102 protein-coding genes, 3 tRNA genes and 1 riboswitch (2 of these 106 cut by a window edge) are annotated in these 115,343 nt (G+C 46.9%); of the genes, 42 read left to right on the top strand and 63 right to left on the bottom strand.

What is annotated here, in order from left to right; translation table 11 throughout:
* The 3 genes from metE to GO493_RS25345 form a co-directional block, all read left to right on the top strand.
* Positions 1 to 673 carry the 3' end of a 5-methyltetrahydropteroyltriglutamate--homocysteine S-methyltransferase gene (gene metE, locus GO493_RS25355; RefSeq protein WP_157309033.1) on the top strand. It extends 1,634 nt beyond the left edge of the window, so the window shows 673 of its 2,307 coding nt (coding positions 1,635-2,307); its start codon lies beyond the left edge, outside the window; it ends in the stop codon at positions 671 to 673.
* Between the two features lie 351 nt (positions 674 to 1,024).
* A complete protein-coding gene (locus GO493_RS25350) occupies positions 1,025 to 1,267 on the top strand; it encodes a cysteine-rich CWC family protein (protein ID WP_157309032.1) in 243 nt (80 codons plus the stop codon).
* A gap of 15 nt (positions 1,268 to 1,282) precedes the next feature.
* A complete protein-coding gene (locus tag GO493_RS25345; RefSeq protein WP_157309031.1) occupies positions 1,283 to 1,678 on the top strand; it encodes an acyl-CoA thioesterase in 396 nt (131 codons plus the stop codon).
* Positions 1,679 to 1,752: 74 nt separating this feature from the next.
* On the opposite strand, the gene GO493_RS25340 is transcribed toward GO493_RS25345, so the two are convergent.
* Positions 1,753 to 2,181 carry an FKBP-type peptidyl-prolyl cis-trans isomerase gene (locus GO493_RS25340; RefSeq protein ID WP_157309030.1) on the bottom strand — a complete coding sequence of 143 codons (429 nt, stop codon included), beginning with the start codon at positions 2,179 to 2,181 and terminating at the stop codon, positions 1,753 to 1,755.
* Between the two features lie 190 nt (positions 2,182 to 2,371).
* On the opposite strand from GO493_RS25340, the gene GO493_RS25335 reads away from it, so the two are divergent.
* A complete protein-coding gene (locus GO493_RS25335; protein WP_157309029.1) occupies positions 2,372 to 3,532 on the top strand; it encodes an exo-beta-N-acetylmuramidase NamZ family protein in 1,161 nt (386 codons plus the stop codon).
* Positions 3,522 to 4,469 carry a methionyl-tRNA formyltransferase gene (gene fmt, locus GO493_RS25330; RefSeq protein ID WP_157309028.1) on the top strand — a complete coding sequence of 316 codons (948 nt, stop codon included), beginning with the start codon at positions 3,522 to 3,524 and terminating at the stop codon, positions 4,467 to 4,469. Before GO493_RS25335 ends, fmt begins: the two co-directional genes overlap by 11 nt.
* A 135-nt stretch (positions 4,470 to 4,604) precedes the next feature.
* On the opposite strand, the gene GO493_RS25325 is transcribed toward fmt, so the two are convergent.
* Genes GO493_RS25325 through GO493_RS25305 form a run of 5 tightly spaced genes read right to left on the bottom strand, consistent with a single transcriptional unit; the run spans position 4,605 to position 9,988 of the window.
* Complete coding sequence (locus GO493_RS25325; protein WP_157309027.1) at positions 4,605 to 5,639, bottom strand: LysM peptidoglycan-binding domain-containing protein; 1,035 nt, start codon at positions 5,637 to 5,639, stop codon at positions 4,605 to 4,607.
* Between the two features lie 43 nt (positions 5,640 to 5,682).
* A complete protein-coding gene (locus GO493_RS25320; protein WP_157309026.1) occupies positions 5,683 to 7,074 on the bottom strand; it encodes a methyltransferase RsmF C-terminal domain-like protein in 1,392 nt (463 codons plus the stop codon).
* Between the two features lie 48 nt (positions 7,075 to 7,122).
* Complete coding sequence (locus GO493_RS25315; RefSeq protein ID WP_157309025.1) at positions 7,123 to 8,517, bottom strand: NAD(P)(+) transhydrogenase (Re/Si-specific) subunit beta; 1,395 nt, start codon at positions 8,515 to 8,517, stop codon at positions 7,123 to 7,125.
* 6 nt (positions 8,518 to 8,523) lie between these two features.
* Entirely contained in the window at positions 8,524 to 8,838 is a 315-nt protein-coding gene (locus tag GO493_RS25310) for an NAD(P) transhydrogenase subunit alpha (protein ID WP_157309024.1), read from the bottom strand.
* 19 nt (positions 8,839 to 8,857) lie between these two features.
* Positions 8,858 to 9,988, bottom strand: a complete 1,131-nt coding sequence (locus GO493_RS25305; protein ID WP_157309023.1) for a Re/Si-specific NAD(P)(+) transhydrogenase subunit alpha — start codon at positions 9,986 to 9,988, stop codon at positions 8,858 to 8,860.
* Between the two features lie 130 nt (positions 9,989 to 10,118).
* On the opposite strand from GO493_RS25305, the gene GO493_RS25300 reads away from it, so the two are divergent.
* Entirely contained in the window at positions 10,119 to 11,576 is a 1,458-nt protein-coding gene (locus GO493_RS25300; protein ID WP_157309022.1) for a baeRF7 domain-containing protein, read from the top strand.
* A 42-nt stretch (positions 11,577 to 11,618) separates the two neighbouring features.
* On the opposite strand, the gene GO493_RS25295 is transcribed toward GO493_RS25300, so the two are convergent.
* Genes GO493_RS25295 through hemH form a run of 5 tightly spaced genes read right to left on the bottom strand, consistent with a single transcriptional unit; the run spans position 11,619 to position 16,243 of the window.
* Complete coding sequence (locus tag GO493_RS25295; protein ID WP_157309021.1) at positions 11,619 to 12,395, bottom strand: Fpg/Nei family DNA glycosylase; 777 nt, start codon at positions 12,393 to 12,395, stop codon at positions 11,619 to 11,621.
* An 8-nt stretch (positions 12,396 to 12,403) separates the two neighbouring features.
* Positions 12,404 to 13,090 carry a hypothetical protein gene (locus GO493_RS25290; RefSeq protein WP_157309020.1) on the bottom strand — a complete coding sequence of 229 codons (687 nt, stop codon included), beginning with the start codon at positions 13,088 to 13,090 and terminating at the stop codon, positions 12,404 to 12,406.
* A 4-nt stretch (positions 13,091 to 13,094) separates the two neighbouring features.
* On the bottom strand, positions 13,095 to 13,832 hold the full coding sequence (locus tag GO493_RS25285) for a DUF72 domain-containing protein (RefSeq protein WP_157309019.1): 738 nt from the start codon (positions 13,830 to 13,832) through the stop codon (positions 13,095 to 13,097).
* A gap of 35 nt (positions 13,833 to 13,867) precedes the next feature.
* Positions 13,868 to 15,196, bottom strand: coding sequence for a protoporphyrinogen oxidase (gene hemG / locus GO493_RS25280; RefSeq protein ID WP_157309018.1), 1,329 nt, complete (start codon positions 15,194 to 15,196; stop codon positions 13,868 to 13,870).
* 15 nt (positions 15,197 to 15,211) lie between these two features.
* Entirely contained in the window at positions 15,212 to 16,243 is a 1,032-nt protein-coding gene (hemH, locus tag GO493_RS25275; RefSeq protein ID WP_157309017.1) for a ferrochelatase, read from the bottom strand.
* Positions 16,244 to 16,487: 244 nt separating this feature from the next.
* Here hemH and hemA point away from each other — a divergent pair, with 244 nt between their 5' ends.
* The 7 genes from hemA to hemL are packed head-to-tail and all read left to right on the top strand — an operon-like array spanning position 16,488 to position 23,727.
* Complete coding sequence (hemA, locus tag GO493_RS25270) at positions 16,488 to 17,741, top strand: glutamyl-tRNA reductase (protein WP_157309016.1); 1,254 nt, start codon at positions 16,488 to 16,490, stop codon at positions 17,739 to 17,741.
* Positions 17,742 to 17,744: 3 nt separating this feature from the next.
* Complete coding sequence (gene hemC, locus GO493_RS25265; protein ID WP_157309015.1) at positions 17,745 to 18,668, top strand: hydroxymethylbilane synthase; 924 nt, start codon at positions 17,745 to 17,747, stop codon at positions 18,666 to 18,668.
* Positions 18,655 to 19,467, top strand: a complete 813-nt coding sequence (locus GO493_RS25260) for a uroporphyrinogen-III synthase (protein ID WP_157309014.1) — start codon at positions 18,655 to 18,657, stop codon at positions 19,465 to 19,467. The genes hemC and GO493_RS25260 overlap by 14 nt, the downstream gene beginning before the upstream one ends.
* Complete coding sequence (gene hemE / locus GO493_RS25255) at positions 19,464 to 20,489, top strand: uroporphyrinogen decarboxylase (RefSeq protein WP_157309013.1); 1,026 nt, start codon at positions 19,464 to 19,466, stop codon at positions 20,487 to 20,489. Before GO493_RS25260 ends, hemE begins: the two co-directional genes overlap by 4 nt.
* Before the next feature lies 1 nt (position 20,490).
* Positions 20,491 to 21,402: an oxygen-dependent coproporphyrinogen oxidase gene (gene hemF / locus GO493_RS25250; protein WP_157309012.1), complete on the top strand. Its 912-nt coding sequence runs from the start codon at positions 20,491 to 20,493 to the stop codon at positions 21,400 to 21,402.
* 25 nt (positions 21,403 to 21,427) lie between these two features.
* Positions 21,428 to 22,393, top strand: a complete 966-nt coding sequence (gene hemB / locus GO493_RS25245) for a porphobilinogen synthase (protein ID WP_157309011.1) — start codon at positions 21,428 to 21,430, stop codon at positions 22,391 to 22,393.
* Positions 22,394 to 22,434: 41 nt separating this feature from the next.
* Complete coding sequence (gene hemL / locus GO493_RS25240; protein WP_157309010.1) at positions 22,435 to 23,727, top strand: glutamate-1-semialdehyde 2,1-aminomutase; 1,293 nt, start codon at positions 22,435 to 22,437, stop codon at positions 23,725 to 23,727.
* Positions 23,728 to 23,788: 61 nt separating this feature from the next.
* Here the strand turns inward: hemL and GO493_RS25235 are convergent, their stop codons facing one another.
* The 3 genes from GO493_RS25235 to GO493_RS25225 form a co-directional block, all read right to left on the bottom strand.
* On the bottom strand, positions 23,789 to 24,586 hold the full coding sequence (locus tag GO493_RS25235) for a carboxylesterase family protein (protein ID WP_157309009.1): 798 nt from the start codon (positions 24,584 to 24,586) through the stop codon (positions 23,789 to 23,791).
* A gap of 91 nt (positions 24,587 to 24,677) precedes the next feature.
* Positions 24,678 to 25,469, bottom strand: coding sequence for an O-methyltransferase (locus GO493_RS25230; RefSeq protein ID WP_157309008.1), 792 nt, complete (start codon positions 25,467 to 25,469; stop codon positions 24,678 to 24,680).
* Positions 25,470 to 25,484: 15 nt separating this feature from the next.
* Complete coding sequence (locus GO493_RS25225; protein WP_157309007.1) at positions 25,485 to 26,225, bottom strand: glycosyltransferase family 2 protein; 741 nt, start codon at positions 26,223 to 26,225, stop codon at positions 25,485 to 25,487.
* 264 nt (positions 26,226 to 26,489) lie between these two features.
* Between GO493_RS25225 and GO493_RS25220 the strand changes: the two genes are divergently transcribed.
* Positions 26,490 to 27,743, top strand: a complete 1,254-nt coding sequence (locus GO493_RS25220; RefSeq protein WP_232539055.1) for a hypothetical protein — start codon at positions 26,490 to 26,492, stop codon at positions 27,741 to 27,743.
* A gap of 102 nt (positions 27,744 to 27,845) precedes the next feature.
* Entirely contained in the window at positions 27,846 to 28,793 is a 948-nt protein-coding gene (locus GO493_RS25215) for a hydrogen peroxide-inducible genes activator (protein WP_157309005.1), read from the top strand.
* A gap of 70 nt (positions 28,794 to 28,863) precedes the next feature.
* On the opposite strand, the gene GO493_RS25210 is transcribed toward GO493_RS25215, so the two are convergent.
* The 3 genes from GO493_RS25210 to prmA form a co-directional block, all read right to left on the bottom strand.
* The gene (locus GO493_RS25210) at positions 28,864 to 29,667 is read right to left on the bottom strand and encodes a M48 family metallopeptidase (protein WP_157309004.1); all 804 of its coding nucleotides are present in this window, start codon (positions 29,665 to 29,667) and stop codon (positions 28,864 to 28,866) included.
* Positions 29,668 to 29,861: 194 nt separating this feature from the next.
* A complete protein-coding gene (gene plsY / locus GO493_RS25205; RefSeq protein WP_157309003.1) occupies positions 29,862 to 30,503 on the bottom strand; it encodes a glycerol-3-phosphate 1-O-acyltransferase PlsY in 642 nt (213 codons plus the stop codon).
* A gap of 126 nt (positions 30,504 to 30,629) precedes the next feature.
* The gene (prmA, locus tag GO493_RS25200) at positions 30,630 to 31,451 is read right to left on the bottom strand and encodes a 50S ribosomal protein L11 methyltransferase (protein WP_157309002.1); all 822 of its coding nucleotides are present in this window, start codon (positions 31,449 to 31,451) and stop codon (positions 30,630 to 30,632) included.
* Between the two features lie 165 nt (positions 31,452 to 31,616).
* On the opposite strand from prmA, the gene GO493_RS25195 reads away from it, so the two are divergent.
* Positions 31,617 to 32,192, top strand: a complete 576-nt coding sequence (locus tag GO493_RS25195; protein ID WP_157309001.1) for a hypothetical protein — start codon at positions 31,617 to 31,619, stop codon at positions 32,190 to 32,192.
* A gap of 318 nt (positions 32,193 to 32,510) precedes the next feature.
* Here GO493_RS25195 and GO493_RS25190 read toward each other — a convergent pair whose 3' ends face one another.
* From GO493_RS25190 to GO493_RS25175, 4 genes are all read right to left on the bottom strand, one after another.
* Positions 32,511 to 34,856, bottom strand: coding sequence for a polyribonucleotide nucleotidyltransferase (locus tag GO493_RS25190; RefSeq protein ID WP_157309000.1), 2,346 nt, complete (start codon positions 34,854 to 34,856; stop codon positions 32,511 to 32,513).
* 86 nt (positions 34,857 to 34,942) lie between these two features.
* Entirely contained in the window at positions 34,943 to 35,215 is a 273-nt protein-coding gene (gene rpsO / locus GO493_RS25185; RefSeq protein WP_012794085.1) for a 30S ribosomal protein S15, read from the bottom strand.
* A gap of 130 nt (positions 35,216 to 35,345) precedes the next feature.
* Positions 35,346 to 36,038 (bottom strand): cell division ATP-binding protein FtsE, encoded by a 693-nt coding sequence (locus GO493_RS25180; RefSeq protein ID WP_157308999.1) that lies wholly within the window; start codon positions 36,036 to 36,038, stop codon positions 35,346 to 35,348.
* A 74-nt stretch (positions 36,039 to 36,112) separates the two neighbouring features.
* Positions 36,113 to 37,291: an AIR synthase related protein gene (locus tag GO493_RS25175; RefSeq protein ID WP_317165468.1), complete on the bottom strand. Its 1,179-nt coding sequence runs from the start codon at positions 37,289 to 37,291 to the stop codon at positions 36,113 to 36,115.
* A gap of 85 nt (positions 37,292 to 37,376) precedes the next feature.
* Here GO493_RS25175 and GO493_RS25170 point away from each other — a divergent pair, with 85 nt between their 5' ends.
* Entirely contained in the window at positions 37,377 to 38,312 is a 936-nt protein-coding gene (locus GO493_RS25170) for a bifunctional riboflavin kinase/FAD synthetase (RefSeq protein ID WP_157308998.1), read from the top strand.
* Here the strand turns inward: GO493_RS25170 and holA are convergent.
* Both holA and GO493_RS25160 read right to left on the bottom strand, forming a co-directional pair.
* Positions 38,309 to 39,304 (bottom strand): DNA polymerase III subunit delta, encoded by a 996-nt coding sequence (holA, locus tag GO493_RS25165; protein ID WP_157308997.1) that lies wholly within the window; start codon positions 39,302 to 39,304, stop codon positions 38,309 to 38,311. The genes GO493_RS25170 and holA overlap by 4 nt on opposite strands.
* 3 nt (positions 39,305 to 39,307) lie before the next feature.
* On the bottom strand, positions 39,308 to 40,036 hold the full coding sequence (locus GO493_RS25160; protein WP_317165467.1) for a ribonuclease H-like domain-containing protein: 729 nt from the start codon (positions 40,034 to 40,036) through the stop codon (positions 39,308 to 39,310).
* Between the two features lie 108 nt (positions 40,037 to 40,144).
* Here GO493_RS25160 and GO493_RS25155 point away from each other — a divergent pair, with 108 nt between their 5' ends.
* A complete protein-coding gene (locus GO493_RS25155; RefSeq protein ID WP_157308996.1) occupies positions 40,145 to 41,107 on the top strand; it encodes a coiled-coil domain-containing protein in 963 nt (320 codons plus the stop codon).
* Positions 41,108 to 41,411: 304 nt separating this feature from the next.
* Complete coding sequence (locus tag GO493_RS25150; protein WP_157308995.1) at positions 41,412 to 41,813, top strand: response regulator; 402 nt, start codon at positions 41,412 to 41,414, stop codon at positions 41,811 to 41,813.
* 123 nt (positions 41,814 to 41,936) lie between these two features.
* On the opposite strand, the gene GO493_RS25145 is transcribed toward GO493_RS25150, so the two are convergent.
* Positions 41,937 to 43,583: an ABC-F family ATP-binding cassette domain-containing protein gene (locus GO493_RS25145; protein WP_157308994.1), complete on the bottom strand. Its 1,647-nt coding sequence runs from the start codon at positions 43,581 to 43,583 to the stop codon at positions 41,937 to 41,939.
* 87 nt (positions 43,584 to 43,670) lie between these two features.
* Between GO493_RS25145 and GO493_RS25140 the strand changes: the two genes are divergently transcribed.
* Genes GO493_RS25140 through murI form a run of 3 tightly spaced genes read left to right on the top strand, consistent with a single transcriptional unit; the run spans position 43,671 to position 45,927 of the window.
* Positions 43,671 to 44,390, top strand: a complete 720-nt coding sequence (locus GO493_RS25140) for an EcsC family protein (protein WP_157308993.1) — start codon at positions 43,671 to 43,673, stop codon at positions 44,388 to 44,390.
* Between the two features lie 53 nt (positions 44,391 to 44,443).
* Positions 44,444 to 45,106, top strand: a complete 663-nt coding sequence (locus tag GO493_RS25135; protein ID WP_157308992.1) for a carbonic anhydrase — start codon at positions 44,444 to 44,446, stop codon at positions 45,104 to 45,106.
* Entirely contained in the window at positions 45,103 to 45,927 is an 825-nt protein-coding gene (murI, locus tag GO493_RS25130) for a glutamate racemase (protein ID WP_157308991.1), read from the top strand. Before GO493_RS25135 ends, murI begins: the two co-directional genes overlap by 4 nt.
* Positions 45,928 to 46,068: 141 nt before the next feature.
* Here murI and GO493_RS25125 read toward each other — a convergent pair whose 3' ends face one another.
* The 8 genes from GO493_RS25125 to GO493_RS25090 all read right to left on the bottom strand — a co-directional run bounded on the left by GO493_RS25125 (position 46,069) and on the right by GO493_RS25090 (position 55,737).
* Positions 46,069 to 48,204 carry a S9 family peptidase gene (locus GO493_RS25125; RefSeq protein ID WP_157308990.1) on the bottom strand — a complete coding sequence of 712 codons (2,136 nt, stop codon included), beginning with the start codon at positions 48,202 to 48,204 and terminating at the stop codon, positions 46,069 to 46,071.
* Positions 48,205 to 48,242: 38 nt separating this feature from the next.
* Positions 48,243 to 49,628, bottom strand: coding sequence for a Gfo/Idh/MocA family protein (locus GO493_RS25120; RefSeq protein WP_157308989.1), 1,386 nt, complete (start codon positions 49,626 to 49,628; stop codon positions 48,243 to 48,245).
* A gap of 129 nt (positions 49,629 to 49,757) precedes the next feature.
* On the bottom strand, positions 49,758 to 50,522 hold the full coding sequence (locus tag GO493_RS25115) for a succinate dehydrogenase/fumarate reductase iron-sulfur subunit (protein WP_157308988.1): 765 nt from the start codon (positions 50,520 to 50,522) through the stop codon (positions 49,758 to 49,760).
* Between the two features lie 29 nt (positions 50,523 to 50,551).
* Positions 50,552 to 52,525 (bottom strand): fumarate reductase/succinate dehydrogenase flavoprotein subunit, encoded by a 1,974-nt coding sequence (locus tag GO493_RS25110; protein WP_157308987.1) that lies wholly within the window; start codon positions 52,523 to 52,525, stop codon positions 50,552 to 50,554.
* A gap of 18 nt (positions 52,526 to 52,543) precedes the next feature.
* Positions 52,544 to 53,221 (bottom strand): succinate dehydrogenase cytochrome b subunit, encoded by a 678-nt coding sequence (locus GO493_RS25105; RefSeq protein ID WP_157308986.1) that lies wholly within the window; start codon positions 53,219 to 53,221, stop codon positions 52,544 to 52,546.
* Positions 53,222 to 53,405: 184 nt separating this feature from the next.
* Entirely contained in the window at positions 53,406 to 53,969 is a 564-nt protein-coding gene (locus tag GO493_RS25100) for a hypothetical protein (protein ID WP_157308985.1), read from the bottom strand.
* A gap of 96 nt (positions 53,970 to 54,065) precedes the next feature.
* Positions 54,066 to 54,878, bottom strand: a complete 813-nt coding sequence (gene murQ / locus GO493_RS25095) for an N-acetylmuramic acid 6-phosphate etherase (RefSeq protein ID WP_157308984.1) — start codon at positions 54,876 to 54,878, stop codon at positions 54,066 to 54,068.
* 16 nt (positions 54,879 to 54,894) lie between these two features.
* Positions 54,895 to 55,737, bottom strand: a complete 843-nt coding sequence (locus GO493_RS25090) for an N-acetylglucosamine kinase (protein ID WP_157308983.1) — start codon at positions 55,735 to 55,737, stop codon at positions 54,895 to 54,897.
* Between the two features lie 104 nt (positions 55,738 to 55,841).
* Here GO493_RS25090 and GO493_RS25085 point away from each other — a divergent pair, with 104 nt between their 5' ends.
* Positions 55,842 to 57,455 carry a S41 family peptidase gene (locus GO493_RS25085; protein WP_232539053.1) on the top strand — a complete coding sequence of 538 codons (1,614 nt, stop codon included), beginning with the start codon at positions 55,842 to 55,844 and terminating at the stop codon, positions 57,453 to 57,455.
* Between the two features lie 100 nt (positions 57,456 to 57,555).
* Here GO493_RS25085 and GO493_RS25080 read toward each other — a convergent pair whose 3' ends face one another.
* The 7 genes from GO493_RS25080 to GO493_RS25050 all read right to left on the bottom strand — a co-directional run bounded on the left by GO493_RS25080 (position 57,556) and on the right by GO493_RS25050 (position 62,811).
* On the bottom strand, positions 57,556 to 58,044 hold the full coding sequence (locus tag GO493_RS25080; RefSeq protein WP_157308981.1) for a hypothetical protein: 489 nt from the start codon (positions 58,042 to 58,044) through the stop codon (positions 57,556 to 57,558).
* Between the two features lie 6 nt (positions 58,045 to 58,050).
* Positions 58,051 to 59,361, bottom strand: coding sequence for a hypothetical protein (locus GO493_RS25075; RefSeq protein WP_157308980.1), 1,311 nt, complete (start codon positions 59,359 to 59,361; stop codon positions 58,051 to 58,053).
* A gap of 249 nt (positions 59,362 to 59,610) precedes the next feature.
* A complete protein-coding gene (locus tag GO493_RS25070; RefSeq protein ID WP_157308979.1) occupies positions 59,611 to 59,832 on the bottom strand; it encodes a hypothetical protein in 222 nt (73 codons plus the stop codon).
* 78 nt (positions 59,833 to 59,910) lie between these two features.
* Positions 59,911 to 61,236 carry a ribosome biogenesis GTPase Der gene (gene der, locus GO493_RS25065; RefSeq protein WP_157308978.1) on the bottom strand — a complete coding sequence of 442 codons (1,326 nt, stop codon included), beginning with the start codon at positions 61,234 to 61,236 and terminating at the stop codon, positions 59,911 to 59,913.
* Positions 61,237 to 61,273: 37 nt separating this feature from the next.
* A complete protein-coding gene (gene era / locus GO493_RS25060) occupies positions 61,274 to 62,143 on the bottom strand; it encodes a GTPase Era (protein WP_157308977.1) in 870 nt (289 codons plus the stop codon).
* A gap of 72 nt (positions 62,144 to 62,215) precedes the next feature.
* Positions 62,216 to 62,287 (bottom strand) — tRNA-Met (locus tag GO493_RS25055).
* A gap of 149 nt (positions 62,288 to 62,436) precedes the next feature.
* A complete protein-coding gene (locus GO493_RS25050; protein ID WP_157308976.1) occupies positions 62,437 to 62,811 on the bottom strand; it encodes a single-stranded DNA-binding protein in 375 nt (124 codons plus the stop codon).
* A 168-nt stretch (positions 62,812 to 62,979) separates the two neighbouring features.
* Positions 62,980 to 63,072, top strand: a riboswitch (TPP riboswitch).
* A 61-nt stretch (positions 63,073 to 63,133) separates the two neighbouring features.
* On the opposite strand from GO493_RS25050, the gene GO493_RS25045 reads away from it, so the two are divergent.
* The gene (locus GO493_RS25045; RefSeq protein ID WP_157308975.1) at positions 63,134 to 65,509 is read left to right on the top strand and encodes a TonB-dependent receptor; all 2,376 of its coding nucleotides are present in this window, start codon (positions 63,134 to 63,136) and stop codon (positions 65,507 to 65,509) included.
* 88 nt (positions 65,510 to 65,597) lie between these two features.
* Here GO493_RS25045 and argH read toward each other — a convergent pair whose 3' ends face one another.
* From argH to GO493_RS25000, 9 genes are all read right to left on the bottom strand, one after another.
* Entirely contained in the window at positions 65,598 to 66,929 is a 1,332-nt protein-coding gene (argH, locus tag GO493_RS25040; RefSeq protein ID WP_157308974.1) for an argininosuccinate lyase, read from the bottom strand.
* 3 nt (positions 66,930 to 66,932) lie between these two features.
* Positions 66,933 to 67,997, bottom strand: coding sequence for a M20 family metallo-hydrolase (locus tag GO493_RS25035; RefSeq protein ID WP_157308973.1), 1,065 nt, complete (start codon positions 67,995 to 67,997; stop codon positions 66,933 to 66,935).
* Between the two features lie 3 nt (positions 67,998 to 68,000).
* Complete coding sequence (argB, locus tag GO493_RS25030; RefSeq protein ID WP_157308972.1) at positions 68,001 to 68,789, bottom strand: acetylglutamate kinase; 789 nt, start codon at positions 68,787 to 68,789, stop codon at positions 68,001 to 68,003.
* Positions 68,790 to 68,793: 4 nt separating this feature from the next.
* Positions 68,794 to 69,744, bottom strand: coding sequence for an N-acetylornithine carbamoyltransferase (locus tag GO493_RS25025; protein WP_157308971.1), 951 nt, complete (start codon positions 69,742 to 69,744; stop codon positions 68,794 to 68,796).
* 33 nt (positions 69,745 to 69,777) lie between these two features.
* Positions 69,778 to 70,908 (bottom strand): aspartate aminotransferase family protein, encoded by a 1,131-nt coding sequence (locus GO493_RS25020; RefSeq protein WP_157308970.1) that lies wholly within the window; start codon positions 70,906 to 70,908, stop codon positions 69,778 to 69,780.
* A 65-nt stretch (positions 70,909 to 70,973) separates the two neighbouring features.
* Positions 70,974 to 71,957, bottom strand: coding sequence for an N-acetyl-gamma-glutamyl-phosphate reductase (gene argC, locus GO493_RS25015; RefSeq protein ID WP_157308969.1), 984 nt, complete (start codon positions 71,955 to 71,957; stop codon positions 70,974 to 70,976).
* A gap of 23 nt (positions 71,958 to 71,980) precedes the next feature.
* Positions 71,981 to 73,177 carry an argininosuccinate synthase gene (locus GO493_RS25010; protein ID WP_157308968.1) on the bottom strand — a complete coding sequence of 399 codons (1,197 nt, stop codon included), beginning with the start codon at positions 73,175 to 73,177 and terminating at the stop codon, positions 71,981 to 71,983.
* Positions 73,178 to 73,205: 28 nt separating this feature from the next.
* Positions 73,206 to 74,009 (bottom strand): GNAT family N-acetyltransferase, encoded by an 804-nt coding sequence (locus tag GO493_RS25005; RefSeq protein WP_232539041.1) that lies wholly within the window; start codon positions 74,007 to 74,009, stop codon positions 73,206 to 73,208.
* Positions 74,010 to 74,464: 455 nt separating this feature from the next.
* Positions 74,465 to 76,546, bottom strand: a complete 2,082-nt coding sequence (locus GO493_RS25000; RefSeq protein ID WP_232539039.1) for an alpha-L-fucosidase — start codon at positions 76,544 to 76,546, stop codon at positions 74,465 to 74,467.
* A 380-nt stretch (positions 76,547 to 76,926) separates the two neighbouring features.
* Here GO493_RS25000 and GO493_RS24995 point away from each other — a divergent pair, with 380 nt between their 5' ends.
* Complete coding sequence (locus tag GO493_RS24995; protein ID WP_157308967.1) at positions 76,927 to 78,291, top strand: Fic family protein; 1,365 nt, start codon at positions 76,927 to 76,929, stop codon at positions 78,289 to 78,291.
* Positions 78,292 to 78,583: 292 nt separating this feature from the next.
* A complete protein-coding gene (locus GO493_RS24990; protein ID WP_157308966.1) occupies positions 78,584 to 79,978 on the top strand; it encodes a Gfo/Idh/MocA family protein in 1,395 nt (464 codons plus the stop codon).
* Between the two features lie 56 nt (positions 79,979 to 80,034).
* On the opposite strand, the gene GO493_RS24985 is transcribed toward GO493_RS24990, so the two are convergent.
* Complete coding sequence (locus tag GO493_RS24985) at positions 80,035 to 81,366, bottom strand: sugar MFS transporter (RefSeq protein ID WP_157308965.1); 1,332 nt, start codon at positions 81,364 to 81,366, stop codon at positions 80,035 to 80,037.
* Between the two features lie 329 nt (positions 81,367 to 81,695).
* Between GO493_RS24985 and GO493_RS24980 the strand changes: the two genes are divergently transcribed.
* The 4 genes from GO493_RS24980 to GO493_RS24965 are packed head-to-tail and all read left to right on the top strand — an operon-like array spanning position 81,696 to position 86,130.
* Positions 81,696 to 83,330 (top strand): MFS transporter, encoded by a 1,635-nt coding sequence (locus GO493_RS24980; protein WP_157308964.1) that lies wholly within the window; start codon positions 81,696 to 81,698, stop codon positions 83,328 to 83,330.
* Complete coding sequence (locus tag GO493_RS24975) at positions 83,302 to 84,267, top strand: ROK family protein (RefSeq protein WP_157308963.1); 966 nt, start codon at positions 83,302 to 83,304, stop codon at positions 84,265 to 84,267. Before GO493_RS24980 ends, GO493_RS24975 begins: the two co-directional genes overlap by 29 nt.
* 40 nt (positions 84,268 to 84,307) lie before the next feature.
* On the top strand, positions 84,308 to 85,360 hold the full coding sequence (locus GO493_RS24970; RefSeq protein WP_157308962.1) for a N(4)-(beta-N-acetylglucosaminyl)-L-asparaginase: 1,053 nt from the start codon (positions 84,308 to 84,310) through the stop codon (positions 85,358 to 85,360).
* An 8-nt stretch (positions 85,361 to 85,368) separates the two neighbouring features.
* Entirely contained in the window at positions 85,369 to 86,130 is a 762-nt protein-coding gene (locus GO493_RS24965) for a copper homeostasis protein CutC (RefSeq protein ID WP_157308961.1), read from the top strand.
* Between the two features lie 115 nt (positions 86,131 to 86,245).
* On the opposite strand, the gene GO493_RS24960 is transcribed toward GO493_RS24965, so the two are convergent.
* The 4 genes from GO493_RS24960 to GO493_RS24945 form a co-directional block, all read right to left on the bottom strand.
* Complete coding sequence (locus GO493_RS24960) at positions 86,246 to 87,712, bottom strand: RagB/SusD family nutrient uptake outer membrane protein (RefSeq protein WP_157308960.1); 1,467 nt, start codon at positions 87,710 to 87,712, stop codon at positions 86,246 to 86,248.
* A gap of 14 nt (positions 87,713 to 87,726) precedes the next feature.
* A complete protein-coding gene (locus tag GO493_RS24955; protein ID WP_232539037.1) occupies positions 87,727 to 91,107 on the bottom strand; it encodes a TonB-dependent receptor in 3,381 nt (1,126 codons plus the stop codon).
* A gap of 222 nt (positions 91,108 to 91,329) precedes the next feature.
* A complete protein-coding gene (locus GO493_RS24950) occupies positions 91,330 to 92,406 on the bottom strand; it encodes a FecR family protein (protein ID WP_157308958.1) in 1,077 nt (358 codons plus the stop codon).
* Between the two features lie 219 nt (positions 92,407 to 92,625).
* On the bottom strand, positions 92,626 to 93,183 hold the full coding sequence (locus GO493_RS24945; protein WP_157308957.1) for an RNA polymerase sigma-70 factor: 558 nt from the start codon (positions 93,181 to 93,183) through the stop codon (positions 92,626 to 92,628).
* Between the two features lie 412 nt (positions 93,184 to 93,595).
* Here GO493_RS24945 and nagB point away from each other — a divergent pair, with 412 nt between their 5' ends.
* The 3 genes from nagB (at position 93,596) to GO493_RS24930 (ending at position 97,605) form a co-directional block, all read left to right on the top strand.
* Positions 93,596 to 95,518, top strand: a complete 1,923-nt coding sequence (gene nagB, locus GO493_RS24940; protein WP_157308956.1) for a glucosamine-6-phosphate deaminase — start codon at positions 93,596 to 93,598, stop codon at positions 95,516 to 95,518.
* 197 nt (positions 95,519 to 95,715) lie between these two features.
* Positions 95,716 to 96,606 carry a class I SAM-dependent methyltransferase gene (locus GO493_RS24935; protein ID WP_157308955.1) on the top strand — a complete coding sequence of 297 codons (891 nt, stop codon included), beginning with the start codon at positions 95,716 to 95,718 and terminating at the stop codon, positions 96,604 to 96,606.
* 36 nt (positions 96,607 to 96,642) lie between these two features.
* Positions 96,643 to 97,605: a YpdA family putative bacillithiol disulfide reductase gene (locus GO493_RS24930; RefSeq protein ID WP_157308954.1), complete on the top strand. Its 963-nt coding sequence runs from the start codon at positions 96,643 to 96,645 to the stop codon at positions 97,603 to 97,605.
* Positions 97,606 to 97,705: 100 nt separating this feature from the next.
* Here the strand turns inward: GO493_RS24930 and murB are convergent, their stop codons facing one another.
* Entirely contained in the window at positions 97,706 to 98,725 is a 1,020-nt protein-coding gene (gene murB, locus GO493_RS24925; protein WP_157308953.1) for a UDP-N-acetylmuramate dehydrogenase, read from the bottom strand.
* 61 nt (positions 98,726 to 98,786) lie between these two features.
* Between murB and GO493_RS24920 the strand changes: the two genes are divergently transcribed.
* Positions 98,787 to 99,467: an oxidoreductase gene (locus GO493_RS24920; protein WP_157308952.1), complete on the top strand. Its 681-nt coding sequence runs from the start codon at positions 98,787 to 98,789 to the stop codon at positions 99,465 to 99,467.
* Here GO493_RS24920 and priA read toward each other — a convergent pair.
* The 3 genes from priA to GO493_RS24905 form a co-directional block, all read right to left on the bottom strand.
* Positions 99,439 to 101,886: a replication restart helicase PriA gene (gene priA, locus GO493_RS24915; RefSeq protein WP_157308951.1), complete on the bottom strand. Its 2,448-nt coding sequence runs from the start codon at positions 101,884 to 101,886 to the stop codon at positions 99,439 to 99,441. The genes GO493_RS24920 and priA overlap by 29 nt on opposite strands.
* Before the next feature lie 9 nt (positions 101,887 to 101,895).
* Positions 101,896 to 102,636, bottom strand: a complete 741-nt coding sequence (locus tag GO493_RS24910) for a lysophospholipid acyltransferase family protein (protein ID WP_157308950.1) — start codon at positions 102,634 to 102,636, stop codon at positions 101,896 to 101,898.
* 62 nt (positions 102,637 to 102,698) lie between these two features.
* Positions 102,699 to 103,145 (bottom strand): DUF4258 domain-containing protein, encoded by a 447-nt coding sequence (locus GO493_RS24905; RefSeq protein WP_157308949.1) that lies wholly within the window; start codon positions 103,143 to 103,145, stop codon positions 102,699 to 102,701.
* A gap of 314 nt (positions 103,146 to 103,459) precedes the next feature.
* On the opposite strand from GO493_RS24905, the gene GO493_RS24900 reads away from it, so the two are divergent.
* The 4 genes from GO493_RS24900 to GO493_RS24885 all read left to right on the top strand — a co-directional run bounded on the left by GO493_RS24900 (position 103,460) and on the right by GO493_RS24885 (position 105,370).
* The gene (locus tag GO493_RS24900) at positions 103,460 to 103,660 is read left to right on the top strand and encodes a hypothetical protein (RefSeq protein WP_157308948.1); all 201 of its coding nucleotides are present in this window, start codon (positions 103,460 to 103,462) and stop codon (positions 103,658 to 103,660) included.
* 36 nt (positions 103,661 to 103,696) lie between these two features.
* A complete protein-coding gene (gene mtaB, locus GO493_RS24895) occupies positions 103,697 to 104,974 on the top strand; it encodes a tRNA (N(6)-L-threonylcarbamoyladenosine(37)-C(2))-methylthiotransferase MtaB (protein WP_157308947.1) in 1,278 nt (425 codons plus the stop codon).
* Between the two features lie 212 nt (positions 104,975 to 105,186).
* Positions 105,187 to 105,261: transfer RNA gene (locus GO493_RS24890), tRNA-Val, on the top strand.
* Positions 105,262 to 105,295: 34 nt separating this feature from the next.
* Positions 105,296 to 105,370, top strand: a tRNA-Val gene (locus tag GO493_RS24885).
* Between the two features lie 128 nt (positions 105,371 to 105,498).
* Here GO493_RS24885 and GO493_RS24880 read toward each other — a convergent pair.
* Positions 105,499 to 107,658 (bottom strand): cation:proton antiporter, encoded by a 2,160-nt coding sequence (locus GO493_RS24880; protein ID WP_157308946.1) that lies wholly within the window; start codon positions 107,656 to 107,658, stop codon positions 105,499 to 105,501.
* Between the two features lie 145 nt (positions 107,659 to 107,803).
* On the opposite strand from GO493_RS24880, the gene GO493_RS24875 reads away from it, so the two are divergent.
* Both GO493_RS24875 and aat read left to right on the top strand, forming a co-directional pair.
* Positions 107,804 to 108,112, top strand: a complete 309-nt coding sequence (locus tag GO493_RS24875) for an ATP-dependent Clp protease adaptor ClpS (protein ID WP_157308945.1) — start codon at positions 107,804 to 107,806, stop codon at positions 108,110 to 108,112.
* A gap of 5 nt (positions 108,113 to 108,117) precedes the next feature.
* A complete protein-coding gene (gene aat / locus GO493_RS24870; protein ID WP_157308944.1) occupies positions 108,118 to 108,762 on the top strand; it encodes a leucyl/phenylalanyl-tRNA--protein transferase in 645 nt (214 codons plus the stop codon).
* Between the two features lie 53 nt (positions 108,763 to 108,815).
* Here aat and GO493_RS24865 read toward each other — a convergent pair whose 3' ends face one another.
* Complete coding sequence (locus tag GO493_RS24865; protein ID WP_157308943.1) at positions 108,816 to 109,736, bottom strand: hypothetical protein; 921 nt, start codon at positions 109,734 to 109,736, stop codon at positions 108,816 to 108,818.
* Positions 109,737 to 110,032: 296 nt separating this feature from the next.
* Between GO493_RS24865 and GO493_RS24860 the strand changes: the two genes are divergently transcribed.
* Both GO493_RS24860 and GO493_RS24855 read left to right on the top strand, forming a co-directional pair.
* Positions 110,033 to 110,695, top strand: a complete 663-nt coding sequence (locus GO493_RS24860) for a metal-dependent transcriptional regulator (RefSeq protein ID WP_157308942.1) — start codon at positions 110,033 to 110,035, stop codon at positions 110,693 to 110,695.
* Positions 110,696 to 110,739: 44 nt separating this feature from the next.
* The gene (locus tag GO493_RS24855; protein WP_157308941.1) at positions 110,740 to 112,617 is read left to right on the top strand and encodes an Nramp family divalent metal transporter; all 1,878 of its coding nucleotides are present in this window, start codon (positions 110,740 to 110,742) and stop codon (positions 112,615 to 112,617) included.
* A gap of 26 nt (positions 112,618 to 112,643) precedes the next feature.
* On the opposite strand, the gene GO493_RS24850 is transcribed toward GO493_RS24855, so the two are convergent.
* The 4 genes from GO493_RS24850 to GO493_RS24835 form a co-directional block, all read right to left on the bottom strand.
* Positions 112,644 to 113,387, bottom strand: a complete 744-nt coding sequence (locus GO493_RS24850; RefSeq protein ID WP_157308940.1) for a LytR/AlgR family response regulator transcription factor — start codon at positions 113,385 to 113,387, stop codon at positions 112,644 to 112,646.
* Entirely contained in the window at positions 113,365 to 114,426 is a 1,062-nt protein-coding gene (locus tag GO493_RS24845) for a sensor histidine kinase (protein ID WP_198315824.1), read from the bottom strand. The genes GO493_RS24850 and GO493_RS24845 overlap by 23 nt, the downstream gene beginning before the upstream one ends.
* Before the next feature lie 29 nt (positions 114,427 to 114,455).
* Positions 114,456 to 114,809, bottom strand: a complete 354-nt coding sequence (locus tag GO493_RS24840) for a DUF4288 domain-containing protein (RefSeq protein WP_157308939.1) — start codon at positions 114,807 to 114,809, stop codon at positions 114,456 to 114,458.
* Between the two features lie 114 nt (positions 114,810 to 114,923).
* Positions 114,924 to 115,343, bottom strand: partial view of a LiaF transmembrane domain-containing protein gene (locus GO493_RS24835; protein WP_157308938.1) — the 3' portion only. Its footprint extends 315 nt past the window's final position; only the last 420 of its 735 coding nucleotides appear in the window; its start codon lies beyond the right edge, outside the window; the stop codon is at positions 114,924 to 114,926.

The raw sequence follows: 115,343 nt of genomic DNA, 5'->3' as shown, positions 1-115,343 counted from the left end.
ATGGAGCAGCTATGCACAATCTCTTACCAGCAAACCGATGAAAGGTATGCTTACAGGTCCTGTTACTATCCTGCAATGGTCTTTTGTGCGTGATGACCAGCCACGTGCTGATACTACCCTGCAGATAGCACTGGCCATACGTGATGAAGTAGTTGACCTGGAGCAGGCAGGCATCAGGGTGATACAGGTAGATGAACCTGCTATCAGGGAAGGATTGCCGCTGCGTCAGGCCGACTGGCAGGCGTATCTTGACTGGGCTGTGAAAGCGTTCCGTGTATCTGTTTCCGGTGTTGAGGATGCTACGCAGATACATACCCATATGTGTTATTCTGAGTTCAATGATATTATCAGCAATATTGCCGCTATGGATGCGGATGTGATCACGATAGAAACCTCCCGTTCCCAGATGGAATTACTGGAAGTGTTCTCTGTGTTCAAATATCCATATGAGATAGGGCCGGGAGTGTATGATATTCACTCTCCACGCGTACCTACTGTAGCTGAAATGACGGAGTTGCTGGAAAAAGCGATACAATTATTACCTGCGCGCAATATCTGGGTTAACCCGGATTGCGGTTTGAAAACGCGTAAATGGCCTGAGACGGAGCAATCTCTCCGCAATATGGTGGCGGCGGCTCAGAATATGCGCGTAGCTGTGAAAGAGAGTGTATGATCAATAACCACTAGCCATTATCCGGCACAAAACCAGAGAAGTGTAACAGGGAGTTTTCCTGTTGCACTTTTTGATGGGATGAGTTTTTATGCGATATCTGGAGCGGAGGATTGCTCAAAAAAAAGGTTTCGCCTTCGGCGAGGGCACTGAAAAAGTAGTTTTCTTTAAAGAAATATTCGGGTAGGGGGTGGAGAATATTTTCGAATAGACGATTCTCAGAGCCTACGTAAGGACTTTTTCAGTGCCCTCGCCTTCGGCGAAACCTTTTTTTTGAGGGTGGCGGGCTGGCCTGCGGACAGCCGGGAATTGTTTTGAAATAAGGGTTGCGTGTTAATTCGTAAATTCGTGATTATGGCGTGTCATGAAACAGTTACCTGTCCCCGTTGCAAAGCATCGTTTGAATGCCGTGTTGGCTCTATCCTTCGCTGTCAGTGCCAGCAGGTGGAGCTGACAGAAGACGAACGCGCCTACATAGGTGAACATTACAGCAGCTGCCTCTGCGCCAACTGCCTGCAGGACCTGAAAACAGCTTACAGGCAGGTCCGTTTCAAACAAAGATTGCAGAGGATATTCTCTCTCTCAAAAAAAAGATAAATCAGCTACAACAATATGGCATACGAAAAGCAGATAGCCGAATCCGTTACACGGATATTCAAGGCAGTATTTCCCAACACAGTGAACCATTATGATACCTTATTTGGCGGCACCGCCATGCAACTTATGGATGAAGCAGCGTTCATTACTGCCACCAGGTTCAGTCGCATGCGGATGGTGACCGTATCCAGCGACCGTATTGATTTTAAAATGGCTATTCCTCATGGCACTATTATAGAGCTGGTAGGGAAAGTTGTGCATGTGGGCAGGACCAGTCTGAAAGTAGAGGTGGATATTTACGTGGAACAGATGTACAATACACACCGTGAAAAGGCTATTTCAGGCAGTTTCACTTTTGTGGCAATTGATGATCAGAAAAGGCCGACACAGATTGTGCTGCCACACGAATAGCATATGTCACAAATGCAGAACGCTGATTGCCTGCGGGCGATCAGCGTTCTGCATTTATACGTTTAAGCATTAGCCTACTTGATCTCTACCAGTTCAATGTCAAAGACCAGCGCTTCACCAGCCAGGGGATGGTTAGCGTCCAAGGTAATAGAGTCAGGGCCGATAGCGGCTACTTTTACCTGGAAAATCTGACCTTCAGGATTGCTCATCTGCAGATCCATGCCCAGTTGCGGGTTCAGATCTGTAGGAATACGGTCTTTGGGGAACTCCATCAACAATTTGGCGTCTTTTGGACCGTATGCTTCTTCTACCGGAATATTAACGGTCTTTTTATCGCCTACTTTCATATCCATCACACCATTGTCAAAGCCTTTAATAACCATACCGGCGCCAACCTTAAACTCCAGCGGCTCACGTCCTTCAGAGGAATCGAAAGTTGTTCCGTTTGTCAGACGTCCATGATAATGCACACGCACCGTATCTCCGTTTTTAACTGCTTGCATAAGAAATAAATTATAAGTGTTTACAGGATTTATTAGTGCAAGGTAAGAAAATAGTTGGATTGCGCTTCAACAGGGGATTTTTTGTGTGGATACATAGAGAATGAAGTAATTTTTTGAGGTGAAGGATGGTCTGTTGACAGCTAAAAAGAAAGAATGCTGGTTTAAGACATTATTAAATTATTTTTACGCCATGTATAAATTCATACTATTATTATTACTGCTCTACGCCAGCACAGCCAATGCGCAGGTTATTACCGGGGCAGAAAGAACAACGGAATACCTGCCTCTGCTGAAAGGTAAGAGAGTAGCATTGCTGGTAAACCAGACTGCCACTATAGGCCGTACCCACCTGGTAGACTCACTATTAAAACTGCATGTCAAAATACTGAAGATCTTCAGCCCGGAACATGGGTTCAGAGGTAATGCAGATGCCGGCGCAAAAATAGGTAACAGCAAAGATCCCGGTACAGGCCTTCCTATCGTATCCCTTTATGGTAAACATCGCAAGGCTGATGCAGCAGATCTGAAAGATGTGGATGTACTCATTTTTGATATACAGGATGTGGGTACACGTTTCTATACTTACATTTCCTCGTTACAGGAACTGATGGAATCTGCAGCAGAAAACCACAAACCACTCATAGTACTGGACAGGCCTAATCCTAACGGACATTATGTGGATGGTCCTGTACTGCTGGATACTACCCTGCGTTCCTTCATAGGTATGCAATCTATTCCTATTGTACATGGCATGACGGTTGGTGAATATGCAAAGATGCTGAATGGTGAGAAGTGGCTGAAGAATGGCGTGCAATGCAAACTTACCGTGATCACCTGCAAAAAGTATGATCATCATACTTTTTATCAGCTACCTATTGCCCCCTCCCCTAACCTGCCCAATATGGCGGCCATTTACCTGTACCCTTCCACCTGTCTTTTTGAAGGTACGGTACTGAGCCTGGGGCGTGGTACTAACCTGCCATTCCAGGTATTTGGCCATCCGTCGTATCCTAAAGATCTTTTTTCGTTCACTCCACGAGCCAGTACCGGTAATAAAAACCCTGTGCTGAAAGATACTACCTGTTACGGCTATAACCTGACCGGCACACCTGAACAGGCAAGGGCTGAAATGAATGGAAGAATACAGCTGAAATGGCTGATACAGGCTTACAATCTTTTCAACGACAAGGAGAAATTCTTTACACCTTTCATTAATAAACTTGCGGGCAACCGTATCCTGCAGCAACAGATCAGGCAAGGCCTGAGCGAAGAGGAAATACGCAAGAGCTGGGAGCCTGCTTTATCAAAATTCAAAATCACCAGGAGGAAATATCTTTTATATGCAGAGTGAGTTAACGGATCAAAAGAAGATCAGGATAGTATTTATGGGTACCCCCGATTTTGCGGTAGCATCGCTGGATGTACTTGTACAGAACGGATATAATATTGCTGGTGTGATCACAGCGCCAGACAAGCCTGCCGGCAGAGGCCTGCAGATGCATGAAAGCGCTGTGAAGCAATATGCGGTATCGAAAGGGCTGAAGGTATTACAACCTGAAAAGCTGAAGAACCCGGCCTTCCTGGAAGAACTAAAGGCTTTACAGGCAGATCTGCAGGTAGTAGTAGCTTTTCGTATGCTGCCGGAAGTAGTATGGAATATGCCGCCGCTGGGCACTATCAACGTACATGCTTCTTTACTGCCTAATTACAGAGGTGCAGCGCCTATTAACTGGGCTATTATCAACGGAGAAAAGCAATCAGGTGTTACTACTTTCAAACTGAAACATGAAATAGATACGGGCGATATACTTTTCAGCCAGTCGGTCGATATCCGTGAGGATGAAACTGCCGGAGAGCTGCATGATGACCTGATGGCTACCGGGGCTGCATTGCTGCTTAAAACTGTAGAGGCGCTTGCTTCAGGCCAGGCAGCGGAAACGCCGCAGGCGCATATAGACGCGGGTTCTCTCAAGCATGCGCCTAAGATATTCAAGGAAGATTGTCTTATAAAATGGGAGGAGCCTGTTGATAAGATCTACAACCTGGTGCGGGGGCTGAGCCCCTATCCTACTGCATGGACTACCTTACAGGGTAAAAGTATGAAGATATTCAAGGCAGTGAAGGAGAATAAGCAGCCTGCGGAAGCGCCGGGAGAGGTGTTGACGGATAATAAGAGTTATTTGAAGATAGCGGCGGCGGATGGTTATCTTTCTTTGAAGGAGATACAATTGGAGGGGAAGAAGAAAATGGATATTGAGGCTTTTTTGAGGGGGTTCAGGTTGCAGTAAATTATTGGGAGTGGCCCAAAAAAAACGCTTTTGCCTTCGGCAAAAGCGTTTTTTTTGGGGGAATATTTTTTTGGCCTGCGGCCGGCTTTAAATGGAGATTAAAGCGAAGGTTTAACCTGCGACCAGCTTAAGTAATTAATCTTCGTAGCTGAGATTACAGTAGAATTTCGCTTCATTGGTTCCCAGAGCTTCCAGTGCGGAATCGCTGAGTTTAATGATAAGTCCTTCGTTCTGTTTTATCTGCGGAATAGCTTCCAGTACTTTTGCGTAAATAGACCTGCCGTTCAGCGGGTTGGTCACTTTAATGATAGTACCTCTTGGCGCTGTGTTATGCAGTGCATAATATTTTCCTGCTCCGGCGTTACTTTTAAACCATCCGCCGGGGCCTTTTTCAGATGTTACATTTTTGCCGCTGTTAGTCTGCTGATTGTAGATGGCTTCGAAAGAAGCACCTGCTGCGGGAGCAGGCTTACTTGTTTCAGCAGGTTTGGACGTCTCTGCCGGCGTATTGGTGGCAGGAGGCGGTGTGGACGGCTGTGTAGCCGGAGGCGTAGTTGTTGCCGGCGGTGTTGTTACTACAGGAGGCGCGGATTGTGTTGGCGCCGGTGTAGTTGATGCCGGAGGATTAGACGGATGTGTGGCAGGAGGCTGTGTAGAAGGCTGTGTGGGCGCCGGATTGGTTGCCACCGGTGCAGATGGAACAGATGGAGCAGGTGTTCCACCACCGCCTTTCAGCCAGCCTACGATCACATAGCTGTCTTTCTGCAGCCCATCGCCGGTCATTTTGTTCCAGTGACGGATATTGTCCAGCGACACTTTATTATGGTTCACGCTGAGGCGGTACAGGGTTTCTTTCTCTCCTACCTTATGGTATAGCGGGGTATATCCTGCGCCTACATCGCTTTTCTGTGAGAAGTTGTTATTGCTTAAGGGGATCTTCACCTGTTGTCCCAGCTGGAGGCCCTGTTCAAATGATATCTTGTTTTCACCCGCTATATCCTTGGGAGACACACTGTAGGACCTTCCGAGGCTGTAGAATGTTTCACCTTTTTTTACGGTGTGCAATACATACAGGTCCGGAGAGGTACCCTGCACCTCCAGCCTGTCCTGTGCCTGTACACCGGCTACACATAATACAAGTCCTGCAATTGTCATGAACGTTTTTACCATTACTACGCTGTTTATACCTTTTTCGGGTAACGAAATTAAAAATTTATACTTCTTTCAGAATACGGAGTTCTTTAGGATAGTAATTGTTGATACGGTTCGGTAAGATCTTCGCCCATCCGAGCGGCATACCTTCATAAATCATAAGCGCCCACCCTTTTATACTGGCCTGTACGACAGGATCTTCTTTTTTCAGGTAACGAAGCGCCTGTTCTCTGGTCAATGCTACCCGTGGTACGGCATGGGCGGTCAATGTGCTCATGGCCAGCTGGTGATCGGGCACCATTTCTTTAGCTGTTAACTGTCCTGCTTTTACACCAGCTTTCCGCAAATATAAGTGCTGTTGTAATAACGGCACAGCTGTTGCCATATTTTCCGGGAATAATAATACGTCCCTCTGGTGCTCCATCATAAACAGGCCATTGTCTGAAGTCAGCCATGGCAGTACTTTTTCCCTGTCTTTTTTAGATAACGGCGTTATGGTGTCCTTTTGTTTTTTAGCCGTCCAGATCTCTCCTGCTGTTTTGCGGTAACAGGTGATGAAGAAGCCTTCTCCCTTTACCTTGTCCGGATAGAACCGGTATCCTTCGGATTGTCTGCCGGCGGAAGTTTTCACGATATGCCAGTTGTCATTCAATGGTATGGGCACATTTTCGGCAGGGAAATTATCTTCTATCCATTCCATGATCGTTTCATCTTCTTCTCTTGAATAAGAGCACGTTGCATAGATCAGGATCCCGTTTTCCTTCAATGCCGGCCATACATCGGCCAGTATGCGCTGTTGCCGTTGGCTGCAGAGGGCTACGTTTTCCGGTGACCATTCCTGTACTGCTTCCGGCTCTCTGCGGAACAGTCCAGAGCCTGAGCAGGGCGCATCTACCACCATCACGTCAAAATACCCGGCAAGCCGGGCAAAATCGCGGGGGTCGTTGTTTGTCACCACTACGTTTGCGGCGCCCCATTTGCTGATATTATCCGCCAGGATAGCAGCCCTGGTTTTGATCACTTCATTGGATACCAGCATACTATCTGCGCTGATCAGAGATTGCAGCAAAGTGGACTTACCGCCTGGCGCCGCACAGAGGTCCAGTACTTTCAGCGGAGCAGACAGATCACATGCATGCCGCATCACCTGTTCCAGGAACATGGAAGACGCTTCCTGCACATAATATGCGCCGCCATGAAAGTTTGGGTCCAATGTGAAGGAAGGGCGTGTTGCCAGGTAATAACCGTACTCAGACCAGGGCACATGACCTGACTCTTCTTCCGTCAGTGAACACAGTACCTTTTGTACTGCATCTTCATCCTGTATTTTGGCAGGATTGATCCTGAGAGAGGTGATCTTTTCACCTGTGGCATGTACACGCAAAAAGGCTGCCAAATCCATGCCTGGCAGTCCTGATAAAGTATCTGTAAATGTTTTTGGTAAGTGATCCAACCCGCTTTTTGCGGCAAAATACTGAAATTTAGCCGATAGACCATGCGCTCAGATCTGCGCTATTTCTGCTACCAGCTGCTGTAACACATGTTTGGCGTCTCCGAAAAGCATGGAGGTTTTGGGTTGAAAAAAAAGATCGTTCTCTATCCCTGCGTAACCAGGTTTCATGCTGCGTTTATTTACAACTACCATCCTGGCATTCTCTACTTCCAGGATTGGCATACCGTAGATAGGGCTGGCGGGGTCTTTTTTTGCGGCGGGGTTAACAACATCATTGGCCCCCAGCACCAGCACAACATCGGTGGTGTTGAACTGACCGTTGGCCTGTTCCATTTCCAGCAGCTTTTCATAGGGCACGTCTGCTTCTGCCAGTAATACGTTCATATGTCCGGGCATACGTCCTGCTACGGGATGGATGGCATACCTTACTTCCACACCTCTTGCTTCCAGCAGGTTTTCCAGCTCGTGACAGGCATGCTGGGCCTGGGCCACGGCCAGCCCGTAACCGGGCACTATCATCACTTTATGGGCATAGGCCAGTACTACAGCCATATCGGCATTACTGATCTCCTTATAGGCTCCCTGCTCTTTTGCAGTGCCTCCTCCATGTGTTCCGCCAAAGGAGCCTATCAGCACATTTTTGAGGGAACGGTTCATGGCTTTGCACATCAGGATGGTAAGGATGCTGCCTGCTGATCCTACCAGGATACCGCCGGTCAGCATTACGGGATTATTATACAGGAAGCCGCCGCAGGCTGCTGCCACACCGGTGAATGAGTTAAGCAGGGAAATCACTACGGGCATATCGGCGCCGCCTATAGGTAATACAAAGAAGACCCCGTACACGAGGGATAACAGCAGGATCAGGGCAAACAGTATTCCTGTAAACGGAGGCTGTGCAGCTATGACATACACTGACAGTATCAGCATCACTGCCAGTAATGAGATGTTGAAGATATGCTGACCGCCAAAGGTGATATCTTTGATATTCCCGTTCAACTTTCCCCATGCGATGACAGATCCGGCAAAAGATACTGCGCCGATGATCAGTCCTGCGAAAACGATCAGCAGCTGCAGATGGTCGATCTCAACGCCTCCGGAAAATGCCCGTATCATGTGGTTGAACTCTACTACGGAGATCAGCGCTGCACAGGCGCCGCCCATGCCATTGAAGAGGCTTACCATTTCGGGCATAGCGGTCATCTTTACACGTTTGGCGGAAAGAAAACCTATTACGCCACCGATCAGCAAACCTGCTGTGATCCAACCGTAATTACGCAAATGCCGGCCATTGTGCTCATACAGGAAAATGGTCCCTAATATTGCCAGGGTCATACCGGCTGCTGCCACTGCATTTCCCCGGCGTGCAGTAGCCGGGTTGCTCAGCATCTTTAATCCTACAATGAATGTAACAGAGCCTGTCAGATAAATCAGTGATAGCATATCAGATTATTTGGTCTTCTTTGACTTGAACATTTCAAGCATACGGTCTGTCACTACGAATCCGCCTACTACATTCAGCGTTCCCAGTATTACTGCCAGGAAACCGAGGATGAGCGCGAGGTAATTATCTGCCTCTGCCTGTCCCATTACAATAATGGCCCCGATGATCACTACGCCGTGTATGGCATTGGCGCCGCTCATCAATGGGGTATGCAGTACGGAGGGTACGCGGGAAATCACTTCTACGCCAAGGAAGATGCTCAGGATAACAACGTAGGTCAGTTCCAGGTGGGCCTGGATAAAGGAAAGAATAACATTCATAACAGGAAGATTTTATTGATCAGATCTTCATCTTATCAGCTTGTTGTAACCGCTCGTATGTGATGGCGCCACTATGTGTGATACAGGCCCCTTTCACAATATCGTCAGAAAAATTCAGCACCGGTTCACCGTCTTTTATTAACAACTGTAAAAAGTTGAAGATGTTCTTTGCATAAAGTTTGCTGGCATCTGCCGGCATGGAAGAGGGCAGGTTAGAATCGCCGATGATGGTCACTCCCTGCTGTTGCACGGTTTCATTATTCTTCGTCCATGCGGTGTTCCCTCCGCTGGAGGCTGCAAGATCTACTATCACGGAACCGGGGCGCATGGTTTCCAGCATTTCCTTTGTAACCAGCAGGGGCGCTTTTTTGCCTGGTATCTGGGCCGTGGTGATCACAATATCCGCTTTGGCAATGCTGGCCGCGATTTTCTCCTGTTGCCTGCGCTGGTATTCCGTTGTCTGCTCTACAGCATACCCACCTGCCGCAGACACATCGGCGGCGCCTTCCACATCGATAAAACGTGCCCCGAGGCTCATCACTTCTTCTTTTACTGCCGGTCTTGTATCAAATACCTCAACTACCGCGCCTAAACGGCGTGCGGTAGCTATTGCCTGCAATCCGGCCACGCCTGCGCCCAATATCAGCACTTTTGCGGGAGCAATACTGCCGGCTGCGGTCATGAACATGGGAAAATACCGGCTGTAGCTGGTTGCTGCCAGCAGCACTGCTTTATAACCGGCAATATTGGCCTGAGAGCTGAGTACGTCCATACTCTGTGCCCGTGTAGTTCGTGGAACGGTATCCAGGCTGAATGTAGTGAGCTGCCTGGACGCCCACTGCTCCATCAGTCCGGTGTTGTACAATGGCTGATATATGCCTGCCAGTATCTTTCCCGGCGGCACCATTTCCCACAGCGTTCTCTGGGGAGCCTGAATGCTTAGAATGATATCCGCTTCCTGTATAATAGCGGTTGCGGGTTTGATAACAGCTCCTGCCTGTATATAGGTACTATCAGGATAAAATGCACGGGCGCCCGCATCTTCCTCTATCCAGACTGTCACTCCCTGTTTACCTAATTGCTTCACTATATCCGGCACTAAAGAAACCCTGTTTTCTCCTGGTTGTTCTTTTAGGACCCCTGCAATCATCAGATGGAATTTATATACTGAATTTACGGTAGTTTTCTGATATATGGAGCGTTATAGTAGTGTCTGTTTTGGCCGGATTGGCAGGATATTGGTGTACAGCTTTATTTTAAGCCATTTAAAAAACTCAGATATGGGAAAAGACAGGAACGGACGGTTCATCCCGATAAAAGGGAAGCCCTCCGGCAGCGGAAAAGAAGGTTTAGGCTTAAGGCCCTCCATTAGCCCGGAAGCATTAAAGCAGGACGAAGCGATGACCGAAAAATATACAACAGGTCCTGACCAGCTTGCCCCCGGCATCCATGTAAGACATCCTAACAGGGATACCGCCAAAAAGGCTTCACAGCAACAGGAAAATAAGCGGGAAGCCCCGGCAGATAAGACTGTTGAAGAGACATTTGCGGGAGAACGGCCGGCTATCCGGACAGAAGAAATATCACAGCGCCTGAATAAAGCGCTTTTTGCAGAACTGGCATCTGTCAGCACAGACCTATGCCTGAGCATTTACCTTCCAACGCATGCTTCCGGTAAGGAAGTTAACGAAAAACAGGACGCTATCCTGTTTAAAAGTATGTTACAGAAAGCACAGAAAATGCTGGAAGGAAAGCAAACAGACACATCCACTATTCAGCGGCTGTTGCAACCGGGTTATGAGCTGTTGAGGGATGACGCTTTCTGGCGGCAGCAGCAACAGGGACTGGTATGTTTTATTACAAAGGATGCTTTTCGTTTTCTGCGTGTGCCTGTGACCGTGAATGAGCATGTTTACTGCAATAATCATTTTATGCTGACGCCGTTATTGCCTGTACTAACAAAGGAAGAACAGTTTTATCTGCTGGTGTTCAGCAAGCACCATGCTCAGCTCTACCTGGCAGATGCTTTTGGTATGCAGCCTGTAGAAGTGGAAGGAATGCCGGATGGAATTGCGGATGTTGTACATTTTGAGGAAAAAGGTAACCAGATGTTGTTCAGAACAGGTAGCTCCGGAGCCGGGGAAGGGGCCAATTATCATGGTATGAACTCCAACCCGGACCATAAAACTGATATTGCCCTTTACCTGGAAGAGGTAGATAAAACTGTCTGGAAGGAAGTGTTGTACGATAAACATATTCCTTTAATGCTGGCGTCGGTAGATTACCTGCAGCCTATTTACAGGAAAGTATCCCGCTATCAATATATTTCAGATGAAGCGCTGACAGGAAATTATGAGCATGAGAACATGCAGGAGATATACAGACAGGCAAAAGAGAAGATGCAGCCATATTTTGATCAGCGCCTGTTGCAGGCTATTGAAAAATACAATAATGGTTCGGCCTCTGCACTTACTGCTTCTATACCGGATGATGTTATCCGTGCAGCATCTTACGGACAGGTAGATAACCTGTTTGTTCAGAAAGACGGTACTTTATGGGGTACGTTCGATGTAACAACCGATCAGCTGGACATTCATGATGAGGAGCAACCGGGAGATGAGTGCCTGTTGAACAATGTGATTGTGCAAACCATCTTACATAATGGGAATGTCTTTCTTGTTGACAAAGAGAGGATGCCTGCAGAAAGCCAGATGGCAGCGTCTCTCCGCTATGCATAAAATAGCAGGAAAGGCAGGTGACATGCCTGCCTTTCCTTATTATTATTCATACAGTTCCTGTTCGTCCGTGTAATATGTTTTCCTTCCGCCTATTTCTTTCTGTTCAATTGCGGCACCGGAAGGGCTATGTGTTTGTTTGGAATTGTGGATCTTCATGAAGTCCCTCACCTCTCCTGCTATAATATCAGGATGTTCCTTCCTGATCTGCTTCTCAGCGTTCTTCAGTACTTTTTTGATTGAGTGTGCCAGGGCTTTAATCTTTTCTGCCGGTATCTTATTACAAACGGAGAAAGGAGAAATGCCAGCATCCCATAATATTTCATCTGCATAAGCATTGCCTATGCCACGTATTATATGCTGATCGAGCAGTACTTTTTTGATCAGGGTACGTTTGTTTTTGCACTGGTCTTTCAGGTATGTTTCTGTCAGTTCATCTGATAAAGCATCCGGGGCATTTTTCTCTTCCGGGTTCAGGGAGGGATTGGCTGCGCCCTGAAAATCTGTGAGCGCAAGGCCGGTGCCGTCTTCAAAAAGAAGCTCTGTGACGGTATGTTTATTTGTATTTTTCTCTTCAAAAAAATAGAGCTTTCCATGCAGCATGAGATGCATTCCCATGATCTCTTTATTATCAAATTTAAAGCGCAGCTCTTTGCCTTCCCGGTATACTTTATCCAATGTTGCGCCTTTCAGGGCTTTTTTAAAACTGGCAGCGCTGTCTTTTGCTTTCTTTGAATGAACGGTAACATCGGTCAGTACTTTGCCTGACAATTTTTTGTCAAGGTTGTGACTGAATACCTGCAGGTCTGGTAGCTCGGGCATATTGTTAATTATTTATAGGATGAAATGATGGCTTCTCCTATAGCTTTGACAAATTTTTTATCTTCCACACCGTCTATTTTCCATCCGTTCTTCATTCGCCGTATGATACCCATACTGGCATCGTTCAGGATAATATCCAGTTCTTCACAGATACCGTCATGACAAGTTTGTCCGATAGGAATAGCCTCGCCAATATACTCTTTTTCGTTGTAGGTAAAATCAAGTGGAATGGGGTCTTTTTCCAGCTGACCGATGATCTCTTTCAGAAAATCAATGAGGTGTTTACGCTGGGTTTTGGATGAAATGCTCCATTTCTGTTTATCTGCCCGTTTGTGGGCCAGTTTGAGTTTCAGGCCGGACATAGAAGTTGTATAGTCGTTCGCATTCAGTTTGCGTACATTCTGATGGGACATAATATACCAGTGATATTCTGTTCCTACAGGCACTCCCGAGCCTTCCGGCGCATGTCCTGCCCTGCGTTTGGTAACAGCGTAAGATATTTCCCAGAGGTCAGGCGTTATCTTTGTTTCTTTCCATACGCCTGCATCGTAGTTCCACTTATGGCTACGGCCTATTTTCATGCCGGTATACTGCCGTCCTTTAAATTCTTTAAACTCGTTGTATGTTTCAGACAGGTCTTTCTTTATTGTTTTCTTACGCGCAGGCGCGGTCTTTTTCCTGGTAACTGTTTTCATAAATTTATGTTTTTGTCAGTTCTGCCAGTGTCCCGGCATTTTCAATAGCATATGCGTTTCCATCGTTGTTGAAGAATACCCAGATAGTGTGTCCTTCTTCACTCCATTGCAGCATTTTACCTGCATATTTTTTAAGTGCCCTGTTATCATAAGACTTTGCATAGGAGCCATCAGGACCATGAAAACGTATGTAAATGTGCCTGGCTGTAACAAACTCTCCATAGGGCCAGCGATTGCCGGATTCCGCTATTACAAAGGCGATCTTATATTTTTCCAGCAAGGCGATGGCATTCTCTTCCAGCCAGGTATCATGGCGGGGTTCCAGCGCAAAAGTATACCCTTTGTACTGGCGGAGCACTTCAAAGAAATGTGCTACTTTCTCTTCATGAAAAGCCAGTGTGGGAGGTAGTTGCAATAATACAGGGCCTAAGCTTTTGTGAATGGGGTCAAAGATCTCAAAGAAGCGGGGTAATGTTTCTTCAGGGTCGTTCAGTTTTTTAATGTGGGTAATATACCTGCTTATTTTTGGGCAGAAACGGAAACGTGTGTTCACTGTTTCTGCCCATTTTTTTATTGTGGAAGGTTTTGGTAAATGGTAGAAGCTGGTATTGATCTCTGCAGTTTGAAAATGATCTGCATAATATGCGAGATATTCTACTGGTTTCAGATCTGCCGGATAGAAGCGTTCTTTCCAGTGTTTATAACTCCAGCCTGATGTACCGATGTGGATCTTTCCTGCCATGATAAAAATGGCAAAAAAAGCGTGCCAACTAAATATCAGGAGTATTGCCTGGCGGCCTGTATAATAGCCGGTACGGCCACGCCTGTTACATAGTTACCGGCTATTCTTATACCGGGATATCTTTCTTCAAATATCCTGATCTGTTCCCTGATCTGCGCAAATCCTACGTTCAACTGGGGAATAGCTTTCTTCCATTCACTGAAGAGCTGGAATACGGGCGGCTGCTGCAATTGCAATATTTCCATGAATTCCTTTATGATCTGCTGTTGCAGGCGTTCACCATCCATTTGTTTAAAGAGGTGTTCCTGCATGGCGCCGCCAACGAAGATGGTGAACAGCACTTTACCCTGCGGGGCACGTGAAGGGAAAATGGCAGAGTTGCAGATAGCGCCCAGGAAATGTTTACCTGCGGCATGAGGTATCAGGAAGCCGAAGCCTGCCGGCATTTTTTCCAGGGCTTCTTCACCAAAGGCAAGGTGTAATACGCCCATATGAGGATAGTGAATGCCGTTCAGCATACCGGCCAGTACAGGGTCCATATTCTGAATAAATGCAGCAGTGGTATAAGCCGGTGTGGTGAAGATCACCCTGCCGGCATTCAGTACGCCCGGGTTGCCGTTCTCATTATATTGGACGATGTAACCGGAAGTGTCTCTGACAATTCCTGTGATGGCGCAGTTAAGCCGTATACAGCCAGTCAGTAAAGCTGCCAGTTTATTGGGTAAGGTCTGGTTGCCGCCTTTGAAAGCGATGATCTTCCGGCCGCCCATGGACTGTTTGTTCTTCATCAATCCTTTGGTAACGCTGCCATATTCTTTTTCCCATTTGGGCAGCATGGGCAGGACTTCCTGTATGGATAAGAGGTCGGGGTTGCCTGCATAGATGCCTGACAATACCGGTTCAAACAGGTATTCTGCTATTTCTGCACCGAAGCGGCGGGTTACGAAGGAGGTAACAGACTCTTCTGTGACGGCAGGTATGCTTTTGCGGAACTGTTCGGTGAATAGTCGCCATTTGGCGCTGCCGCTCACATATTTCGATCTGATTATTTTCAGGGGATGGGGGGATATGGCATGTAGCTGGTTATTCCTTACCAGGAAGCGGTTCTTACTTACTGCCGACGCTTCCATCATTTCATTTTCCAGTCCTATTTCCCTGATAAATGCCAGTACATCCTGGGATGCGGCGAGGGAGTTAGGGCCTGCATCCAGCTCATAACCGTCTTTGTGGAGGGAGGTGATCAGGCCGCCTGTGCGGGGTCCTGCTTCCAGGATCTCGTAGGGGATTCCTTTTTTCTGTAGCTCATACGCAATGCTAAGCCCGGCAATGCCGGCGCCAGCAATGATAACAGGTCTTGTATCCATGGTTTCTTAAATAGGTCAGGATTGAGACGTGCCCAACCACTTCACCACAGCCTGTACCCATAAGGGGTGTACATTCAGGCAGGGTATCATGGTAAAGCTGTCGCCACCGCTCTTGATAAAACTGTGCTTGCCTTCAACTGCTATTTCCTCTAATGTTTCCAGGCAGTCAGACACGAAGGCCGGGCAGGATACCAGCAGGCGTTTTACGCCTTGCTTTGGCAATTCTTCCAGTTTTGCGGCCGTGTAAGGTTTCAGCCATTCTTCCCTTCCCAGGCGGGACTGGAATGATACGCTCCACTTCTCACGCGGTATTTTCAGTTTTTCCGCCACCAGTTCTGAAGTGATATGGACCTGGTGACGATAGCAGAATTCGTGTGCAGGAGAGGCTACATGGCAGCAATCATCTACCTGCAGGCAATGTTTTCCTGTAATATCTCCCTTTCGTATGTGCCTTTCCGGTACACCGTGGTAGCTGAATAACAGGTGATCGAAATCCTGCTCCACATATGGGCGCATGCTTTCTGCCAATGCGTTGATATAATCCGGCTGATCATAATAAGGAGGTATGATGGTCAGTTTAAAATTATATCCCTTTTTCTTATGTACTGCCTTTGCATGTTCTACTGCTGTCTCGTAGGAGGACATGGCATAGTGCGGGTATAATGGCAGCAGTACCACTTCTTTCAGCCCGGGGTTCTGTGCCAGTAACCGTTCATATGCGTATTCCTGGGAGGGATTGCCATAGCGCATGGCTATCTCTACCGGCATTTGCAGATCATGCTGTACGGCGTTTTGTAATTGTTTTGTCAGTACTATTAACGGAGAGCCATCTTCCCACCAGATAGACTGGTAGGCCTCTGCTGATTTAGGCGCACGCCTGGGCACGATGATGCCCCTGATCAGTAATAAACGGAACAGATAGGGGTAATCAATTACCCGTTTGTCCATCAAAAACTCATTGAGATAACGCTTTACATCGGGTACAGCCGTAGAATCCGGCGAGCCGAGGTTCATCAGGATGATCCCTACATCAGATTTAGCTTCCATTCCTATACTTAAAATTGTTGCAAATGTAACAGGTTATCTGTGCTGCAAATGTCATACAATTGTTGAATTAAAGTAATAATCATCTATTCATCCATAGATAATTTCTATCAGCCTCCAAACTGATAAAAATCATTTTTCCGCATCACTTATTACCAGCAGCAGAAATGACACACTAATGACAGCCTGATGCCTGTAGTTGCGGTCTATGCAAGTATTTTTGCACCCGGAAGCTTATAAGTAAAACATGCAGGGTAGTCATTCAAAAGATATAGCCCATTTTCATATCGTTGGCATCAACTATAAGAAAACAGACGCTGCTATAAGAGGGTCATTTGCAATAAATCAGGCGCAATACCAGCATTTACTGGACAATGCCAAATCCTTATACCTGGACGATATATTCGTACTCTCCACTTGTAACAGGACTGAGATCTATGGCTTTGCCGATGATCCGCAACAGCTGATAGAACTGGTGTGTAAAGAAACTGAAGGAGATTGTAACCTGTTCAGCCAGCTGTCCTATGTTAAATCGGGGGAAGAGGCGATCAAACATCTGTACCAGGTAGGTACCGGGCTGGATTCACAGATCCTGGGCGATTATGAAATAATAGGCCAGATACGTACCGCAACGAAATTTGCCAAAACAAACGGTTGCCTGGGCGGGTTCCAGGAACGACTGGTGAACAGTGTATTGCAGGTATCCAAACTGATCAAGAACGAAACGTCTCTCAGTGCAGGCACGGTATCTGTTGCTTTTGCGGCTGTAAGGCTGCTGGAACATAAAGTGCCGGACATACTTCAGAAGAAAATACTGCTGACCGGTGTAGGCAAGATAGGCCGCAACACTATCAAGAACATGATAGATTACCTGGGCGTTCAGCAGATTACACTGGTAAACCGCACAGCTAAAGTAGCAGAAGATTTTGCAGGTCAGCACGGACTTCGTTTTGCGCCATATGAACAACTGGAGCAGGAGCTGAAAGCGGCAGATATCATACTGGTAGCATCAAACGCGCCGGAACCGACTGTGCTGCCGTCTCACTTTGAAGGCTCTACGCCCAAGCTGATCATCGACCTGTCTATTCCGTTCAATGTAGATCCTGCTGTGAGAGAGCTGTCTCATATAGAGCTGGTGAACGTGGATGAACTTTCTAAAATACAGGACGAAACGCTGCAGATGCGCCAGCAGGAAGTGCCTAAGGCGCTTGTTATCATAGAAGAGCATATGAACGAGTTCCTCTACTGGTACAAAATGCGTAAGCATGCAGTGGTACTGAAAGCAGTGAAGGATAAGCTGACGGAGATGCATACCAAGGAAATACAACAACAAAAGAACGGCGCACAATATAAGCTTGAAGACATTGAAGCTGTCTCGTCCCGCATCATCCAGAAAATGATCAACCTGATGGCCGGGAAAGTGCGCCGGGAAGCAGATAAAAGTGATCAGTATATCGCTATGATCAACGATATATTTGAAACAGGCGTTAATCAGGAATAATTCATGAACAAAGAAATCAGGATAGGTACAAGAGAAAGCCAGCTGGCACTCTGGCAGGCTAACAAGGTAAAAGACCTGCTGGAAGCGCAGGGATATACAACAACGCTGGTGCCTATCAAAAGCGAGGGAGATATAGACCTCGTCACTCCTCTTTATGAGATAGGCGTACAGGGTATCTTCACTAAAAGCCTGGACCTGGCGCTGCTCAACAACCGCATAGACATTGCCGTTCACTCACTGAAAGACGTTCCCACACAACTGCCCAAGGGCATTATACAGGCTGCAGTACTGGAAAGGGGCCCTGTAAAGGACCTGCTGGTATATAAGCAGGATACTTCTTTTCTTGAACAGGAAGGCTATATTGCCAATATTGCTACCAGCAGTGTAAGGCGTAAAGCACAATGGCTGCGGAGATTTCCCCAGCACCAGATACATAACCTGCGTGGTAATGTGAATACCCGTCTGCAGAAGCTGGCGGCAGAGAACTGGGACGGCGCCATCTTTGCCGCTGCCGGACTTGAAAGGATCAATGTACGTCCTCCGCAATCAACAGAGCTGGACTGGATGTTACCAGCACCTGCGCAGGGCGCTGTGGTAGCCGTATGCCGTGAGGACGACGACTTCTGCAAACAGGCCTGCGCCCCGCTGAATCACCTGCCTACTGCACTGGCCACCCGCATTGAAAGAGATTTCTTACGTACGTTGATGGGCGGCTGCACCACCCCTATCAGTGCGTATGCTCATATAGAAAATGAAACCGTTCACTTTTCAGGAGAACTATGCAGCCTTGACGGGCAACAGATGTTTTCTGTGATGGAACAGGCGCCCCTGGAACAGGCGGGCCTTATAGGTAAAGCTGCTGCAGAAAAGGTCCTGTCAGAAGGCGGTGATAAAATAGTTGCACAGATCAGGAATGCCATTAAATAAGCGATATCGTATACTAAGCACCAAAGATGTTGATTCCCGTCTTATAGAACTGGCCGGGGCTCAGGGCTTCGATATCATTCCGCAATCATTCATTAACATAAGGCCTCTCATTACGGATGACCTGAAAGACAGATTGCACCAGCTACTGCAGCAAAAGATATATGCAGTATTTACCAGTGCCAATGCGGTGAATACCATTGCACAGCATTACCTGCAGCCGGATGGAAAATTCTACTATGGCGACTGGGCATCATTTCCACCCAATGTGACAGAGAAATATGTGAATGAATGGAAAAAAGGCGGCTTTTATTCACCCGGCTGGGATACTTTCTGCCTGGAAGGCGCTACACAGGGAGCCGTAAAAGACGCCGGGATAAACTGCCGTATCAAAGCCACGGGCACAAAGGCAGCAGACCTGGCACAAAAAATAATAAACCAGGGAGATATTACTTCTGTAGTATTTTTCTGTGGTAATAAACGACGGGGAGAATTACCGGACATGCTCAGGCAGCATGGCATCAGCGTGGAAGAAGTAGTGGTGTATGAAACAACAGAAACACCGGCTATTTCAACAGAAGATTATGACGGTATCTTTTTCCTCAGTCCCAGTGCAGTGAACAGCTTTTTTTCAGTGAACCGGATATCCCGGCATACTGTCTGTTTTTCCATTGGCCCGACCACTGCCACTGCCCTACAGGATTATACTGATAATAAAATTATTACAAGCACCGGCCCCAGCATGTCTGAACTGGTGCAGACAGCAATATTTTATTTTAACAACATCAACTGCTACGAATGAGTGCTTTAAAGAATGACCTTTTACTGAGAGCTTTACGCGGAGAAACAACAGAACGTACTCCTGTATGGATGATGCGCCAGGCCGGCCGTTATCTGCCTGACTACATCAAACTGAGGGAAAAATACTCCTTCTTTGAACGTTGCATGAATCCTGAGCTGGCTACAGAGATCACTGTTATGCCGGTACACCAGGTAGGCGTTGATGCTGCTATCATCTTTTCAGATATCCTTGTTGTGCCACAGGCTATGGGCATGGAAGTACAGCTGATAGAAAAGATAGGTCCCGTACTGCCGGACCCTGTTAAAAGTGCTGAAGACCTGAAGAAACTCTGTGTACCTGATGTAAAGGATAAACTGAACTATGTATTTGAGGCGCTGAGCCTTACCAAAAAAACGCTGGCAGGCGCCGTTCCTCTTATAGGATTTGCAGGCGCTCCGTGGACCCTGCTCTGCTACATGGTACAGGGCAAAGGTTCCAAGACCTTTGACGCTGCCAAAGCATTCTGCTACCAGCAACCTGAAGTAGCGCACCAGCTGCTCCAGATGCTTACCGATACTACTATTGCCTACCTGAAGGAGCAAACTAAGGCCGGCGCTGACCTGGTACAGATATTTGATTCCTGGGGAGGCCTGCTCAGCCCGGAAGATTTTGAGAACTTCTCCCTACGTTACATGCGCCAGATAGTGGCAGCGCTGAAAGACACCTGCCCTGTCATCATGTTTGCAAAAGGCGCCTGGTTTGCGCTGGAAGAGATGGCGGCTACCGGCGCCCATGGACTGGGTATTGACTGGGGCATACAGCCTGCCCGTGCAAGGCAGTTTGCAGGCAATAATGTTACCCTGCAGGGTAACTTTGACCCGGCCAAGTTGCTGGCGCCAATACCGGAGATCAAAAAAGCGGTGAAGGAAATGCTGAACGGATTTGGAGGCTACCGTCATATTGCCAACCTCGGTCATGGTATTCTGCCCAATGTACCGGTAGATCATGCCAGGGCTTTTGTTGACACCGTTAAAGAACACTAAGATGAGCATCAAAGACGATTTTATTTCCCTCATTCACCGCCTGCAGGATGATATCTGCACGGCGCTGGAAAATATAGATGGCAAAGCGCGTTTCCGTGAAGACCGCTGGGAACGCCCTGGCGGCGGTGGCGGTAAATCGCGCGTAATTGCTGACGGTAATGTTTTTGAAAAAGGCGGGGTTAACACCTCCATCGTGCATGGGGAACTGCCTGCAGTAATGGCCCAGCAGTTTGGCGTTACAGATGCCCAATTTATGGCCTGCGGCATATCCCTGGTCATACACCCGCTTAACCCTTTTGTGCCTACGGTACACGCTAATTTCCGGTATTTTGAGCTGTATGATGAGAAAGGCAGTCTCAAAGACAGCTGGTTTGGCGGCGGGGCCGATCTCACCCCTTACTACCTGGATGAACGGGATGGCGTCCACTTTCACCAGACATTTAAAAATGCCTGTGATCCTTTTGGAAAGGAGCTTTATCCGCAGTATAAAAAACAATGTGACGAATACTTTGTAAATAAGCACAGGAATAATGAAGCCAGAGGCATTGGCGGTATCTTTTATGACTACCTGCGTCCCAACGCTGAAAGAAGTGCACAACAGCTCTACAACTTTGCCAAAGCAAACGGTGAAGCTTTATTACAGGCCTATCTGCCTATTGTGGAGAGAACGAAAGACCGGCCCTATACAACGGCTGAAAAGGACTGGCAGGAATACAGGCGCGGACGCTATGTGGAGTTCAACCTGATACATGACAGAGGTACTCTTTTTGGTCTGAAAACCAATGGACGCATAGAATCTATTCTCATGAGCCTGCCGCCGAGAGCACGCTGGGAATATGATTACCATCCTGCACCGGGCAGCCGTGAAGCAGAATTGCTGGAATATCTTAAACCCAGGGAATGGGCCGTTTGATTTTAAAAGCTTAAACAGAAATACCATGATACGTAGAAACAGGATATTGAAAACTTCCTCCGCTATACGCGCTATAGTGGCAGAAACGATACTGACGCCCAGCGATTTTATTGCGCCGCTGTTCATCGTGGAAGGAGAAAATGTGAAAGAAGAGATCAGCTCCATGCCAGGTTATTTCCGTCATTCGCTTGACCTTACCGTGAAAGAAGTGAAAGAGCTATGGAGCATGGGTATTAAGTGTGTATTACTGTTCATTAAATGCCCTGACCATCTGAAAGATAATACCGGTAAGTCTGCAACAGATCCGAATGGTTTGATGCAGCGTGCTATAAAGGCCGTCAAGGATGCAGTTCCTGAGATAGTGGTGATGACAGATGTAGCGCTGGACCCTTATTCTTCTTACGGCCATGACGGCATTGTTGAGAACGGGGAGATAGTGAACGATGCTACGACAGAAGTACTGGCGCAGATGAGCCTTACCCATGCCCAGGCAGGAGCAGACTTTGTAGCCCCGAGCGATAAGATGGACGGCCGTACTGCGGCTATCCGCAGCATACTGGAACAGCACAGTTTTCCTAAAGTAGGTATCATGGCGTACAGCGCCAAATATGCTTCCTGCTTTTACGGGCCTTTCCGCGATGCGCTGGATTCAGCACCTGGTTTTGGGGATAAAAAGACCTACCAGCTGGATTTTGCCAATGCAAAGCAGGCGTTGAAGGAAACACTGATGGATGTTGACGAAGGGGCGGATATTGTAATGGTGAAACCTGCACTGGCTTATCTGGATGTGATCAGGACCATTAAAGACAGTGTTAACATACCTGTCAGCGCTTATCACGTAAGCGGTGAATACGCTATGATCAAAGCCGCCGCCAAAATGGGCTGGCTGGATGAAAATAAGGCTATCATCGAATCTCTTACCAGTATCAAAAGGGCTGGAGCAGATCTGATTGCCACTTACTTTGCAAAAGATGCGGTGCGATTATTGTAATTTTCCCCCTCATGCTTTCAGTTTAAATCATTATCTCAACCATGTACACGCAAAGCACATCATTATTTGAAAGGGCAAAAAAGCTCATCCCCGGTGGAGTAAACTCGCCCGTACGCGCATTCAAAGGAGTGGGCGGAACGCCTGTTTTCATGAAAAGCGCAAAGGGCGCTTACATGTACGATGTGGATGGCAACCGTTATATAGATTATATCAACTCCTGGGGCCCTATGATCATGGGTCATGCCTATGAGCCTGTCGTGAAGGCCATACAGGAATATGCCACATACTCTACTTCCTTTGGCGCTCCTACAGAACTGGAGATCAAAATAGCAGAGCTGATCATCAGCATGGTGCCTAATATTGAGCAGGTGCGTATGGTCAATTCCGGAACGGAAGCCTGTATGTCTGCCTTAAGGCTGGCAAGGGGTTATACCGGCCGTAATAAGTTCATCAAGTTTGAAGGTAATTACCACGGTCATGCTGATTCTTTCCTGGTCAGCGCGGGCAGTGGTGTAGCCACACTGGAAATACAATCCGTACCCGGCGTTACGCAAACCGTAGCTGCGGATACGCTGACCGCTCCTTATAATAATTTACCGGCTGTGGAAAAACTGGTGGAAGAACATCCGGACCAGATTGCTGCCATCATTGTAGAACCGGTAGCGGGGAACATGGGCTGTATCCTTCCACAGCAGGACTTTTTGCAAGGTCTGCGCAGTCTGTGTGATCAACATAATATCCTGCTCATTTTTGATGAAGTGATGACGGGTTTCCGCTTAGCACGCGGAGGAGCACAGGAGCTGTTCAATATTAAAGCAGATTTGGTTACCTTTGGCAAGATTATTGGCGCAGGTATGCCGGTGGGCGCCTTTGCCGGAAGTACGGAAATCATGGAACATGTAGCACCTGCGGGTAAAGTTTACCAGGCGGGGACATTAAGTGGCAATCCTATTGCCATGATAGCGGGTTATACATTATTGCAGACATTAAACGAAAATCCTGACATATACCGGCAACTTGCAGAAAAAGGTGCCTATCTGGCGGGAGGATTACAATCAGTGTTCAGTGCAGCTGGAATTGTGCACCAGGTGAACAGTCTGGGTTCTATGCTGAGTGTTCATTTTGCAGAATATCCGATCATTAATTTTGAATCAGCTTCCGGGGCCAACAATGAATTATTCAAACACTTTTTTCACGCTATGCTTGAACGTGGTATTTACCTGCCACCTTCTGCATTTGAAAGCTGGTTCCTGAGCAATGCGCTGACAACAGAAGATCTTGACGCTACTATCGCTGCAGCTAAAGCATCGATAGCGGTCATCACAAATAGTTAACAATTCAAATCCTGTGCAGAGTGGAAAAACGCCCCGGTCATGTGCCGGGGCGTTTTATATTTTATTTCTTTTTGTGAGAGAAGAGCCATGGCAACAATTCCGGTTCAGCAAAAGCATTATCCCAGCTGTTATGTCCTACACCGGGATATTCTGAATATTTTAGATCCGGGTTCTTTCCTTTTAAGGCATCATAGTAGTTCTTTGAGCCTGATACAGGTACAACATTATCTGCCGCGCCATGGAAGATCCATAGAGGCACTTTCTGAAAACGGGCGGCATTCTTTACATTACCCATACCGCAGATGGGGAAAGCTGCGGCCCAGGTAGAAGGATAACGGGCCAGCAGATCGAAAGTGCCCATTCCTCCTAATGACAATCCTCCCAGGTACACTCGTTTGCTGTCTATTTTACCTGTTTTCAGCAGGCTGTCCAGCAGCGACTTCACTAACCGGCCCGGAGTGGTCCCCCTGTCGGCAGCGTCAGAAAAGAGAATGTCTGTCACCTGTCCTGATGTATCTCTCTTTAACCTGAAAGGCGCCCAGGTAGAATCTTTAGGGCACTGCGGGAAGATCACGAAAGCAGGGAATTGCCTTCTGACAGAGTCTTTCAGAAACAGGCTGCCACCATGTAATAGCTGTGCTGCATTATCACTACCCCTCTCTCCTGCTCCATGCAGGAAGATGACCAGCGGATAGGCTTTTTGCACGTCATATCCTGCGGGTGTTAACATCCTGTAGCGAAGGGTATCATGACCGGTGATGTAGGTTTCGTAACTGTAGGTGCTGTAATCGGGAGTAGATTGGGCTTTTATACTGAGCTGCAGCAGGAGACATACAGCCAGGGCAAGAAAAGTTTTCATAATGGAATGTTTGCCTGTAAGATAAGCAAACGCCATAAAAAAACGCTTCTGCAGTGATGCGGAAGCGTTTTTCAGAGACAAGCGGTAAATATCAGTATTTCAATATGAAATGCTGTTTTATTTTCATTTCCGGCCTGAAAAATACCAGCCCTATAAAAAAGAGATCGATAGTAAAAGTCACCCTGGGATGTTCCTGTATGGTATGCCATGCAGCTTCCATATCCGGAGTCCAGTGAATGTCGTCAAAGATAAACAGGGAATTGCTGTGCGCTTTTTCCAGGCACTGCTTAAAATAAGCCAGTGTGGGTGCTGAGCGATGATTACCGTCAATGTATACATAATCCAGCTGTGGTATCTCTTTCAGCACTTCTCCCAGTACCGTATCAAAATTCCCTACATGCTGCCGGATATTGCTGAGCTGTTGCGCTTCAAAATTGCGGCCGGCGCGGGCTGCAATGTTCGGACAACCTTCTATGGTATGCACGGTTGCCTGTGGCGCTGCTTTGGCCATGTAGGAAGTGGACATGCCCATAGAGGTGCCCAGTTCCAGCAGGTAGGCCGGCTGGAAATACTGTATCAGCCTGTAAAATAACTGTCCGTACTTAGGCGGTTTTGCCGCATGACGGGTAATGTCGCTCACTTTACGTTCATGGCCTGCGCCCATCAGCGACCCTGCTCCGAGGTCAGTTACCTGCAGGGTTTCTGAACTCCGCAATAATGTTTTACGCACCTGTTCAATTTCACGGAATGCTGCCGGTTGACTTTTATCACGTAAAACTTTCTCTACCAGGTCGTAAACAAAAGGTGAATGCACATCGTGCCTGTTGCCGGCCGTAAAATAATAACGCAGGTATTTCTTCGCTAATTCCCACTGTAAGCCCAAAATAGACAGTTTAGATCAGTTATATATTTTTCCTTTAAAAAGCCCCCATTTATGCAGGCGGTGCTGCAATGACACCCTCAGCACACCCAGTCCGTAGATACAGCTGCGCTTGAAGTTGATGCTGGACGCTTCTTCAAAATATTTGGTAGGACAGGTCACCTCTCCTATTTCGTAATCTTTCATGAAGATCTGTGACAACATTTCATTGTCAAAGATAAAATCATCATTGTTGGCCATGTAGTCAATGCTTCTCAGCACTTCACCGGAAAAGGCCCTGTAACCGGTATGATATTCACTCAGTTTCTGACCTATGAGCAGGTTCTGCACCAGGGTGAGGAAACGGTTGGCGATGTACTTGTAATAGGGCATTCCTCCTTTCAGCGCACCTTTTCCAAGGATACGTGAACCGAGCACCACAGGATAGACTTCATTGGCAATGATGGTGCTCATCGCTATGATCAGCCTCGGAGTGTACTGATAATCAGGATGCAGCATGATAACGATATCTGCATTCAGCTCCAGGGCTTTGTTGTAACAGGATTTCTGATTCCCTCCATACCCTTTGTTGTTGTCATGACGGATAATGTGCCTGATTCCCAGCTCCTTACCCACCTTTACGGTTTCGTCTTTACTGGCGTCGTCTACCAGTACAACTTCGTCTACAATGTCAAAAGGTATTTCCCGGTAAGTTTTTTCCAACGTTAAAGCTGCGTTGTAGGCAGGCAATACCACCACTATCTTCTTATTATTTAACATGAAAGTGGATAATTTGGCAGCAAAGGTAATAAAGTAGTTGAAAGACTGGCAATTTCAACTTATTATAAATTGTTATCTTTGCGGCCGGATGTTTTTTGGCACCATATTTTCATTGGCATGTTAAAAAAACGCTAAGTATAGCATGCAGGAACAATTACAGGTCGCAACTGGAGGCGGACATCTGAGGTCGGCCTGGGTGAGAGAGCGTGTCCTATTATAATTGTCATTGCTAACTAATCAGTCAAGATCATGCATTTAATTTCTATGAGATATCTGACACTATTACTTATTTTTCTTTCCAGCTTCCATTATGCCAGCGCACAGGAACCTGAAAAACCTAAGCAGCCAACAACTGATCCTGCTTCAGAACTCAGGAATGTGGTAATGCCACAGGTGAGAACACAGGATACTACTATCCGCAGGATAATGGAAGAGCTGCAACGCATCAATGACAGTGACAAGCAGAACTCCAACGCTATCCAGGGACTGCTCCAGGGACGTGAAATTGACAATATTACCAAGTATGAACTGATACGTAACAATATCGTATTTGCGAGCGAAACGTATTACCTGCTCAATAAAAAGATCATTGACCTGAAATCGCGTACTACTACCAACAACCTGGACGTGTTCATTACATCACTGAACAACCCGGAAAGTAAAGAGCTGGGCTTTTCACTGAGTGACCGTATTGTGGAACTGGTGGAAAAAGTAGTATTGAAAGGTAAAGCTGACAAGAATGAGAAAAATGGCAAGATCGTGGAATCTACCAAATCTATCATTGCCAGCCCGATCTTCCAGAGCTTTACGTCACTGACGCCGCCGCTGGCCATTGCCAATTCAGTGATGAACTTCCTGCACAGCATCAGCGTGAACAATAAAGAGATCAATCAGCAAACACTGAAAGAATTTGAGAAAGAACTGAACAAGTATGTTGTTTACTATACTGCGTTGAATGATGCGAACCAGAAATTTGAGTATGGCCTGAACTTCAATAAAGATCAGCTGAACCTGCTGCAGGATAACCTGTATGATCATATCATGTTCACTGCCAGCGCATTGAAATACCAGCTTCCTCAGCGTGGTAATAAATCTATCGGAGAAACGCTGAACGACTTCTTCTTCGACTTCAAAAAAGAGAAAGTAGTGATGTTCTTTAATGACCTGGAGGTAAAATATACCAAGGGTAAAAAGATAGATTATGAAGCATTGCTGCGTGAAAATCCGAACCTGAAAGAAGTGAACAACCAGCTGGAAGATCTGATCCTGCAAACCAAACGTTTCGAGAACCTGTACAATGAATATTTCACACTGCTGGATTCTTATTACGGTAAGGTGAACAGCTCTCTGAAAATAGCGCAGGATAATGGCCTTGCAGATAAGAACACTATTGATACCAAGCAGGCTGAATTCAGGAACCTGAAAGATGAAGCGGTAAAAGAGATACAGGCTTCCATCAATATCAGGGAACTATATAGTAATACTGATAAGATCAAATACCGCTATCGGATATTCTAATTCGTTTAAAGGCCCTGCAAAATGCAGGGCCTTTTTTTATCTATTGATAACAGTCATAGAAATAGATTTTATCAATAACTCTCAAGAGGTTAATTTTGCGGTATGACTACAGTTCAACTAGAATATATCGTTGCAGTAGATACCTACAGAAGCTTTGTTGTTGCTGCAGATAAATGTTTCGTTACACAGCCTACGCTGAGTATGCAGATACAGAAGCTGGAAGACGAACTTGGCATCAAGATATTTGACAGGAGCAAGCTGCCTGTAGTGCCTACAGAGATAGGAGTAGCGGTGGTAGAACAGGCAAGGATCATACTGAAAGAGAATGGACGTATTAAAGAGATCATTGCTGGTCATAAAAAGGAAGTACAGGGTAATCTGCGCGTAGGCATTATACCTACCCTGGCGCCTTATCTCCTGCCACGTATACTGACGGGGTTCATGAAGAAATACCCTAAGGTGAAGCTGGAGATATGGGAGTACCCGACGGAGCAGATAGTACAGCAGTTAAAACAGGAGCAGCTGGACTGTGGACTGCTGGCCACTCCCCTTCAGAATCCCAGCCTGGAAGAGCATCCGCTGTTCTACGAATCTTTTGTGGTATATGCGGCGAAGACCAATAACCTTTTTGAGAAGAAATATATCAAACCGGAAGATATAGATGTACGTGAAGTGTGGTTACTGAATGAAGGGCATTGCATGCGCAACCAGGTGCTGAACATTTGCCGGGATAAATTTACTATGGGAGAATATAAGAACCTGGAATATAATACCGGCAGTGTGGAAACATTGAAAAGAATGGTAGATCTCAATGCGGGTTATACTATCCTGCCGGAGTTGTCATTACAGGAGCTCTCTGCCCGTCAGATGAACATGGTGCGCTATTTTAAATCTCCTGAACCGGTGAGGGAGATCAGCCTGGTAACGCATCGTTTCTTCATTAAACAGGCGCTGATAGCTGCTTTTAAGAAGGAGATACTGGCGCATGTGCCTGAAAAGATGAAAGTGCAGAAGAACAGGAAGGTAGTGGATATTACCCTGGAACGATAATAAGCATTGCCATAAAAAAGAAAAGGCTGCATCTCATGATACAGCCTTTTCTATTGGTAGTAGTTTGTACCTATTTTATTGGTGTATAGTATTTCATTGCTTCCGGCATAAGCTTTTGCAGTTCAGCTACACGACGCGCATCGCTGGGGTGTGTGCTGGTAATTTCAGGTGGTTTGTTACTGCCGCCTGCTGCAGCCATACGTTGCCAGAAAGGAATGGCCTCCTGCGGGTTATAACCTGCCATCGCCATAAAGATCACACCCAGGTGATCTGCTTCCAGCTCATTTTTACGGGAATAAGCCAGCATACCGAGGTTGCCGCCTACACCGAAAGACTGGAGGAAAATGTTTTGTGCCTGCGGGTTGCGGTTCAGCGCTACGGAGCCTGCTACCTGTATACCCTGTGCTACTACCTGCTGACTCATACGTTCGTTACCGTGACGAGCGATAGCATGCGCTATTTCATGCCCCATTACGCAGGCCAGCGCGGTTTCGTTCTGTGTTACCGGCAATAAACCTGTATATACCACTACTTTACCACCGGGCATACACCAGGCATTTACGTCTTTACTATCAACAAGGTTAAATTCCCACTGGTAATTTTTCACTTCATTGCCCATGTTGTTCTGGGTCATGTACCTGGTAACGGCATCGGCAATACGCCTTCCTACCCTTTTTACCATAGCAGCATCTTTGCTGCCTGCTTCTGCTACCGTTTTATTTTCAGAAAGAAATGATTTGTATTCCTGCAAGGCCATAGATTGCATAGTGCTTTCAGGAATAAGGTTCAGCTGGCTGCGACCTGTGATAGGCACTTTGGCGCAGGCCGCCAGTAAAACCAGACCGGTACCGAGAAGAAGAAATTGCTTTTGCATCTGAAAAGATTTGAGTTTGACGGATGTCTTATTCCGCCAGGAATTGGTACAGAATTAAAACAGCTTTTGATTATTACGTTATACGCTTCAAGCTTATAAGGTAACAATCAAAAACTGCGTTAAGTTAAAGAATTTTATATGGATTTAATGCAAGAGGTATGCCAGAAGTAGACATACATTGAAAGGTCGGTCAATTACTTTCTTTCCCTTCTGTTTCTGAACAATGGTACTTTGCTTTCGTTACCGTTCAGCAGGCGGAAGATATTCTTCTGGTGGGTCAGTACCACCATTAAAGCCACAGCTATTGCAAAAATGCGGTAGAATACCTCTGGTTCATTAAAGATATACAGGATCAGAATAGGGAAAGCAATACTTGCGGTAATGGAACTGAGTGATACATACCTTGTAAGCGTCAGGCTGAGCATGAATACGCCTACGCAGCATATAGCCACCAGGGGCTGAATAGCCAGCACTAATCCGAATAAGGTAGCAATACCCTTGCCTCCGCGGAAATTGGCCCATATCGGGAAGATATGGCCTACTACAGCGGCCAGTCCCAGACCTATCTGGAAGTTTACCAGCTGGGTAAGATGATCAGGATTGTGATAGTAGGACAGCAGGTAAGACAGGCGAACAGCCATTACCCCTTTGAGCATATCTACCAGCATCACAAAAGAACCAGCTTTCGGGCCAAGAACACGGAAGGTATTTGTAGCACCGGCATTGCCGCTGCCATACTCCCGGATATCCATGCCGAATACACCTTTACTTACCCACACAGCTGTGGGTACGGAACCGATCAGATAAGCACAAAAAAGCAACAATAATTCTGTCATACAACAAGTTAGGTTTTGCTAAGATAGTCAATTTAATGTTAAAGTTAACAAAACATTAAAATTTTCATTAACACGAAAATGGTATACTTTTCATGCTTTTATTGCCTATTTTTTTCTACTGGGCCTCTATCTGGCTAATAATTTCATTGCCAGCCAGTTATCCTTTTCTATCTGGGATTCCAGTACCAGGGCATTTTTTCTGGCGGTTTCCAGGATAGCAGATTCATCCTCTTTCAGGATGCCACTCAGCAATAAAATACCGTCTCTTACCAATAAACGGCGCATATCTGCCATGAATTCAAGTAAAATATTGCGATTGATGTTGGCAAGCACAACATTATAATTATCTCTAATACCCTTCAGGGAATCCGCCTGCCACACTTTTACCGGCAAGGCGTTGTTATTGGTAACATTCTCCTTCGTATTTTCTACAGACCAGGTATCAATATCTATTGCATCTATCACTGAAGCGCCCATCTTGGCAGCCAGGATAGCTAATATGCCCGTACCTGTACCGAAGTCAAATACCTTTTTACTCCTGAAATCTATTCCCTTCATCAGTTTGATCATGGAATAGGTGGTGGCATGGTGACCTGTACCGAAAGACATTTTGGGCGTGATCATTATCTCATGCTGAGGGGCAGGAACAAATGCCGGATGGAAAGAAGCCCTGATACCACAGAAATCATCTACCAGTACCGGCTCAAAGTTACTTTCCCACACTGCGTTCCAGTTAGTCTGACCAATACGCTCCTGCGTAAATGTAACATTATATCCTGCGGTTAAAGCACGTATATCCGTTTCATTAAAATCCTGTTCGGGTATATAGGCAACAAGTGTGTTGCCAGCCTGCTCCTCAAAACCTTCAAACCCCTTTTCTGACAACTCAGCTACAAGTATATCTTTCAATTCGGCAGTACAGGTCAGGGTAATTGCAATATGTGACATAAAAGCAAATATAATCTTTTAAACTAAGTGCATGATATATAGTGTATACGTTCAAACCCTGAACTGCTGTTGTTATCAGAATGTTAAAGCCATTTCCCCCGCGACCTGAATACATTCGAAAACTTTTTTATATTTGCAAAATAGTTAATACAAAACCATATTTTGATGAAAACCTTACTTCTAGTAATGACAGGGCTGGTACTGTCCATGACCAGCCTGGCCCAGGATGTTGTAGAGTATCGCCATGACGATACCATGAAAGACTCTATCGTTTACAAGAACTCTACCAGTGTACTTGTATTTAACCGTGTAGACCTGATGAATTATATGATAGGACTGGACTCTGTCCTTCATCAGACCTGCTACGAGAACAAGATCTTCAAGAATGCGCAATTCAGCCGCCTGACGCCACAGGAAGTGGAAGAACACTTCACCCAGGCATTTGACTACCTGAAAGACTCTACGCACACAGATCTGCAGTACACAACAGACAAGATCACATTGTTCTGGACACAGGGTGAGTATATCCTGCTTCCTTACATTGAAGACCTGTTATCGACGTTATTGTCTGACGGCAGGATCAGGGTAGAAGATAAGGCCCTGCACAAGACTACGCCGCAATATTCTATCTTCTATGAAGATATAGCAGGACGTCCTTACAGGATCTATAAACTGCCTTCCGGCAAGATCATTTTCAAGGAAAGTAATTTCTTCCTGGAGCAGTTTGCCCAGTCAAGATAAAAGAGATAAACACAGAAATTTAAAAGGGTGCGTCACATGCGGATGCACCCTTTCTTTTTGAATGTCTGGATGATATTAAAAGTGGGGTACAAGGGCATAAGGCCGGTTTCCGTTTAACTAAAAAGCAGATCATTTCACCGGGGAGGTGATTTCAGTCTATTGAAAAATAGCTTGAAATATCCAGCCTGGGATGTGAAATGTTAGGAACGGTCAGTCCGGATGACGACTTTGACCAGTGTCTTTGTGATGAATGGCGGGCTGAAAAATAGAAAAGCCGTCCCATAAATGAGACGGCTTTTCTTATCATGAATAATATGCTTATTCGCTGTCGAACATTGGTTCTTCAGGGCGTTGTTCTTCCTGTCTTGGAGGACGAGGACCACGATCGCCACGGTCGCCACCATCGCGTGGACCACGACGGTCACCACGGTCTCCGCGATCGCCACCACCACGACGGTCACCTCTGTCGCCGCCACGGCCACCACGATCTCCGCGGTCACCTCTGTCACCACGGTCGCTGCGTTCACCTTCCGGTCTTTCAACATAACCTTCCGGTTTTGGCATCAGTACACGGCGGCTCAGTTTGAACTTACCGGTCTTAGGATCGGTACCTACCAGCTTCACTTTCACTTTTTCGCCTTCAGACAGGACACCGTCCATGTTTTCCAGGCGTTTCCATGAAACTTCAGAGATGTGCAGCAGTCCCTGTTTACCAGGCAGGAATTCTACGAAAGCACCGTAAGGCATTACTGACTTCACGGTAGATTCGTATACTTCGCCGATCTCGGGAACGGCTACGATACCTTTTATCCATTCGAGCGCCTTCATGAGGCCTTCTTTCTGTGCAGAGAAGATGCTTACTTCGCCGGTTTCACCAACTTCTTCGATGTTGATGTTTGTACCGGTTTCGCGCTGGATCTCCTGTATTACTTTACCACCGGGTCCTATCACTGCGCCGATAAATTCACGGTCAATGATCAGTTTCTCCATGCGTGGAGCGTGTGGTTTAGGCTCAGGGCGTGCAGCTTCCATGCAGCTGTACATGGCATCGATGATGTGCAGGCGTCCCAGGCGGGCCTGTTCCAGTGCTTTACGCATAACGTCCATGCTGAGGCCGTCTACTTTGATATCCATCTGGATACCGCAGATACCATCGCGTGTACCGGTTACTTTGAAGTCCATATCACCAAGGTGGTCTTCGTCTCCGAGGATGTCTGTGAGCACTGCCCACTTACCATCAGAAGCGCGGGAGATCAGACCCATTGCCACACCGGAAACGTGTTTAGGCAAAGGTACGCCTGCGTCCATGAGGGCCAGTGAACCGGCGCAAACGGTAGCCATGGAGGAGGAACCATTGGATTCCAGGATATCAGATACTACACGTACGGTATAAGCGTATTCGCTGCCCGGCATCATTTGTTTCAGGGAGCGCATAGCCAGGTTACCGTGTCCCACCTCGCGACGGCCGGGGCCGCGCATTGGTTTTACCTCTCCTGTAGAGAAAGGCGGGAAGTTATAGTGCAGGATAAATTTAGAGTATTTGGAAACAGCTGCGCTTTCTATCAGCAGCTCATCGTCCGGGGTACCCAGGGTCACAGAAGTGAGGGATTGGGTTTCACCGCGGGTGAAGAGAGCGGAACCGTGAGGGGAAGGCAGTATGTCTACTTCCATGTTCAGGGGGCGTACCTGGTCCAGGCCACGGCCATCCAGGCGGATGGATTCGTCCAGGATCATGTTGCGGATCACCTCTTTTTCCAGGCTATGGAAGTATTTGCCTACCAGTGGAGCGTCTTCTTCAGACAGTTCTCCCAGTGATTCCACCAGTTCTTCGCTGATCTTTTCGAACGCGTCTCCACGATCATGTTTTGCAGAAGCAGATTTTGCTACGGCAAGGATGCGGTCTTTTGCAAAAGCAGCTATTTTAGCTTTCAGCTCTTCGTTGGCATAAGGCAGGTCAAATGCACGTTTGCCGGTAACACCAGCTTTATCGCGCAGTTCTTCCTGTGCTTTTACCTGTACTTTGATAGCGTTGTGTGCAAATTCGATAGCTTTGATAATATCTTCTTCGCTGCACTCTTTACTTTCGCCTTCCACCATCATGATGTTCTTGTCAGTAGCACCGATGATGAAGTCCATATCCGCTTTTTCCAGCGGGGTACGGTTTGGATTTATAGTTAATTGTCCGTCTATGCGGGCAACTCTTACTTCAGAGATAATTTCCTGGATGGGCACGTCAGAAACGGCCAGTGCAGCAGAAGCAGCAAGACATGCCAGGGCATCCGGCATCACTTCAGGATCTGAAGAGATGAGGGTAACCAGCACCTGTACTTCGCAGAAATAATCATCAGGGAAAAGGGGGCGCAGAGCGCGGTCTATCAAACGTGAAATCAGGACTTCATAGTCAGATAATTTACCTTCTCTTTTGAAGAAGGATCCTGGTATACGGCCGGCAGAGGCAAATTTTTCCTGGTAATCAACAGTCAGGGGAAAGAAAGATTGTCCGGGTTTTGGAGTTTTAGCAGCCACAACGGTAGCCAGCAGGATACAATTACCCAGACGAACCGTTACGGCTCCATCTGCCTGGCGGGCTAACTTACCAGTTTCGATGGTTACGATCCGGCCATCTCCTATATCGAAATTAACTGAGATAGGTGTCAGATTCATAAAAAAGTGAAGATTAAAATGGTATACCTAAAAAAAAACTATTCCCAACCTAATAAGTTGGGAATAGCGCTATAAAAAAGTTCTTATTATTTTCTGAGACCTAATTTCTCAAGCAGGGCGCGGTAGCCTGTGAGGTTAGTTTTAGAAAGGTAGGAAAGCAGACGCTTTCTCTGGCCTACCATTTTCATCAAACCACGGTGCGTAGAAAAGTCCTTTTTGTTTTCTTTCAGGTGACTGGAAATGCTGTTGATACGCTCAGTCAGGAGTGCAATTTGCGCTTCTACAGAGCCGGTATTTTTCTCGCTTCCACCAAATTCTTTAAAAATATTGGCTTTCTTTTCAACAGTTAAGTAAGACATCTTTAATAATAATAAAATGATAAAGGTTTATTTAGTCGCTATTTTTCCGGGGCAAAGGTAAATCAAATATTTGGTAATTGACAATTTCAAATAAATTTTAAGTAACCTATTGATTTACACTTTCTTCCCTCTATACAAATGTCACGCTGGCGTGATCAGTTACCTTACCGTTCTCAGTGCGCAGTACTCTTGACGGGAACTTCTGCAGCAGGATATAGTCGTGCGTAGCCATTACCACGGCAGCGCCTTCTTCCCTGCTGATCCTGAACAACAGTTGCATGATGCCGTCTGAGGTTTCCGGGTCCAGGTTACCGGTGGGCTCGTCTGCCAGGATGAGCTTGGGGGAATTGAGCATGGCTCTGGCAATGTCTACACGCTGCTGCTCGCCGCCGCTCAGTTCGTATGGCATCTTGAACCCTTTGGTGTTCAATCCCACTTTATCCAGGACATCATTGATCTTTTCCTCCATTTTCTTATTGTCTGTCCAGCCGGTGGCTTTCAGGGCAAATTTCAGGTTGTCGTGAACGGTCCTGTCTGTCAGCAGCTGGAAGTCCTGGAATACTACACCCAGGTTACGGCGCAGGAAAGGTACTTTCTTCCAGTCCATTTTCTTCAGGTCAAATCCTACTACAGTACCGTTGCCTTCTTTCAGCGACAGGTCTCCGTACAGGGTTTTCAGCAGGCTGGATTTGCCTGTGCCGGTACGGCCTATCAGGTATACGAACTCTCCCTTGTTAACGGTAACGTTCACATCGGCGAGGATCAGGGAAGTGCCCTGGTATATATTTACATTGGATAACTGTATAATTGGTTGCTCAGCCATTAGTATTGTTGGATGGGTTTAGTCTTAACAAAAATAGCCAAATAAGACCAGACTAAAACGCTGTGTAACTAATTTTAGTTATATACAAACTCTCCATTTTCACTGCGCACTGTTACCTGTTTTGCCGCGGCCGGCTCTACCCTGCCCACTATCTGCGCGTCTATATTAAAGCTCTTACTGATCTTAATGATATCTGCTGCTATAGCTTCAGGAACATAAAGCTCCATACGGTGCCCCATATTGAACACCTGGTACATTTCCTTCCAGCCGGTGCCGGATTGTTCCTGTATCAGGCTGAATAATGGGGGAACGGGAAACAGGTTGTCCTTGATAACGTGCAGGTTATCGATGAAGTGCAGGACTTTGGTCTGGGCGCCTCCGCTGCAATGTACCAGTCCGTGGATCTGTGAACGGTATGCTTCCAGCACCTGCCTGATAACGGGGGCGTAGGTACGTGTAGGTGATAATACCAGCCTGCCTGCATCAACAGGGCCAAAACCGGGAATTTCCACTTTATCGGTAAGAGATTTCTTACCACTGAATACCAGGTTGTAAGGAATGCCCGGGTCAAAGCTTTCGGGATATTTCTCTGCTACCTGTTTATTGAATACATCATGGCGGGCTGAGGTCAGACCGTTGCTGCCCATACCGCCGTTATAGGATTTCTCGTAAGTTGCCTGTCCGTAGGAAGCCAGACCTACTATCACATCTCCGGCCTGTATGGTATGATTGGAGATCACTTCTGCCCTTTTCATGCGGCAGGTAACGGTAGAATCTACGATGATGGTGCGTACCAGGTCTCCCACATCAGCGGTTTCCCCGCCGGTGGAGTAGATGCTGATACCATGGCCTCTCAGCTCTTCCAGTATCTCTTCTGTACCGTTGATGATGGCGGCTATCACTTCTCCCGGCACCAGTTGTTTGTTACGGCCTATAGTGGAAGACAGGAGGATATTTTCTGTAGCTCCTACGCAGAGCAGGTCATCGATGTTCATGATGATGGCATCCTGTGCAATGCCTCTCCATACATCCAGGTCACCTGTTTCTTTCCAGTAAGTATAAGCCAGTGAAGATTTGGTGCCGGCACCGTCTGCGTGCATGATATTGCAGTAATCTTCCTGGCCGCCCAGGATATCTGGTATTATTTTACAGAACGCTTTCGGAAACAAGCCTTTGTCAATATGCTTTATAGCATTATGTACATCCTCTTTGCCGGCTGAAACGCCGCGCTGCGCGTAGATATTCTGATCCACCAGGTAATTTTAATAATGAACAATCTGCTGCAAAAGTATCGAAATGTTGTAATTTGCATAGGATTTTGATCGATTACAGCATTTTATGCAGATACACAGGGACCTCACCCATTTGCCAGCTTTGAGGCGGGCGGTTATAACTATCGGTACTTTTGACGGCGTTCACAGCGGGCACCGTCATATCATCGGGCAATTGCAGCAAACGGCGGCAGCGTGTGACGGAGAGACTGTGATCATTACCTTCGATCCTCATCCCAGGGAGGTATTACAACCAGGCGGCCCTCCCATAAAGCTGCTGACCACCCTTGATGAAAAGATAGCCCTGCTCGCCGCACAAGGCATAGATCACCTGGTGATAGTGCCATTCACCCGTGAGTTCTCTGAACTTTCTGCCAGGGCTTACCTGGAAGACTTCCTTATCAGGACCTTTAATCCGCATACTATTATCATTGGCTATGACCACCGTTTCGGACACAACCGCGAAGGCGGACTGGAACTGCTGGAAGCAGAACAGAACCGTTATGGTTTTCAGCTGGTGGAAATACCTCAGCAGGTGGTGCATGACCTGGCAGTCAGTTCTACCAAGATCAGGAAAAGCCTGCTGGAAGGTAATACAGACCTGGCCAATGAGCTGCTGGGATACCGTTATTTTATAGAGGGGAAGGTGATACACGGTGATAAGATGGGCCGTAAACTGGGGTATCCTACTGCCAATATTGAACTGACCGACTCCCGGAAACTGATCCCGGCAGAAGGCATTTATGCCATCCGGGTACAGATAGACAGACAGGGAAAGGCCCTGAACGGCGTAATGAGCATAGGCACTCGTCCTACCTTTAACGGGAGTGATCTGCGCGTGGAAGCGCATATCTTTGATTTCAGCGGAGATATCTATAACCAGCTGCTGAGGGTGGAAATGATCAGCTATATCCGCGCCAACCAGAAATTTGACAATATAGAAGCCCTTATTTCACAGATGGATAAGGACAGCCTGATAGCCAGGAGCGTGTTACAGGCCTAATACATCATCTTATAGACAAGTTCCTTCATTAACTCACCATCTTCCACCCCGCTGTCATTGATACCTATACTGCGCAGGTTATAGCTGTGCAGGAGCAGGATAGCTTTTTCAGCCCCTTCGGGGCCATACTGGCGGGCAGCGGCCATATAATCCTTCACAAAGAAGGGATGCACCCCCAGGGCGGCGGCAATCTCTTTTTCACCACCTTTCACACCGAACACCATATTCATTTTACTGAAGAAGTTATACAGGGCAGGCAGTACCATCTGAATAGGGCCCGCTTTGGGGTTGGCGGCAAAGTAACGGATGATGCGCATTACTTTCTCTATATCTTTCTGTCCCAGGGCATTCTGCAACTCAAACACATTGTATTCCTTGCTGATGCCTACATATTTTTCAATATCGTTCTCGTCTATTTTTTTACCTTCCGGCAGGTTCACCAGGAGCTTATCCACTTCATTGGCCATACGGGCCAGGTCATTCCCGATATGATCTACCAGCAGGATACCTGCTTTCTGGGTGATGGCCCTTCCCAGGCTGCTTACATAGGCATCTACCCAGGCAGGCAGCTGATTGTCGTACATCTTTTTGGTGCTTAGCAGCACTCCTTTTTCCTTTACCAGTTTGGCCATTTTACTGCGGCCATCCAGTTTCCCCTGTTTATGGGCTACAACAAATATGGTGGAAGACAGCGGGTTTTCAATATAAGCTTCCAGTTTCAGGATATCTTTCATGGACTGAGCCTCTTTCAGCACCACTACCTGTCTTTCGGCAAACATGGGATAACGGCGGCAGGCATTTATGACCGTGCTCCAGTCGGTATCCTTACCATACAGGATGGTCAGATTAAATCCTTTCTCTGCCTCGTCCAGCAGGTGATGTTCCGCATAATTGCTTACCTGGTCAATAAAAAAGTCCTCTTCTCCTTCCAGCCAGTACAAAGAGCGAAATTTCTTCTGTTTCCATTCTTTTATAATATCCTGATAATCCATTCTTTATTGTTTTATAAAAACCACATCTTCTGTTTCCAGCGGGGGTACTCCCTTGAAACGCATGAGCAGCTGGCCCACGGCCACCACATCTTTCTGACAGTAATTTACGATCCTTTCCAGGTCTTTATCCTGCCAGTAGACCTTTCCTACCATACCACCGTCGATATCGTCTTTGGGCGTGGGAATACCCAGCACGGCGGTCAGCAGTTTCAGGGACGTATAGTTCTTCATTTCCCCGAAACGCCACAAATGCATGGTATCCAGCATGGGGACCTCCCAGGGTTTCAGTCCATGCAGCTGTAAAGGCACGGGCAAAGATAGCTGATGAATAACAGATCGCCTGCAAATAAAAGGAATATCAAATTCCCTGATATTATGTCCTGCAAACTGGAATCTTGGATTTTTTATATGGAATTTATTTATCAATTCTAAAAAACCACTCAATACAACCTTTTCATCGTCATTATAAAATGATTTCATACGTAATTGATAACGACCGCCTTCTGCATGAAAGAATCCCACGGAAATACATATGATCTTGCCGAATTCGGCATAAAGTCCTGCCCTGTCTGCGTATGCGTCTGCCCAGTTCCCTGATTCTGGCGCAGTTTTTGCAATTTTGTCCTGCCAGAGCAATTGCATGGTGTCAGGTAGTTTATCAAATGCTTCAAAGGCAGGTGTAGTCTCTATGTCCAACAGTAATAACTGATCCAATGAAAGATGTGGTAGCACGAGTATAAACAGTTTATATTTTTTTATAATAAAGTCTTTTTTACAGTTACATTTGCATACCTAGTTTTAACCATATACAATTAAACTATAAAAACACAAAAAACGACTATGACTGAGAACACATTCAACACGCCAGCTTCTGGGTCCTCCGGGTCCGAAAAACCAAGAAGCCGCAACGGACTTATATATGGTATTCTGATTGCAGCTTTAGCCGGCACCTGGATTTATATGTTGTATGACAAAAATAAAACGACTGACCAGATTGCTCAAAAAGATGTTCAGATAGATTCTATTTCTACATCACGTGACGCATTACAGCAGGAGTACAATGCTGCCAATGCACGTCTGGACGATCTGATCTCCCAGAACAGCCGTATGGACAGCCTGGTTAAAACGAAAGATAAAGAGATCCAGGATATGAAATCCAGGATTGCCAGCATCCTGAAAAATAAAAATGCTACTACAGCAGAACTGGCTGAAGCACGCCGTCTGATCGAAACCCTGAAAGGTAACATCGAAGGCTATCAGCAGACTATTGAGCGCCTGGAAGGCGAAAAGATCATCCTGACCGGCGAACGTGACTTTGCCCGTAAAGAAAGGGATGAAATAGGCGTTCAGCGTGACAGCCTCAACAAGAAAGTAAGTCTTGGTTCTGTATTGCATGCCTCCAATATTCACCTGCTGCCTATCAATGTGAAAAAGAACGGGAAGGAAGTAGAAACTACCAAAGCTAAACGTGCAGATATGATGCGCGTTACCTTTGACCTGGACGAAAACCGCATTGCTACTACCGGTGATAAAGAACTCTACGTTTCCATCACTTCTCCTGACGGTTCTCCCCTGGCTGTTGAAGCGCTGGGCTCTGGTCGTTTCACCCTGGAAGATGGTACCGAGAAATTATATACTGCAAAGAAAACCGTTAACTATGCTACCGGCCAGAAACAGACCGTTAGCATGGACTGGAAACAGAATTCTGATTTCAAACCCGGCGATTATGGTGTTGAGATCTACCATGACGGTTACAAAATAGGTCAGGGTAAAGTAACCCTGAAGAAAGGCGGCCTGTTCTAGGAAAAACTGCCTCCGGAATACCGGGTCCCAAATTCCATATCCGCCACGGATAAGGAATTTGGGATTTTTTTTGCCTGTATGTTAGGACTCCTGTTAATATGCAACAGGTGACAATTGCGGTGTCAATTTGTTAACAATTAGTTATTGAGAAAAAGTCATATATAAAAATATAATTAATTAGTGTTTATTTGCAGGTAATATCATGTGAAAACGGGGAAATGCCTCTTACTTGCAGCGACCAGGTTACACCCTTTGCAGATTGTAAACGTTAGGAAAACTAACAGGATAAATACAGGTATCAGTTATGGCGGAAAGCTCTAAGCAAGTGTATGTTGTTGACGACGATGAAATATTTCATTTCATCCTGAAAAAAATGCTTGAACAACAGGGTGAAAACCTGGAAGTTACTTCGTTCCTTTGTGCAGAAGATGCACTGGAGCACCTGCAACGTGTGAAAATGGGTTTGCCCTCGCTGATCATACTGGATATGAATATGCAAAGGATGAACGGATGGGATTTTATTGAGGCTTACCGTGATATTAAACATTCCCTGCATCACCAGATACCTATTATCATGTGCTCGTCTTCACTTGATATGCGGGATATGCAGAAGGTACAGCGTACACCCGAGCTGATGGCTTACATCACCAAACCGCTGGACCCTTCCAAAATGGAGGTCATCAAAAACTATCTGTATCAAAGTTAATAGAGTTTCCTGCCACTGCAGGACTCCTTTCAGGGGACATATACAATTATTGCAAAGGGTGCATCGTTCTGATGCACCCTCTCTTTTTGGGTCTGCGCCCGGCTAAAAATTTAAATAATATGCTTAAGAAATAGCGACTTTCTCTCCATACATCTCTTCTCTCAGCGCCTTCACCCTTTCATCTTCCAGGTACTCATCAAATGTAGAGAGCCTGTCAATAATCCCCCTTGGCGTAATCTCTATGATACGGTTAGCTACAGACTGCATAAAAGTATGGTCATGCGTAGTGAACATCACGATCCCCTTGAAGTTGATCATGCTTTCGTTGAAAGACTGGATAGATTCCAGGTCAAGGTGGTTGGTAGGCTCGTCCAGCACAACCACGTTAGGGTCTTGCAGCATCATACGGCTGGTCATACAACGTACTTTCTCACCACCGCTCAGCACACTGGTCTTCTTCATGATCTCATCGCCGCTGAACAGCATTTTACCCAGGAAACCGCGCAGGAAAGGCTCATCCACATCTGTTACGTGCGGAGGCACGAACTGGCGCAGCCAGTCCATCAGGTTCAGGGAAGGATCTGTGAAAAATTTGGCGTTATCGTTAGGCAGATAAGCTGAGGTAACGGTAGTTCCCCACTCATATTTACCACCATCAGCCTGCTGCTCTCCGTTAATGATCTCGAAGAAAGTAGTGAGGGCTATATGATCTTTAGACAGGAAAGCAATCTTATCACCCTTATTTACAGTGAAAGTCACATTACTGAACAGAGTATTGCCTTCGATAGATTTCTCCAGCTTTTCCACATTCAGGATCTGGTTGCCTACTTCACGCTGCTGCTTGAAGATGATACCAGGATATTTACGGTTGGAAGGCTGGATATCTTCGATAACCAGTTTTTCCAGTGCTTTTTTACGGGAAGTAGCCTGTTTACTTTTGGAAGCGTTGGCACTGAAGCGGGCAATGAAGTCCAGCAGGTCCTTACGTTTATCTTCCATCTTCTTGTTCTTATCTGCTATCTGGCGGGCCATCAGCTGGGAAGACTCGTACCAGAAGCTATAGTTACCGGAGAAGATCTGTATTTTGGCGCGGTCTACATCCGCCACATGGGTACAAACAGCATCCAGGAAGTGACGGTCGTGCGATACCACTATCACAATGTTCTCATAATCAGCCAGGAAGTTTTCCAGCCACCCGATGGTTTCAACGTCCAGGTGGTTGGTGGGCTCATCCAGCAGCAGGATGTCCGGGTTACCGAACAATGCCTGAGCCAGCAGTACACGTACCTTGAGGTTACCGCTCAGGTCTTTCATCAGCATGCTGTGAGTTTCCTCAGACACGCCAAGATCGCCCAGCAGCACACCGGCATCGCTTTCAGCGGTATAACCGCCCATTTCGCCGTATTCAGCCTCCAGTTCACCTGCACGCATACCGTCTTCTTCGGTAAAGTCAGCTTTGGCATAGATAGCATCCCTTTCGTGAGCAATCTCCCAGAGCTTCTTATTACCCATCAGAACGGTATTCAGAACGGTGACCTCGTCAAATTCGAAATGGTTCTGTTTCAACACGCTCATACGCTCGCCAGGAGTGATCTCTACAGACCCTTTGGAGGGTTCGATCTCACCTGACAGAATTTTCATGAAAGTTGTCTTACCGGCCCCATTGGCGCCTATTACCCCATAACAGTTACCTTTTGTAAAATTGAGGTTAACTTCATCGAACAACACTCTTTTCCCGAAAGAAAGCGATACGTTTTTAACACTGATCATGCTGGCTAAAGAAATTTAAGGCGCAAAGTTACGAAATGTTTGGGGTTTTCCTGTTTGTGGTTTATTCTTTGCAAGAATTCCTATCATATGGACATTTATAAGGAAAAAATGAACAAAGAGCTGCGTACCTGGCAGAAAGCCATGCAACGGGGGCCAGGCCTTCCGGGCAGGCTGGCGCGCAAGGTACAGCAGCGGATCAACAAAGTGATCCCCGAAAAGGTCCATAATGCCCTGACCACCGCCATTAAACAAATGACCCGCGCCGTTATAACCGGAGCGGGCTTTACAGCACCCTCCCCCCTGCGGGAGAGCGATATCCTGCTCCTGGAAGAAAAAGTAAGGGCCAGGATCAGCTTCTACAAGACCACTGCCGCTACCGAAGGCGCCCTGACCGGGGCGGGAGGTATTCTCCTGGGACTGGCAGACTTTCCCCTTTTCCTGGCCATCAAAATGAAAATGCTGTTTGATATTGCCGCCCTGTACGGATATGACGTGAACAATTACAAGGAACGCATCTTCATTCTCTACATCTTCCAGATCACTTTTTCTGCACAGGAATCGCGGAATAAAATATATCCCGTCATTGCCAACTGGCAGCAATACAGCCGGGAATTGCCTGACGATATACATGCTTTTGACTGGCGGAATTTCCAGCAGGAATACCGGGACTACCTGGACCTGGCCAAACTGCTTCAGCTCATGCCTGTTATAGGCGCCGCCGTAGGTGCCGTAGTGAATCACCGGCTCACGGAAAAACTGGGCAAAGCAGCGATGAATGCCTATCGTATGAGACTGTCTGCCGATTAAAAACTCTATTTCATATCTTTACCACCATCTTCACTCACTCAAAACTGCATTACATGACCAAGTACAATGAAATCTTCGAGAACAACCGTCTTTGGGTTGCTCAGAAAACGGCAGGCGATACAGACTTCTTCAAAAAACTGGCTAAGGAACAAAACCCGGATTACCTGTACATAGGATGCAGTGACAGCAGGGTACCCACCAACGAGATCATGGGACTGGATGCAGGCGAGGTGTTTGTACACCGCAACGTGGCCAACCTGGTGAATAACATTGACCTCAACGTGATGTCTACTATCAACTACGCAGTAAGACACCTGCAGGTGAAACACATCATCGTTTGCGGCCATTACAATTGCGGAGGCGTAAAAGCGGCCATGCAGGCAGCAGACCTGGGCATACTCAATCCCTGGCTGCGTAATATACGCGACGTATACCGCCTGCACAGAGTGGAACTGGACGCGATAGAAGATGATCATGCCCGTTTCAACCGGCTGGTAGAACTGAACGTACAGGAACAATGCGTGAACGTGATCAAAACAGCGGCCGTACAGCAATCTTATTATGAGAACCACTACCCTACCGTACATGGATGGGTATACGATCTTTACTCAGGAAACCTGATAGACCTGAACATAGATTTTGAAGGCGTACTGCACAACATACAGGAGATATACGACCTGACAGGAAAAGGACTGATGAAAAAGAAAGAAAAATGACAGGACCAATAGGTGTATTTGATTCAGGGTATGGCGGACTGACCGTACTGAAAGAGATCATAGCAGCATTACCTGAATATGATTATATCTACCTGGGCGATAATGCCCGTGCACCGTATGGCAACCGGGGGTTTGAAACCATACATGCCTACACGCTGGAATGTGTACAGCATCTCTTCAGCATGGGCTGCCCCCTGGTAATACTTGCCTGCAATACCGCGTCTGCCAAAGCCCTGCGTACCATACAACAGAAAGACCTGCCGCATATAGCGCCGGACCGCAGAGTACTGGGAGTGATACGTCCTACCACAGAAATGGTGGGAACGCTCACACAAACAGGCGAAGTAGGAATACTGGCCACCCAAGGTACTGTCAGCTCACAATCCTACCCGATAGAGATCAAAAAGTTCTTCCCTCATGTAAATGTGCATCAACTGGCTTGTCCTATGTGGGTACCGTTGATAGAGAACAACGAGGCTGACAGCGAAGGAGCGGATTATTTTGTAAAGAAATATCTTGACCAGATACTGGCGGGTGCACCGGATATAGATACCCTGGTGCTGGCGTGTACACACTATCCTATCCTGACAAGGAAGATCCGGCAGTTCCTGCCTGGAGGAATCACATTATTATCCCAGGGAAAGATAGTGGCTCATAGTTTGAAGGATTACCTGCAAAGGCATCCGGAAATGGAGGTGAGATTGAGTAAGGGGGGAAGGAGGAAATTTTTTACTACTGATGATCCGCTGATCTTTGAGAAGCTGACGCAGATATTTTTTGGGGAGACAGTGAAAACTGAGTACCTGGAACATGAGATGTAAAATTTGCAAAAAAAATGAGTTTTGCCTTCGGCAAAACTCATTTTTTTTATGGGGGGATTTGGCCTGCGGCCGACTATATTTTAAGAAAAAGATTTAGCCTACCGCTTTTTTGAATGAAGGCATTTGGCCTGCGGCCAGTAATTATTTCTCTTCAAGTCCTAACAGGAACGCATATTGCAAAGCAACGTCTTCCAGCGGCTTAAACCTGCCGGAAGCCCCGCCATGGCCTGCTTCCATATTGGTATGCAGCAGCAGTAAATTCTTATCTGTTTTCAGCTCACGCAGTTTAGCCACCCATTTTGCCGGCTCCCAGTACTGTACCTGTGAATCGTGCAGGCCGGTAGTAACAAGCATGTTCGGATAGGCATGCGCTTTTACATTATCGTACGGGGAGTATTGCTTCATGTACTCATAAGAATCCTTGTTCTTTGGATTGCCCCACTCATCAAATTCTCCCGTGGTCAAAGGGATACTTTCATCCAGCATGGTGGTCAGCACATCTACAAAAGGTACCGCAGCCACTACGCCTTTCCATAATCCCGGACGCATATTCACTACCGCGCCCATAAGCAATCCGCCAGCGCTGCCACCCATAGCATACAGGTGAGAGCTGTCAGTATAATGCTGCGCTACCAGGTAATCAGCACAATCAATGAAGTCAGTAAAAGTGTTCATCTTTTTGAACAGCTTTCCATCTTCATACCATTGCCTTCCCATTTCCTCACCACCCCTGATATGAGCTATTGCATAGGCAAAGCCCCTGTCCAGCAGACTGAGACGGTTACTGTTGAAACCGGGTTCCACACTGAAACCATAAGAGCCATAGCCATACAGTAACAGCGGCTTTTTACCGTTCTTCTCAAAACCTTTTTTATATACTATGGAAACAGGTACTTTCACGCCGTCCCTTGCTGTAACGTACAGTCTTTCTGTTACATAATCCTTCGGATCATAACCTCCCAGCACTTCCTGCCTTTTACGCAGTTCATTTGTTTTTGCATCCATGTCATAATCATACGTGGATACGGGAGTTGTCATGGAAGCGTAGGTGTAACGCAGCGTTTTTGTATCAAATTCAGGATTTACGGAGATAGACGCTACATAAGCAGGTTCTTCAAAATGCAGATAGTGATCTGCCTTTGTGCGGGTATTGATAACACGCAGCTGTGTCAGCCCGTTCTTCCTTTCACTGAGCACCAGGTGTTCGCGGAACAATTCTATGCCCTGCAGCAGCACATCTGTACGGTGAGGGATGACCTCTTTCCAGTTACTCCGCTCTGTTTTATCCTGTGGGCATTGCATAAGGCGGAAGTTCACCGCTTCCCAGTTGGTAACGATGTAGAACTGGTTATCCTGGTGATCTATATCGTAGAGCATGTCTTTCTGCCTGGGCTGGAAAACGCGGAAAGCATCATCAGGTTTAGACGCATCCAGTACGCGGAACTCGGAAGATAAAGTACTGCTGCTTTCTATCATGATGAACTTACCGGATTTGCTGCGGTAGGTCCTGGTAGTATAGGTTTCATCCTTCTCTGTAAAGATATCTTTGTCTTTCGCGGCATCCGTACCTGCCGTATGGCGTTTAATACGTTCTTCCCTGAGTGTTACGGGATTTTTCACCGTATAGAAGAAGGTCTTATTATCACTTGCCCATGCTACGCTACCGGAAGTTTCGGCTATGGTTTCCGGCAACAGTTCTCCTGTTTGCAGGTTTTTGATATAGATAGTGTATTTACGGCGGCTTACCGTATCAACACCATAAGCCAGCCACAGACCGTCAGGGCTTACTGTAAGGCCGCCTACCTGGTAATAGTCATGCCCCAGAGCCAGTACATTCACATCCAGGATGATCTCTTCAGTAGCTTCCAGGCTGCCTTTCTTGCGGCAGTACACCGGGTACTCCTTTCCCTGCGTATAACGGGTGTAGTAATAGTATCCTTCTTTGAGATAAGGTACGCTTGCATCTGTTTCCATGATACGGCCGCGCATTTCGTCGTACAGCTTTTGCCGTAGTTTGGCAAACGGCTTCATAATGGTGTCCAGGTAAGCGTTTTCTGCTTTCAGGTAACTGATGACACGCGGATCGTTCCTGTCGTTCATCCAATAGTACTTATCTATCCTGGTATCTCCGTGAATGGTCATTGCGGTATCTATCTGTTCCGCAACGGGTGGTTTTATTGTTGATATAACTTCTTCCGGCATCTTCTTATTATTTTCCTTACAGGCAAACAGGCCCATGCCTGACAACATTATGCAAAATGCAGCGGCTCTTCTCATAGGTGACAAATTGATGCTACGAATGTAATGTTATCCTGTTAGACAATCTGCATTTTTTCTGCATCCCATTTAAGCGGTTCCCGGCGGAAATAGCTTTCGTTGGTAAGCAGCGCCGGACCGGCTGCACGCAATCCGAAGGAAGCATCTTCCACAACGGGTTTGCCACTACGCATGGATTCAAAGAAATTGATGAAATGGTCCAGCCGGGAATCATAACCCTGCGGAGCCCTGTAACTATTCTCTGATACCTGTGCAGGCTTTCTTTGTTCATCCGTATATTTTGCGTTGTATTGCTTTACAAATGTTTCCTGCATGTCTTTGGTGAAGGTGTTGTAGGTATCCCATCCTCCATAGCCTGGTGCTTCCGGCAGCCGGTGCTTTTTGATACGGAAGTCTTCCCATCCCAGTTCCATCACACCTTCTGTACCAATGAGGCGGGTATATTCCCCTCCCCCGCTGCCATCTGCGAAGTTGACGCGTAAGGTCATCTGAAAAGCCGGATGCTGTTTGGTTTCAGGGTAATCGAAAATGGCTACCACTACATCGGGTACATCCCTTCCATCTTTCCATTGTACCAGGTTACCACTGGCATAAACGCGTTCCGGTCCGAGAGAGCCGGTAATAAAATGCAGGCCGGATATCAGGTGTACGAACAGATCTCCCGGAATACCGGTACCATAGGCCCTGTAGTTGCGCCAGCGGAAGAAACGTACGGGATCGAAGGGGACTTTGGCAGTATCTTTCAGGAAGGCATCAAAATCAAGTGTTTGCGGGGAGGCATCAGGAGGTATGGAGTATTGCCATGCGCCCAGGGCATCGTGGCGGTCCATACGGGCCTCAACAACGTTGAGCCGGCCTATCTCTCCTGCCAGGTAACGTTTGCGGGCTTCTGCCAGGGAAACGCTGCTTACACGCTGGCTCCCTACCTGGAATACGGCTTTGGTCCGTTGCTGAGTGGCTATTACCTTATGCCCTTCTGCTATCTGCTGTACCATAGGCTTTTCACAGTACACGGCCTTGCCTTTTTCCATGGCGTCTATAGAGATAGTATCATGCCAGTGGTCAGGTGTGGCTACTATCACGGCATCTATATCTTTCCTGTTGAGCAGTTCCCGGTAATCGCGCGTGGTGAAGATATTATTGCCGTAAACTTCTTTTACTTTGGCCAGGTGACCGTCGTAAAGGTCTGCAGCGGCTACGAATTCCACACCGGGTACTTTCAGGGCGGTCTGTACATCGCCAAAGCCCATAATGCCCATGCCTATACAGCCAATGCGGATCTTATCGTTGGCAGAGATGCGGGTAACGGGTTGAAGGATGTGTGCATGTTCCATGCTCATTGCAGCGAGGGGACCTGCTCCCAATATAGCTGCGGTTGTACCTCCCAGGTTACGGAGGAATTTTCTTCTGGAGTGATTGGACATAACGTAGATGGGTTTGTAAACAAGATACAAAAAAATAAAGAGCGGCAATTGCTCTAAAAAAAGAGGGTTTTGCCTTCGGCAAAACCCTCTTTTTAGTGATGTTTAGCTAGCCTGTGGCCAGCCAGATAATTATTTCTCGTACGTAAAACCGGCAGCGATAAACTCACGGTTCAGACGTGCAATATTTGTCAGAGAGATCTCTTTCGGACATTCAGCTTCACAGGCGCCGGTATTGGTACAGCTACCAAAACCTTCCTTATCCATCTGAGCCAGCATATTCAGTACCCTTGTTTTCTTTTCAGGCTGTCCCTGAGGCAGTAATGCCAGCTGGGAAACTTTAGCAGAAACGAAGAGCATAGCAGAAGAGTTCTTACAAGCCGCTACGCAGGCGCCGCAACCGATACATGCTGCTGCTGCGAAAGCCTCATCAGCTTTATCTTTCGGGATCAGGATGCTGTTAGCGTCCTGGGCGTTGCCAGTATTTACAGAAACGAAACCACCAGCTTCTATGATACGGTCAAATGCGCCCCTGTCTACGGTCAGGTCTCTCACAACAGGGAAAGAACCGGCTCTCCAGGGTTCAACGGTGATGGTATCACCGTCTTTGAACGCACGCATGTGCAGCTGACAGGTAGTAGTACCCTGCCATGGGCCATGTGCACGACCGTTAATATGCATGGAACACATACCGCAGATACCTTCGCGGCAATCGTGGTCAAACGCTATCGGATCTTTACCTTCATTGATCAGGCGCTCGTTCAGCACGTCAAACATTTCCAGGAATGACATTTCGGAGGAAATGCCGGGCACCTGGTAAGTTTCAAAATTTCCCTGAGCGTCTTTATTTTTTTGTCTCCACACTTTCAGTGTGAGATTCATATTATAATGTTCCATATCAGTTGGACTATTATTGTTCTTGAATATTATTTGTAGCTACGCTGTGTTGGTTTACATTCAACAAATTCCAGCATTTCTTTATGCAGCTCGAACTGGCTCTCACCTTTATATTCCCATGCAGCTACGTAGCTAAAGTTTTCGTCATCGCGTTGTGCTTCACCATCTTCGGTCTGTGATTCTTCACGGAAGTGGCCACCACAGGATTCACGGCGGTTCAGGGCATCTACGCACATCAGCTCACCCAGTTCCAGGAAGTCAGCCACACGACCGGCTTTTTCCAGTTCGGGGTTGAACTCGTTGGCTTCACCCGGAATGCGTACATCTTTCCAGAATTCAGCGCGCAGCTGCTGGATTTCTTTGATGGCTTCTTTCAGACCGGCTTCGTTACGGGCCATACCGCATTTATCCCACATGATCTTACCCAGTTTCTTGTGGAAGTGGTCTACAGATTTAGTACCCTTGATGCTCATCAGTTTATTGATAGTATCCTGTACATTCTTCTCTGCTTCAACGAAAGCAGGATGGTCTGTAGAGATAGCTTTGGTGCGGATATCGTCTGCCAGGTAGTTACCCAGGGTGTAAGGAATAACGAAGTAACCGTCTGCCAGGCCCTGCATGAGCGCCGAAGCACCCAGGCGGTTAGCGCCGTGATCAGAGAAGTTAGCTTCACCCAGTGCATACAGGCCGGTGATGGAGGTCATCAGTTCATAATCCACCCAGAGACCGCCCATGGTATAGTGTACTGCAGGATATATCCTCATGGGCACTTCATATGGGTTTTCGCCGGTGATCTTGGCGTACATATCGAAGAGGTTACCGTATTTCTCGGCTACTACTTCTTTACCCAGTTTGCGAACAGTTTCTGCGTCAGGGTTAGCGATCTGCCTTTTACCGGCTTCGATCTTACCATAACGTTCTATTGCTGCGGCATAATCCAGGTATACTGCCTGCCTGGAGCTGCCTACGCCGTAGCCGGCGTCGCATCTTTCCTTGGCAGCGCGGGAAGCCACGTCACGTGGTACCAGGTTACCGAAGGCAGGATATCTTCTTTCCAGGTAATAGTCCCTTTCATCTTCAGGGATATCGGCTGGTTTGCGGTTATCGTTCTGTTTTTTAGGCACCCAGATACGTCCGTCGTTACGCAGTGATTCAGACATCAGTGTCAGTTTGGACTGATGATCGCCGGAAACGGGGATACAGGTAGGGTGTATCTGCGTATAGCAGGGATTGCCGAAGAAAGCGCCTTTGCGGGTAGCTTTCCAGGCGGCTGTAACGTTAGAGCCCATTGCGTTGGTAGACAGGTAGAACACGTTACCATAACCACCGCTGCAGAGCAGTACGGCGTGGCCGAAGTGACGTTCCAGTTTACCGGTAATGAGATCGCGGGCAATGATACCACGGGCTTTACCGTCTACGATCACTACGTCCAGCATTTCATGGCGGTTGTACATTTTCACGTTACCCAGGGCTACCTGGCGCTCCAGTGCGGAGTATGCGCCTAACAGCAGCTGCTGACCGGTCTGACCGGCAGCGTAAAAGGTACGCTGTACCTGTGTACCACCAAAAGAGCGGTTGCTGAGCAATCCGCCATATTCGCGCGCAAAGGGAACACCCTGTGCCACGCATTGGTCTATAATATTGCCACTTACCTCAGCCAGGCGATGCACGTTTGCTTCGCGGGCGCGGTAGTCGCCACCTTTTACAGTATCATAGAACAGACGGAACACTGAGTCACCGTCGTTCTGGTAGTTCTTAGCAGCATTGATACCACCCTGCGCAGCAATACTGTGCGCACGGCGCGGACTGTCCTGGAAACAGAAAGCTTTTACTTTATAGCCTAACTCTCCCAAAGATGCAGCGGCAGAAGCCCCTGCCAGACCGGTACCTACTATGATCACCTCCATGTTGCGCTTGTTAGCCGGGTTCACCAGCTTACAATGCCCCTTATAATATTCCCATTTATCGTTTAATGAACCGGCAGGAATTTTTGAGTTCAACATATACTTACTTTACTGAGATTATTTGAAATAGATAACTAAGGGAATGATGGCAAAGCCAACAGGGATGATGATCCCGAACACCCATACGCCTATAAAATTGATAAGGCCGTTGTACTTAACGTGATTGAGACCGAAGGTCTGGAAAGCACTCTTGAAACCGTGGATCAGGTGGAAAGAAAGCCCGATCATGCCTATCACATATAGGATCACTACCCATAATTCCTTGAATGCCTCATTGGTAGCCAGGTACAGGTCCTTGTAAGTCTCGCCTTTATAAGTAGCTTCAGGCAGTTCTCCATAGTGCATTCTCCACCAGAAATCTTTCAGGTGAATGATCAGGAAAACCAGCAGGATACTCCCCATAATAGCCATCTGGCGGCTAAACCAGGAAGATGTCTGGTTACCGGGATTGATAGCATACTTTACCGGACGTGCTGCCCTGTTTTTGAATGTAAGCTGTAAGGCAATAAACGCATGCAGGAGAATAACAACCTTCAGACCCCAGGCAATAAACTGGATCAGGCTGTTGTGGCTCATGAATGTGGCATACACGTTAAAAGCCTCGCCTCCATCGTTGTAGAGTAACTGAATATTACCTGCCAGATGCACTATAACAAAGCTGCAAAGAAAAAGGCCGGTAGCACCCACTAATAATTTTTTACCGATAGAGGTATTAAAGAACTGTGACCACTTCATAAGTAAAATTCTAAGCTTCCTAAAAGATAAAAAAGATAAATATGATGATATTTCCGATATATCGCGCAAATTTAGCGCAGGAAAAATTAAATCCAAATGATATTTCTCAGTTTTTGAGACATTAAAAGGCCGGGAGACCACTATTTGTCCCTGTTTTTCCGTGGAATGAAACACCTGGATATCACTATTCTAATCTGCGCATCATAACGTTGTCTACCATGTTGTATAGATGTTGTGGCTGATAAGTACGCCACTTTTCAATATCGAGGAGGTGTACATAATGGTCCAGATGCGCCCGCTCAAATTCCTGCCTGGTCTGTTCCGGCATATTGAGGCTTACTATCCAGCCTCCGTCATCACGGATATCGTCCCACCACTCTTCATAATAGCAATCGTCTGAGGAGTGAAAGTTCATTACATTCTCAGTGATCAGTATAAATTTATTGATACCGTTGGAGATCATGATATCTATCACATCTCTTTTCAGTGTCATGATATCATTCTCGATACAGTCATTCCACTCTCCCAGTACTTCTATGATGGCGAAATTGAACTGGTAATCTGAAAAAAGGATCTTCAGATAAAGGTTACGGGAACCGAATTCGTCCCACTGAGGGTGTACATAGTAATTATACACTGTATTGGTAAAGGTAAACTCGCTATATTCCCTGCCGTAGAAGGGTGACAGCTCATCATCCTCCGCTGTGTATAAATGCCGCCAGTTATAAAAGGGTTCTATATCATGCATGTCACTCTAAAAGCTAGTTCCTGGAAATGTCGTTTCTACAAATTTCGGGGGAAAACTCCAAAAATAGAAACGTGGCATTTCTGGAAAAAGTCGTAACTATACATAGTCTTCAATAGCCTTTCTCACGCTACCGGCCTTGAGCAGCAAAGCTTTTGCCTTCTCATAATCTGTCAGTGACAGTTTTTCCATCAGCATCTTCACACCTCTGTCTACCAGCTTATCATTGCTCAGCTGCATGTTCACCATTTTATTGTCCTCTACGCGGCCCAGTTGTATCATTACAGCGGTAGAGATCATGTTGAGCACCAGTTTCTGGGCAGTGCCGCTTTTCATGCGGGTGCTGCCGGTAATGAATTCCGGTCCTACCACTACTTCTATGGGGAAGTCTGCTTCGGCAGATAAGGGGGCATCGGGATTACAGCAGATACTGCCGGTTACAATACCTACCTGGCGGCACTTGTGCAGTGCACCTATTACATATGGAGTGGTGCCGCTGGCGGCGATGCCCACTACTACGTCCTTTTCTGTGATGTTACATTCCTGGAGGTCTTTCCAGCCCTGTTCCCTGTCATCTTCGGCAAACTCTACCGCTTTGCGGATAGCGGCGTCTCCTCCGGCAATCAATCCTATTACCAGCCCATGAGGTACCCCGAAAGTAGGCGGGCATTCGGAAGCATCCACAATTCCCAGTCGCCCGCTGGTGCCTGCTCCCAGGTAAAACAGCCGTCCGCCGGCCAGCATTTTATCTGTTATGGCGGTGACCAGTTTCTCTATCTGCGGCAGTACTTTCTCTACGGCTGCCGGTACGCTGTTATCTTCTTTGTTAATGTTGCTCAATACCTCCTGCACGCTCATTTTCTCCAGGTGGCGATAGCGTGACGTCTGCTCTGTTATTCTCTGAAAAGACATTTAGTTGCGGATTTGATTATTGATGATATGCCACCAGTCCTTCCATCGGACTATGCAATATCCTCCCCAGTTGCAGTTCATACAGTTCACATAACTCTTTCAGGATATCCCTGAAGTTCCAGGCAATGCTCCCGGTAAAGTGCAAAGGGTGTGTCCAGCTTTCGCTGTATTTATAAATATGATTGAAGAAAAATTCGTTCAGGCAGTCTTCCAGTATGTTCTCTATCATGTAATGGCCCCGGTTCTCTCCCAGGAACTTTGCGAACCCTGCCAGGTAGCGGTTAGGCATTGGCTTGCGGTATACATTTTCCAGTATTTCTTCGTGGCTGGTATTATACTGGGCGTCAAAACGGGCTCTCAGCTCTTCATCAAAGGAGTTGTAAAGGTAATACTGCAGGAGCTTTTTGCCCAATTGGGTGCCGGCGCCTTCGTCTCCCAGTACATAACCCAGCCCGGGATTATTCTTGGTTATCTCAGTACCATTATAAAAGCAGGAATTGGAACCGGTACCCAGGATGCTGGCTACGCCAGGCTCCCGTCCGCATAATGCCCTGGCGGCTCCCATCAGGTCATGCTTTACCTCTATTCCTGACACCGGCCAGACTGCTTTCAGGGCGCTTTCCACGATCTGTACGCTTTTCCGCTGTAAACAGCCGGTACCATAGTAGTGGATCTCGTCTATCTGCACATCCGGTGGCAGCTGGGGTAGCAACTCCTTCTCGATCAACTCCCTGATCTGCTGTGTGTCCAGGAAATAGGGACTGATACCATGCGTCTTGTAATGCCCTGTTTCCCGGGCCCCCAGTAAACACCAATCAGCCTTGGTGGATCCGCTGTCTGCGATTAGCTGTACTTTCATGTCACATCCGTTGAAGGTTGAGGTTTATTATACTATTTTTGCCACAAGTTAAATAAATAGCTACAAGTTACAAGCTACCTTGCAGCTGTTTTCAATACATGATTATGTCGAACAGGAAACTGAATGTTTTTTTGCCCATCTTATTCGCGATAGTACTGGCTTTAGGGATGTATCTCGGGCATAAAATGCCGGGAGCTAACACAGGGGCGCAAACGCTTTTATTCAGCAGAGGCGCCCGGGCTCCGTTACAGGAAGTGATGGACCTCCTGAAGTTCAAATACGTTGATACCTTGCAGGTAGCTGACCTCCAGCAGGAAGCTATTGAAGGACTGCTCAGCCACCTGGACCCTCATTCCGTATATATTCCTCCCTCCCACCTGCAGGAAGTGAATGAAGACCTGGAAGGAAGGTTCCAGGGCATAGGTGTGGAATTCAATATCATTGCCGACACTGTTAATGTAATATCTGTAGTGGCAGGCGGCCCCTCTGAAACGGCAGGGGTACAGTCAGGCGATAAGATCATTAAAGTGAACGACACCCTTGTAGCAGGCAATGGCATCTCTGCAGAAAAGATCCGTAAGCTGCTGCGCGGCCCGAAAAACTCCAAAGTACAGGTAACTATGCTGCGCAAGCAGAAAATGCTGCCTATCCAGATCATCCGCGGCGATATTCCTTTATACAGCATAGATGCCAGCTATATGGCCACTCCGCAGATCGGCTATATCAAGATCAGCAAATTTGCCGGCACCACCTACCAGGAGTTTATGGATGCTATCCGCAAACTGGAAAAGGCAGGTATGACCAAACTGGTTGTAGATCTGCGCCAGAACCCGGGAGGTTATCTTGATGCCGCTACCCGTATTGCAGATGAACTGCTGGATGACAATAAGCTGATACTTTACACTAAAGGCCAAAGCTACCCCCGTACAGATTATAAATGCGAGAAACCAGGATTGTTTGAGAAAGGAGAACTGGCCATCCTGACAGATGAAGGTTCTGCCAGCGCCAGTGAGATCCTGGCGGGAGCTGTACAGGACTGGGACCGCGGTACTATAATTGGCAGGCGGACTTTTGGTAAGGGGCTGGTGCAGGAACAGTTTGACCTGAGCAATGGCGGCGCCCTGCGACTGACAATAGCTCGTTACTATATTCCTTCCGGCAGGAGTATACAGAAGTCTTATGCCAATGGCAGAGAGGCTTATGATGAAGATATACTGAACAGGTTCAATCATGGTGAGTTTGTCAGTAAAGACAGCATACATCCGTTGGATACTGTTCCTTATAAAACTGCAGGCGGGCGGATAGTATATGGTGGCGGCGGTATCACTCCCGATATTTTCATACCTTTCGATACCAGCCGTTTCTCCAATATACTGACCGGCATGTACTCCCGTAATACTTTCAGCAACTTTGCGTACCAGTATTACAATTCACACAGGGAAGATTTCAGCCGGTATAAAGATCCTACCCAGTTCACTAACCAGTTCCAGGTAAGTAATGAGTTGTATAACAGTTATAAGAGCTTTGCGGCGAAAGATAGTATTCGGGGTATTGAAAACATTAAACCACGGGACGAAGCTGAGATCAAAAGCCGGATTAAAGCGTTGCTGGCAAGGCAGATATGGAGTTATGCAGGGTTTTACCAGTCTTTGAATAAAGATGATGAGATGATGAGGAAGGCGATTGAGGTGTTGAATAATAATACGCCGTTGAAATAATTTGAAATATTTATCTATTGAAAAGGTGTTTCCTGTCTTCCTTAAAAGAAGCAAGAAACACTTTTTCAATTAGCATTGTTCCTTCCGGTACTGATACTGCTCAGGATACTGGTTTACGAATAGTAAACTCTATAGGAGAAAGCATATAAACTTCATCTTTCAATCCTGGTATAATAAGGCCCTTTGAGAGCTCCGCAAATACATTCATAGGGGTAGTTGTTCCACAAGTCTTATCAAAGTAATATACAATAGGCAGAACAATAACATATTCCTTTTCTTCTTTTATAGCAGGAAATATTTTTCCCCAATTAGTTTGCTGATATACTGTATGTTCCTTCTCAAGGACTTCAATCAGAGCCGCCGAGCAATTTTCAGAATACAATATCTTCTCTATTTTTTTTTCTTTAAAACACACCGCAATTGATATCACTGATGGCTTGCAAGTATAGGCCTCTGCAGTAGGCAGGTAGAAATTCTTTATAAAACTCCGTTGAAAACGGGTTATCTCAGTAGAATCTTCCGAAAATACAGCCGCATTAGCCGAAAAGAGTGAACTATAGAAAAAAATTAATAAAAGTATATTTCTCATATTGAATTAATTACAAGATACTCCGGATGTTCCATTTTTATATGCCTGATTTATGCTGACTATCGAATTAGCTGCCGATGGATTAGTTCTTACTAATTCACTCCATGTATATGTATGCTGCAAGCCACCATATGCAAGTGCATTTGCATCATTTTCACTTATTGAAGGATAAAGAGATCTTACAGCAGTTGCAATCTGATCTCTGTAATACAGAGCCATTTCATCATGCTCCAGAACAGGATCAATATTCTTTGTTGCGAAATAGGCATGTAGTATCTCATGAAATATAGTCGCCGCAATGTATTCTTTCGAAGCATTCTGTAAAGCATCGATATTCAGATCAACCAGATAATTAGCCATTCCATTTGAACTGGATACGTTTGTAGTTGCATCTGTCTGTGTAGAACCATAATGAGAATCGATAAATGAAATATTTATCAAATCTGTCTGGTTAAAAGTCTGTAATAAAATTAAAGAAATAGCTGCTTGTAAATGCCCTTTGCTTATAGAGTCTACAACTTCAGAAAAACAAGGAGTATTTACTCCGTTCGTAATATCTCTGAATTCCACCCAATTATTTTCACCTACTCCCTCATACTCCGGGTCTGCATTATCTTCTGTATCAGGACCATCAGGAGGACCTCCTCCTGGATTTTCTGCTGAACCAGTCAAATCGATACAGGTTTGAATGGCATAGCTATTGGTACAACTTAATTGCTGTCCATTATAATATACACAATAATAATAATTAGTTATCCAGCAATAAGTCAGGCTTCCATAATCTGCGGCCATATAATCACCACTAGCTAATCTTACTGCATCTCCCTTATAACGCTTACCGTCAACGTACTTAAAAGATTTTAACAGCTCTCCTGACCAGCTTTCTATAAGGATACTACCCGAAAATGTTTTTTTTGCAGTAGTGATATTTTCCGGCTGTTTATAAACAACTTCTGCATGGATCTTTTGTAAAGAGTCTCTGTAAAAGACCAGAAAAGTATTTCTACGCATGTCAAACTTAGTCTTTCCATTGTCTCTACTGGCGTAGAATGGTTTGTCAAAATCAACCGGGATTACTACCAATTGTTTACCGGCTATCTGAGAGTAAGCCTTATTCCAGTCTACTTGTTTATGAACCGCATTCTTAATCCTTGCAGTAATAGGCAATACCTCCGCTTCAAAAAACTTTTTAGCATCAGCTACTGAAATCGAATTCTCTGATGATTGAAGATCTTCTTTATTACTCTCTTTTTGACAAGCCACTAAAAATAGTGTGATGAACACAGCACATAAAATGGGTAAAACAATTCTTCTCATAGGTAACAAAACACGTTAACAATTTTTTTTATACTGCAAAAACTGGCAGTTAAGGATCAAAAATAACAAAAAATAGAATTCAATATCCTTTAAGTGAATTATAAACAAAAAAACGCCATATAATAAATCAGAACAGCTAATAACTCTTAACAAAACACTTCTCAAAATAAAGGGGGCTATAGCCCCCTTTATTAAAACAAAAAACCGCCCTGTAAAACAGGACGGCTAATAATTCTTAACAAAACACAATTAGTGTTTTGCTTCAGCAGCAGGAGCAGCAGCTGTATCAGCTACCTGAGCAGCAGCAGTATCAACTGTTGCAGCAGCAGTGTCAACTGTTGCAGGAGCAGCAGCAGCAGTATCTACAGCAGATTCAGTAGCAGTAGAATCAGTAGTTGTAGTAGATGCACCACCGTTGCAAGCAACGAAGAACAGACCAGCAGCAGCTGCTAAGAAGAATAATTTTTTCATGCTTTTGTTTGTTTTAAAAGTTGCGCAAAGGTATAGTTATTTTTAATTATAGAACAATACTATATTAAAAATTCACCTTTATTTCTTTCTGAAAAACAGTTTTACAGGTACTCCTTCAAAATCGAAGTTGCTACGCAATTGATTTTCAAGATAATTTTTATACGGTTGCTTCACATCGTCCGGGAGGTTGCAGAAAAATGCAAAAGCCGGTGTGAATGTTGGCAGCTGTGTTACATACTTGATACGGACAGGAATACCTCTTACTACCGGCGGGTGATAAGATTCTATTGCCTTGAGCATCACTTCGTTCAGCTTGGAAGTAGGTACTTTGCGCTGGCGGTTCTCGTACACGCGCAGGGCTTCTTCTATAGCTTTGAAGATACGCTGCTTCTCCATTACGGAAGTAAAGATGATAGGCACATCAGAAAACGGCGCCAGGCGGCTCTTTAACTCCTTTTCATAATCACGGGCTGTATTGGTGCTCTTATCTTCTATCAGGTCCCACTTATTCACCAGCACTACCAGGCCTTTACCTTTACGGCCGGCCAGGCTGAAGATGTTGAGGTCCTGCCCTGTAATGCCTTTGGTAGCATCCAGCAGCAGCAGACATACATCCGCTTCATCCATCGCTTTGATGGCGCGGATCACGGAGTAAAATTCCAGGTCTTCCTGTACTTTTGTTTTACGGCGGATACCAGCCGTATCAATCAGTATGAAGTCCTTCTGGAACATTTTATAGTGTGTGTGAATGGTATCGCGGGTTGTACCGGGAATATCGGAAACTATGTTCCTCTCCTCTCCTATCAACGCATTCAGCAGGGATGACTTACCTACGTTAGGCTGACCAATGATCGCTATCTTGGGGATTTTCACACTTTCTTCCGTCTCTTTTTCTGCTTCTTCCTCTTCAGGTATCAGCGCCGCTACTTCATCGAGCAGTTCTCCGCCACCACTGCCGCTCATAGAAGACATGAAGAATACTTTCTCAAACCCCAGGCTGTAAAATTCTGTAGCTTCCAGCTGACGGGTGGCGTTATCTACTTTGTTCACCACCAGGAAAACCGGTTTTGAGGAACGGCGCAGCATATCAGCCATGTCTGAATCCAGGTCAGTGATGCCTGTGGCAACGTCGCACATAAATAACAGGAGGTTAGCTTCTTCCATTGCTATTTTTACCTGTTTGCGTATTTCACGCTCAAATATATCTTCACTCCTGGATACAAAACCACCGGTGTCAATTACGTTGAAAGTCTTGCCGTTCCAGTCGGCTACTCCATACTGGCGGTCGCGCGTAACGCCGCTCACATCATCCACAATGGCTTTACGCTGTTCCAGCAAACGGTTAAAAAGGGTTGATTTCCCAACGTTGGGGCGCCCTACGATTGCTACTGTAAATCCTGCCATAATCTTTTAAAAAATTAAATCGTGTTCCACCGGAATACTAATACCCGTATTCCTTCAAATAAATATCATTATCCCTCCACTTACCACGCACTTTCACAAAGAGCTCCAGGAATACCTTCCGGCCAATAAAGGCTTCAATATCCTGGCGTGCCAGCGTACCGATCTTTTTGATGGAGGCGCCTTTATCTCCCAGTATAATAGCTTTCTGGGTTTCCCTGGTCACAATGATCTCTGCAGATATTTTGGTCAGGGTATCCTTTTCCTGGAACTGGGTAACTGCAACGGCCGTATGATAGGGGATCTCTTCGTCAAACAGCTGGAAGATCTTTTCGCGGATGATCTCGGCTACAAAAAATCGTGTAGACTTATCTGTTAAAGTATCTTCCGGATAGAAGGGCTCGCTTTCAGGCAGCATTGCCACAATGCTTTCCAGCAGGGCGGGGATACCTTTCTGCTGTAAGGCAGAGATGACCAGCACTTTCTGTGCCTTTCCCCACTCTTCACACTGTTTTACCAGGGCATCCAGCTCTTCCTTCATCATGGTGTCTGACTTGTTAATAACCAGAATGCTCTTCGCTTTCAGTTTTAACGAGCCAAACAGTTCAAGGTTTTCCTGTACGTTGTCTCTTGCATCCATTATCAGCATGGCTACATCAGCATCTTCGAGGGCAGATTTGACAGCGCCCATCATCTTTTCGTGCAGCCGGTAACGGGGATCAATGATACCGGGGGTATCTGAGAATACGATCTGGTATTCCGGCGTGGTAACCACACCTGTGATACGATGCCTGGTAGTTTGCACCTTCGGGGATACAATAGCCAGCTTTTCACCCACAAGGGCGTTCATGAGGGTGCTTTTCCCTGCATTGGCCTTTCCGAAGATATTTACAAAACCAGCTTTGTGCATGTACTACGAATTTCCTGAACTTCCTGAAATAAAAAAAGCCGAATCACTTCGGCTTTTTTCGTGCTATGTTAGTAGCGAGGAGAGGATTCGAACCCCTGACCTTCGGGTTATGAGCCCGACGAGCTACCTCTGCTCTACCTCGCAATGAGGGTGCAAAGATAGGATTTAAATTATTCCCGCCAAATCTTTTTTTTAAAAAATGAAAAAGTTTTTGAACGCAGGAGTCCGGCTCTCTTTTCTGAATGACTGATAAGCTCTGCTGTATAGAAGTAACAGCAGGGTCAACATTCTTTTCAGAATGGCAGGTCCTCATTTACTTCTTCTTCCTGCCCGGGAACAACCAGTTCATCTTTTTTCTTTCCGCTCAATAATTGCAGACCGAACACATGCAGCTTTAATGCGGCCATGCGTTCTCCTTCCCTGCTATCATACATTTCCAGGGAGGGTTTGCCATCAATGTACACCTGTGTGCCTTTTGTCAGGTAAGGACCTACCTTTTCATGTTCCCAGTAAGCACAATCGATCCAGATCGTTCTTTCCTGCTGCTGACCGTACTGGTCTTTAAAGCGTTCTGTGTGCGCTACGCGGAAGTTCAGCACTGCTTTTCCGTTGACGTTCTTCTGAATGGCATCATGCCCGAGATGCCCGATAAACTGAAGTCTGATCATGTGGTATGATTTAACAGGTTAACAAAAAAATAAATCAGCGGAGTTTCAGTTCTGGGGGAGAAAAATCAGAGTGAAGACGGAAGATAGGATTTTTCCGGCTGGCTAAAAAAAAATTATACCTTTGCTCCTGGAAACAGGAGTGCGCCGCTGCGCATAATCAAAACTCCAGGTTTCACCTCGGGGTGCCTTACTATCAGGCTGAGATCAGACCCGTTGAACCTGACCAGGTAATGCTGTTTAGGAAAGGTAAGCGAACAATCTCTTCCTTACCCGCATATTGAATTGAAGCTACGATTGTCAGCTATTAAATTGTCATAGTCCAATGAGACAAATTCTACTTTTATTGCTGCTATGCAGCATAAATGCCGTACACGCACAAACTGTGCTGACCGGCGTGGTGACCGATAAGACCGGCGGGAAACCGCTGGAAGGCGTATCTGTAAGCATACAATCCAACAACACCGGCGTTCATACCAATACAGAAGGCCGTTACCGTATCACAGTACCATCCAGGGGCAGCTATACCATACAGGCCAGCTACCTGGGCTATAAAACAACGACTGTTTCCGTTACCGCCACACCAGGCACTGTACAGACAGATATATTACTGGAAGAGACAGGGCTGTTCGTAAAACCGGTAGAGATATCGAGTCTACGCGCAGGACAGCACTCCCCTTTCACACAATCCACCCTCACTGCTGAAGACATCAAAAAGGATAACCTGGGCCAGGACCTGCCACTGTTGCTGAACCAGCAACCTGGTGTAGTGACCAACTCTGATGCCGGTACAGGCATCGGCTATACCAATATGCGTGTAAGAGGTACAGATATCACCCGTATCAACGTTACCGCCAACGGTATTCCTATCAACGATGCGGAATCGCAGGGTACGTTCTTTGTGAATATGCCTGACTTTGCCTCTTCTGTAAGCAGCATACAGCTGCAACGCGGTGTAGGTACATCTACCAACGGCGCAGGCGCATTCGGCGCTACCCTCAATCTCAGTACAAACGAATTCAGGGATAAGCCATATGCAGAGATCAGCAACAGCTACGGCTCCTTCAACTCCTGGAAGCATACCGTAAAAGCCGGTACCGGGTTGATCAACAATCACTTCACCTTCGATGCAAGATTATCTAAAATATCGTCCGACGGATATATAGACCGCGCTTCTTCTGACCTGAAGTCTTTCTATACTTCTGCCGCCTACATTTCGAAGAACACTGCTATCCGCCTCAATGTATTCTCCGGCAAGGAAAAGACCTACCAGGCATGGAACGGCGTACCGCAGGATTCCCTGAAAACAAACCGTACCTACAACTCTGCCGGCAAACGTTCTGACGGCACCTACTATGATAACGAAACAGATAACTACCAGCAGGACCATTACCAGCTGTTCCTTAACCAGGCGCTGAGCAGTCATCTCAACTTCAACATAGCGGGGCATTATACCAGGGGCAGAGGATATTATGAGCAATACCGTGAAAAGGAAGCTTTTGCCGACTATGGTCTGCCTGACCCTGTCATCAACGATGCACCTGTTACCACCACAGATCTTATCAGGCAGCTATGGCTGGATAACTACTTCTACGGCGGCATCTTCTCCGTAAACTATAACAGCAGCAAATTCAACTGGAGCCTTGGTGGCGGATGGAACCGCTATGAAGGCAATCACTACGGTAAGATCATCTGGGCACAATATGCTATCGGTAAAGATCACAAATGGTATGACCTGGATGCGCTGAAACGCGATATGAACATTTACTGGAAAGGGGAATACAAGGTAACCGGCGCATTACGCCTGTTTGCAGACCTGCAGTACCGTACCGTGAAATACGATATTGACGGCTTCCGACAGAACCCTACCCTGATCCAGCACAATACTTATAATTTCTTCAATCCTAAGGCCGGCGTTTCTTATACACTGGATGAACGCCAGGACATCTACGCATCTTTCGCTGTTGGCAATAAAGAGCCCAACAGAGACGATTTCGAAGCCGGGCTGACACATACACCAAAACATGAAACGTTACGCGATATAGAGGCCGGATACAGCTTTAAAACCAACAACATTGTACTGCAGGCCAACGTGTATTACATGGATTACAAAAATCAGCTGGTACAGACCGGTATGCTGAATGACGTTGGCGCCTATACGCGTACCAATATTCCGAAAAGTTACCGGGCCGGTGTGGAACTGCAGGGCAGTGCAAGACTGGGAAGTATCTTCACGCTGGCGGTGAATGCAGCGCTTAGTCAGAATAAAATAAAGGATTATACTACGTATGTTGATAACTGGGATAGCGGATCGCAGGATACCGTGTTCTACAAAAGCAGTACTATAGCTTTCTCTCCTTCTTTTGTAGGTGGTTATACACTGTCTGCACGCCCGGTAAAACGGCTGGAGCTTAGCCTGATAGGTAAGTATGTAAGCAGGCAGTACCTTGATAATACAGAGGCGAAAGAGCGTAGTCTTGAAGGCTATTATACCAATGATCTGCGTTTCATTTATTCTGTGCCGCAGAAATTATTTAAGGAACTGGGATTACAGTTTATGCTTAACAATATTTTCAATAAGAAGTATTCTCCTAACGGGTGGACGTATGCATCTGTACAGGGAGGTAAGACAGTTTCTGATAATGGGTATTATCCGATGGCGGGAACTAATTTCTTTGCGGGGATTACCGTTGGCTTCTAAGCGAAAAAACACCCTCAAAAAAAAGCGCTTTCGCCTTCGGCAAAAGCGCTTTTTTTTGAGGGTGTTTTTTCGTGCTGCGCGCAGCTGATTATGATAAGAGTTTAGCTATTGCGGTTTTTACTTTGTCAAAAGAGAAACCTTCCAGCACCTTATCCATCATCTTACCCACTTCAGCATTACCGGGATTACCGATACTTCCTTCATGTGTATGCTGCACAATCTTCTCCGGTGTGAAAGTTCCATTTTCAATATCCAGCCCTACCTGTTTGTACGCTTCACGGAAAGGCACCCCTTCCAGCACCAGGCGGTTCACCACTTCCACGCTGAACAGGTAACGGTATTTATCATCATCCAGGATATTCTCTTTAATGCGGATATTTTCCAGCATTAATCCTGTCATCTGTATACAATCTTTCAGTACGCCGAAGGCAGGGAACAGGTTCTCTTTCAGCAACTGCAGGTCACGGTGATAGCCGCTTGGCAGGTTGGTGATCATCATGGCAATTTCATTAGGCAGTGCCTGCAGTTTGTTGCCGTGTGAGCGGATCAGCTCCCATACGTCAGGGTTCTTTTTATGCGGCATGATACTGGAACCGGTGGTCAGCTCGTCAGGGAAGCTGATAAAGCCAAAGTTCTGGTTCATGAACAGGCAGGCATCCATCGCCATTTTAGCCAGTGTGGCAGCAATGCCAGCCAGCGCAAAGGCTACTATCTTCTCGGTTTTACCACGTCCCATCTGCGCATAAACCACGTTGTAGTTCAGCGCTTCAAATCCCAGCAGTTCTGTTGTCATGGTACGGTTGAGCGGGAAAGAAGAACCGTAGCCGGCAGCAGAGCCAAGCGGATTTTTATTCACTACTTTATAGGCGCCCTGTAAGACGGTGAGATCGTCCACCAGGCTTTCCGCATATGCGCCAAACCACAATCCGAAAGAAGAAGGCATAGCCACCTGCAGGTGAGTATAACCAGGTATCAGGCGATCTTTGTATTCAATGCTTTTTTTCTGGAGGAGGTCAAACAGTGTTTTCACTTCCTGTACCAGTACCTGCAGCTCATGACGCAGGAAGAGTTTCAGGTCAACCAGCACCTGGTCGTTCCTGGAACGGCCGCTGTGTATCTTCTTCCCTACTTCTCCCAACCGGCGGGTGAGCAGCATCTCTACCTGTGAATGGATATCTTCCACTCCTTCTTCCAGTATAAAGCTGCCTGCTTCTATTTCCTTATAGATCTGTTTCAGTTCTTTCTGCAGCACGGTCAGCTCTTCTGCCGTAAGCAGGTCTATGCTTTGCAGCATAGTGATATGCGCGAGTGAGCCCAGCACATCGAACGGCGCCAGGTAAGCATCCATTTCACGGTCTTTACCAACGGTAAACCGGTCTACTTCTGCCAATGCGGTTTTATCCTTTTGCCATATTTTCATATCCTACAAGATTTCTTCCAGTAAATTAATGTAACTATCAATACCCTGGCGCACCTCATCCAGGTAAATGTATTCATCCGCTGTGTGCGAACGGGCAGAATCTCCCGGTCCCATTTTTATGGATGTTGCGGGGATCAGTGCCTGGTCTGATGTGGTAGGCGAACCATAGCAGGTCTTACCCTGGCGTATGCCGCCCTGAACGAAGGGATGGTCCATCGGGATACCTGACGGGCGCATGCGCAGTGAGCGGGGCTTTACTTCACACTTCACATTGCTGCGGATAATGTCCAGCACCTGTTCCAGTGTATACTGTTCCGTTACACGTACATCCACCACAAAGGAACAATCTGCCGGCACTACGTTATGCGCTTTGTTGGAAGTGTTGATCACTGTTACGCTCATCTTTACAGGGCCCAGTGTTTCCGATACTTTCGGGAAACGGTAAGTACGGAACCATTCTATATCAGGCAATGCTTTATAAAGTGCATTTTCTCCCTCATCGCGGGCTGCATGACCAGCGTTACCCTGTACGGTGCAGTCCAGCACCATCAGGCCTTTTTCTGCAATAGCCAGCTGGGTTTGCGTAGGCTCTCCCACAATAGCAAAATCGATCTTCGGCAGCTGGTCCAGTATGCTTTCTATTCCGTTGGCGCCGCTGATCTCTTCTTCTGCGGTGGCAGTCAGTACAATGTTGTACTTCATGTCAGCGCGCTCATAGAAGTGCAGGAATGTGGCTATCAGGCTTACCAGGCAGCCACCGGCGTCATTGCTGCCTAATCCGTACAGGCGGCCGTCTTCCACGTCGGGAGAGAAGGGATTGCGGGTGTACTGCGGATTAGGTTTAACGGTATCGTGATGGGAATTAAAGACAATAACAGGTCTGGAAGGGTCAAAGTGTTTGTTCTTTGCCCAGATATTATTCAGATGTTGCTGATAAGGTATGCCTCTTTCTTTGAGGAATTCAGCGATCAGCTGCGCTGTACCCTGTTCTTCCCTGCTTAAGGAGGGCACACTGATCAGCGATTTCAATAATGTTACTGCATCTTCATACAGTTGTTGGTTCCACATAGGTTAGCGTATTAAAGTACCCGCTACTGTGTCTGTGGTATTACTCTGCACATCGTCTGCGTGCCCTATCAGCACTTCCGCCACTCCGCTTTCAATAGCGGCAAAAGCGTTCTCCAGTTTAGGCAGGATACCATCTGTCAGCACATTGTCTTCACGTAGCTCTTTATAGATTACACGATCGATAAGGTTGATCACCGCATCATCGTTACTGGCATCATGCAACACACCTTTCTTTTCAAAGCAGTAGATCAGTCTTACGGAATAATATTTCGATAAAGCAATTGCCAGTGAAGAGGCTATCGTATCTGCGTTGGTATTCAGTATCTGTCCCTGCCCGTCGTGCGTAAGCGAAGCAAATACAGGTGTCAGTCCTGCGTCCAGCAATGCTTTCAGCGGAGCTGCCTGTACATCTTCTACCCTGATATCTCCTGCAAATCCAAAATCCACTTCTTTTACCGGGCGTTTATAAGCGGGGATGATATTGGCATCTGCCCCGGTCAGGCCTATGGCGTTACAGCCGTTGGCCTGTAATTTGGCCACCAGCTGTTTGTTCACCAATCCGCCGTATACCATGGTCACTACGTCTATTGTTTCTGCATCTGTGATACGGCGGCCGTCCACATATTTAGATTCAATACCCAACTTATCACCAATGCGGGTGGCAATTTTGCCACCCCCATGGATCAGTATTTTCTTTCCTTTTACGTCTGCAAATTTCTTCAGGAATGATTGCAGCAGTACAGGATTATCGATGACGTTGCCGCCTACTTTTATTACAAAAAGGTCGATCATAAAATTATCCTTTTAGAATCTGGCTCAGTACCGCCTGTGCCGCCCATACACGGTTGCCGGCTTCAGGGATCACGATTGACTGCGGACCGTCCAGTACTTCATCAGCTATCACCACATTCCTTCTTACAGGCAGGCAGTGCATTACTTTGGCCTGGTTGGTGCCTTTCAGCTTATCGTTCGTTACCATCCAGCTGCTGTCTGTGCAGGTGATCTTTCCATAATCTTTGTATGAAGACCAGTTCTTCACATAAACAAAGTCAGCATCCTGCAGCGCTTTGTCCTGGTTGTATTCTATTGTTGCGTTACCGGTAAATTTCTCATCCAGTTCATAGCCTTCAGGGTGAGTGATCACGAAATCAGCTTCTCCCCATGCGTTCACCCATTGTGCAAATGAGTTAGGCACAGCCTGTGGCAGCGGTTTTACGTGAGGCGCCCAAGTCATCACTACTTTAGGTCTGCGTGGCTGCTGCCATTGCTCCTTCATGGTGATGATATCTGTTAAGCTCTGCAAAGGATGCAGGGTAGCGCTTTCCAGGCTCAGTACCGGTACACCGGCGTATTTAATGAACTGGTTGATGTACTTCTCGGTGTAGTCAGATTCTTTATCTTTCAGGCCCGGGAAGGTACGGATGGCCAGGATATCGAAATACTGACCCATTACTGCTGCCGCTTCCTTCACGTGCTCTGTGGTGTTGCCATTCATTATAGCGCCATCATTCATTTCCAGTTGCCAGCCTTCTTTGTCAATATTGAATACGACCACTTCCATACCCAGGTTCTTAGCCGCCACCTGCGTACTTAATCGTGTTCGCAGGCTTGGGTTCAGGAATATCATACCCAATGTTTTGTTTGCACCTAATGCCTTGTCTGAAAAGGGCTGTTTTTTGTAGTCCAGTGCTATATCCACTAACCGCGGGACACTTGGAACATCATCTACGGAAATAAATTGTTTCATCGTGTGTGTGGCTCTATAATAACGGTTTTTTGTTTATGCTTTTTCTACTTCTTCTTTGAATGCAGCCAGGAACTCATCAGCATGCGCTTTGGTCAGTGCCAGAGAAGGCAGTAACCTGATCACATTAGGCTTTGCTTCGCCGGTGAAGATCCTGTGTTTGAACAGCAGTTCCTTTCTCACATGCGCCAGGGATTCGGGTAATTCTATACCTATCATCAGGCCCATTCCTCTTACTTCTTTTACCTGCGGGATTTTTTTCAGTTCTTCTATCAGGTAGTTGCCAACAGTAGCGGCGTTCTCTACCAGGTTATCTTTCTCCATCACTTCCAGTACGGCAAGAGCAGCTGCACAGGCCAGGTGATTACCGCCAAAGGTAGTGCCCAGCAAACCATAGGAAGGCTGGATATGTGGTGCAATGATGATGCCTCCTATCGGGAAGCCATTGCCCATACCTTTTGCCATGGTATAGATATCTGCGTTAACGCCGGCATGATCATGAGAGAAAAATTTTCCGCTCCTGCCATAACCACACTGTACGCTATCTGCAATGAACACTGCATTGTACTGATCGCACAGGCTTCTGATCTTTTTCAGGAAAGAGGTTCCTGCTACCTGTATACCGCCTACGCCCTGAATGCCTTCGATAATAACAGAAGAAACTTCGTATTGTTCAAAGGCAGCCTGCAATGCGGCTTCATCCTGCCAGGGCAGGAATACCACGTTGTCTGTCTCATTTACAGGCGCTACTATTTTAGGATTATCTGTTGCTGCAACTGCCAGGGAAGTTCTGCCGTGGAAAGATTTTCTGAAAGCGATGATCTTCTTTTTACCATTGTGGAAGGAAGCCAGTTTCAGCGCATTCTCGTTGGCTTCTGCGCCGGAGTTACACAGGAACAGTTGATAATCTTCCTTGCCGGACAGCTTACCCAGTTTCTCTGCCAGTTGTTTCTGGAGAGGTATCCTGATAGAATTGGAATAGAAACCTACTTTGCCCAGCTGCTCTGTAAGCCGCTGTACATAGTGAGGATGTGTGTGGCCGATGGAGATCACGGCATGACCGCCATACAGGTCCAGGTATTTATTGCCTTTGTCGTCCCATACGTTGGAACCGGCAGCTTTTTCTATGGTGATATCGTTGATAGGATATACGTCGAATAATTGCATTTACTGAAGGATTGTTCCCGGGCATAAACGGGAGATAAAAAGATACTCTTGCTGTCAGCAAAAGGTTAGAATACGATAGATTTCAGTTTCAACCCTGCGGTCTCGTCCAGTCCGCACATGATGTTCATGTTCTGTACTGCCTGTCCTGATGCGCCTTTGAGCAGGTTGTCCTCTATGGAGTGGATCACCAGTTTATTGCCTGTTTTTTCCAGCTGGATCAGGCATTTATTGGTATTCACCACCTGCTTAAGGTCTATCTGTTTTTCACTTACATGTGTGAACGGATGGCCCGCATAGTAGTTTTTATACAGCTGCTGTGCTTCTTCCAGTGTGAGATCGCTCTGCAGGTAGGAAGTGATCCAGATGCCTCTTGGATAATCTCCGCGTACCGGTACGAAATTGATCTCTCCGCCAAAGGAAGGCTGCAACAGCTGCAGGCTTCGTCGTATTTCTTTCAGGTGCTGATGCGTGAGGACTTTATACGTTGATACGTTGTTGGCTCTCCATGTGAAGTGGGAAGTGGCCTGCAGGCTTTGTCCTGCGCCGGTAGAACCGGTAATGCCGGTGGTATGCACTTCATTCAGCAGGCCGGCTTTTGCCAGTGGCAGCAGGCCAAGCTGTATAGCGGTGGCAAAGCAGCCAGGGTTGGCAATATTGCTTGCTGTTGCGATCTTTTCTCTCTGCAGCTCGGGCAGGCCGTATACAAACTCCCTGCCGTTGCTGGTTTCTCCCAGCCTGAAATCCTGGCTGAGGTCTATCACTTTAACTGTTGGCGCTATTTCATTTTCTGCCAGGAACTTCTTTGCTTCTCCATGTCCAAGGCAAAGGAACATCACATCTATATCGTTACTCAGCTCTCCTGTAAAGGTCAGCTCTGTTTCTCCCAGCAGGTCGGCATGTACTGCGTAGAGAGGATTGCCTGCATTGCTGCGGCTATGTATATAAGCGATTGTTACGTCCGGATGGTTCAATAAAACACGGATCATCTCTCCGCCTGTATATCCTGCTCCACCAATGATCCCTGCCTTTATCTTTTTATCGTTTGCCATGTTTCTTTCTGATTTATGCGCAGCTAACCTTTTACGCTGTCTGCTACCTGATGCCAGATCATTGTCTGGTTACCGAATATTTTGCTGAAGCCTCTCACGTCTTCACCGCTCCAGCCATTGTTCATTTCACCGTATTTGCCAAACTTGCTGCTCATCAGGTCGTAAGGCGATTGTATACCTGTTACCTGGAAGCGGTAAGGCTGCAGGGTTACGTATACTTCTCCGGTCACATGTTCCTGGCTGTTCTGCAGGTATGCTTCGATATCGCGCATTACAGGGTCCAGGATCTGCCCTTCGTGCATCCAGTTGCCATAGAACTGTGCCAGCTGATCTTTCCAGCTCAGCTGCCATTTGGTGAGCACGTGTTTTTCCAGTGCATGGTGTGCTTTGAGGATCACTACCGGCGCTGCTGCTTCAAATCCAACGCGGCCTTTGATACCGATAATGGTATCGCCTACGTGAATGTCACGGCCAATAGCATAAGGGCCTGCCAGTGTTTGCAGGTACTGGATAGCTTCTGTAGGATGGCTGAATGATTTATCGTTCACGCCGGTCAGTTCCCCTTTCACGAATTTCAGGGTTACCTGCTCAGCGTCGTTCTTAGTAAGCTGGGTAGGCCATGCTTCTTCAGGCAGGAAGCCGTTGGAAGTCAGGGTTTCTTTACCGCCTACGGAAGTACCCCAGATACCTTTATTGATGGAATAAGCTGCTTTTTCAAAATTCATTTCCACACCTTTTCCTTTCAGGTAGGTAATCTCTTCCTCGCGGCTCAGTTTCATGTCGCGGATGGGTGTGATGATCTCTACCCCTGGGATCATGATGTTAAAAATCATGTCAAAACGTACCTGGTCATTACCTGCCCCGGTACTGCCGTGCGCTACGGCGGTGGCGCCTGTTTCCTTCACATATTCTGCGATGGCCAGGGCCTGGCTCATACGCTCAGCGCTTACGCTCAGCGGATAGGTGTTATTTTTCAGCACATTGCCGAACACCAGGTATTTGATCACCTTGTCATAATAAGAACGTACTGCGTCTACGGTTTTGTGACTCTTCACTCCCAGGCTGTAAGCACGTTTTTCAATTTCCTGCAGTTCTTCGGCAGAAAAACCACCGGTATTTACTATTACAGAATGCACTTCATACCCTTTCTCTTCGGTCAGGTATTTTACGCAATAGGAAGTATCAAGTCCTCCGCTGAATCCCAGTACTACTTTTTTCATTTATGGCAAGATTAAAGAATGATGATAGTTAGAATAAGTTGAACAAAAAGAATTTTTTCCTGCTGGAAGAAGCGCCGCCACTTTGCTGATCTTTATTTCCTTTCAGCAGTACAAATCTTTTATACCGGAGCCATCTTTCAAACAGCTTGAAATTCTCTTTAAATTTCCTTTGCTTTTTCTTGTGCTCTATGGTACCGTTGGCAGCCACCAGTATCTGAGGCTGTGCAGGCTCTGTCTGTATAGACAGGGTTGCCTTCTGGGCAGCTTCTCTTTCGGCAGCTTCTTTTGCTTTCTCTACCGGATCATAGAGCATAGCAGTGCAGAGACAGTTTTTCCTGTTCTTGCTGGTCAGCACGTCAAAGTTCACACAGCTGCGGCATCCTTTCCAGAATTCCTCATCATCTGTAAGCTCTGAATAGGTAACCGGCTCATATCCCAGTTCTGAGTTGATCTTCATGACGGCCAGGCCGGTGGTCAGACCAAAGATCTTGGCATCAGGATATTTTTCTCTTGACAGTTCAAATACACGGTGTTTGATAGCTTTGGCCACGCCATGCCCTCTGAAGGCAGGGTTTACAATAAGCCCTGAGTTGGCCACGAACTTTTCATGCCCCCAGGCTTCTATATAGCAGAAACCTACCCATTCGCCTTTGTCTGTAACTGCAATAACGGCTTTACCTTCTTCCATCTTGTGCTGCACATATTCAGGAGAACGTTTGGCAATACCAGTTCCCCGCGCCTTGGCGGAAGATTCCATCTCGTCTGTGATGGTTTTGCCATAATGCTGATCGTCAGTGGTCGCAACCCTGACAATGATATTTGGATTTTCCAATTTTGTCAATTGAAAACGTAAATCAATAAATTATTAATCTGGAATCCATTTACTGGATAGAAACACCTTTATATGACTGGGAAGGTCATGGTGCGATAGCTGGCCTGTAAATAAGCGAACGCTATCAAATACGAGGTCGTCGGGAAAGATATCTAAAGACATTGAACCCAATAGAGTACTCTCCTTCCATCAGAGAAGGATGATATGCAGAAAGGTTATGGGCCGCAAAGTTTTCCAACTTCAGTTCAGCATTAAATTGTTAAAAACTGTCTTTATTTAAATCAACCGCAAAGTTATAATATTATTTTTTCTTAGCGGCCAAAAAATTAAAGGCAAACTGTTAAATTATCAAATAGTCATTTGCAAATTACGGGCCAACATAGATATTTTATATGCATATATAAAAAAACTCCCCACCGGTCCGGCAGGGAGTTACTGAAAATCAACTGATTATTTTAGCGGGTGATCACTCCCAGCTCAGCCACACTGGCCCAATGTTCATTTTCATTGGCAGGCGCCAGGGCAACCAGGCGGATAAACCTGCCTTTTGCCGGGCTGTTAAATTTCACATACTGGATAACCGGGTTATTGGCAATATTGGCAAAACTGCCCTGTGCCACCGGCTGTCCCCAGTTTTCTCCGTCCAGGCTCACATAAAAGGCATATGTATATATGGTGCCGGAATGTATGGTCTGGTGACGGGGAGTATATGTAAACCCTTTGAGTGTCAGGGTGTCTGTCATATCTACCTGGATCTCATGGGGATACTTCGCAGCGTCAGGCTGATAGTTGGTCATCCAGTAGGAATTCGGGTTACCGTCTATAGCCCTTACCGGATCTGCCCCGTCTGCCTGTCCGTCAGTGAACGTCACTTTCCATTTGGCCGGCGCCACATCAAAAGTCGCCGTAACAGTGGTGCTCGCTATTTTTCCCTTTTCGAGGAATGCACGGGCTTTTACCACGCCTCCTTCAGGCAGGTGAATGGTACCGGTATATTTAGGTGAATGGTAAGTAGGTTCTTTACCGTCCAGTGTATAATGCAGCTCAGGATCGGGAGAAGAGCAGGTAATGCTTACCTCTCCGTCCTTATTACGCTGTATGGCAGGCACCGCCAGCAGCCCCGGGGCTTTGTACAGCTGTACTTCACTGATCACAGGGCAGGCCAGCGCGTCCTGGATGCTGATCCTCACTTTGGTAGTGGTTACATCCGGCAACAGCAGAATGCGTTTATGACCAATGGTAGTACCGGTAGCGATCTCCTTATAAGCGCCATCCTCCCAGATATCGACAGAGAATGATTTTACGCGCTGTCCCAGGGCGATGTACTCCTGCAACACCAGGCGGTTGAAACTAACCGGGCTGGCATACTCCAGGGTGATAGCGCCTGTCAGCTGATCGTCTCCTGTAGCCCAGTAAGTTTTGCTGTTCCCGTCAATAAGATAGCGGGCATTTACCTTTTTATTGCCCTTACGGGTATTGGTAGCGGTCACTTTAGCTTTTGGTGCCAGGTTGGTTTTGAAGATAGCTTCCCTGATCTGGCGGAATTCCATCAGGCGGATGGAATCTGCAGAAAAGATCAGCCCTCTCCTGTCAACCGGAACATTGAGCAGCAGGTTGCCGTTGCGGCCTACAGATCCGTAGTAGATATCCAGCAGGTTCTGTACGCTCTTCACCTTATCATCTGTAGATGCGCTATAAAACCATCCCGGGCGAATAGACACATCACACTCTGTAGGTATCCACTTCTCACCATTCATATTTCCTTCATTCAGCACAGATTGCGGAGGGGCATTCTTTCCCGGTGCAAAACCGGTTATATTAAGTGTGCTCCAGTTGGTAGTGCCGGCAAAGCCATCTTCATTCCCTACCCAGCGGCAGCCCGGGCCTACATCGCTGAAAATAACTGCGTTAGGTTGGTTCTTATATACTGTCTGGTGGAAAAGCGGCCAGTCATACGTTGGTTTCTTGCCATTAGGCCCTTCCCCGTTGGCGCCGTCAAACCACTGTTCAAATACAGGGCCGTAGCTGCTCAGCACTTCGTTCAGGGTATTGGCAAACACCTGGTTGTATTCCGGTGTACCGTATGCAGGGTGATTACGGTCCCAGGGAGAAAGGTATACGCCGAATTTCAGGCCATATTCCTTACAGGCGGCAGACAGTTCTTTCAGTACATCGCCTTTGCCATCTTTCCAGGCGCTTTCACGTACGGTGTGGGTACTGAATTTACTTGGCCAGAGGCAGAAGCCGTCATGGTGTTTGGCGGTGATGATAATGGCTTTCATACCGGCAGCTTTGGCGGTACGCGCCCATTGACGGGCATCCAGCTGAGTGGGATTGAAGACCCTGGGGTCTTCGTCTCCATGCCCCCATTCCTTGTCTGTAAAGGTATTAGGCCCCAGGTGAATGAACATGTAATATTCCATGTCCTGCCAGTTCAGCTGTGCCTGGGATGGCAGCGAGCCGTAAGGAGCGATTTCCTGCGCATGAGCAGTTGCCAGGCTGCTGCAAAGCCCGGCCATTAATAAGAATTTTCTCATTTTGAATGTTTGTCCCCTTCGTGGAGCCGGAACAGGCGTTCCGGGCACAACCAGTTGATCGTTGACCTGTTTTTAAAATATGACCCGTTGTATTATTATCCTGTCCTCACTAAGCACATTAAAAATAATGTTTCTTATAGGTGATATTATATATACTGAGAAAATTGATGCAGGGAAAGGTAAAATTGAATAATTAGCGAGGATTGATGGTAGTTGTTTTACAATTCCGGAATTGAATTCCTGATGTAAAACTGGTTACGATGTTTTGTCGCACAAAAGATTTATGCGACAAAACAGCCGCTAATATGTCGTAAAAGTGAGTCTATACGACAAAATACAATATATTTGTCGTATAAATGTCGCACAAACCGTCCATAACTATGTCAAAGCAATTGAAACATGAATTAAATCTTATTGAAGACGCTCTTAAAAATTTCAGGCAAGGGGCTTCCATTGAAGATATTCGTACACTTGTAGGGATGGAATTGCGGACGCTCCAAAGACGTTTGAAGGCGCTAGCCAGCCAAGGGCGCATTAGGATATCCGGTCAACGTAAAGGCACACTTTATCATCCCCAAAAACCAACGCTTAATATCTCTGCAACAGAAATTGAAATTGTTCCATTATCCCCCGAGGGAAACGAAATAAGGGCTATTATAGCGCAACCCAGCGCAAAAAGGCGACCAGTCGGATATAACATTGACTTCTTAACAGATTATCGCCCCAATGTTGATAGTTATTTAACAGCCGAAGACAAAGCCAGGCTTGCAGAACTGGGTAAAACTGCGAATCTGAATCAACCCGCGGGTACTTATACCAAAGAAATTCTGCAAAGGCTCCTTATAGACCTGTCCTGGAACTCAAGTCGCCTGGAAGGCAATACATATAGCCTTCTTGATACACAACGTCTGATTTCCCAAGGTCAGGAAGCTGATAATAAAACTGCAGCAGAAGCACAAATGATCCTTAATCACAAGGACGCTATTGAGTTTATTGTACAAGGTGGTGAGGAAATAGGTTTTAATCGTTATACACTGACAAACCTGCATGGCTTACTATCCAATAACCTTCTGCCAGATCCTGCAGCATCCGGCAGATTAAGGGGCATTGCTGTAGGCATAACTAACTCTGTATTTATACCCTTAGGCATACCACAGCAGATAGAAGAAATGTTTGAGTTGTTGCTTCACAAAGCTGAGCAGATAGAAAACCCCTTTGAACAGGCTTTCTTTGCTATGGTGCAGTTACCTTACCTGCAACCATTTGATGATGTTAATAAAAGGGTATCACGTCTGGCTGCGAATATTCCTTTAAGCAAACATAATCTCTCTCCCCTGGCGTTTGTAGACGTTCCGAATGACATATATGTTCAGGGCATCATGGGCATTTATGAGCTGAATCGAATAGAACTTTTTAAAGACGTATTTATGTGGGCTTATGAAAGGTCAGCTCAACGATATGCCGCCCTGCGCCAATCTCTGGGTGAGCCTGATCCATTCCGGCTGAAATACAGGGATATCATAAAAGAGCTGATAGGCAGGATAGTAACCGAAGCTTTACCGGCACAAGAGACAAACGACGCTATACGCCAGGAAGCAACCCGTTTACCGCAAGCCGATCAGGAAAAGTTTTTTGAAGTTGTGGCAACAGAGCTTCTTTCTTTGCATGAAGGCAACTTTGCCCGATACCGTGTGCGGCCATCGGAATTTAAGAAATGGCAGCAGGTTTGGAAGGGATTGAAATAAGCAATATTCAAAATCCTGAGGTATACTCCTGACGTACCCCATAGATACTCCCACTTTCAGGCATGTTTGAGGCATGTTTAAAGCATGTTTAAAGCATGTTTAGTGTATGTATTGCGGGAGCTAAAGTGCACCACATGACAATGTAAAAACCAGCATTTCCGGCAATTTCATGCAAAATTGCTCAAATTACTACCACTGCAACAACAGCTTATACTAATTGTAATTTATTTTATCTATTTTTAGTCACACACCAGCAATCCACGGGAATGGCAGGAGCCAAAACCAAAAACGCATGAAAAAGCAGCAACTTCACAGGAGAAGCTTTCTCAAAAACACTGTGGCCGCAGGTGTAGGATTATCACTTCTCAGCACCCCCGCCAGGTTATTTGCCAACGCAGCAAAAGAGAAAGTAAGAGTAGGCCTTATCGGGGTAGGCGCCCGCGGACAGGGGCATCTGGAATTATGCCTTCACCGGGAAGATGTAGATGTAATAGCCATCTGCGACCCCGATACCAACTGGGCCATTCCCCAATCCCGCTCCCTTATCGCCAAAGCTTACGGCGGTAAAAAGAAAGTAGCAGAATACAGTAACGGTCCGGAAGATTTTCACAACCTTCTTAAAAGGGATGATATTGATGCCGTGATCATTGCCACTCCCTGGGAATGGCATACCATCCAGGCAGTAGCCGCTATGAAAGCCGGCAAAACGCCGGCAGTGGAAGTATGCGGCGCATCTGACATACAGGAGTGCTGGAGCCTGGTAAATACCAGCGAGGAAACAGGCATTCCCCTGTTCGGTATGGAAAACGTATGCTACAGAAGGGATGTCATGGCTGTACTGAATATGGTACGCCAGGGTCTTTTCGGAGAGATCACCCACCTGCAGGGCGGCTATCAGCATGACCTGCGCAAGGTGAAATTCAACAACGGCAAACAACTGTATGGCGGCGGAGTGGAATTTGGAGAAAAAGCCATGTCTGAAGCCAAATGGAGAACCGCGCACAGCGTACACCGTAACGGAGACCTCTATCCTACCCATGGCCTTGGCCCCGTAGCCAATATGATCAACATCAACCGTGGTAACCGTTTGCTGTCACTTACTTCGGTGGCAACAAAGTCCCGCGGACTGCACAAATACGTTGTAGATAACGGTGGAGAAAATCACCCAAATGCAAAAGTGGAATTCAAGCTGGGCGATATTGTCACCACGCTGATACGCACCAACAACGGGGAAACCATCATGCTCTCTCACGATACCAACTCTCCCCGCCCCTACTCTCTGAACTTCCGGGTACAGGGTACTAATGGGTTATGGATGGACGATATGGACAGCATCTATGTGGAAGGGAAAAGTCCTTACGATGAGTGGGAGAAAGCAGGTACAGAAAAGGATGCTGGCAGTTATATGGCCCGCTATGACCACCCGCTGTGGAAGCGTTACACCAGCAGCGCCGCCGGCGCCGGGCATGGAGGAATGGATTGGTATGTGATCAATTCGTTTATCGAAAGCGTTAAACGCGGAGCGCCTTATGCTCTGGACGTATACGATCTTGCCACCTGGTATGCAATTACGCCACTGAGTGAACAATCGGTTGCAGAAGGAGGGAATGTGCAGTATATCCCGGATTTCACGAGAGGACGATGGATGAACCGGAAACCGGTCTTTGCGCTGGATGACCAGTACTAAAATAAAGAAAGGCTATATCGAAACGATATAGCCTTTTACTTTTATGCAGAGTTGTATTAAGCGCGTTTGCCTACTTTATGTCCTGCTATGGCATAATACAGGATATAGATATAACAGGGCACCATGCAGTACAGGAATGACAGCCTGAAATCCATGCCTTCAGAGTACAGGAAATGGAACAAGCCATCTTTGTTGTAAAGACCACTGTATACCTGTGGCAATATGCCACCGCCTACAATACCCATTACCAGGAAAGCAGAGCCAATCTTAGTGTAGCGGCCCAGCTTATCGATAGCCAACGGCCAGATAGCAGGCCACATCAGTGAGTTGGCAAGGCCCAGCAGGGCAATGAAGGTCACTGCTGTGTAACCGGTGGTCATAAAGGCACATACTGTAAATACAATGCCGAGGATGGCGGAGATGCGGAGGCTTTTGTCCTGCGACAGGTATTTCGGGATGGTGATAATGCCGATGATGTATCCTACCAGCATAGCCAGGAGGGTGAAAGTGGTGAAATATTTTGTTTTGTCAAGGCTCATCCCGAGGGCATTACCATACGTACCTATTACGTCTCCGGCCATTACTTCCACCCCAACATATACAAAAATGCAGAGAGTACCCAGTAACAGGTAAGGATATTTGAAAATGCTGCCTCTGTCGCCGGAAGCGCCATCAGCGCTTTTCTCTGCCGGAGCACTGTCGCCTGTTTCTATTTCAGGCAGGGAGGAACGGCTGATAACTACGGCCAGCAATACGAGTACCACGGCAATCACGATGTATGGGCCTATTACTCTTGAAGCCAGGCTGTCCAGCAGTATTCCCTTCTGAGCGGGATCTGTAGCTGCAGCTATCTGTTTTTCCAGCTCTGAAGCGTTTTTCAGTACAATGGCCCCGAGTATTACGGGGCTGAGCGCGCCGGCAATCTTGTTACAGATACCCATTATGCTGATACGTTTGGCCGCGCTTTCTATGGGGCCAATGATGCTTACATAAGGATTGGATGCCGTTTGCAGCAGGGAAAGTCCTGCCCCCTGAACAAACAGGCCGGTCAGGAAAAGGCCAAAGCTACGGGTGTTTGCTGCAGGAATGAATACCAGGGAGCCGGCAGCCATTACTACAAGGCTCAGCGCCATACCGTTCTTGAAACCGGTTTTCTTGATAATAAATGATGAAGGGATAGACAGAAAGAAATAGGCCAGGTAAAAGGCGAAGGTAACCAGGAGCGCTTCTGAAATATTCAGCTCGCAGGCTATTCGCAGAAAGGGGATCAGCGTTCCATTCACCCACGTTACAAATCCCATCATAAAATAAAGAATCCCCAGAATACTGAGCGCCTGCACATAACTGGCCTGTTTAGGCCCGGCAAGCGATGGTGCGGTGTTAGCCATACTTCCTGAATTGAAATTTTTTTAAGATATTGATTGATACTCGCGAACTTAGTTAACTAACTTCGCATTTCATAATAAACAACGACTAATTCCCGCTTCCCGGTTGACAGATGCTAAATTTACATGTTAAATAGTTCAAATAGTACACTTCCCGGCTTTCTTCTTAGCAATTAATCAATTTTTATTTGTCCAAGATAGAAATTTTACAACATATTAGCTAAAACGTTTTTGCATCAGAAAAATAGGCACATTTTTCTTGAAAATTTAGGAATTCTCGAAAAATAATTTATACATTTATCGGGCAAAAATTACAGTAATTTAACACGTTTATGGTTCAACAAACAAAGCAAAGTACACATCCATCTTTCTTTGTACTGATACTTGTATTTTTTTTCTGGGGTTTTGTAGCTGCTTCCAACAGCATATTTATCCCCTTTTGTAAGTCTCATTTCCACTTGAACCAGCTGGAGTCTCAGCTGATCGATTTCTCGTTCTATGGCGCTTACTTTATCGGTTCCTTATTGCTTTACCTGTTTTCAGCAATCCGGGGCATCGATATTCTTAACAAGATCGGCTACCAGAAAGGTATTATCTATGGACTGCTTATTTCAGTCGTAGGGGCTGCAGCGCTGATAGCTGCGGTGAACATCGGGAATGGTATGGAAAACACCACCTATGCCTTTTACCTTATTCTCGGCGCATTCTTTATCGTAGCGCTGGGCTTTTCTTTACAACAGACAGCTGCCAACCCGTTTGCCATTCTGCTGGGAGATCCTGCCAAGGGTACCCATCGTCTGAACCTGGCGGGTGGTATTAACTCGTTTGGTACTACTATTGGTCCGCTTATCGTAAGTATCCTGTTGTTCGGTTCTGCAAAAGATGCGTCGGCCGCGGCAGAAACTGATATCAGTAAGATCAACAGCCTGTATATCCTGCTGATAGCGCTGTTCCTGGTAGCAGCGGTTATATTCTGGTTCTCGAAAATGCCTAAAGGCACTTCTGACGAGCCTTTTGAGCAGTCGCCCAAAGCCAGTGGCGCCCTTACGGGTATCACAGGTATGTTTGTGCTGATCATGCTGGGTATAGCCTTGAAAAAGGAACTGCCTTTCTTTGTAACAGGTATAGTAGGTATCCTGGGTATATTGTTCTATGCCAGGCTGACCGCCAAAAACAGCGGTGGCGATGGCTGGGGCGCTATGAAATACCCTCAGCTGATCCTGGGCATGATAGCTATTTTCGTGTATGTTGGCGTGGAAGTGACCATTGCCAGCAACATGGGCGCCCTGCTGAAGCATCCTGGTTTCCTGACACTGGATGGTTTATCGGAATCGCAGATAGACCCTTATGTATCCCTTTTCTGGGGTAGTATGATGGTGGGCAGGTGGACAGGCGCCATTACGGTGTTCAATATTTCTGAGAAGACCCGCAAGGTATTGTCAGTTATCGTTCCGTTCATTGCTTATGGTGTGGTGCTAGGCGCCAACCATTTAAAAGGCACAGATGTTAGTGTATTATATCCTTATGCAGGAGTGCTTGTAGTACAGATCATAGGTTTCTTTGCCGGCCAGGACAAACCTGCCAAGACCCTGATGATATTTGCACTGCTGGGTATAATGGCTATGGTTATCGGGTTAATGACATCCGGTCCTGTAGCTATATTCGCCTTCATCAGCGGCGGTTTATTCTGCTCCGTGATGTGGTCCTGCATCTTTGCACTGTCTATTGCCGGTCTGGGAAAATATACCAGCCAGGGCTCTTCGTTCCTGATCCTCATGATCCTGGGTGGTTCTCTGGTACCTCCTGTTCAGGGTGGTCTGGCAGATATTCCGTTCATCGGCATTCATCATTCTTATATTATACCGGTTGTATGCTTTGCATACCTGGCTTTCTTTGCATTCAGAGTTAAAAACATATTAAAATCACAGGGAATAGATTATGAGTCAGCAATTAGCGGTGGGCATTGATATTGGAGGAACCAATACAAAGTTTGGCATAGTAGATCGCAGAGGTAATATTCTGTGTGATGGTCGTATGCTTACAAATCAACACGAAGATGTACACGGATTCCTGGACGAATTACATGATAATCTGGCGCCTTTGATCGAGCAGGTGGGCGGTATTGACAGTATCAGGGGAATTGGTGTAGGCGCTCCCAATGGTAACTTCTATACCGGGAACATCGAATATGCTCCAAACCTACGCTGGAAAGGCGTTATTCCATTGGCGAAATTGCTGTCGGAAAAATTCGGAGTACCTGCTATTCTCACTAACGACGCCAATGCGGCTGCCCTGGGTGAATTCCAGTATGGTGCTGCCAGAAGTATGAAGGACTTTATCGTGATCACCCTGGGTACAGGCGTAGGTAGCGGTATTGTTGCCAACGGACAGCTGATCTACGGTCACGACGGCTTTGCCGGCGAGCTGGGTCACTGTATCGTAATACCAGGCGGCCGTTACCATCCCGGCACCGGCGCTCACGGTTCCCTGGAAGCATATGCTTCTGCAACAGGTGTAACCAACACTGCGCTTGAGTTCCTGGCTAACCGCCCTGACGTTAAGAGCCTGCTCCGTGATCATCCGAAAGAAGAGATCAATTCAAAACTGATATATGAGGCTGCTATGAAAGGCGATCCGCTGGCCACAGAAGTCTATGAATTTACCGGTAAAATACTGGGTGAGGCGCTCGCCAACTTCGTGATGTTCTCCAGTCCGGAAGCTATTATCCTGTTTGGCGGCCTGACAAAAGCCGGAGACATGATCATGAAGCCCGTACGTGAACACATGGAAAAGAACCTCCTTCCTATTTTCCAGAACAAAGTGAAACTGGTCTTCTCCGAGCTGAAGGAAAGCGATGCAGCCATCCTGGGTGCAAGCGCACTGGCATGGGAGATGAAAGACTAAATTTGCAGAAATGATGATTCGGTTTCATAAATAAAGCATTATGCAAGATCGCAGACATTTCCTTAAAGCAGCGGCCCTTGGTGCCGCTGCTTTATCTTTAGATGGCATTACATCTACCCCCGCACATGCGGCGCCTTATGTAAAAGGCGGTAAAGCAAAACCAGTAGTGGTTTCTACCTGGGATTTTGGTCGCGCTGCCAACGAAGCAGCCTGGGAAGTCCTCAAAAAGGGCGGCCGTGCACTGGATGCCGTAGAAGCCGGTGTACGCATACCGGAAGCAGATCCCAACAACCACACAGTAGGTTACAGCGGCTATCCTGACCGTGACGGCCGCGTTACACTGGACGCCTGTATCATGGATGAGCTGGGCAACTGTGGTTCCGTAGCTGCACTGGAACACGTGGTACACGCTATCTCTGTTGCCCGTGCCGTAATGGAGAAAACACCGCATGTCATGCTGGTGGGCGACGGCGCACTACAGTTTGCACTGGCCAACGGTTTCAAAAAAGAGAACCTGCTCACCCCGGAATCTGAAAAGGCCTGGAAAGAGTGGCTGAAAAAATCCGAATACAAGCCCATTATGAACATAGAGAACAGTTCTTATGGCGCCGGTAAAGAAACCACTTTCAGCCCGCTGACACTGCCCGGAAACGTATACAATCACGACACTATTGGCATGGTGGCACTGGATGCCGACGGTAACCTGTCAGGCGCCTGCACCACTAGCGGTATGGCATATAAAATGCACGGCCGTGTAGGAGACTCTCCTATTATCGGCGCAGGTCTGTATGTAGACAATGAAGTAGGCGCGGCCACTTCTACCGGTGTTGGCGAGGAGGTGATACGCGTGGTAGGCAGCTTCCTGGTAGTGGAACTGATGCGGCAGGGATACTCTCCCGAGAATGCCTGCAAAGAAGCAGTGACCCGCATCGTGAAAAAGAATCCTGCCCGTGCCAAAGGCCTGCAGGTAGGTTTCCTGGCTATCAACAAAAAAGGCCAGCACGGCGCTTACTGCCTGCAGAAAGGATTTAACTATGCAGTACTGTCTGAGAAAGAGAACAACGTACTGATAGATGGCAAACATTATTTCTGATCCGGAGAATGAGCAAGAAAATAACACTCGAAATATGCGCCGGTTCTGTAGCTTCCTGCATTGCAGCAGAAGCAGGCGGGGCATCCCGTATAGAACTGTGCGATAACCTGCTGGAAGGCGGCACTACCCCCAGCTATGCCACTATCGCCATTGCAAGGGAAAAGGTGAAAATAGACCTCTACCCTATTATCCGGCCACGTGGGGGCGACTTCCTCTATGACGACCTGGAATATGCCATCATGCAGAAAGATATACAGCTCTGCAAAGAATTAGGCTGTAACGGTGTGGTGATAGGATTGCTGACTGCCGATGGTAAAATAGATGTACCGCGCACCAAAGCCCTGGTAGAACTGGCATGGCCTATGGGCGTGACCTTTCACCGTGCTTTTGATATGACGGAAGATCCGTTGCAGGCACTTGAAGATGTGATCTCCACCGGTTGTGAGCGTATCTTAACCTCCGGGCAACGGAATACCGCTATAGAAGGCATTCCTTTACTGAAAACACTGGTAGAGAAAGCTGAGGGCCGTATAGCTATTATGGTAGGGTCCGGGGTACGTGTTAACAATATCACCCAGCTGGTACAGGAAACAGGGGCTGTGGAATTTCATACTACTGCAAGGGCTTATGAAGAGAGCGGAATGGTGTACAGGAATCCTAATGTAAGTATGGGTGGGATACCGGGAGTACCGGAATATGGTATTTCGCTGACGCAGGTGGAAGATGTGAAGAAGATAAGAGAGCTGGCAACAGCAGCTGCTAATAAATGATAAAGAAAAAGCTTCCGTGACCGGAAGCTTTTTTATTCATATCAGGTTAGATTTTGTTCCCTCAGAGGGAATTCTTTTTGCCTTGCGCGCAGCTAAGAACTGCGCGCATAAGAAATTAAATATCGTTCTGAATGATAGCCTTGTTGGCGTTGATCTCATCCTGAGGGAAAAGGAAATCCCAACGGATGTCATCAGCTCCTACCTGAAGAACGTTAGCTGTTAAGGCAGCAGTATGGTTAGCGCCGGTCCTGTCCAGTGGCAGATGCTGGCGCTTCAGATCAGTAAAACGGAAGCCTTCGCCCCACAGCTCTATACGGCGCTGTATCAGTATTTCCTGTAACAACGCATCGCCGGTATTAGTGCTCCTGGTATAAGCAGGGTCACGGTTTACAGCCAGAGTGTACAAGGCATCTGCAGCAGCGGCATCCTGTCCCAGCCTTGCATTTGCTTCTGCTTCTATCAGGTACATTTCAGCAGCGCGCATTAAAGGCACGTCACCAATGCTGCTGCTGGAGCTGGCTGCCAGGAATTTCTTATTGGCATAAGCCTTTTTCACACCACCGGAAGGAACGGGTACATCAGCACCTGTTACACTCCACATAGACTTACGAACGTCTGTAGCAGAGATTTTTCCATACAGCGCAGAATTGATAGCCTTAGGGTTGGTCCTGATATTGGTAGAGTTGAAATTGGCAGACATATAAGCAAAGAATGAATAGAAATAGGTGGTCTGCTCAGAGTTCTGATGACTACCCCACATCCATTCCCTGTTACCATAATCATTGAAGCCCAGTTTGTACTCGTCATTGCTCATCAGCACATAACCTTCTCTTGCCTGTTTTGCATAATCGGCAGCTGTGGCCCAGTCCTGCATAGCCAGCGCTACACGTGCCCTGATACCTTTTGCCACTTTACCGCTGATGTGGGAATTGTTGGATGAAAAACCATCTAAGTTAATAACAGCAGAATCTATGTCTTTTACGATCTGGGTGTAAACAGCGCCTACAGTAGCTCTTGGCTGTCCTGTAGTAGTCGCGTCCAGTACAATGGGAACACCCAATTGTGCATTTGCAGTACCGGCTACATAACGTTTACCAAACTGCTGTACCAGCGCCAGGTAAGCCCATGCACGGTAAGCCTGTGCCTGTCCGCGGATATTCTTCTTCTCTGTATCATCGCCCGGTACGCCATTGATGTTGTTGATGATCATATTGGCATTGGAGATGACCTTATAGTAGAACAGGTAAGAGAACTTCAGGAAAGTGGCAGAAGAAGTGCGGTGCATGGTCCACTGGTAAGTAGCATTGAACCATCCGTTACCGGCAGCTGTCATTACCAGGTCTTCACCCAGCATATCGTTCATGATCATGATGCTGCCCTGTCCGCCCTGGTCCTGCGCATCGTACTGGATGTAGAGGGAGCGGTGAATACCGTTGATAGCGGCCCATCCGTTAGCTACCGATGTAAACACGGTTTCAGAAGGATAGTAATCGGTTGGTGTAGTGTCCAGGTAGTCCTTTTTACAGGCTGTAAAAAGTAGTGCCGGTATGGCTATAAGTATATATAATAATTTCTTAGTCATGTGGATGTCCGTTTTTAAAGTGCAACATTAATACCCATGGTGATGATACGAGCCGGTACATATACGTTGGATGTTACCCCTGTAAATGCCTGGGTTACGTTCATACCTTTACGCGCTGTTTTCAGGAAGAGGTTTTCACCGCTTACAAAGATGTTGGCGCTGGTCAGGTGTAGCATGGAAGTATATACTTTTGGCAGGGTATATCCCAGGCTCACCCTTCTCAGGTTAATGTAGGAGGCATCTACCAGCCAGCGGTCTGAAGTACCTGCAGCAATGTTGGTCAGGTTACCGTTATTGAATTTAGGCACGTCAGTAACATCGCCTGCTTTCTGCCAGCGTTTCAGCGCGTCTTTATGCAATGCAGCACCGTAGGTACCACCGTGCATGAGGCCCAGATAGGTCTGGTCGTATACTTTACCACCTATCTGGTAGCTTACCAGTACAGACAATTCAAAGTTCTTATAGCTGAAAGTGTTTGTGAAACCACCATATACATCAGGAATAGCACTACCGGCATAGTGATATTTAGCATTGCTTACAGAAGTGGTAACAGTATCTCCGCTCTTGGTGATACGGTTGCTGGAAGCAGCTGTATTGAGCGCCCTGTATAGCGGAGCACCATCATCAGGATCTACACCATAGTATTCACGCAGCCAGTAGTCATACTGTGAGTGGCCTACCATCAGCTTTTTAGTACCGTTGATGATCTCGTCTTTAGGCAGTTTGGTAACCTGGTTTTTATAAGTAGTAGCATTCAGGTCCAGTCTCCATTTGAAATCTTTCTTACGGATTATCTCAATACCTAACTGCACTTCAAAACCACGGTTCCACATGGTACCTACGTTCTCATTCCTTTCCACCAGGCCGGTAGATAAAGGCAGTGGTACACGGAACAACAGGTTGGAAGACTGGCGGCGGAAGAACTCAAAGCTACCGGTGATGCGGTTTTTGAGGAAGCCGAAGTCTACGCCTGCATCAAATGTTTTATTCTGTTCCCATACCAGGTTGCTGGACAGGGTGGTCTGCAATACGCCTGGTTCGTCAGCATTGGCGCGGGGCTCGTATAAAGCCTGCCATGCGTAGTAGATAGGGTCCAGATCAGCGTCCAGCAATGCGTCATTACCTACAGAACCGTAAGAGGAACGTACTTTCAGCATGTCCAGCCAGTTGGTGGTACCTTCCATGAAACGCTCGCTGTCCAGTCGCCAGCCAGCGCCTACTGACCAGAAATTACCCCATCTCAGGTCTTTGGAGAAACGGCTGGTACCATCGCGGCGCAGGGAAGCAGACAGGAAGTATTTCTCGTTATAGTTATAGTTGGCACGGCTCAGGTATCCTTCTGTACGGTATTTGTCAGTACGGGAGGTGAGTGAGTTGGTGGTGGTGAAGTTGGCCAGTTCTGAAGAGCTGCCGTCGATGATCACCTGCTGTCTTGCACCATACAGGTAGTTGTAGGTGAAATCGTAGTTCTCATGACCTGCCAGCACTTCGATGTTGTGCAGACCAAAGGAACGGTTGTAGTTCAGCAACTGGTTGAAGGTAAAGCCGGTCCGGGTACGGTTGGTGCGGCTGGCCCTTCCTGCAGGAGCGCCATCGCCTACTGTGGTGTTGTCGTAAGTAGATACCAGGTCGTTCTGTACATCTACACTGATATTGGTAGTGAATTTGAAGTCGCGCAGGAAAGAAACCTCACCATAAGTTCTGGCAGAGAATGTGTTCCTTTTAAAGCTGTTGTTGTTCAGTTCAGTTTCCTGGATCACGTGACGGCCGGCGAAGGCGCCTGCAGGTCTTGCATCGCCCAGGTCATAGATCTTCTTACCAAATTCGTCCAGTACATATTCACCTGTGGTAGCGTCGTGTTTATGTATAGGATAAATAGGCCCCATGTTCCGGGTAAAGTTGAACGGGTTGATGTAAGATGAGCTGTTATCTACAGTATTACCCTGGTTGGTCCTGATAAAGGAACCGTTTGCGTTGATACCGGTTTTAAACCATTTCAGCGGATTGGTATTGAGGTTGATACGGCCATTCACCCTTTCAAAGTCTGATTTCATAACGAAACCTTTCTCTTTCACATAACCCAGGGAGATGAAGTAATCGCTTTTATCAGAACCGCCGTTGAAGCTGATGCCATAGTCGCCACGGCTGCCGGTGCGCTGTACTGCTTTTGTCCAGTCCAGGTCATCTGCATATTTCAGTTTTGCATCAGGGTTTATTTTACCGTCTGTGCCAACGATGGCGTTGTCTGCCACGTTGAAAGGGTTATAACCCAGCCTGTTCTTGATATCATTTGAAGCGGTCTGGCTGGCCTGTTCCAATGTAACGGTGGATGATACAAGGCTGTTACGGTATGCTTCCCACATCAGCGGATAATACTCATATGCGTTCACGCGGTCATATTCAGGTATAGCGCGGCCGGTAACGCCCTGCATTGCTTTAAACTGGATATGATGACCGTTGCGTTTTCCTTTTTTGGTCGTGATGATCACTACGCCGTTGGCGGCGCGTGCACCGTAAAGCGCAGAAGAAGAAGCGTCTTTCAGCAGGGACATACTTTCAATATCGTCAGCGCTGATAGAGGAGATATCTCCGCTGAAGGGCACACCGTCAACAACATACAGCGGTTCGCTGGAGGCGTTGATGGAGCCTATACCGCGGATGCGGATGGAAGGGCCATCGCCTGGTTGTCCGCTGCCGGAGTTCACCTGTATACCGGGAGCAGCGCCTTCCAGTGCGTTGAAGGCATTGGTAACGGGGCGTGTCTGCAGGTCTTTGGATTCTATCTGCGTCAGTGAGCCGGTAAATGTTTTACGGTTGGCGGTACCATAGGCAATTACCACTACTTCGTTCAGACCTTTCGTGTCCTGTTGCAGCACGATGCTGACAGTTCCGCGGCCTTTCACGGCTACCTCCTGGTCTACGTGACCCATGTAGCTGAACACGAGCATACCTGTAGAAGGTACTTCTATTTCATATTCACCGTTTGCGTTGGTAGTAGTGCCTTTACCGGTTTTCTGTACGCGTACGCTCACACCTATAAGAGGAGAGCCGCTTTCATCCGTCACCCGGCCTTTCACTTTAATATCGTCGATCACTTCTGCTTTGGGCGCAATACCCACAAGCTTATTGGACATGACCCGGTAAGTGAGACCGGTGCTTGCCAGCGCCTGGTTCAGCACCTGTTCAACAGGCTTATCTGTTACAGTTACCGTCACCTTTGTATCAGCAGAGATCAGGTCATTGCTGTATACAAAGCGGTAGTCACTTTGTTTTTCAATGAGTTTTAGCAGTTTTGCCAGCTTCACATCTTCCAGGTTCAATGTAAACCGTTGAGAATAAACACTGGCAGATACCTGTAAACAGGTAACTAAAACGACAAGAAAGGCCAGTTTCATTAAAAAAATTGCTTTTAGGAAAGACTTCCGTTTAGGTAAAAGAAACAGATTAAGTCTGGTTTTTTCCATACTTTTAGATTGTTAAAAGGTCAATAAAATACGGGACAGGCCTCATCGCCAAATGAAACCTCCTGTCCTTTTGATCTTGGTTGAAGGGGGTTATGTGCTGCATTGCCCCCTTTCTTTTTTCCCCTGCGTAAGCGTTACATTAATATTTTCTTTTTAGCGTTTGATGATTATCTTCTTTTTGTCAATAGTGTAATGAAAAGGCGAGGTAAAGCGTAGTGCCTCTAAAGTTTCGCTGATTGTTTCATTGATAAAAGTGCCTGTAAACCGGGCCTGCTTCATATCTTCATCTTCAAATACCACCTGCATATCATACCAGCGTTCCAGCCTGACTGCTATTTCTTCAAAACGCTCGTTGTTAAATACCAGGTAGTTCTCCTTCCAGGCAGTTTCGGCTACAAGGCTGTCCTGCTGACTGACAGATACTTCTCCTATATGGAAGTCCTCTTTTTCCGGTTGTGCTGCTGCCGGTACCCTGTCGGTTTTCTGCTCCGGGCTGTTGTACAATACTATCTTCTGTAACGGTGACAGTATTACCTTTTTCAGTATATCTCCTTTTATGGTTACCTCAACCTTTCCCTGTATCAGGGAGGTTTCTGTTGTTTTATCTCCTTTATATGCCCTTACGTTGAAAGAAGTGCCTAATACAGTGATGTCCATTTTCCCGGTATGGATCACAAATGGCCTTTGTTCATCTTTTTCCACATCAAAAAAGGCTTCTCCATCCAGTGTTACCTGCCGGCTGTCGTCTTTACTGTAATCGTATGTAAGCCTGCTGCTAACGTTCAGATGTACAGTTGAACCGTCAGGCAGGGTTACTTTAGATCTTGAGCCGTGGCGGGTAGTTATTTCGCTGACCAGCTGCGGCCCTTCTGTTTTCTTTGGTGTGCGTAAGCCCCATATGCCTCCTGCCACAGCCAGGATAGCGGCGGTGACTGCCATTATCCAGACACCTTTTCTGCGGGGTCTTTGCTCTTCTTCCTCCTGTTCATGTGCAGCCGGAGGGAAATCGCCCGGAAACAGCATTTGCATGCGTTGCATGTGCTTTTCCAGCAAAGTCTCTGTAGCTGCCGTCAGGTCCGGTGTTTTCATCTCCAGTTCCTTCATCAGCGACGCCTGATAGCTCAGATGTGCATTCTCTTTCAGCAATAATTCCAACTCCCGTAATTCATCCAAAGTAGCTTCACCAGATATTTTCCTGCCAAGTAATAACCAGGTTCTATCTTGACTCATAAAAATTTTCAATGGGCTTTACAATTGATAAGACAGGGGAATGAGGGGTATCTACTAAGCCGTTTTAAAAAAAAGTTAATTTTTTTAAAAAAACAGTGCCTCTGTCATTCAGTTTATTGCCGACCGCAGGTCCAATCACCTTCTTCTCAAAAAAAACGCTTTCGCCCACGGCGAAAGCGTTTTTTTTGAGAAGTTTCCCTCTGCACTATATAAAAGACATCATTTTTCAGGAAGATAAAGACGGAGTGATTCACTGATCTTTTTACAGGCAATAGCCATCTGTACATCTATGGTATTAACAGAAATATCAAGTATACTGGCCACTTCCTTATACTTCAAACCATCTTCACGCACCAGTTTATAGATGATCTTACAACGCGGCGGCAGTTTATTCACAGCTTCTGCCATTTTCCGCACCATTTCACCGGATATCATGAGCTGTTCAGGGGTATTATCAGCCAGCGTCATATCTACATTCAGCTCATCCAGGTTGAATATCTGCAGTTTCTGCTTACTTAAGTAATTCAGCGCCATATTCCTGGTAGCCACATACAGGTATACTTTCAGGTTGCCGATTTCCAGCAATCGTTCCCTGTTCTTCCAGATATTCACAAAAACATCTGAAGCTATTTCTTCCGCCTGTTCGGCAGATTTGACAATAGTTACTGCAAATTTGCCCAGCGGTTTATAAAAATGCCGGAATAACTCCCTGTAAGCCTGTTCATCCCCTGTAGCCACTCTTCCGGCCAGCATTTGTATAGTAGCCTGATCCAACATTACAATCTGTTCATGTATACCAGCCTGTATACATTATTCTATTAAGTATTAAGTCTGACTGTTCCCTGTTAAAGTGGAGTCTCTGCTGATTTTCCTAAAGTTCAATAGTGTACGGAGATATCCGTTTCGGGCAACAAAATATTAAAAATATGCCGGCAATCATTGACTAAGGTCATAAATCCCATCTTTGTGTTAAAAAAGCAATGTCTGATACTGTTTTAACATAATCCCACACGTGCTCTCCGGGCCTTTCACTGTTTTACCCCGCTGGCCGGGCCTCTGATAAGGGTATCTTATACATTTAACAAATTGCCGGCAATCGTTAACAAATGACAATTTCCTATGTGGTTAGAGAGATTTTTTTTAATTTTCCGTCTCGTTTTTAAACCGCATCTAATCCAAAACACTAATCATGACGCTTAATCATCAGGAAATTGAACTGATTGACAGTTTCGAACAGATAGCCGTGGATATACATCCTACCGCTAAAGAAGGTTCCAGAGCAGTTGCGCAGGAAATAGCAGCACTGATTAAGGCAAGACAGGCCGCTAATCAAAACGTAGTATTGGGGCTGGCTACAGGCTCTACCCCTAAGTATCTTTATGCAGAACTGGTACGCCTGCACAAGGAAGAAGGTCTCAGCTTCAAAAACGTGCTGACTTTCAACCTGGACGAGTACTATCCCATTGAATCTGATGCGCTGCAAAGCTACAACAGGTTCATGAAGGAGCAGCTCTTCAATCACATTGACATTCCGGCGGGCAATTACTTTGTTCCCGATGGCACATTGCCAAAGGAAAAAGTAAAAGAGTACGCTTTAGAATATGAGCGTCGTATTGAAGCTGCCGGTGGTATAGATATCCAGATCCTGGGCATCGGTACCAATGGCCATATCGGTTTCAATGAGCCTGGTTCTCCCCTGACCTCGCACACCCGCCTGGTTACCCTGGACAATGCTACCAGGCAGGCAAACGCTTTTGAATTTGCTACCATGAGCCAGGTACCCCGTCTGGCTATCACCATGGGTCTGAGCACTATATTCAAAGCCAAACGTGTTATACTCCTTGCATGGGGTACTCACAAAGCCAAAATTGTACGTAAGGCTGTAGAAGGGCACAGCACTGACCAGGTGCCTGCTTCTCTCCTGCAACAACACCCTGACTGCAAATTCGTGATCGATGAGCAGGCTGCGGAAGAGCTGACCCGCTTTAAAGAGCCATGGCTGACGGGCGACTGCGAATGGACGCCCAATCTGCGCCGCAAAGCAGTGACCAACCTGGCGCTGAAGCTGAACAAGCCTATCCTCATGCTGACAGACAGGGATTACAATGAAAATGGTTTAAACGACCTGATCGTACAATACGGTTCAGCATATGAATTAAACATCGAAGAGTTCAACGGCATCCGTGACACCATCACCGGATGGCCCGGCGGTAAGCCTGGTGCACAGCTGCCCAGCCATCCCGAACGTTCTGAACCTTTACATAAACGTGTACTGATCTTCTCCCCTCACCCGGACGATGATATCATCTCTATGGGTGGTACCTTTATCCGCCTGCACGAGCAGGGACATGACGTGCATGTTGCTTACCAGACTTCCGGCAACATCGCGGTAACAGACGAATTTGCACTGCGCTTTATCGACTTTGCCGTAGGTTTTGAAGGTATGTTCGATATAGACCGCAGCAAGAGCTCCCAGATACTGGAAGATGCCAAAGCTTTCCTGCGTGTGAAAAAGCCAAGCCAGAAAGATACGCCTGAACTGCGCGCTATCAAAGGCCTGATACGCCGTGGTGAAGCAAAAGCTACCTGCCGTTACGTAGGTATTCCGGAAGAAAATATCCACTACCAGAACCTGCCTTTCTATGAAACAGGCCTGATAGAAAAGAAACCTATGAGTGAAGCAGACGTTCAGCTGACCGTAGATCTGATCCGTGAAGTAAAACCTCACCAGATCTATTGCGCCGGCGACCTTGCAGATCCACATGGTACACACAAAGTATGTCTGGATATCATCTTCGCAGCGCTGGAAAGACTGAAACACGAAGATTTCATGAAAGACTGCTGGGTATGGCTGTATAAAGGTGCATGGCAGGAATGGAACATCCATGAAATTGAAATGGCTGTACCAATGAGCCCTGACCAGGTGCTGCAGAAACGCCTTGGTATCTTCATTCACCAGAGCCAGAAGGACGTGGTGCCTTTCCAGGGTACTGACCTGCGCGAGTTCTGGGAAAGAGCTGAAGACCGTAACGCTAATACGGCTAACCTCTATGACCAGTTAGGTTTGCAGAAGTATGCTGCTATGGAAGCTTTTGTGAGATATCACTTCTAAGCTGAAGTATCAGTTAAAATATACAGGCCCCTGTCCTTACGGACAGGGGCTTTTTGTTTATAATTCAAATGTCAGAATGAAAATATTTGTTACATTTATGAATTGTAAATTTTCAACCAATATCTGGACTGATGTCCCTTTGTCAAGCCGTACACGTTATCAGAAACTAAGTCCCATTTTTTAAAACGTACAACATCATGAGCCTGGTCCCAGCCAGCAAAGCAGTGGAGTATCTGGCATTACTGCGCGCAATAGAATCTAACCGCCCCTCACAGCAACGCCTGTTTTCAGATCCGTATGCAAAGCTGTTTGTCCCTCCTGTACTGAAACCTGTAGAAGTGCTTTCCAGACTCGGTTTCATGAACCGTTTTATTTCCTGGATAATAAATAAACACTGGACCGGCGCACTCTCTGCCTGCAGCGTAAGAACAAGGCTGGTAGATGTTATGACCGTCAACACCATACAGGATGAAGGTATCAACCAGGTCATTATATTCGGCGCCGGTTATGACTCCAGGGCATTACGCCTGTTGCTCAGGAGAAGGATACAGTTTGTGGAAACAGATCACCCGGAAATACAGCGCACTAAACGTAAAAAACTGGAAAAGGCAGATCCTGCGGCGCATAACGCCTCACAGATCAATTACCTGTCAGTAGATCTGCACAGTCAGAAACTGGAAGAAATCCTACCGTTCATCTTTCAGATGGAACATTATAAAACACTTTTCATCTGGGAAGGTGTTACCAACTCACTTACGGCTCCTGTTGCGCCTATTGCATTCGAATACTTTCAGCGCTTCAAACCCGGTACCATCATCATCTTTACTTATGTAGACAATGAAGTAAGGAAACACCCGGAGAAATTTCCCGGTGCTGTTAATGTCACCAGGCTGCTACGCCGGGGCAATGAGCAATGGAACTTTGGCCTGAACCCTGCGCAGCTTGACGGCTTTCTCGCTTCTTACAATATGCAGCTGCTGCATGACCTGGATATAGACAGTATCCGTAAAATGTACTATGGTGAAGAAAAAGCAGCAGGAATGAAAGGCTATGAATATTACCATGTGGCAATGGCTGTTGTGAAATGAGTGATATTCCGGGCTATGATTCGTAATTTTATAGCTATGGAAACTTTAGATATACTGATCGTAGGCGCCGGGCCGATAGGACTGGCATGCGGGCTGGCAGCAAAGAAGGCAGGATTAAGCTACACGATAGTGGAAAAAGGCTGCCTCACCAACTCTCTCTATAATTACCCGTTATATATGACCTTCTTTTCTACTTCCGAAAGACTGGAAATAGGAGGTATTCCCTTTGTATCTATCAGCGCCAAGCCTGTACGCCCGGAAGCGCTGGAATACTATCGCCGTGTCACTATCTCCAATCATCTGAACGTCAGATTGTTTGAAGCTGTGGAAGAGATATTGCCAGACGGTCAGCAATACACGGTGAAGACGGAAAGAACAAGTTACACCGCAAAACATGTGATCATTGCTACCGGTTTTTACGACATTCCTAATATGCTCTATATACCGGGAGAAAATCTTCCTAAAGTCAATCACTACTATAAAGACCCGCATTTCTATGCAGCACAGAAAGTAATTGTTATAGGCGCCAATAATTCTTCTGTGGATGCTGCACTGGAGACCTACCGCAAAGGTGCGCAGGTGACCATGGTTATAAGGGAAGAAGGTATCGGGAAACGTGTGAAATACTGGGTAAAGCCTGATATTGAGAACAGGATCAGTGAGGGAAGTATTAAAGCATATTACCATTCACATGTACAGGCTATACGGGAAAATGAAGTGGATATACTTACTCCTGAAGGACTGATCACTATTGAGAACGATTTTGTGCTGGCGTTGACAGGCTATCAGCCTAATTTCAGCTTCCTGGAAAAGGCTGGTATTCATTTGTCTAAAGATGGGAAGAAGTATCCTTCCTACAACCCGGATACGATGGAGACGAATATGCCTGGTATTTACCTGGCGGGGGTTGTTTGCGGGGGAATGGATACGCATGTGTGGTTTATTGAGAATTCAAGGGAGCATGCGGATAAGATCATTGCACATATTGTTGCTAAATAGCGGAAAAAAAGCGTTTTCGCCTTCGGCGAAAACGCTTTTTTGAGAGGGGGAATTGTGCTGCGCACGGCTTAGCGGGCCTGCGGCCAGTTAAAAATTCTAATTAAATTATATTCACTTCTCTTTCCAGTTCCACACCAAACCGTTCCTGCACACTATCCAATACCTGCTGTGACAGGTCATATATCTGACGGCCGGTAGCATTACCATAGTTCACCAGTACCAGCGCCTGTCTTGCATGTACCCCTGCATCTCCTTCACGGCGGCCCTTCCAGCCACATTGCTCTATCAGCCAGCCTGCTGCCAGCTTATAATGCCCTCCTTCCACAGGATATGCCACTATATTGGGATGCGCTGCTTTCAACTGTTCATAAACAGCTGCATCAACAGTAGGATTCTTGAAGAAACTACCGGCATTGCCTATCTGTTTCGGGTCAGGCAGCTTGGAAGAACGGATATTGATCACTGCCTGGCTGATAGTTTTGATAGACAGCTCCTGTATACCCATATGTTTCAGTTCTTCTTCAATAGCGCCATAACTGGTATTAAAATGAGGATTTTTATTCAGGCGATAGGTAACCGACAGAATAGCAAACTGACCTTTATATTGCCTTTTAAAAACACTTTCCCGGTAACCGAAATGACAGGCGGCATTATCAAATGTTACAATGGCATGATCGTGTAAATGATATGCCTCCAGCTCATGGAAATTGTCCTTTATTTCTACTCCGTACGCTCCTATATTCTGCATGGGACTGGCTCCTACATTGCCAGGTATGAGGGAGAGGTTTTCCAGTCCTGCCCTGTTGTTTGCAATACAATCCATCACAAAGCTGTGCCAGTTCACGCCTGCCCCTACCTTCACGTATATATGAGCGTCATCTTCCCTTACTACCTCAATACCGCTTATCTCATTCTTCAGCACATAGCCGTCAAAGTTGCGGGTGAGCAGTATATTACTGCCTCCGCCCAGGATCATGTTAGGGATGCCGTTAGCTGCCGGCCCTTCCCGGAGCAGGCTTTCCAGTTCTGCTGCTGAGGAAAAAGCGGAGAAATAACGGGCCTGCACGTCTATGCCAAATGTATTTAAATGCCGGAGCGAATAATTTTCGACTATACTCATAATGATCGTAAATTAGAATAGCTTAAGCTATTCAGGTTTCAGCGTCAAATATAATAAAACCATGTCTCAAACTGCTGTTGTAATAGGGGCCACCGGCCTTACAGGAAGGCATCTTGTTACTTTGCTGCTGCATGATCCTCATTTCAGTAATGTAAAGGTGCTGTTACGAAGTCCTTCGCTTAAGCCACGACCGGGGCTGACGCCCATTATCGTGGATTTTAATGATGAAGAGTCCCTGGCCCCGGCCCTGCAGGGAGATGTGCTGTTCTGCTGTGTAGGTACCACTATCCGTAAGGCAGGCAGCCAGGAGCAGTTCAGGGAAGTAGATTTTAATATTCCTGTGAGATGCGCTACCCTGGCCCGCCGGCAGGGCACCCAGCAATTCCTGCTGATCTCTTCTGTTGGCGCCAATGCGAGGGCCCGCAATTTCTATACCCGTACCAAGGGGGAAGTGGAACAGGCCATACAGCAGCTGGGGTACCCGGGACTGCATATCTTCCGGCCTTCTATATTGCTGGGAGCACGTACTGAATTCCGTTTCGGGGAGTGGTTAGGAAAATGCCTGGTAATGTTGTTCCTTTTCCTGCTGCAGGGGAGGTGGAAAAAATACAGGCCTATAAAAGCGTCTAATGTAGCGCAGGCAATGGTGAACGCTGCTGCTGAGGGGCCTTCAGGTGTTCATATCTATGAATCTGATGCTATACAGGAGCTATCTATACGCAATCCACATCCGGCACAATAACTACCGAACGGAACTGCTTTTCTGCCTGCAGCTTTATGAAATGTTCCTGTAATAATCTCTTGGTATCTGTTATTACTTTTGTATCCCGGGGCAGTTTGACAAGCATTTCCTGCAGGTAATTGTTCCTTATACGTCCTACCAATGGCGCTGCCGGCCCTACCAACCGCGGACCAATATGTGGTCTTACCCAGTTGCCAAACACCTGTGCCGCCTGTTCTACTATCTGCTGATCTTTATGCTTGAAAGTGATCTTTAACAACCTGAAAAAAGGAGGATAGCCAAAGCGTTGCCGCTCTGCTATTTCAGCTGCATACATTGCTTTATAATCGTGCATGGTCACATAATGCAGGATAGGATGTTTTGTGTTGCTGGCCTGTATGATCACCTTACCCTGACCATGTTTACGTCCTGCGCGGCCGCTCACCTGCTCCATCAACTGGAAGGCCCTTTCGTTGACACGGAAATCGGGGAAGCTCAGCAGGCTGTCTGCACTTAATATACCTACCAGGTTCACATTCTCAAAGTCAAGTCCTTTCACTACCATCTGCGTACCTACCAGTATGTCTATTCCTTTCTGTTCCAGCAGCTGGATCATTTTGTTATGGCTGTCCTTGTTCCTTACAGCGTCCATGTCCATACGGGCAATGCGTGCTTTGGGAAACACCTGCTGCAGGTCGTCTTCTATCTTCTCTGTTCCGAAGCTTTTAGTCACCATTGTCTGGCTGCCGCATGCGCCGCAGGTTTGCGGGTATGGGTAGCGCGTGCCGCAATAATGGCAGTGCAGTTTATCCTGGTAACGATGATAGGTGAGTGATACGTCACAGTTCTTACAGTTAGGGATCCAGCCGCAGGTAGTACACATCAGGAAAGGCGCATATCCTCTCCTGTTCTGGAACAGGATGACCTGTTTATCTGCGGCCATGCTGTTGCTGATAGCGGCTTTCAGCTGCGGAGTGAAGTTCTCGTCCATGTTCTTTTCTGCACGCTCTTTCTTCACATCAATGATCTCTATCTGCGGCATTTCCAGTCCGCCGAAACGCTCTGTCAGCTCCACCAGTCCATATTTGCCCTGTTGTGCATTGAAATAGGATTCCAGTGATGGCGTGGCAGATCCCAGCAGTACTTTGGCCCTGAACAGGCCGGCATAATAAATGGCAGCATCCCTGGCGTGATAGCGAGGGGCAGGGTCCTGCTGTTTATAGGAAGCATCATGCTCTTCGTCCAGGATGATCATTCCCAGGTCACGGAAGGGCAGTAACAGGCTGGAACGGGCGCCCAGTAATATCTGCAGCTCTCCGCTCTTTACCTTGTTCCATATCTCCACACGTTCATTATTATTGAAACGGGAGTGGTAGATGCCTATCTTATTTCCGAAATGTTTCTGTAAACGGCGGATGATCTGTGCTGTCAGCGCTATTTCTGGCAACAGGTAAAGCACCTGTTTTCCTTTTGCCACATACTCTTCGATCAGTTTTACATATAACTGGGTTTTCCCGCTGGAGGTAACACCATGCAGCAAGGTAACCGGTTTCTCTTCAAAGTTGCGTCTTACTTCAGACAGGGCTTTTTCCTGGGCGGGGCTGAGGCTGAAATCTATCTGTACCTCTATTTTTCCTCCTCCCGGCACCCTGTCTACCGTTCTCTTTTCCACCCAGAGTATATTCTTCTCCACCAGCCCTTTCAGCTGGGCAACGGTAGCGCCGGACTTCTTCAGTAACTCACTCTGCAGCACGCTGCCCTGTGTTTTAATCAGGTGCAGGTAAGCCAGCAGCAGCTCCATTTGTTTGGGTGCTTTGGCCAGTTCGTTGAAGAGGGGCGCCAGTTGTTCTTCATCTTCATATTGTGCATGCAGTTGTACGAAGTTCTCTTTCTTCTCTTTATAGACTTCCTTCAGCTCTTCATACACCAGCAGTACTTTCTTTTCCAGCAGTTCTTTGATGACGGAGTAAACGTCAGATTTATCAAGGATGAGCTGTACTTCGTCAATACGTAATTCTTTCCTGATATGGAGGGCTTCGGCTACCAGGTATTCATCATCGTCCAGAGCGGAAAAATCATCACCGTAAGCATCGTTGAACAACAGCAGCGTTTCACTGGAGAGCTTAAGGTGTGCCGGCAATGCTGCATTCAGGACCTCTCCTTCTGTACACATGTAATAGGACGATAACCATTGCCAGAAAGAAAGCTGGGTAGGATATACTACCGGGTCTTTATCCAGTACGTCCAGCAGGGGTTTGGTCTTATAATTGGCCGGCGGCTGTTCGTGTACTGACTTTACAATTCCTGCATACTTTTTCTGTTTGCCCAGTTGTACGGCCACACGGCTGCCTGCCTTCACGGTGCCTTCCATTTCAGGCGGTACCGTGTAGGTATAATTCTTTGGCAATGCCAGGGGCAGTATGACGTCGGCAAATTTCATGACAGGAAATTATATTCTTGCTTTCAATTCTCCTTCCATAATCTCAAACACCTGTTGTTTGAGGGCGGGCAGGTCTTCCATAGTAAGTCCTGTTACAGGAACGGGCGGAAGGTATACTACGCGGCAGCGGCCGGGGTTCAGCTTCAATCCGCCTGAGGGCAGCCTTTTACGGTTGTCCAGGTATAATACAGGCTGTATGGGTGTCTGTGTTTCTATGGCTATACGGAATGCACCGTTATGGAAGGGTTGTAATATTTTATTGGTACTGTTGGTAGTGCCTTCAGGAAATATCAGGATGGAGATGCCATGTTTCAGCACAGCAATCATTTCACGTACGCTGCGGGAACGGGCTTTGGCGTCTGAGCGATCGACCGGTACTACAGACTGTTTATAAATGAACCCGAAGAAGGGGATCTTCTGCATCTCTATCTTTCCCAGCGGGCGGAAAGGCAGGCGCATTACCTGTACGGCCAGTGCTGCATCCAGGTAAGAGCAGTGATTTACAACGTACAGGTAGGGCGTTTTATCTTTCCTGTCCCATTCATAGATCCTTTTCACCATGATGCCTACGGCCGGGAACCAGGTATGTGACCAGAAACGCAGGAAATAGAAAACGATATTTCCTCCCTTCACTCTTCCGAGAAAAGATGCGAGGAAAATAAAGGGAAGGATCAGGAACATGATACCCAGGAATACAATTGCAGCATATATAAGATACACCACACGCAATGGCTTAAACAATAACTTCATAATAATGCCAGTCTCTTTTATCGAAAGCAAGCCGGAAAATTACTGTTTACAGCTGGAAATACCTAATTGCAACTGCAACTCCACTCTTTATCAAGGTCTATGCAGGTCACCACCCGGATGCTGTCTTCGTTCCCGCAGGGGGCAAAAACAACTCTCAGGTGTTGTCCTTCTTCGGAATAGCCTTCCAGGGCGTAAGTTGGACAGGGTTCGTCCATCGGATTGGATTTTTCTGTGTTGAGTGTTCCGAATTCCAGGATTTCAGCCACTTCTGCTTCGGTAATATGACGGCATTCCATCCTGCAACGGGCGTGGCGGGTGAATCTGAGCGGAGAGTGACGATTCAGTGCTGCAGGTCCGCTAACCGGTGTTCTTCTGACAGTTGTAGTGGAATTGTTATGTGTGCGTGACTGGGAAGGACGTCCGGGGCCCTTCCACCATTGCTGCTGCCAGGCCAGCCACAGCAATACCGCCAATAACAACATAGGTATATACTTACCCTTTGATTTCATGTTATGCTCTGATTACTATAATAGCATTGCTCATGCGGCGGCAATCTATACAATTTTAGCAATATAATCGATACAAAAAAAAGGGGAGTGTATTAGTTTAAATTTCTTTTTGATGTGCAACTGCTCAAAAACAGGGGTTTCGCCTTCGGCAAAACCCTGTTTTTGAGGGGGATCTTTTTTGCGCTGCGCGCGGCTGATTTTTGAATAAAGGGGACGTCATCTTCGGTAAAACACAGTTTTGGAGAGAGCGTTTTTTGCGCTGCGCGCGGCTGATTTTTGAATAAAGGGGACGTCATCTTCGGTAAAACACGGTTTTGGAGAGAGCGTTTTTTGCGCTGTGCGAGGCTGATTTTTTGAACGAAGGGGGCGTCACCTTCGGTAACACGGTTTTGGAGAGAGCGTTTTTTGCGCTGTGCGAGGCTGATTTTTTGAACGAAGGGGGCGTCACCTTCGGTAAAACACGGTTTTGGAGGAGGAAGAGTCTGGCCGGCGGCCGGCTGGAAAATTCAAACTGATGCGCTACCAAAAAAGGTGCTAACTTTGCCCTCCTTATGACAACAGGTAAAACAGTAGCGTTTCACACCCTCGGCTGTAAGCTGAACTTTTCAGAGACCTCCTCTATCAGCAGGTTGCTGGAACAGGATGGTTTTGTGAAAACGGAGTTTGAAGGGCAGGCCGACGTATATGTGATCAACACCTGCTCTGTTACAGATAATGCCGACAAGGAGTGCCGGCAGCTGGTACGCCGTATACAGCGGAGAGCGCCCGGCAGCATGGTGGTTATTACCGGCTGTTATGCCCAGCTCAAACCGGAAGAAATTGCCGGGATTGAAGGGGTGGACCTGGTATTGGGCGCTGCAGAGAAGTTCAACATAGTAGACCATCTGAAGACCCTCACCAAAGGCGATAGCGCCAAGATATGTTCCTGCGATATTGAAGAAGTGAACACCTTCCATGCCTCCTACTCCCTGAACGACCGTACCCGCACCTTCCTGAAGGTACAGGACGGATGCGACTATACCTGCGCATTCTGTACCATTCCCATGGCCCGCGGTAAAAGCCGTAGCGACAGTGTTGCCAATGTGGTGAAACAAGCTACTACCCTGGCCGGCAATGGCGTAAAGGAAATTGTACTGACCGGCGTTAACCTGGGCGACTTCGGAAAGGGCTTTGAGGGCGGTAAAAAACGGGAGGAGACATTTTTTGAACTGGTACAGGCACTGGATGAGGTGGAAGGTATTGAACGCTACCGCATCTCTTCTATAGAACCAAACCTGCTTAGTAATGAGATCATAGAATTTGTAGCCAACAGCCGCAAATTCATGCCTCACTTCCATATACCACTGCAGAGCGGCAGTAATGAAATACTGGGACTGATGCGCCGCCGTTACCGCCGTGAGCTGTATGCAGAAAAAGTAGCCATGATCAAACAGTTCATGCCACACTGCAGCATAGGCGTAGACGTCATTGTAGGGTTCCCCGCAGAAACAGATGAACGCTTCCAGGAAACGTATGATTTCCTTCATGGGCTGGATGTATCTTACCTGCATGTATTCACCTATTCAGAACGCGCCAACACCCATGCCCTGGACATACAACCGGTTATTCCGGTAAACGTCCGCAATGAGCGTAATAAAATGCTGCGCAACCTGAGCCATAAAAAACAATCGTACTTCAATGAACAATACACCGGTCAGACCCGTAAAGTGCTGTTTGAAGGACATAGCAAAGATGGTATGATGGAAGGGTATACAGACAACTATATCAAGGTAACCACTCCACACAGACAGGAATGGGTAAACCAGCTGGTTGACTGGGAACTGCGTTAGTATTTTTCATCTGCATTCTTCTCAGAAAAGTTCTTTATATATCATTGTGCAAATAATTTGCAGCAACTGGAAACACTTGCTATCACAGCGTTTGAGAGAAATCAAAAACTATAATCTTTCAAAAGTTTCAAAAAAAATTTGGCAGAATAAAAATAGTTTATACCTTTGCAATCCCATCAGACGAAAGGCCTGATGGTAACGAAAGAAAAAGAGGGAGTTTAGCTCAGCTGGTTCAGAGCATCTGCCTTACAAGCAGAGGGTCGATGGTTCGAATCCGTCAACTCCCACTCTTTAAATTTTTTTACTGGTATTTTAGTTCAAGGGAGTTTAGCTCAGCTGGTTCAGAGCATCTGCCTTACAAGCAGAGGGTCGATGGTTCGAATCCGTCAACTCCCACAGAAAAAGCAGTTACAGGTTTGTAACTGCTTTTTTGTTTTATACAGGTCCTTATCCCCTTCAAAAGAATGCTTTCACCCAAAGGCAAAAGCATTCTTTTTTTCGCTGCGTGCAGCTATAAATCATGTTTACTTATTCTTCCCTTTCAGTATCCTCTTCACCACTTTACCCAGCTTATTCAGGTTATCCAGCTGTTCCTGTATAGGCGCCAACGTGAGATCTTCCGGTTGCAAGCCTGCTTCCACATAATCTATCTCCGTCTGTTCAGGATAGATCAGTACAACATTATGGTCTGTAAAATGCCTGCTTAAGCGGGAAGGCATGCCATCCAGGTAAGGGCGGTAAGACAGGCTGCCTTTACGGGCTGTCACCACCACTACCAGGTCGTTACTGGTAATATCGCGCGCCAGCACCAGCAGTTCTTCAATATTATCAAACTGCCTGTATGCAATATCCACGCTTTGCCTGGACTGCTGTAAAAGGCCTTCTATCACTTCCTGTGTTTTATGGTGGCAGCAAAGCAGTATCCTCGCTCCCACCTGTTTGCTGAGGATAAAGAGCTTCTGGAGGTAATGCGTAAAGCCTACTTCATATTCCGCATTCTTAGGCATTACCAGCACCATTTTACGTGTGGTATTTAACGGGTGATGGAAGTCGCACACATAAATGGTTTCCCATACACTTTGCAGTATGTTGTCCAACGTAGTACCGAAGATGGAGCCGAACAAGCGTTCAGTCGTACTCGTTTTATCTGTCCATCCCAGCACCACATCTGTGATCATGAGTTCTTTGGCTGCCCTTGCAATACCGTCGGATACGTTCAGATCAATACGGGTAACGGCCTGCACCTTGCTTTCTGTGGCGGCAGCATGTACAACAGCGGCTTCCATGATCTTATTTGTAAGAGGCACTTTCTCTTTAGCTTCTTCATCGTCCTGCAGTACTGCAAGCGGGTAGATAGGTGTATCTGCATGCGGATCTTTGATCATCAGGGCAAAGTCCAGCAGCGATTCCATATGCTCCTGTTTTGAAATAGGCACCAGCACACGTTCAGGCGTACCTTCGGCAGCCGGCTTACGCTCTGCCTCTACAATGGCCAGCTTGCGGCCTGCGCTCTCTGTTACGAAAGAACCTACCAGGCAGGTAATAAGGATGAGCACTACGGTACCATTCAACACGTTCTCATTGATAATGCCCATGTTGAACCCGATCAGTATCACAGCAATAGTGGCCGCCGCATGGGCGCTGCTTAAGCCGAAAATGACATTACGCTGGGTGGCAGTATACCTGAATGAGAGCTGGGTAAAGAATGCCGCCAGCCATTTGCTTACCAGGGCCATTACGGTGAGGGTACCTGCTATCAGCAAAGCTTCCGGGCCTTTCAGCAATACGCGGAGATCTACCAGCATTCCCACGCTGATCAGGAAGAACGGAATGAACAGGGCGTTACCTGTAAACTCTATCCTGTTCATGAGAGAGGAAGTATGCGGTATCAGCTGGTTCAATGCCAGTCCGGCCAGGAAGGCGCCTATGATGCCTTCCACCCCGGCCAGCTCAGCCAGGAAAGCGGCCAGGAACACCAATGCCAGTACAAAGATGAAGTGGGAAGTTTTATCGTCCTTGATCTTCCTGAAGAACCAGCGTCCAATCATCGGGAAGATCCATAATACAATAATGGTGAATACGGCCAGGGATACGGAAAGCCTGACCCAGAAATCAGTGTTCAGGTTACCTGCTGTAGCGCCGGTAATGACTGCCAGGATGACCAGCACGGCGGTATCTGTGATGATGGTGCCTCCAACGGCTACGGTTACGGCTTCATTCTTTGTAATACCCAGTCGGCTGGCCAGCGGATAAGCTACCAGTGTATGTGTGGCAAACATGCTGGATACCAGCAAAGTAGCCATGAAATTAAAGTGAAGCAGGTAGGTACAGACAAGGTACCCCAGCGTTAATGGTATGAAGAAAGTAAATGCGCCAAAGACAAGGCTTCTGTTGCGGTTTTTCCTGAACTCTGTCATGTCCAGTTCCAGGCCTGCCAGGAACATGATATATAATAAGCCGGCTTTACCAAACAGGTCTATACTGCCTTTTTCAATGATCTTAAAACCATGGTCCCCTATTGCCATGCCTGCCAGTATCAGTCCTATGATACTGGGAATGCGGAATTTACGCAGGATGATCGGTGCCAGGAGAATGATAAATAATACCAAAGAAAAGATGGGCACCGGGTCTTTCAGCGGTAATGCAATATTCATCAATAAATTAATGCCTTTCAATATGTTCATAACCTTAAATCTGATGAGTACAATAATACGGCTAAAGCGTTTGTTGCGCAATTTCTTTTTGTATAGTGCATGGCCGGGAAACCTGAACTTTCCTGTTTACTTTAACGATTATTAGACGTAGTTTTGTGTAAATGTAATACCGGATATGAGCGAGCGTAAGCAAACAGGTACGCAAACCAGAGAATGGGAAGATGTGTTGGTAGCTGAAGATGAACAGTTCCCCTTTAGTCTTATCGTATGGAACGATGAAGTCAATACTTTTGATTGGGTGATCCAGTCACTGATAGAAGTATGTGACCATACCCAGGAACAGGCTGAGCAATGTGCCCTCATCATCCATCATAACGGAAAATACGCTGTAAAACAGGGAGAGTTCACTCAACTCCGTCCCATGTGCGAGGCCTTGTTAGACAGAGGCATCAGCGCTACTTTAGAAGAAGCTGTAGAAAGCTGAACGGGATGCCTGTATTTGAGCTGACAGAAGAACTGATCTTTCCTCCTGTTGCACTTGCAGAACCTGATGGCCTGCTGGCTTATGGAGGTGACCTGACAGCTCAGCGTTTATTGCTTGCCTACAGCCAGGGTATCTTTCCCTGGTATGACGAACCACCTATCTTATGGTGGAGCCCCGATCCCCGCTTTGTATTATTTCCCGGTGAACTGAAGATATCTGCCAGCATGAAGCAGGTGCTGAAGAAGGGTCTTTTCACTATTACCTTCAACAAGGATTTTGCCGGCGTTATATCCGGCTGCCGTCATACCTACCGTCCGGGACAGCATGGTACCTGGATTACGGAAGAGGTGGAACAGGCATATACAGACCTGCATAAGAATGGCTATGCCCATTCTGTGGAATGCTGGGAGGATGGGAAGCTGGTTGGCGGGTTTTATGGTATACAGCTGGGCAGGTGCTTTTTTGGAGAATCTATGTTCAGTCATGTAAGCAATGCTTCCAAAGCAGCCTTTATCACTTTTGTAAAACATGCTGAAGCCCAGGGCCTTGTTCTGATAGATTGCCAGGTATATACGGAACACCTGGCTTCCCTGGGGGCACGTATGATAGACAGGCAAGATTTCCTGACCATTATAGAGCGGGAACAATAAAAAAAACTCCGCCCCCTGAACGGAAGCGGAGTCTCATCCTATAAAGATATCATTTACTTTTTCTTTGCATAGCTGCCTTCAAAGAAGCAACGAATGCCCCTGTAGGCGCCACATCCACCTATTTCTCTGATGCTCACTCTTCCCGAGGCAAACTGGAAAGCGATGCCACAGTCTGTTTCCTTGTCCTTATATTCTCCCTTGTTAGCACTGGTAAAACGTCCGTGACCGGAAAGCTCTCCTTTACAACCGGTTTTCTCTTTGGAGAATGTGATGAAGAACTGGAAAGACTTTGGATCTTCTCCATCGCGTATAGATACGAGGCCGCTTTCGCCTGCAAAATAATCGCCAGATAATTTATGCTTTGCCGGCAGGGTATCTATAGGGTTGAATATCTGTCCTGCAGCGGCTTCTCCACTGGAGTTGGTCATGATAAGGGTAGTTTGCCCGTTATCTGATACACCGTAGAAATCCTCTCTTGTGGCGGTACGTCCGGGAGCGATCTGGATCTCGTTGGTTACTTTAACCACCTGTTTACCATCGATCGAGAAATAGTGTTGTTCATTCTGTCCATCTATCTTTGCTGCCGCCAGCCTGTTCAGGTATTTACCTTTTTTATCGAGGAAACAGATATATGCAGTAGTGGCAGATTTGCCTACAGCTTTTACTACGAAATAATTCACTGCGGCCCCCTGTATATATGCCACGGGATAGTACCTTATAGCAGCGTTCTCGGGGAAGTCTGCTTTGGCCAGTGTATCTGTCAGGAACTGTTGCAACAGTTCCGTTGTGATCACGGAAGAATCAGCAACTTTGGTTTTCAGGGAATCCGGGGTCAGCTTATACGGCAGTGATGCAGTATTGAATAACTGGCGGAAGTCTTCAAATGTCAGTGCGTCCTTTCCTTTTTTGTCTTTCTTTGATCCACAACCAGCCAGGAGGCCGATAGATAGTACTACCAACATTAGCTTGTTCATGCGTATGTGCTTGTTTATTACGGCCGAAAAGTTAGAGAAAAAAATGATATGATCAAAATAAGGGGGAAATGTGTGTAACTAAAAGGGGTGGTGCAGCAGTTTGAAGCTTTATATTATGCTCAATGCGAAGAAACTGCTCAAAAAATCGCTTTTACCTTCGGTAAAAGCGATTTTTTGAGGGCGCTTTTTGGGGCCTGCGGCCGGCTAAGAATTTAAACCGGTGCACTTCCAAAAGGCAATCATTTGTATATCTGGCACGTTTTATTTAGATTTACCTAAACTTTATTTTAAGAGATATGAATTTGTCAATTGCAGAGGAGAATTATATCAAGTCGATCTACAAATTGGAAGAAGATAGCCCGGATTCAGTTACAACCAATGCCCTGGCGGCAGAACTTGACACAAAGCCTGCATCTGTGACGGACATGGCGAAGAAGCTGAAGGAGAAAAAGCTGATCGACTATGAAAAGTACCAGGGTATAAATCTTACTGCTGAAGGCAAAAAAACTGCTTTGCAGATCATTCGGAGGCACAGGCTATGGGAATGTTTTCTTGTCAATAAGCTGGCATTCAGCTGGGAGGAGGTACATGAACTGGCAGAAGAGCTGGAGCATGTACGCAGTGAAAAGCTCACCAACCGTTTAAGTGAATTTTTAGGCAATCCCACTACAGACCCTCATGGAGACCCGATCCCGGACGCTCATGGCAAAATGGGAAAGCCCCGTATACAGACCTCTCTTCATAAGGCGCGGGCCAAACGACTGGAAGTAGTGGCCGTATCGGACAGATCTACCGCCCTGCTGGAATTCCTCAATGCCAAGGGGATACGCCTGGGTACTCAGCTGGACGTGATTGAGCGTTACGAGTTTGATAACTCCATAGAACTGAAGATCAAGAATCAACCTGCCTTTACCATCAGCGAGCAGGTATCAAAAAGCATAATGGTAAAACCGATATAATACATGGTCTGCTATGGCGGGCCATTGCACTTATTTGAAACACTATGGATCATCAGCACATTTCTTTAGGCGAAGTACATCAAAGTGTAGATACAACCACCAATGGAATTTCCCGCTGGAGGAAGCTGCTGGCCTTTTTTGGGCCTGCATACCTTGTCAGCGTAGGATATATGGATCCGGGCAACTGGGCTACAGACCTTGCCGGCGGCAGCCAGTACGGTTATAAACTGTTGTGGGTGCTGCTTATGAGCAACCTCATGGCCCTGCTTCTGCAGAGCCTCAGTGCCCGCCTGGGTATTGTGAGGGGGCGGGACCTTGCGCAGGCCAACCGTGAAACCTATCCTCCTCTTATCAATTTCATTCTTTATATACTTGCAGAAGTGGCGATAGCGGCTACAGACCTGGCGGAAGTGCTGGGTATGGCTATCGGGATACAGCTGCTGACAGGTCTTCCGCTTGCATGGGGCGTCAGCATCACCGTGTTTGATACTTTCCTGTTGCTGGTATTGCAACGTTACGGGATCCGTAAGATGGAAGCCTTTATTATTGCGCTGGTAGCTATTGTAGGCCTGTCTTTCCTGATAGAGCTATTTATGGCAAAACCTGCTATGAATGAAGTGGTTACCGGCTTTATTCCCTCTCTTCCTGACAATACCGCCCTTTATATAGCTATAGGCATCATAGGCGCTACTGTCATGCCTCACAACCTTTACCTGCATTCTGCCCTGGTGCAGACACGCAAGATCAAAAGGGATGATGCAGGCATTAAACAGGCGCTGAAACTGAACTTTATAGACAGCGCTGTAGCGCTGAACCTGGCGTTCTTTGTCAATGCTGCTATCCTGATACTGGCAGCGGCTGTGTTCTTCAAGACGGGCCGTACAAATGTGGCGGAGATACAGGACGCACATCAGCTGCTGGAAAAGCTGCTGGGCAACAAACTGGCCCCTACCCTGTTTGCAGTAGCGCTGATAGCCGCGGGGCAAAGCTCTACCGTAACAGGTACGCTGGCCGGGCAGATAGTTATGGAGGGGTATCTGCGCCTGCGTATCAATCCCTGGCTCCGCCGGTTGCTTACCCGGCTGCTGGCCATTGTGCCGGCGCTGCTGGTCATCCTGCTGTCAGGACCTGAGAAGGTAGGAGAACTGCTGGTATTCAGCCAGGTGTTGTTAAGCCTCCAGCTGGGCTTTGCCATCATCCCGCTGATCCACTTTGTAAGTGATAAAAAGACGATGGGCAACTTCGCCGTAAAGCCGGCAGTGAAGGTGGCAGGCTGGATCATTACTGCTGTGCTGGTATATCTCAATACACGCATGGTGTATACAGAAGCGGCAGATTATATCAGTGGTGATGGCAATCCTGTTGTAGACGTTATCATCATCATTGCCGGAATAGGTTTCCTGGCGTTGTTGCTGGTCACCATTCTTTATCCGCTGATCAGCCGTTACCAGCAGAAAGCCTCTGCACGTATACATCCTGTGCATGAGCTGACATTGAACAACATAGAGCCGCCTGTGTATAACAGGATAGCTATGGCGCTGGATTTCAGCCTGGACGATGAGAAGATCATTTCCAACGCGCTTGCTCACGGCAACCCACATACGGAATATCTACTGATACATATAGTGGAAAGCGCTTCTGCAAGATATCTTGGCAGAGAATCGGACGATTTCGAAACCAGGAAGGATAAAGAGCAGATGGAAACGTATGTAACGTTATTACATTCACGGAACATCCGCGCCAGGGGCCTGCTTGGATACAGACACCGGGCGGAGGAGATTGTTCGCATTGTAAAAGAAGAAGAAGCAGATTTTCTCGTACTGGGAGGTCATGGCCATACCGGCATTAAAGACTGGATATATGGAGAGACTACCAACCAGGTGAGACATAAGGTACGGATACCCGTGCTGGTAGTGCAGTAGTTCATGGTCTCAGCCCCATGAACTGCTCACAATCCCAGCGCTGATTTAAGGCGGGGATAGCCGGTTTTGCTGACAGGCACTTTTACGCCTGAGCGCAATATAGCCAGGTGATTTTCCTTTTCATAAGGCTCTATGCGGGTTACCTGGTTCACATTCAGCATATAGGAACGGTGTACCCTTGCAAACTGTTGCGGGTCAAGTGTTTTCTCGAAGAACTGCATGGTCTTGTTCTTCAGGAACGGGCCTTCCGGGGTAATGATCTTCACATAATCATCTGCCGCTTCCAGGTAATGGATATCCTGTACGGGAATGATCTTGATCTTTCCGTTGATCTTCACTACTATCCTGTTGCTTTGCAAAGGGGAAGCTCCGGCAGTTTCCAGCAGCGCTGTTGTTTGCTGCTGCTGTTCATCTGCCTGATGGCGGTCCAGCCATTTCTGGACAGCTTTGTCAAAACGTTCTTTTGAGAAAGGTTTCAGGAGATAGTCTACAGCATTTACTTCAAAAGCGCGGATGGCATGTTCTTCAAATGCTGTGGTAAAAACAATGGCAGGCAGTGTTTCCACCAGTTCCAGCATTTCAAAGCCGTTGATCTTGGGCATCTGCACATCCAGGAAAACAATGTCCGGCTGATGATGCTGAATAGCTTTCAATCCTTCAAATCCGTCACCACATTCCTGCATCACCTGGACCTGCGTATATGCCTGCAGATATTCCTTTACTATTTCCCGCGCCAGCGGCTCATCGTCAATTATTACTGCTTTTATCATAGCGTTGCGGCACTTTAATCAGTGTTGTATAAATGTTCTCTTCAGCTTTTGTTTCGAGCAGGTCATGACGGGCAAACAAGAGGTATAGCCGTCTGCTGATGGAAGAAAGACCGAAGCCGGTACCTTTTACCGGTTGTTGCAGTTCTGCATCGAAAGGGTTCTTTACTTCCAGGAATAGCATGTCTTTTTCCATCCATGCGTGGATGGTGATAGTGATAGCTTCTGTTGTATCGTAAAGACCGTATTTAATGGCATTCTCCACCACAGGCTGCAGCAGCATTGGAGGAATCATAGAAATTTCCGTTCCTTCTTCTGCTGTGATCTCTGTAGCGAGGCGATGTCCGAAGCGTACTTTTTCTATGTCAAGGTACCATTGCAGGTACTGGAGTTCTTCCGGCAACTGTATCCATTGCTGGTCTTCACGTTTCAGGGTACCTCTGAGGAAATCGCTCAGTTTGAGGACCATTTCCCTGGCTTGCTGGGGGCGTAGTGTTATCAGGGCATTGATGGAGTTAAGGCTGTTGAACAGGAAGTGTGGCTGCAGCTGTTGTCTGAGTTTATATAGTTCTGCCTCTCTTGCCAGTCTCTCTGTGGCTTCCTTTCTTGACAGCTTTTCGCTCTGTTCTTCCATATCGTACCAGATCAGGCTTTTGATGCCCAGGGCTGTGATGATGAGCCATCCGAAAACGAACCTTACGGGCAATGCCTGGTGAATCCATACCCGGTAGCTGTCATCCTGCGGGAAAGTGTAGAGCATTATGTAAAAGCTCAGGGCCGTCCACATTACGGTCTGCATAGTACAATATGCAAGCAGGAAGACATATTTCCCTTTTGCCGGCCGGTAATATCCAAGACAGAAGCTAACGGAAAAAGCAGACAGCGCAAGCAGGAGAATATGCACTACGCTGTCTGTCCACGCAATACTGTCATTCAGGCCATACCAGTAGATCAGCAGGTTTGCCTGCAGGATCGCGAACACATAAGTTGTGCCCAGGAAGGCCCGGCGGAAGGATTTATTTGAGAATATTGGTGTGGCCAAGTAAGATCAGGATAAATGGGTGAACAGAGTTATGCATGAACGTCCAGGTATTGCGGTGCTTTCAGTTGTGCCGCCTTTACCTGCAGCCAGGAGATATATGCGTTTGCGTCTCCGGGTTCTTCAATGCGGGAATACAGTTCCATTCCATCTCCCAGTGAGTCCAGTGCATTTACTTCAGGCACGTTGATAAAGCGCCATTCCACCAGTTCCTGTCTTTGGTTTTTGAAAGCGTACTGTTCCTGTGCTCCTATTTCGCTTGCACGTTGAAAGGCTTCGTATCTGCTTCCGGCATTGATGAGTCGCAACTGCTCGTCAAACTGTGGCATATGGTCTCCGTTGCCACTGATGATCTGGTAAACAATTTTCGCTACAAACCATTGCATAAGATATAGTATTATAAGAATGAAATAAAGGTTGTTATGGTTAGTGTATCAGTTTTGAGCTTTCTGATAAGAAGTAACGGCCCTGCGGGCTAAACTGAAACACGATAGTTGTTATCAGGCGTAACTTTTGATCTCTATGCCTCCGAATACACAGCTACCCCTGATAATGAGTACTTTGTCGGGATTACTTCCTATGAGCTCTGCCGGACGTTTGTCTTCCACACCGCCCATGATGGTGGTCATATCTACTTTAACGTTCCAGTTGGATGGTACCACCAGTTCGAGCCCACCGAAAACACAGGTGGCATCGATCTCTATTGTTCCCTGGAAGTCTGCCTGGAGCAGGTTTACATCTATTCCTCCGAAGATGGCAGAAACCCGGCCTCCTTTCAGGTTCTTGGAAACCACTATCCTGTTCTCTCCGCTGAAGATCATGGAAGCTTCCAGCCAATCGTCTGTAGGATCGTTCTTAATGAGTCTATGTCTGGGGGTTTTTCGTTTACAGTCAATATTACGGCCAAACATCAGGCCGAG

The sequence above is a fragment of the Chitinophaga tropicalis genome, from assembly GCF_009758205.1.
Lineage (GTDB): Bacteria > Bacteroidota > Bacteroidia > Chitinophagales > Chitinophagaceae > Chitinophaga > Chitinophaga tropicalis.
The sequence above is the reverse complement of the archived record's forward strand: the minus strand, read 5'-3'. Positions and strand labels throughout refer to the sequence as shown.

What these genes read in the sequence shown, in the direction of transcription:
- GO493_RS25350 (WP_157309032.1), top strand. Translation starts at nt 1,025, where the DNA reads ATGGCGTGTCATGAAACAGTTACCTGTCCCCGTTGCAAAGCATCGTTT.
- GO493_RS25345 (WP_157309031.1), top strand. Translation starts at nt 1,283, where the DNA reads ATGGCATACGAAAAGCAGATAGCCGAATCCGTTACACGGATATTCAAG.
- GO493_RS25340 (WP_157309030.1), bottom strand. Translation starts at nt 2,181, where the DNA reads ATGCAAGCAGTTAAAAACGGAGATACGGTGCGTGTGCATTATCATGGA.
- GO493_RS25335 (WP_157309029.1), top strand. Translation starts at nt 2,372, where the DNA reads ATGTATAAATTCATACTATTATTATTACTGCTCTACGCCAGCACAGCC.
- fmt (WP_157309028.1), top strand. Translation starts at nt 3,522, where the DNA reads ATGCAGAGTGAGTTAACGGATCAAAAGAAGATCAGGATAGTATTTATG.
- GO493_RS25325 (WP_157309027.1), bottom strand. Translation starts at nt 5,639, where the DNA reads ATGGTAAAAACGTTCATGACAATTGCAGGACTTGTATTATGTGTAGCC.
- GO493_RS25315 (WP_157309025.1), bottom strand. Translation starts at nt 8,517, where the DNA reads ATGCTATCACTGATTTATCTGACAGGCTCTGTTACATTCATTGTAGGA.
- GO493_RS25310 (WP_157309024.1), bottom strand. Translation starts at nt 8,838, where the DNA reads ATGAATGTTATTCTTTCCTTTATCCAGGCCCACCTGGAACTGACCTAC.
- GO493_RS25305 (WP_157309023.1), bottom strand. Translation starts at nt 9,988, where the DNA reads ATGATTGCAGGGGTCCTAAAAGAACAACCAGGAGAAAACAGGGTTTCT.
- GO493_RS25300 (WP_157309022.1), top strand. Translation starts at nt 10,119, where the DNA reads ATGGGAAAAGACAGGAACGGACGGTTCATCCCGATAAAAGGGAAGCCC.
- GO493_RS25295 (WP_157309021.1), bottom strand. Translation starts at nt 12,395, where the DNA reads ATGCCCGAGCTACCAGACCTGCAGGTATTCAGTCACAACCTTGACAAA.
- GO493_RS25290 (WP_157309020.1), bottom strand. Translation starts at nt 13,090, where the DNA reads ATGAAAACAGTTACCAGGAAAAAGACCGCGCCTGCGCGTAAGAAAACA.
- GO493_RS25285 (WP_157309019.1), bottom strand. Translation starts at nt 13,832, where the DNA reads ATGGCAGGAAAGATCCACATCGGTACATCAGGCTGGAGTTATAAACAC.
- hemG (WP_157309018.1), bottom strand. Translation starts at nt 15,196, where the DNA reads ATGGATACAAGACCTGTTATCATTGCTGGCGCCGGCATTGCCGGGCTT.
- hemH (WP_157309017.1), bottom strand. Translation starts at nt 16,243, where the DNA reads ATGGAAGCTAAATCTGATGTAGGGATCATCCTGATGAACCTCGGCTCG.
- hemA (WP_157309016.1), top strand. Translation starts at nt 16,488, where the DNA reads ATGCAGGGTAGTCATTCAAAAGATATAGCCCATTTTCATATCGTTGGC.
- hemC (WP_157309015.1), top strand. Translation starts at nt 17,745, where the DNA reads ATGAACAAAGAAATCAGGATAGGTACAAGAGAAAGCCAGCTGGCACTC.
- GO493_RS25260 (WP_157309014.1), top strand. Translation starts at nt 18,655, where the DNA reads ATGCCATTAAATAAGCGATATCGTATACTAAGCACCAAAGATGTTGAT.
- hemE (WP_157309013.1), top strand. Translation starts at nt 19,464, where the DNA reads ATGAGTGCTTTAAAGAATGACCTTTTACTGAGAGCTTTACGCGGAGAA.
- hemF (WP_157309012.1), top strand. Translation starts at nt 20,491, where the DNA reads ATGAGCATCAAAGACGATTTTATTTCCCTCATTCACCGCCTGCAGGAT.
- hemB (WP_157309011.1), top strand. Translation starts at nt 21,428, where the DNA reads ATGATACGTAGAAACAGGATATTGAAAACTTCCTCCGCTATACGCGCT.
- hemL (WP_157309010.1), top strand. Translation starts at nt 22,435, where the DNA reads ATGTACACGCAAAGCACATCATTATTTGAAAGGGCAAAAAAGCTCATC.
- GO493_RS25235 (WP_157309009.1), bottom strand. Translation starts at nt 24,586, where the DNA reads ATGAAAACTTTTCTTGCCCTGGCTGTATGTCTCCTGCTGCAGCTCAGT.
- GO493_RS25225 (WP_157309007.1), bottom strand. Translation starts at nt 26,225, where the DNA reads ATGTTAAATAATAAGAAGATAGTGGTGGTATTGCCTGCCTACAACGCA.
- GO493_RS25220 (WP_232539055.1), top strand. Translation starts at nt 26,490, where the DNA reads ATGAGATATCTGACACTATTACTTATTTTTCTTTCCAGCTTCCATTAT.
- GO493_RS25215 (WP_157309005.1), top strand. Translation starts at nt 27,846, where the DNA reads ATGACTACAGTTCAACTAGAATATATCGTTGCAGTAGATACCTACAGA.
- GO493_RS25210 (WP_157309004.1), bottom strand. Translation starts at nt 29,667, where the DNA reads ATGCAAAAGCAATTTCTTCTTCTCGGTACCGGTCTGGTTTTACTGGCG.
- plsY (WP_157309003.1), bottom strand. Translation starts at nt 30,503, where the DNA reads ATGACAGAATTATTGTTGCTTTTTTGTGCTTATCTGATCGGTTCCGTA.
- prmA (WP_157309002.1), bottom strand. Translation starts at nt 31,451, where the DNA reads ATGTCACATATTGCAATTACCCTGACCTGTACTGCCGAATTGAAAGAT.
- GO493_RS25195 (WP_157309001.1), top strand. Translation starts at nt 31,617, where the DNA reads ATGAAAACCTTACTTCTAGTAATGACAGGGCTGGTACTGTCCATGACC.
- GO493_RS25190 (WP_157309000.1), bottom strand. Translation starts at nt 34,856, where the DNA reads ATGAATCTGACACCTATCTCAGTTAATTTCGATATAGGAGATGGCCGG.
- rpsO (WP_012794085.1), bottom strand. Translation starts at nt 35,215, where the DNA reads ATGTCTTACTTAACTGTTGAAAAGAAAGCCAATATTTTTAAAGAATTT.
- GO493_RS25180 (WP_157308999.1), bottom strand. Translation starts at nt 36,038, where the DNA reads ATGGCTGAGCAACCAATTATACAGTTATCCAATGTAAATATATACCAG.
- GO493_RS25170 (WP_157308998.1), top strand. Translation starts at nt 37,377, where the DNA reads ATGCAGATACACAGGGACCTCACCCATTTGCCAGCTTTGAGGCGGGCG.
- holA (WP_157308997.1), bottom strand. Translation starts at nt 39,304, where the DNA reads ATGGATTATCAGGATATTATAAAAGAATGGAAACAGAAGAAATTTCGC.
- GO493_RS25155 (WP_157308996.1), top strand. Translation starts at nt 40,145, where the DNA reads ATGACTGAGAACACATTCAACACGCCAGCTTCTGGGTCCTCCGGGTCC.
- GO493_RS25150 (WP_157308995.1), top strand. Translation starts at nt 41,412, where the DNA reads ATGGCGGAAAGCTCTAAGCAAGTGTATGTTGTTGACGACGATGAAATA.
- GO493_RS25145 (WP_157308994.1), bottom strand. Translation starts at nt 43,583, where the DNA reads ATGATCAGTGTTAAAAACGTATCGCTTTCTTTCGGGAAAAGAGTGTTG.
- GO493_RS25140 (WP_157308993.1), top strand. Translation starts at nt 43,671, where the DNA reads ATGGACATTTATAAGGAAAAAATGAACAAAGAGCTGCGTACCTGGCAG.
- GO493_RS25135 (WP_157308992.1), top strand. Translation starts at nt 44,444, where the DNA reads ATGACCAAGTACAATGAAATCTTCGAGAACAACCGTCTTTGGGTTGCT.
- murI (WP_157308991.1), top strand. Translation starts at nt 45,103, where the DNA reads ATGACAGGACCAATAGGTGTATTTGATTCAGGGTATGGCGGACTGACC.
- GO493_RS25125 (WP_157308990.1), bottom strand. Translation starts at nt 48,204, where the DNA reads ATGAGAAGAGCCGCTGCATTTTGCATAATGTTGTCAGGCATGGGCCTG.
- GO493_RS25120 (WP_157308989.1), bottom strand. Translation starts at nt 49,628, where the DNA reads ATGTCCAATCACTCCAGAAGAAAATTCCTCCGTAACCTGGGAGGTACA.
- GO493_RS25115 (WP_157308988.1), bottom strand. Translation starts at nt 50,522, where the DNA reads ATGGAACATTATAATATGAATCTCACACTGAAAGTGTGGAGACAAAAA.
- GO493_RS25110 (WP_157308987.1), bottom strand. Translation starts at nt 52,525, where the DNA reads ATGTTGAACTCAAAAATTCCTGCCGGTTCATTAAACGATAAATGGGAA.
- GO493_RS25105 (WP_157308986.1), bottom strand. Translation starts at nt 53,221, where the DNA reads ATGAAGTGGTCACAGTTCTTTAATACCTCTATCGGTAAAAAATTATTA.
- GO493_RS25100 (WP_157308985.1), bottom strand. Translation starts at nt 53,969, where the DNA reads ATGCATGATATAGAACCCTTTTATAACTGGCGGCATTTATACACAGCG.
- murQ (WP_157308984.1), bottom strand. Translation starts at nt 54,878, where the DNA reads ATGTCTTTTCAGAGAATAACAGAGCAGACGTCACGCTATCGCCACCTG.
- GO493_RS25090 (WP_157308983.1), bottom strand. Translation starts at nt 55,737, where the DNA reads ATGAAAGTACAGCTAATCGCAGACAGCGGATCCACCAAGGCTGATTGG.
- GO493_RS25085 (WP_232539053.1), top strand. Translation starts at nt 55,842, where the DNA reads ATGTCGAACAGGAAACTGAATGTTTTTTTGCCCATCTTATTCGCGATA.
- GO493_RS25080 (WP_157308981.1), bottom strand. Translation starts at nt 58,044, where the DNA reads ATGAGAAATATACTTTTATTAATTTTTTTCTATAGTTCACTCTTTTCG.
- GO493_RS25075 (WP_157308980.1), bottom strand. Translation starts at nt 59,361, where the DNA reads ATGAGAAGAATTGTTTTACCCATTTTATGTGCTGTGTTCATCACACTA.
- GO493_RS25070 (WP_157308979.1), bottom strand. Translation starts at nt 59,832, where the DNA reads ATGAAAAAATTATTCTTCTTAGCAGCTGCTGCTGGTCTGTTCTTCGTT.
- der (WP_157308978.1), bottom strand. Translation starts at nt 61,236, where the DNA reads ATGGCAGGATTTACAGTAGCAATCGTAGGGCGCCCCAACGTTGGGAAA.
- era (WP_157308977.1), bottom strand. Translation starts at nt 62,143, where the DNA reads ATGCACAAAGCTGGTTTTGTAAATATCTTCGGAAAGGCCAATGCAGGG.
- GO493_RS25050 (WP_157308976.1), bottom strand. Translation starts at nt 62,811, where the DNA reads ATGATCAGACTTCAGTTTATCGGGCATCTCGGGCATGATGCCATTCAG.
- GO493_RS25045 (WP_157308975.1), top strand. Translation starts at nt 63,134, where the DNA reads ATGAGACAAATTCTACTTTTATTGCTGCTATGCAGCATAAATGCCGTA.
- argH (WP_157308974.1), bottom strand. Translation starts at nt 66,929, where the DNA reads ATGAAAATATGGCAAAAGGATAAAACCGCATTGGCAGAAGTAGACCGG.
- GO493_RS25035 (WP_157308973.1), bottom strand. Translation starts at nt 67,997, where the DNA reads ATGTGGAACCAACAACTGTATGAAGATGCAGTAACATTATTGAAATCG.
- argB (WP_157308972.1), bottom strand. Translation starts at nt 68,789, where the DNA reads ATGATCGACCTTTTTGTAATAAAAGTAGGCGGCAACGTCATCGATAAT.
- GO493_RS25025 (WP_157308971.1), bottom strand. Translation starts at nt 69,744, where the DNA reads ATGAAACAATTTATTTCCGTAGATGATGTTCCAAGTGTCCCGCGGTTA.
- GO493_RS25020 (WP_157308970.1), bottom strand. Translation starts at nt 70,908, where the DNA reads ATGCAATTATTCGACGTATATCCTATCAACGATATCACCATAGAAAAA.
- argC (WP_157308969.1), bottom strand. Translation starts at nt 71,957, where the DNA reads ATGGCAAACGATAAAAAGATAAAGGCAGGGATCATTGGTGGAGCAGGA.
- GO493_RS25010 (WP_157308968.1), bottom strand. Translation starts at nt 73,177, where the DNA reads ATGAAAAAAGTAGTACTGGGATTCAGCGGAGGACTTGATACTTCCTAT.
- GO493_RS25000 (WP_232539039.1), bottom strand. Translation starts at nt 76,546, where the DNA reads ATGAGAAAATTCTTATTAATGGCCGGGCTTTGCAGCAGCCTGGCAACT.
- GO493_RS24995 (WP_157308967.1), top strand. Translation starts at nt 76,927, where the DNA reads ATGTCAAAGCAATTGAAACATGAATTAAATCTTATTGAAGACGCTCTT.
- GO493_RS24990 (WP_157308966.1), top strand. Translation starts at nt 78,584, where the DNA reads ATGAAAAAGCAGCAACTTCACAGGAGAAGCTTTCTCAAAAACACTGTG.
- GO493_RS24985 (WP_157308965.1), bottom strand. Translation starts at nt 81,366, where the DNA reads ATGGCTAACACCGCACCATCGCTTGCCGGGCCTAAACAGGCCAGTTAT.
- GO493_RS24980 (WP_157308964.1), top strand. Translation starts at nt 81,696, where the DNA reads ATGGTTCAACAAACAAAGCAAAGTACACATCCATCTTTCTTTGTACTG.
- GO493_RS24975 (WP_157308963.1), top strand. Translation starts at nt 83,302, where the DNA reads ATGAGTCAGCAATTAGCGGTGGGCATTGATATTGGAGGAACCAATACA.
- GO493_RS24970 (WP_157308962.1), top strand. Translation starts at nt 84,308, where the DNA reads ATGCAAGATCGCAGACATTTCCTTAAAGCAGCGGCCCTTGGTGCCGCT.
- GO493_RS24965 (WP_157308961.1), top strand. Translation starts at nt 85,369, where the DNA reads ATGAGCAAGAAAATAACACTCGAAATATGCGCCGGTTCTGTAGCTTCC.
- GO493_RS24960 (WP_157308960.1), bottom strand. Translation starts at nt 87,712, where the DNA reads ATGACTAAGAAATTATTATATATACTTATAGCCATACCGGCACTACTT.
- GO493_RS24955 (WP_232539037.1), bottom strand. Translation starts at nt 91,107, where the DNA reads ATGAAACTGGCCTTTCTTGTCGTTTTAGTTACCTGTTTACAGGTATCT.
- GO493_RS24950 (WP_157308958.1), bottom strand. Translation starts at nt 92,406, where the DNA reads ATGAGTCAAGATAGAACCTGGTTATTACTTGGCAGGAAAATATCTGGT.
- GO493_RS24945 (WP_157308957.1), bottom strand. Translation starts at nt 93,183, where the DNA reads ATGTTGGATCAGGCTACTATACAAATGCTGGCCGGAAGAGTGGCTACA.
- nagB (WP_157308956.1), top strand. Translation starts at nt 93,596, where the DNA reads ATGACGCTTAATCATCAGGAAATTGAACTGATTGACAGTTTCGAACAG.
- GO493_RS24935 (WP_157308955.1), top strand. Translation starts at nt 95,716, where the DNA reads ATGAGCCTGGTCCCAGCCAGCAAAGCAGTGGAGTATCTGGCATTACTG.
- GO493_RS24930 (WP_157308954.1), top strand. Translation starts at nt 96,643, where the DNA reads ATGGAAACTTTAGATATACTGATCGTAGGCGCCGGGCCGATAGGACTG.
- murB (WP_157308953.1), bottom strand. Translation starts at nt 98,725, where the DNA reads ATGAGTATAGTCGAAAATTATTCGCTCCGGCATTTAAATACATTTGGC.
- GO493_RS24920 (WP_157308952.1), top strand. Translation starts at nt 98,787, where the DNA reads ATGTCTCAAACTGCTGTTGTAATAGGGGCCACCGGCCTTACAGGAAGG.
- priA (WP_157308951.1), bottom strand. Translation starts at nt 101,886, where the DNA reads ATGAAATTTGCCGACGTCATACTGCCCCTGGCATTGCCAAAGAATTAT.
- GO493_RS24910 (WP_157308950.1), bottom strand. Translation starts at nt 102,636, where the DNA reads ATGAAGTTATTGTTTAAGCCATTGCGTGTGGTGTATCTTATATATGCT.
- GO493_RS24905 (WP_157308949.1), bottom strand. Translation starts at nt 103,145, where the DNA reads ATGAAATCAAAGGGTAAGTATATACCTATGTTGTTATTGGCGGTATTG.
- mtaB (WP_157308947.1), top strand. Translation starts at nt 103,697, where the DNA reads ATGACAACAGGTAAAACAGTAGCGTTTCACACCCTCGGCTGTAAGCTG.
- GO493_RS24880 (WP_157308946.1), bottom strand. Translation starts at nt 107,658, where the DNA reads ATGAACATATTGAAAGGCATTAATTTATTGATGAATATTGCATTACCG.
- GO493_RS24875 (WP_157308945.1), top strand. Translation starts at nt 107,804, where the DNA reads ATGAGCGAGCGTAAGCAAACAGGTACGCAAACCAGAGAATGGGAAGAT.
- aat (WP_157308944.1), top strand. Translation starts at nt 108,118, where the DNA reads ATGCCTGTATTTGAGCTGACAGAAGAACTGATCTTTCCTCCTGTTGCA.
- GO493_RS24865 (WP_157308943.1), bottom strand. Translation starts at nt 109,736, where the DNA reads ATGAACAAGCTAATGTTGGTAGTACTATCTATCGGCCTCCTGGCTGGT.
- GO493_RS24860 (WP_157308942.1), top strand. Translation starts at nt 110,033, where the DNA reads ATGAATTTGTCAATTGCAGAGGAGAATTATATCAAGTCGATCTACAAA.
- GO493_RS24855 (WP_157308941.1), top strand. Translation starts at nt 110,740, where the DNA reads ATGGATCATCAGCACATTTCTTTAGGCGAAGTACATCAAAGTGTAGAT.
- GO493_RS24850 (WP_157308940.1), bottom strand. Translation starts at nt 113,387, where the DNA reads ATGATAAAAGCAGTAATAATTGACGATGAGCCGCTGGCGCGGGAAATA.
- GO493_RS24840 (WP_157308939.1), bottom strand. Translation starts at nt 114,809, where the DNA reads ATGCAATGGTTTGTAGCGAAAATTGTTTACCAGATCATCAGTGGCAAC.